Annotated in this window: 106 protein-coding genes, 4 tRNA genes and 1 pseudogene (1 of these 111 cut by a window edge); 49 read left to right on the top strand and 62 right to left on the bottom strand. The window is 70.7% G+C overall.

The annotated features are described in order from the left end of the window. The 7 genes from KBX71_RS14270 to KBX71_RS14240 form a co-directional block, all read right to left on the bottom strand. A protein-coding gene (locus KBX71_RS14270) for a DedA family protein (RefSeq protein ID WP_210818361.1) crosses the window boundary here: on the bottom strand, positions 1–345 show its 5' portion. The gene continues 291 nt to the left of window position 1, outside the view; 345 of the gene's 636 nt are visible here — the first part of the coding sequence; it begins with the start codon at positions 343–345; its stop codon lies beyond the left edge, outside the window. 164 nt (positions 346–509) lie between these two features. Next, positions 510–1772, bottom strand: a complete 1263-nt coding sequence (locus KBX71_RS14265; protein ID WP_210818360.1) for an adenylosuccinate synthetase — start codon at positions 1770–1772, stop codon at positions 510–512. Then, a complete protein-coding gene (locus KBX71_RS14260) occupies positions 1769–2728 on the bottom strand; it encodes a hypothetical protein (RefSeq protein WP_210818359.1) in 960 nt (319 codons plus the stop codon). Before KBX71_RS14260 ends, KBX71_RS14265 begins: the two co-directional genes overlap by 4 nt. Positions 2729–2736: 8 nt before the next feature. Then, positions 2737–3708, bottom strand: a complete 972-nt coding sequence (locus tag KBX71_RS14255; RefSeq protein WP_210818358.1) for a serine/threonine protein kinase — start codon at positions 3706–3708, stop codon at positions 2737–2739. Beyond that, positions 3705–4457 (bottom strand): NUDIX domain-containing protein, encoded by a 753-nt coding sequence (locus tag KBX71_RS14250; RefSeq protein WP_210818357.1) that lies wholly within the window; start codon positions 4455–4457, stop codon positions 3705–3707. Before KBX71_RS14250 ends, KBX71_RS14255 begins: the two co-directional genes overlap by 4 nt. Before the next feature lie 80 nt (positions 4458–4537). Next, positions 4538–5392, bottom strand: coding sequence for a MaoC/PaaZ C-terminal domain-containing protein (locus KBX71_RS14245; RefSeq protein WP_210818356.1), 855 nt, complete (start codon positions 5390–5392; stop codon positions 4538–4540). Next, positions 5392–6768 carry a 3-oxoacyl-ACP reductase gene (locus KBX71_RS14240; protein WP_210818355.1) on the bottom strand — a complete coding sequence of 459 codons (1377 nt, stop codon included), beginning with the start codon at positions 6766–6768 and terminating at the stop codon, positions 5392–5394. The genes KBX71_RS14245 and KBX71_RS14240 overlap by 1 nt, the downstream gene beginning before the upstream one ends. Positions 6769–6823: 55 nt before the next feature. Between KBX71_RS14240 and KBX71_RS14235 the strand changes: the two genes are divergently transcribed. Further along, positions 6824–8116: an acetyl-CoA C-acetyltransferase gene (locus KBX71_RS14235; protein ID WP_210818354.1), complete on the top strand. Its 1293-nt coding sequence runs from the start codon at positions 6824–6826 to the stop codon at positions 8114–8116. Between the two features lie 67 nt (positions 8117–8183). Here the strand turns inward: KBX71_RS14235 and KBX71_RS14230 are convergent, their stop codons facing one another. Further along, complete coding sequence (locus KBX71_RS14230; RefSeq protein ID WP_210818353.1) at positions 8184–10667, bottom strand: PKD domain-containing protein; 2484 nt, start codon at positions 10665–10667, stop codon at positions 8184–8186. Between the two features lie 111 nt (positions 10668–10778). Between KBX71_RS14230 and KBX71_RS14225 the strand changes: the two genes are divergently transcribed. Together KBX71_RS14225 and KBX71_RS14220 are read left to right on the top strand one after the other, a co-directional pair. Then, entirely contained in the window at positions 10779–11756 is a 978-nt protein-coding gene (locus KBX71_RS14225) for a glycosyltransferase family 2 protein (protein ID WP_307847069.1), read from the top strand. Continuing rightward, positions 11749–14091 (top strand): hypothetical protein, encoded by a 2343-nt coding sequence (locus tag KBX71_RS14220; protein WP_210818351.1) that lies wholly within the window; start codon positions 11749–11751, stop codon positions 14089–14091. The genes KBX71_RS14225 and KBX71_RS14220 overlap by 8 nt, the downstream gene beginning before the upstream one ends. Before the next feature lie 68 nt (positions 14092–14159). Here KBX71_RS14220 and KBX71_RS14215 read toward each other — a convergent pair whose 3' ends face one another. Next, positions 14160–16472 (bottom strand): PKD domain-containing protein, encoded by a 2313-nt coding sequence (locus KBX71_RS14215; RefSeq protein WP_210818350.1) that lies wholly within the window; start codon positions 16470–16472, stop codon positions 14160–14162. Positions 16473–16645: 173 nt separating this feature from the next. Between KBX71_RS14215 and purB the strand changes: the two genes are divergently transcribed. Next, entirely contained in the window at positions 16646–18070 is a 1425-nt protein-coding gene (purB, locus tag KBX71_RS14210; protein WP_210818349.1) for an adenylosuccinate lyase, read from the top strand. A 95-nt stretch (positions 18071–18165) separates the two neighbouring features. Here purB and KBX71_RS14205 read toward each other — a convergent pair whose 3' ends face one another. Next, the gene (locus KBX71_RS14205) at positions 18166–18729 is read right to left on the bottom strand and encodes a YbjQ family protein (protein ID WP_210818348.1); all 564 of its coding nucleotides are present in this window, start codon (positions 18727–18729) and stop codon (positions 18166–18168) included. Positions 18730–18753: 24 nt separating this feature from the next. Next, entirely contained in the window at positions 18754–19437 is a 684-nt protein-coding gene (locus KBX71_RS14200) for a trypsin-like serine protease (RefSeq protein WP_210818347.1), read from the bottom strand. A 357-nt stretch (positions 19438–19794) separates the two neighbouring features. On the opposite strand from KBX71_RS14200, the gene purS reads away from it, so the two are divergent. From purS to KBX71_RS14180, 4 genes are read left to right on the top strand one after another with little or no spacing between them, the layout of a single operon-like run. Next, entirely contained in the window at positions 19795–20058 is a 264-nt protein-coding gene (purS, locus tag KBX71_RS14195) for a phosphoribosylformylglycinamidine synthase subunit PurS (protein WP_210818346.1), read from the top strand. Then, positions 20055–20738 (top strand): phosphoribosylformylglycinamidine synthase subunit PurQ, encoded by a 684-nt coding sequence (gene purQ / locus KBX71_RS14190; RefSeq protein ID WP_210818345.1) that lies wholly within the window; start codon positions 20055–20057, stop codon positions 20736–20738. The genes purS and purQ overlap by 4 nt, the downstream gene beginning before the upstream one ends. Positions 20739–20793: 55 nt before the next feature. After that, a complete protein-coding gene (purL, locus tag KBX71_RS14185) occupies positions 20794–23463 on the top strand; it encodes a phosphoribosylformylglycinamidine synthase subunit PurL (protein ID WP_210818344.1) in 2670 nt (889 codons plus the stop codon). Between the two features lie 4 nt (positions 23464–23467). After that, positions 23468–24223, top strand: coding sequence for a 2-phosphosulfolactate phosphatase (locus tag KBX71_RS14180; protein ID WP_124821609.1), 756 nt, complete (start codon positions 23468–23470; stop codon positions 24221–24223). Between the two features lie 208 nt (positions 24224–24431). Here KBX71_RS14180 and KBX71_RS14175 read toward each other — a convergent pair whose 3' ends face one another. Continuing rightward, positions 24432–26279 (bottom strand): carboxypeptidase regulatory-like domain-containing protein, encoded by a 1848-nt coding sequence (locus tag KBX71_RS14175; protein WP_307847068.1) that lies wholly within the window; start codon positions 26277–26279, stop codon positions 24432–24434. A gap of 428 nt (positions 26280–26707) precedes the next feature. Here KBX71_RS14175 and KBX71_RS14170 point away from each other — a divergent pair, with 428 nt between their 5' ends. From KBX71_RS14170 to amcA, 5 genes are all read left to right on the top strand, one after another. Continuing rightward, on the top strand, positions 26708–27061 hold the full coding sequence (locus KBX71_RS14170) for a sterol carrier family protein (protein ID WP_307847067.1): 354 nt from the start codon (positions 26708–26710) through the stop codon (positions 27059–27061). 168 nt (positions 27062–27229) lie between these two features. Continuing rightward, entirely contained in the window at positions 27230–28768 is a 1539-nt protein-coding gene (purF, locus tag KBX71_RS14165; RefSeq protein WP_124821607.1) for an amidophosphoribosyltransferase, read from the top strand. Between the two features lie 57 nt (positions 28769–28825). Continuing rightward, complete coding sequence (gene purM, locus KBX71_RS14160) at positions 28826–29980, top strand: phosphoribosylformylglycinamidine cyclo-ligase (protein ID WP_124821606.1); 1155 nt, start codon at positions 28826–28828, stop codon at positions 29978–29980. 126 nt (positions 29981–30106) lie between these two features. Continuing rightward, positions 30107–31210 carry a cyclophane-forming radical SAM peptide maturase AmcB gene (gene amcB, locus KBX71_RS14155; RefSeq protein WP_305798226.1) on the top strand — a complete coding sequence of 368 codons (1104 nt, stop codon included), beginning with the start codon at positions 30107–30109 and terminating at the stop codon, positions 31208–31210. Beyond that, entirely contained in the window at positions 31179–31406 is a 228-nt protein-coding gene (gene amcA, locus KBX71_RS14150; RefSeq protein WP_124821604.1) for a multiple cyclophane-containing RiPP AmcA, read from the top strand. The genes amcB and amcA overlap by 32 nt, the downstream gene beginning before the upstream one ends. A 139-nt stretch (positions 31407–31545) precedes the next feature. On the opposite strand, the gene KBX71_RS14145 is transcribed toward amcA, so the two are convergent. Both KBX71_RS14145 and KBX71_RS14140 read right to left on the bottom strand, forming a co-directional pair. After that, entirely contained in the window at positions 31546–31761 is a 216-nt protein-coding gene (locus KBX71_RS14145) for a DUF3073 domain-containing protein (RefSeq protein ID WP_124821603.1), read from the bottom strand. A gap of 304 nt (positions 31762–32065) precedes the next feature. Continuing rightward, on the bottom strand, positions 32066–33148 hold the full coding sequence (locus KBX71_RS14140) for a Glu/Leu/Phe/Val dehydrogenase (protein WP_210818342.1): 1083 nt from the start codon (positions 33146–33148) through the stop codon (positions 32066–32068). 193 nt (positions 33149–33341) lie between these two features. Between KBX71_RS14140 and KBX71_RS14135 the strand changes: the two genes are divergently transcribed. After that, positions 33342–34181 carry a hypothetical protein gene (locus KBX71_RS14135; RefSeq protein ID WP_124821616.1) on the top strand — a complete coding sequence of 280 codons (840 nt, stop codon included), beginning with the start codon at positions 33342–33344 and terminating at the stop codon, positions 34179–34181. 251 nt (positions 34182–34432) lie between these two features. Beyond that, a complete protein-coding gene (locus tag KBX71_RS14130; RefSeq protein WP_007073996.1) occupies positions 34433–34642 on the top strand; it encodes a BldC family transcriptional regulator in 210 nt (69 codons plus the stop codon). 81 nt (positions 34643–34723) lie between these two features. Here KBX71_RS14130 and KBX71_RS14125 read toward each other — a convergent pair whose 3' ends face one another. Then, complete coding sequence (locus KBX71_RS14125) at positions 34724–35113, bottom strand: PPOX class F420-dependent oxidoreductase (protein ID WP_210818341.1); 390 nt, start codon at positions 35111–35113, stop codon at positions 34724–34726. A 54-nt stretch (positions 35114–35167) separates the two neighbouring features. On the opposite strand from KBX71_RS14125, the gene KBX71_RS14120 reads away from it, so the two are divergent. Further along, positions 35168–35947 (top strand): bifunctional 2-polyprenyl-6-hydroxyphenol methylase/3-demethylubiquinol 3-O-methyltransferase UbiG, encoded by a 780-nt coding sequence (locus KBX71_RS14120; protein ID WP_210818340.1) that lies wholly within the window; start codon positions 35168–35170, stop codon positions 35945–35947. A gap of 48 nt (positions 35948–35995) precedes the next feature. On the opposite strand, the gene KBX71_RS14115 is transcribed toward KBX71_RS14120, so the two are convergent. Further along, positions 35996–36283, bottom strand: coding sequence for a hypothetical protein (locus KBX71_RS14115; protein WP_091396025.1), 288 nt, complete (start codon positions 36281–36283; stop codon positions 35996–35998). A gap of 177 nt (positions 36284–36460) precedes the next feature. On the opposite strand from KBX71_RS14115, the gene KBX71_RS14110 reads away from it, so the two are divergent. After that, the gene (locus tag KBX71_RS14110) at positions 36461–37318 is read left to right on the top strand and encodes a 3-hydroxyacyl-CoA dehydrogenase family protein (RefSeq protein ID WP_210818339.1); all 858 of its coding nucleotides are present in this window, start codon (positions 36461–36463) and stop codon (positions 37316–37318) included. Continuing rightward, positions 37315–38058: an enoyl-CoA hydratase/isomerase family protein gene (locus KBX71_RS14105; RefSeq protein ID WP_210818338.1), complete on the top strand. Its 744-nt coding sequence runs from the start codon at positions 37315–37317 to the stop codon at positions 38056–38058. The genes KBX71_RS14110 and KBX71_RS14105 overlap by 4 nt, the downstream gene beginning before the upstream one ends. Before the next feature lie 67 nt (positions 38059–38125). On the opposite strand, the gene KBX71_RS14100 is transcribed toward KBX71_RS14105, so the two are convergent. Then, on the bottom strand, positions 38126–39469 hold the full coding sequence (locus KBX71_RS14100) for an ABC transporter substrate-binding protein (RefSeq protein WP_210818337.1): 1344 nt from the start codon (positions 39467–39469) through the stop codon (positions 38126–38128). A 156-nt stretch (positions 39470–39625) separates the two neighbouring features. On the opposite strand from KBX71_RS14100, the gene KBX71_RS14095 reads away from it, so the two are divergent. Then, a complete protein-coding gene (locus KBX71_RS14095) occupies positions 39626–40015 on the top strand; it encodes a hypothetical protein (protein ID WP_210818336.1) in 390 nt (129 codons plus the stop codon). A gap of 35 nt (positions 40016–40050) precedes the next feature. Here the strand turns inward: KBX71_RS14095 and KBX71_RS14090 are convergent, their stop codons facing one another. After that, a complete protein-coding gene (locus tag KBX71_RS14090) occupies positions 40051–40491 on the bottom strand; it encodes a hypothetical protein (protein WP_124821595.1) in 441 nt (146 codons plus the stop codon). Positions 40492–40622: 131 nt separating this feature from the next. Between KBX71_RS14090 and KBX71_RS14085 the strand changes: the two genes are divergently transcribed. Next, positions 40623–41327, top strand: a complete 705-nt coding sequence (locus KBX71_RS14085) for a DUF2786 domain-containing protein (RefSeq protein ID WP_210818335.1) — start codon at positions 40623–40625, stop codon at positions 41325–41327. Between the two features lie 12 nt (positions 41328–41339). Here KBX71_RS14085 and KBX71_RS14080 read toward each other — a convergent pair whose 3' ends face one another. Then, a complete protein-coding gene (locus KBX71_RS14080; protein WP_210818334.1) occupies positions 41340–41867 on the bottom strand; it encodes an SRPBCC family protein in 528 nt (175 codons plus the stop codon). Between the two features lie 164 nt (positions 41868–42031). Between KBX71_RS14080 and KBX71_RS14075 the strand changes: the two genes are divergently transcribed. Continuing rightward, on the top strand, positions 42032–43198 hold the full coding sequence (locus KBX71_RS14075; protein WP_210818333.1) for a hypothetical protein: 1167 nt from the start codon (positions 42032–42034) through the stop codon (positions 43196–43198). A 417-nt stretch (positions 43199–43615) separates the two neighbouring features. Here the strand turns inward: KBX71_RS14075 and KBX71_RS14070 are convergent. The 8 genes from KBX71_RS14070 to KBX71_RS14035 all read right to left on the bottom strand — a co-directional run bounded on the left by KBX71_RS14070 (position 43616) and on the right by KBX71_RS14035 (position 49209). After that, a tRNA-Phe gene (locus KBX71_RS14070) sits at positions 43616–43689 on the bottom strand. A 99-nt stretch (positions 43690–43788) separates the two neighbouring features. Next, positions 43789–43862, bottom strand: a tRNA-Asp gene (locus tag KBX71_RS14065). 57 nt (positions 43863–43919) lie between these two features. Beyond that, positions 43920–43992: transfer RNA gene (locus tag KBX71_RS14060), tRNA-Glu, on the bottom strand. A gap of 154 nt (positions 43993–44146) precedes the next feature. Then, positions 44147–45013, bottom strand: a complete 867-nt coding sequence (locus tag KBX71_RS14055; RefSeq protein WP_307847066.1) for a polysaccharide deacetylase family protein — start codon at positions 45011–45013, stop codon at positions 44147–44149. Further along, complete coding sequence (locus KBX71_RS14050) at positions 45006–45950, bottom strand: MerR family transcriptional regulator (RefSeq protein WP_210818426.1); 945 nt, start codon at positions 45948–45950, stop codon at positions 45006–45008. Before KBX71_RS14050 ends, KBX71_RS14055 begins: the two co-directional genes overlap by 8 nt. After that, a complete protein-coding gene (gene idi, locus KBX71_RS14045; protein ID WP_210818332.1) occupies positions 45940–46560 on the bottom strand; it encodes an isopentenyl-diphosphate Delta-isomerase in 621 nt (206 codons plus the stop codon). Before idi ends, KBX71_RS14050 begins: the two co-directional genes overlap by 11 nt. Next, the gene (gene crtI / locus KBX71_RS14040) at positions 46557–48038 is read right to left on the bottom strand and encodes a phytoene desaturase family protein (RefSeq protein WP_210818331.1); all 1482 of its coding nucleotides are present in this window, start codon (positions 48036–48038) and stop codon (positions 46557–46559) included. Before crtI ends, idi begins: the two co-directional genes overlap by 4 nt. A gap of 28 nt (positions 48039–48066) precedes the next feature. Further along, a complete protein-coding gene (locus tag KBX71_RS14035; protein ID WP_210818330.1) occupies positions 48067–49209 on the bottom strand; it encodes a polyprenyl synthetase family protein in 1143 nt (380 codons plus the stop codon). Between the two features lie 65 nt (positions 49210–49274). On the opposite strand from KBX71_RS14035, the gene KBX71_RS14030 reads away from it, so the two are divergent. After that, the gene (locus KBX71_RS14030; RefSeq protein WP_210818329.1) at positions 49275–50198 is read left to right on the top strand and encodes a phytoene/squalene synthase family protein; all 924 of its coding nucleotides are present in this window, start codon (positions 49275–49277) and stop codon (positions 50196–50198) included. Then, complete coding sequence (locus KBX71_RS14025; protein ID WP_210818328.1) at positions 50195–51520, top strand: deoxyribodipyrimidine photo-lyase; 1326 nt, start codon at positions 50195–50197, stop codon at positions 51518–51520. The genes KBX71_RS14030 and KBX71_RS14025 overlap by 4 nt, the downstream gene beginning before the upstream one ends. Positions 51521–51528: 8 nt before the next feature. Here the strand turns inward: KBX71_RS14025 and KBX71_RS14020 are convergent, their stop codons facing one another. Further along, positions 51529–52593: a serine hydrolase gene (locus tag KBX71_RS14020; protein WP_210818327.1), complete on the bottom strand. Its 1065-nt coding sequence runs from the start codon at positions 52591–52593 to the stop codon at positions 51529–51531. A gap of 92 nt (positions 52594–52685) precedes the next feature. Between KBX71_RS14020 and KBX71_RS14015 the strand changes: the two genes are divergently transcribed. The 8 genes from KBX71_RS14015 (at position 52686) to KBX71_RS13980 (ending at position 67423) form a co-directional block, all read left to right on the top strand. Further along, entirely contained in the window at positions 52686–54161 is a 1476-nt protein-coding gene (locus KBX71_RS14015) for an FAD-dependent oxidoreductase (RefSeq protein ID WP_307847065.1), read from the top strand. A 69-nt stretch (positions 54162–54230) separates the two neighbouring features. Beyond that, positions 54231–55235: a LacI family DNA-binding transcriptional regulator gene (locus KBX71_RS14010; protein ID WP_210818325.1), complete on the top strand. Its 1005-nt coding sequence runs from the start codon at positions 54231–54233 to the stop codon at positions 55233–55235. A 333-nt stretch (positions 55236–55568) separates the two neighbouring features. Continuing rightward, positions 55569–56948 carry an ABC transporter substrate-binding protein gene (locus KBX71_RS14005; protein WP_210818324.1) on the top strand — a complete coding sequence of 460 codons (1380 nt, stop codon included), beginning with the start codon at positions 55569–55571 and terminating at the stop codon, positions 56946–56948. An 86-nt stretch (positions 56949–57034) separates the two neighbouring features. After that, entirely contained in the window at positions 57035–57991 is a 957-nt protein-coding gene (locus KBX71_RS14000; protein ID WP_124821582.1) for a carbohydrate ABC transporter permease, read from the top strand. An 11-nt stretch (positions 57992–58002) separates the two neighbouring features. Continuing rightward, entirely contained in the window at positions 58003–58890 is an 888-nt protein-coding gene (locus tag KBX71_RS13995) for a carbohydrate ABC transporter permease (RefSeq protein ID WP_210818323.1), read from the top strand. Positions 58891–58991: 101 nt separating this feature from the next. Further along, complete coding sequence (locus KBX71_RS13990) at positions 58992–60650, top strand: glycoside hydrolase family 13 protein (protein WP_210818322.1); 1659 nt, start codon at positions 58992–58994, stop codon at positions 60648–60650. Between the two features lie 143 nt (positions 60651–60793). Beyond that, on the top strand, positions 60794–63679 hold the full coding sequence (locus KBX71_RS13985; RefSeq protein ID WP_210818321.1) for a discoidin domain-containing protein: 2886 nt from the start codon (positions 60794–60796) through the stop codon (positions 63677–63679). Between the two features lie 48 nt (positions 63680–63727). Then, positions 63728–67423: a discoidin domain-containing protein gene (locus KBX71_RS13980; protein ID WP_210818320.1), complete on the top strand. Its 3696-nt coding sequence runs from the start codon at positions 63728–63730 to the stop codon at positions 67421–67423. A gap of 1 nt (position 67424) precedes the next feature. On the opposite strand, the gene KBX71_RS13975 is transcribed toward KBX71_RS13980, so the two are convergent. Continuing rightward, positions 67425–68225, bottom strand: coding sequence for a crotonase/enoyl-CoA hydratase family protein (locus KBX71_RS13975; protein ID WP_210818319.1), 801 nt, complete (start codon positions 68223–68225; stop codon positions 67425–67427). A gap of 185 nt (positions 68226–68410) precedes the next feature. On the opposite strand from KBX71_RS13975, the gene KBX71_RS13970 reads away from it, so the two are divergent. Next, positions 68411–69265, top strand: coding sequence for a DUF2231 domain-containing protein (locus tag KBX71_RS13970; RefSeq protein ID WP_210818318.1), 855 nt, complete (start codon positions 68411–68413; stop codon positions 69263–69265). A gap of 512 nt (positions 69266–69777) precedes the next feature. Here KBX71_RS13970 and KBX71_RS13965 read toward each other — a convergent pair. The 12 genes and pseudogenes from KBX71_RS13965 to KBX71_RS13910 form a co-directional block, all read right to left on the bottom strand. Next, positions 69778–70788, bottom strand: a pseudogene (locus KBX71_RS13965) (LysM peptidoglycan-binding domain-containing protein); the annotation flags it as partial. 14 nt (positions 70789–70802) lie between these two features. Then, on the bottom strand, positions 70803–71174 hold the full coding sequence (locus KBX71_RS13960; RefSeq protein WP_210818425.1) for a pilus assembly protein TadG-related protein: 372 nt from the start codon (positions 71172–71174) through the stop codon (positions 70803–70805). Positions 71175–71239: 65 nt separating this feature from the next. Then, entirely contained in the window at positions 71240–71716 is a 477-nt protein-coding gene (locus KBX71_RS13955) for a TadE/TadG family type IV pilus assembly protein (protein ID WP_210818316.1), read from the bottom strand. Beyond that, positions 71713–72156, bottom strand: a complete 444-nt coding sequence (locus tag KBX71_RS13950) for a TadE family protein (RefSeq protein WP_210818315.1) — start codon at positions 72154–72156, stop codon at positions 71713–71715. The genes KBX71_RS13955 and KBX71_RS13950 overlap by 4 nt, the downstream gene beginning before the upstream one ends. Positions 72157–72161: 5 nt before the next feature. After that, positions 72162–72365: a hypothetical protein gene (locus KBX71_RS13945; RefSeq protein WP_124822595.1), complete on the bottom strand. Its 204-nt coding sequence runs from the start codon at positions 72363–72365 to the stop codon at positions 72162–72164. Between the two features lie 24 nt (positions 72366–72389). Continuing rightward, positions 72390–73259 carry a type II secretion system F family protein gene (locus KBX71_RS13940; protein WP_210818424.1) on the bottom strand — a complete coding sequence of 290 codons (870 nt, stop codon included), beginning with the start codon at positions 73257–73259 and terminating at the stop codon, positions 72390–72392. Then, positions 73259–74206 (bottom strand): type II secretion system F family protein, encoded by a 948-nt coding sequence (locus KBX71_RS13935; RefSeq protein ID WP_210818423.1) that lies wholly within the window; start codon positions 74204–74206, stop codon positions 73259–73261. Before KBX71_RS13935 ends, KBX71_RS13940 begins: the two co-directional genes overlap by 1 nt. Then, positions 74161–75708 (bottom strand): CpaF family protein, encoded by a 1548-nt coding sequence (locus tag KBX71_RS13930; protein WP_210818314.1) that lies wholly within the window; start codon positions 75706–75708, stop codon positions 74161–74163. Before KBX71_RS13930 ends, KBX71_RS13935 begins: the two co-directional genes overlap by 46 nt. Continuing rightward, complete coding sequence (locus tag KBX71_RS13925) at positions 75698–76498, bottom strand: ParA family protein (protein ID WP_210818313.1); 801 nt, start codon at positions 76496–76498, stop codon at positions 75698–75700. Before KBX71_RS13925 ends, KBX71_RS13930 begins: the two co-directional genes overlap by 11 nt. 2 nt (positions 76499–76500) lie before the next feature. Beyond that, a complete protein-coding gene (locus tag KBX71_RS13920; protein ID WP_210818312.1) occupies positions 76501–77160 on the bottom strand; it encodes an SAF domain-containing protein in 660 nt (219 codons plus the stop codon). Beyond that, complete coding sequence (locus tag KBX71_RS13915; protein ID WP_210818311.1) at positions 77157–78080, bottom strand: hypothetical protein; 924 nt, start codon at positions 78078–78080, stop codon at positions 77157–77159. The genes KBX71_RS13920 and KBX71_RS13915 overlap by 4 nt, the downstream gene beginning before the upstream one ends. Beyond that, on the bottom strand, positions 78074–78583 hold the full coding sequence (locus KBX71_RS13910) for a hypothetical protein (protein ID WP_247683457.1): 510 nt from the start codon (positions 78581–78583) through the stop codon (positions 78074–78076). The genes KBX71_RS13915 and KBX71_RS13910 overlap by 7 nt, the downstream gene beginning before the upstream one ends. A 743-nt stretch (positions 78584–79326) precedes the next feature. Here KBX71_RS13910 and KBX71_RS13905 point away from each other — a divergent pair. After that, positions 79327–80103, top strand: coding sequence for an A24 family peptidase (locus KBX71_RS13905; RefSeq protein WP_210818309.1), 777 nt, complete (start codon positions 79327–79329; stop codon positions 80101–80103). Between the two features lie 131 nt (positions 80104–80234). Here the strand turns inward: KBX71_RS13905 and KBX71_RS13900 are convergent, their stop codons facing one another. After that, positions 80235–80864 carry a phosphatase PAP2 family protein gene (locus KBX71_RS13900; protein WP_210818308.1) on the bottom strand — a complete coding sequence of 210 codons (630 nt, stop codon included), beginning with the start codon at positions 80862–80864 and terminating at the stop codon, positions 80235–80237. Between the two features lie 308 nt (positions 80865–81172). Here KBX71_RS13900 and KBX71_RS33715 point away from each other — a divergent pair, with 308 nt between their 5' ends. Next, positions 81173–81694 (top strand): hypothetical protein, encoded by a 522-nt coding sequence (locus KBX71_RS33715; RefSeq protein ID WP_307847063.1) that lies wholly within the window; start codon positions 81173–81175, stop codon positions 81692–81694. Further along, positions 81603–82241, top strand: coding sequence for a glycosyl hydrolase family 65 protein (locus KBX71_RS33710; RefSeq protein ID WP_307847074.1), 639 nt, complete (start codon positions 81603–81605; stop codon positions 82239–82241). The genes KBX71_RS33715 and KBX71_RS33710 overlap by 92 nt, the downstream gene beginning before the upstream one ends. A gap of 54 nt (positions 82242–82295) precedes the next feature. Here KBX71_RS33710 and KBX71_RS13890 read toward each other — a convergent pair whose 3' ends face one another. Next, complete coding sequence (locus KBX71_RS13890; protein WP_124821741.1) at positions 82296–82760, bottom strand: hypothetical protein; 465 nt, start codon at positions 82758–82760, stop codon at positions 82296–82298. A gap of 184 nt (positions 82761–82944) precedes the next feature. On the opposite strand from KBX71_RS13890, the gene KBX71_RS13885 reads away from it, so the two are divergent. From KBX71_RS13885 to KBX71_RS13875, 3 genes are all read left to right on the top strand, one after another. Next, positions 82945–84105 carry a low temperature requirement protein A gene (locus KBX71_RS13885; RefSeq protein ID WP_210818307.1) on the top strand — a complete coding sequence of 387 codons (1161 nt, stop codon included), beginning with the start codon at positions 82945–82947 and terminating at the stop codon, positions 84103–84105. A 27-nt stretch (positions 84106–84132) separates the two neighbouring features. After that, positions 84133–85029: a helix-turn-helix domain-containing GNAT family N-acetyltransferase gene (locus tag KBX71_RS13880; RefSeq protein WP_210818306.1), complete on the top strand. Its 897-nt coding sequence runs from the start codon at positions 84133–84135 to the stop codon at positions 85027–85029. A gap of 123 nt (positions 85030–85152) precedes the next feature. After that, on the top strand, positions 85153–85764 hold the full coding sequence (locus KBX71_RS13875) for a dihydrofolate reductase family protein (RefSeq protein ID WP_210818305.1): 612 nt from the start codon (positions 85153–85155) through the stop codon (positions 85762–85764). Between the two features lie 93 nt (positions 85765–85857). Here the strand turns inward: KBX71_RS13875 and KBX71_RS13870 are convergent, their stop codons facing one another. The 4 genes from KBX71_RS13870 to KBX71_RS13855 all read right to left on the bottom strand — a co-directional run bounded on the left by KBX71_RS13870 (position 85858) and on the right by KBX71_RS13855 (position 91127). Beyond that, entirely contained in the window at positions 85858–87894 is a 2037-nt protein-coding gene (locus KBX71_RS13870) for an ABC transporter permease subunit (protein ID WP_210818304.1), read from the bottom strand. Then, a complete protein-coding gene (locus KBX71_RS13865) occupies positions 87891–89327 on the bottom strand; it encodes an extracellular solute-binding protein (RefSeq protein ID WP_247683440.1) in 1437 nt (478 codons plus the stop codon). The genes KBX71_RS13870 and KBX71_RS13865 overlap by 4 nt, the downstream gene beginning before the upstream one ends. Before the next feature lie 431 nt (positions 89328–89758). After that, positions 89759–90529 carry an IclR family transcriptional regulator gene (locus tag KBX71_RS13860; protein WP_124821734.1) on the bottom strand — a complete coding sequence of 257 codons (771 nt, stop codon included), beginning with the start codon at positions 90527–90529 and terminating at the stop codon, positions 89759–89761. A 154-nt stretch (positions 90530–90683) separates the two neighbouring features. Continuing rightward, on the bottom strand, positions 90684–91127 hold the full coding sequence (locus KBX71_RS13855; protein WP_210818303.1) for a hypothetical protein: 444 nt from the start codon (positions 91125–91127) through the stop codon (positions 90684–90686). Positions 91128–91182: 55 nt separating this feature from the next. Between KBX71_RS13855 and KBX71_RS13850 the strand changes: the two genes are divergently transcribed. Then, positions 91183–91530 (top strand): hypothetical protein, encoded by a 348-nt coding sequence (locus tag KBX71_RS13850; protein WP_210818302.1) that lies wholly within the window; start codon positions 91183–91185, stop codon positions 91528–91530. Positions 91531–91800: 270 nt separating this feature from the next. Here the strand turns inward: KBX71_RS13850 and KBX71_RS13845 are convergent, their stop codons facing one another. The 4 genes from KBX71_RS13845 to KBX71_RS13830 all read right to left on the bottom strand — a co-directional run bounded on the left by KBX71_RS13845 (position 91801) and on the right by KBX71_RS13830 (position 95965). Beyond that, positions 91801–93219, bottom strand: coding sequence for an IS1380 family transposase (locus KBX71_RS13845; RefSeq protein WP_210818421.1), 1419 nt, complete (start codon positions 93217–93219; stop codon positions 91801–91803). Between the two features lie 171 nt (positions 93220–93390). Further along, positions 93391–94839 (bottom strand): ATP-binding protein, encoded by a 1449-nt coding sequence (locus KBX71_RS13840; protein WP_210818301.1) that lies wholly within the window; start codon positions 94837–94839, stop codon positions 93391–93393. Between the two features lie 307 nt (positions 94840–95146). Further along, a tRNA-Lys gene (locus KBX71_RS13835) sits at positions 95147–95218 on the bottom strand. Positions 95219–95464: 246 nt separating this feature from the next. Next, positions 95465–95965 (bottom strand): cupin domain-containing protein, encoded by a 501-nt coding sequence (locus tag KBX71_RS13830; RefSeq protein ID WP_210818300.1) that lies wholly within the window; start codon positions 95963–95965, stop codon positions 95465–95467. 588 nt (positions 95966–96553) lie between these two features. Here KBX71_RS13830 and KBX71_RS13825 point away from each other — a divergent pair. Next, positions 96554–97636 carry an NAD-dependent epimerase/dehydratase family protein gene (locus tag KBX71_RS13825; RefSeq protein ID WP_210818299.1) on the top strand — a complete coding sequence of 361 codons (1083 nt, stop codon included), beginning with the start codon at positions 96554–96556 and terminating at the stop codon, positions 97634–97636. A gap of 13 nt (positions 97637–97649) precedes the next feature. On the opposite strand, the gene KBX71_RS13820 is transcribed toward KBX71_RS13825, so the two are convergent. From KBX71_RS13820 to KBX71_RS13805, 4 genes are all read right to left on the bottom strand, one after another. Continuing rightward, positions 97650–98834: a hypothetical protein gene (locus tag KBX71_RS13820; RefSeq protein ID WP_210818420.1), complete on the bottom strand. Its 1185-nt coding sequence runs from the start codon at positions 98832–98834 to the stop codon at positions 97650–97652. A gap of 102 nt (positions 98835–98936) precedes the next feature. Then, positions 98937–100127, bottom strand: coding sequence for an enhanced intracellular survival protein Eis (gene eis, locus KBX71_RS13815; RefSeq protein ID WP_210818298.1), 1191 nt, complete (start codon positions 100125–100127; stop codon positions 98937–98939). 96 nt (positions 100128–100223) lie between these two features. Further along, positions 100224–100943 carry a PP2C family serine/threonine-protein phosphatase gene (locus tag KBX71_RS13810; RefSeq protein WP_124770664.1) on the bottom strand — a complete coding sequence of 240 codons (720 nt, stop codon included), beginning with the start codon at positions 100941–100943 and terminating at the stop codon, positions 100224–100226. A gap of 115 nt (positions 100944–101058) precedes the next feature. Continuing rightward, a complete protein-coding gene (locus tag KBX71_RS13805; RefSeq protein WP_307847062.1) occupies positions 101059–101619 on the bottom strand; it encodes an XRE family transcriptional regulator in 561 nt (186 codons plus the stop codon). Between the two features lie 55 nt (positions 101620–101674). On the opposite strand from KBX71_RS13805, the gene KBX71_RS13800 reads away from it, so the two are divergent. Next, positions 101675–102964 (top strand): benzoate/H(+) symporter BenE family transporter, encoded by a 1290-nt coding sequence (locus KBX71_RS13800; RefSeq protein WP_210818297.1) that lies wholly within the window; start codon positions 101675–101677, stop codon positions 102962–102964. Here KBX71_RS13800 and KBX71_RS13795 read toward each other — a convergent pair. The 4 genes from KBX71_RS13795 to KBX71_RS13780 form a co-directional block, all read right to left on the bottom strand. Further along, positions 102877–103248 (bottom strand): hypothetical protein, encoded by a 372-nt coding sequence (locus tag KBX71_RS13795; protein WP_030486187.1) that lies wholly within the window; start codon positions 103246–103248, stop codon positions 102877–102879. The genes KBX71_RS13800 and KBX71_RS13795 overlap by 88 nt on opposite strands. Positions 103249–103501: 253 nt before the next feature. Next, positions 103502–103753, bottom strand: coding sequence for a hypothetical protein (locus KBX71_RS13790; RefSeq protein WP_210818296.1), 252 nt, complete (start codon positions 103751–103753; stop codon positions 103502–103504). 81 nt (positions 103754–103834) lie between these two features. Then, a complete protein-coding gene (gene mscL, locus KBX71_RS13785) occupies positions 103835–104296 on the bottom strand; it encodes a large conductance mechanosensitive channel protein MscL (RefSeq protein WP_210818418.1) in 462 nt (153 codons plus the stop codon). Positions 104297–104335: 39 nt separating this feature from the next. Next, entirely contained in the window at positions 104336–105016 is a 681-nt protein-coding gene (locus tag KBX71_RS13780) for a FadR/GntR family transcriptional regulator (RefSeq protein ID WP_210818295.1), read from the bottom strand. A gap of 215 nt (positions 105017–105231) precedes the next feature. Here KBX71_RS13780 and KBX71_RS13775 point away from each other — a divergent pair, with 215 nt between their 5' ends. Then, positions 105232–106383: an MFS transporter gene (locus KBX71_RS13775; protein WP_247683451.1), complete on the top strand. Its 1152-nt coding sequence runs from the start codon at positions 105232–105234 to the stop codon at positions 106381–106383. A gap of 13 nt (positions 106384–106396) precedes the next feature. Here the strand turns inward: KBX71_RS13775 and KBX71_RS13770 are convergent, their stop codons facing one another. Beyond that, positions 106397–106753: an STAS domain-containing protein gene (locus tag KBX71_RS13770; RefSeq protein WP_091395791.1), complete on the bottom strand. Its 357-nt coding sequence runs from the start codon at positions 106751–106753 to the stop codon at positions 106397–106399. Positions 106754–106916: 163 nt separating this feature from the next. Between KBX71_RS13770 and KBX71_RS13765 the strand changes: the two genes are divergently transcribed. The 6 genes from KBX71_RS13765 to KBX71_RS13740 are packed head-to-tail and all read left to right on the top strand — an operon-like array spanning position 106917 to position 112514. Next, a complete protein-coding gene (locus KBX71_RS13765; RefSeq protein WP_210818294.1) occupies positions 106917–107777 on the top strand; it encodes an STAS domain-containing protein in 861 nt (286 codons plus the stop codon). Beyond that, positions 107777–108187, top strand: coding sequence for an STAS domain-containing protein (locus tag KBX71_RS13760; protein ID WP_196920595.1), 411 nt, complete (start codon positions 107777–107779; stop codon positions 108185–108187). The genes KBX71_RS13765 and KBX71_RS13760 overlap by 1 nt, the downstream gene beginning before the upstream one ends. Next, complete coding sequence (locus tag KBX71_RS13755; RefSeq protein WP_124823138.1) at positions 108184–108603, top strand: anti-sigma regulatory factor; 420 nt, start codon at positions 108184–108186, stop codon at positions 108601–108603. Before KBX71_RS13760 ends, KBX71_RS13755 begins: the two co-directional genes overlap by 4 nt. After that, entirely contained in the window at positions 108600–109613 is a 1014-nt protein-coding gene (locus KBX71_RS13750; RefSeq protein ID WP_124823143.1) for a SpoIIE family protein phosphatase, read from the top strand. The genes KBX71_RS13755 and KBX71_RS13750 overlap by 4 nt, the downstream gene beginning before the upstream one ends. Beyond that, positions 109610–110971, top strand: coding sequence for a sensor histidine kinase (locus tag KBX71_RS13745; RefSeq protein WP_210818293.1), 1362 nt, complete (start codon positions 109610–109612; stop codon positions 110969–110971). The genes KBX71_RS13750 and KBX71_RS13745 overlap by 4 nt, the downstream gene beginning before the upstream one ends. 4 nt (positions 110972–110975) lie before the next feature. Then, positions 110976–112514, top strand: coding sequence for a SpoIIE family protein phosphatase (locus KBX71_RS13740; protein WP_210818292.1), 1539 nt, complete (start codon positions 110976–110978; stop codon positions 112512–112514). A gap of 35 nt (positions 112515–112549) precedes the next feature. On the opposite strand, the gene KBX71_RS34580 is transcribed toward KBX71_RS13740, so the two are convergent. Both KBX71_RS34580 and KBX71_RS34830 read right to left on the bottom strand, forming a co-directional pair. Next, entirely contained in the window at positions 112550–113140 is a 591-nt protein-coding gene (locus tag KBX71_RS34580; RefSeq protein WP_307847061.1) for an AraC family transcriptional regulator, read from the bottom strand. Continuing rightward, complete coding sequence (locus KBX71_RS34830; protein WP_374102599.1) at positions 113034–113402, bottom strand: DUF6597 domain-containing transcriptional factor; 369 nt, start codon at positions 113400–113402, stop codon at positions 113034–113036. Before KBX71_RS34830 ends, KBX71_RS34580 begins: the two co-directional genes overlap by 107 nt. Positions 113403–113433: 31 nt before the next feature. Here KBX71_RS34830 and KBX71_RS13730 point away from each other — a divergent pair. Continuing rightward, the coding region (locus KBX71_RS13730) for a TIGR03086 family metal-binding protein (protein WP_210818291.1) at positions 113434–113926 on the top strand (493 nt) is incomplete at its 3' end.

Raw genomic sequence — 113926 nt, 5'->3', positions numbered from 1 at the left:
GGAGGTGGTCAGGATCAGTCCGCCGCGCCGGTTCAGCGCGCGCCGGGCCCACTCCGAGCTGGCTCGTCGGCGGCTGCCGTCGGGAAATCCGGCGAGCCGGTTCGCGCCGCCACCGCGCCCGATGGCGTACGAGACGTGGTCGCCGGCGCAGGCGCCCACCGCAGCGGCGACGATCACCGCCGCCAGATTGGGATTTCCGCTGGTGGAGAGCACGGCGGCGGTGATGACGGCCGCCTCGCCGGGTACGGCCGGAAAGAACGCGTCGACCGCCGTGAGCCCGAAGATCAGCAGGTACACCCACGGTGAGGTGACCAGCTGTCGGAGCAGGTCGAGCGCGGAGTCCATGCCCCCATGCTCGCCGGGCGCGACCCGCCCGGTGGCCGAAGCCGTTGGATAACCCCCACCTCTCCCCGCGCCGATCTTGCACTTTGCGTCCCGACCAACCCCTGCATAAGCCGCATAACGACGACCGAAAGTGCAAGATCGACGGGGTTGGCGCGGGGTGGGGGTCAGGCCGTGCGGGCCAGGGCCGGTGGGGCCAGCAGGGGGCCGTGTGGGGTCTTGTCGTCGGCGGTGGGGCCGTGCGAGGTCAGCACCACCGGTGTGTCCAGCTCCGCGCTTACCGCTGCCGGCCAGTCCTGCGGTTCGTCGTCGTACACCGGGCGGGAGCGCAACAGGCGGGCGGTGAGCGCGGCCTGCCGGTCCAGGTCGCCGGGCGGGCCAGGAGTCAGCCGGTCGGTGGTGTCGTAGCGGCGGCAGATCCGCAGGTCGGGGCCGGCCAGGTCGAGGTGGGTCAGGGCCAGGCCGTCGACGCCGCCGGCCGCGGCGAGGGCGTACCGGTGGGCGACCGCGTCGAAGTGGCCGAACCGGAACCGGCCCTGCCACGGGTTCGTCGGGTTGTGCGGGTCGGCCAGCGGCAGGCCCGGGTCCTCGGTCACCAACGGGCCGGGTCCGTGCCGGGTGGTGACCAGCCGGAGCACCCCGATCCGGGTCACGTCGCCGGCCCGGCCAGCCTCGGCGAGCAGGCCGTCGACGTTGGCGAAGGTGGTGGTGCTCCAGGTGGTGTACGGGTGGAAGCCGTGCCACTCGTCGAGCAGCACCCCCTGCGCGCCCTCGAAGACGCAGGTCCCGGTACGCAGAGCCCCGGCGAGCCAGTCGCCGTCGACGATGGCGACCCGCCCGGCGAACCCGGTGAACGCGGGCAGGCAGTCCTCGATCGGCGGCGCGTCCAACGGGCCCAGCTCGGCGGTCAGCCGGTCCCGCAGGGCGGCCAGCCTCCGGCGCAGCAACGCCGGGTGGCGGCAGTCGGCGACACGGGGCGCGTCGTCGGGGTGGGCGAGACCGTACGCGACGGCCTCGCCCACCCCCAGCCCGCACGAGCCGTGCCGGTCGGCTCCCCGGGCGATCTCGCGGGCCCGGTTGGCGGCCCGGTGGTACGGGGTGGCGAGCAGCGCGTCCCCGTCGACGGTCAGCCGGTCGAGCGCGTCGCGCACCCCGACAGTGGCGAGGTGGTCGGCCTCGGCGGCCAGCGCCAACGGGTCCACCGCCACGTGCCGGGACAGGTGCGTACCGACACCGGGATGGAACGTGCCGGCGCCGAACTGCGCGAAGGTGTGGTGCCGCCCGTCGCGCAGCACGACATTGTGTGCCGCCTGCGCGCCCCCGTTGAAGCGGACCACCGTGTGCACGGGACGGGTGGCGCAGAGCCAGTCCACCACCGTGCCCTTGCCGGCGTCGCCGTAGCCGAGGTCGACCACCGCCACGTGGTTCACAGCCGGGTCACCCCGCCGACGGTGTCGGTGAAGGCAGGCAGCGTCGACACCTCGGCCCGCCGTTCCCGGCCCAGGCGGGCCAGCGCCTTCGACACGGTCCCGGTGACGCCGGAGCCGGCGCGGTCCAGGTCGCGAAGACCGTCGTCCAGGTCGATGGCCTGTTCGCCGAGGCCGACGGTGAGCGCGATGGTCTCGCAGACCGCGTCGAGGTCGTCGAGCACGACGGCGTTCTGCCCGAGCAGGTCCCGCCAGAAGTCGAGCACCTTGGCGTTGCCGGCGTAGTGGCTGCCGGCGGGGAGCAGGTAGTAGGTGTCCCAGCGGTGGGTCACCTCGTCGACGACCTGCCGCAGCGGCACGTCCTCGGAGAGGTCGTCCCCGATCAGGCCGGCCACCTCCCGGGCCTTCACCCGCTGGTACGCCAGCTCGTCGCCGATGATGAACAGGTAGCCGCGCCGGCCGCGCTTCTCCCAGTTGTCGGTGGCGGTGTGCCGGGCCATGAAGTACATGGCCAGCTCGTACGACTCGCTCATCTGCCCGCCGCCACCACCCTCCAGCACGATCCGGCCGAGGTCGTCGTCCATCCGGTTGTCCGACTCGAACTGGCCCACCTGCAACGGCACCCGGTCGCAGGTGGCGTCGCCGATGGCGCCGAACATGATCTGCGGGTCGCTGGCGTAGCCCTGCCGTTGCAGCAGCCCGAGCAGCTGCGGCAGCTTGGTCTGCAGGACCCGCGGCACCGTACGCATCGAGCCGGTCACGTCGAAGAGCACCGCGACCGGCGTCGAGCGGGGGTGCTCGTCGGAGTCGCGGCTCTCGCGGGTCGCGTCTTTGGGGTCGAGCGCGGGGTGCACGGTGCGCGCCCCGCTGTCGCTGTAGGAGAAGGCGCTCCTGCCGGTGGACCGGCGGTAGCGGTCGGCGGCGTCGTACACGTCGGTGGACCAGATTCCACTGCCCATGACAGCTCCTAGGGGTTGAGGGTGAAGGGTCGGAAGGCGCGTGGCCCGTAGAGGCGGTCCAGCACCTGGTCGAGTTCGCGCAGCAGGCGCCAGGCGTCGTCGGGCCGGGCTTCCAGGGACCGTTGCCGGCAGCCCAGCGCGAAGGCGTGCAGCTCGCGGGGTGCGCGCGGCCCCATCAGCCAGCTCATGCAGTGGCTGGCCATCGCGATGTCGGTGCCCGGCCTGCACGGTTGCTTGGTCAAGACTTCCGGCGGGTACCAGTCCGGGTGGCCGGGCACGACAGCCGGGATCGTGCTCCCCACGGCCGCGGAGAAGCACCAGTCGACGAGCACCACGCCGTGGGCGTCCGGCTCGATCAGCACGTGTCGCGGCAGGACCGCGCCGTGCACCACGCCCGCCCGGTGGGCCAGGCCGAGCACCACCAGCAGCCGCCGCCACATCCAGGCCACGTCCCGGGCGTCCAGCCCGTCGGGGTACGCGCGCCGCACCTCGTCGAGGTCGTGCAGGCCGGGTGCGGTGGCGAGCACGTTGATCCGCCGTTCCGCGCCGGTCGCGGTGTCGCGGTGCCGGAGTTCGTCGACGAGCCGGGGCACGTACGGCAGGTAGCGCGGGTCGCCGCGCTCGGCGATGGTGCGCAGGGCGTGCGCCTCGCGGGCCATGAGGTCGTTGTCGGTGGGCCGTCGGGGGAGCTTGAGCAGCCGGTCGTCGCCGACGTCGTAGAGGTCCGCCAGGTCACCCGAGTGGGCCGGCGCGCCGAGCCGGTAGTCGCCGAGGACGGTGCTCTGCCGTGCCTGCCACCGGGTGGTGACGTGGATGAACGCGTCGAGGGCTTCGGCGCGTACCGCCGGGTCGGTCGGCAGGCGGTCGGGGTGCAGGGCCGCGACCAGCTCGCGGTAGCGGCGGGCCGGCTGGTCGGCGCCGAACAGGTCGGCGTCGGTGTGGGCGGCCGCGACCAGGCGGATGGCCTCCGTGGCCCTCACCGCACCGTCTCCTCGCGGGCGGGGCGCAGCAGCGCCGGGTGCAGCAGCCGGGCGTCGCCGGCCCGGTAGAGCCGGGCGCGCGGGCCGCCGCGGGCACCACCGCGCTCGGTGCTGGCGCCGGTGCTCTCCACGAAGCCCGGCACGGAGAGCACCTTGCGGTGGAAGTTGCCGGCGTGCAGCGGGTGCCCCCAGACCGTCTCGTAGACGGCGCGCAGCTCGCTGATGGTGAACTCGGCGGCGAGGAAGCGGGTGGCGAGTGGGGTGTACTCCAGCTTGGACCGGGCCCGTTCCAGCGCGTCGTCGATGATCCGGCCGTGGTCGAAGGCGAGCTGCCGGCTGGTCAACGCGGTCACCGGCAGCCAGATCGCCTCGTCGGCGTCGCTGCCGGCGGCCGGATCCGGCAGGTCGGGGGCGAACGCGAGGTGGGCGATCGAGACGACCCGCATGCGCGGGTCACGGTCGGGAGCGCCGTAGCTGCCCAACTGCTCCAGGTGTACGCGCCGCAGGGCCTCGCCGCCGAGCCCGGTCTCCTCGGCCAGCTCCCGGCGGGCGCCAGCGGTCAGGTCCTCGTCGGGGCGGACGAAGCCTCCGGGCAGCGCCCAGTGCCCGGCGAAGGGCGCCTCGCCGCGCCGGATCAGCAGCAGGTGCAGCGCGCCGTCGCGGATGGTCAGCGCCACCACGTCGACGGTGACGGCGACCGACGGGTAGGCCCGGGGGTCGTACGTGGCCAGGAACTCCTGCTCGTTCATCACGTCTCTCTCATTCTGAGAATATCTCGCTCTGAGAACAACTTAGCGCACGAGGGGGCTCCTGCCAAGCTCGGAATCCCTCAGAGCAGGTGGCCCGCCAGGTGCGGTCGGCCCCGCGAGTCGTGCACTGTGAACCCGCCGTCCGGCAGGAGCGCGAAGCTCACAGTGCTCGGCAGCGGCACGGGCAGCTTGAAGGCGACCTCCACGGTGTACGCGTCCGGCAGCCGGGCGTCCAGCGCGGCCAGGCAGCGCGCCTTGCTCCACATGCCGTGCGCGATCGGCCGGCGGAAGCCGAACAGTCGCGCCCCGAGCCGGGAGGTGTGGATCGGGTTGTGGTCACCGGACACCCGCGCGTACTCCGTGCCGACGCGCGGCTCCACACGCCAGCGGGCGGTGGCCGTCGGCACGGCGGGACGTTCGCCCGGCTCACGGCCGCCCGACGTGCGCTCCCGACCGAGGTACGTCGAGACGCCGCGCCACACCTCCTCCCCGTCGACCGAGCCGACAAGCACCACGTCAACCTGCCGCCCCCGGTCGTGCGGGCGCAGGTTCTCCGCGTACGTCCTGAAGTCGAGGGTCTCGTCGCCCGTGATGGGGCGGTGCGTGGTGATCCGGTTGCCGACGTGGACCAGGCCGAGCAGCGGGATCGGGAAGTCCGACGCGGTCATCAGGCGCAGGGCCAGTGGGAAGCCCATGACGTGCGGAAAGGTCGCGGGCAGCCGATCGCTGAGTCGGAACCCGCAGACCCGGTCGTAGTCGGCCAGCTGCGTCCGGTCGACGGTCACCCCGCCCACTGTCAACTCGACCGCCGGCAGGTCGGGCCCGCGCCGCCCACCGCCGAGGCCGGGTAGCGCGCCGAGCAGAGCCCGTCGGCGCAGCGCCCCGGCCACCGGCATCCGGGGCAGTTCGACAGGGGTACGGCTGCCCGACTCCATCACGCCCCCAGCAGGCTCTGGCCGCAGACCCGGACCACGTTTCCGCTGACCGCGCCGCTCGCCGGCCAGGCCAACCAGCCGATCGTCTCGGCCACGTCCACCGGCAACCCGCCCTGGGCCAGGCTGTTCATCCGCCGGCCCGCCTCGCGGACCACAAGCGGGATGCGCGCGGTCAGCCGGGTCTCGATGAAGCCGGGGGCCACCGCGTTGACGCTGATTCCCCGTTCCCGCAGGGCCGGCGCGAGCGAGTCGACCAAGCCGATCACGCCGGCCTTGCTGGTGGCGTAGTTGGTCTGCCCCCGGTTGCCGGCGATCCCGGCGATCGAGGAGACCGAGATGATCCGTCCGCCGGCCGGGATCAGCTCCCGCTCCAGCAACATGTCGTTGATCCGCTCCTGGCTGGACAGGTTGACGTCGATGACCTGGTCCCACCGGTCGGCGTCCATCCGGCCGAGCGTCTTGTCCCGGGTGATGCCGGCGTTGTGCACCACCACGTCGACCCGGCCGTGCCGGCTGGCCAGGTGCTCGGCGAGTCGGGTCGGCGCGTCCGGCGCGGTCAGGTCGAGTTGGACGGCGGTGCCGCCGATGTCGTTCGCCACCGCGGCGAGCGCGTCGCCGGCGGCCGGCATGTCCAGGGCCACCACCTTCGCGCCGTCGCGGGCCAACACCTTGGCCAGCGCCGCGCCGATACCCCGCGCGGCGCCGGTGACCAGCACGACCTGGCCGTCCAGCGGGCGGTCCCAGTCGGCCGGGGTGCTCGCCGCGCCGCCGCCGACCCGGATGACCTGCCCCGACACGTACGCGGACCGGCCGGACAGAATGAATCGGAGGGTCGATGCGAGGCCCGTGTGCGTGCCGGCTGAGAGGTCCGGGCCGTCCGCTGCGGCATTGCCGGCACGGGTCACGTAGACGAGCTGTGCGGTGGTGCCCCGGCCGAACTCCTTGCCGATGCTGCGCACCAGCCCTTCGAGGGCGCGCTGGGCGGTCGCCTCGCGGGGTGTCGCGCACTCCTGCGGCGGGGTGCCCAGCACGATCACCCGGCCGCTGGGCAGCACGGCCCGGGCCTGCGGGTGGAAGAAGTCATAGAGCTGGCGCAGCTCGGTCGAGTCGGTGATCCCGGTGGCGTCGAAGAGCAGTGCCCCGTACCGCTGCGGTGTGGCGGCCGGGTCGGCCAGCTCGACCCCGGCGGTGGTCAGGATCTCGGCGATCGGCTCGGCGAGCCGGCCGCCGGTGGCCGCGCCGAGCAGGGCCGGCCCGGCCAGCAGCGGATCGCCGGGGTGGTGCCGGCGCAGTCGGGGCGGGTCGGGCAGCCCGAGGCGCTTGACCAGCGCGCGGCCGGCGGCCGATTGGACGAAGCTCGCGTACCTGTCGGTCATGGGCGTAGCCTACTGGCGAGTAGGGTTCGAGCAACACATGTCGAGGAGGCGGATCGTGCAGAGCATCCGGCGGGTCGCGGTCATCGGGGGCAACCGCATCCCCTTCGCCCGTTCCAACTCCCGCTACGCGGACGCGTCGAACGCGGACCTGCTCGGCGCGGCGCTCGACGGCCTGATCGCCCGCTACGGGCTGGCCGGGCAACGGATCGGCGAGGTGGTGACCGGTGCGGTGCTCAAGCACTCCCGCGACTTCAACCTCACCCGCGAGGTGGTCCTCGGTTCCCGGCTCGACCCACACACCCCTGCGTACGACATCCAGCAGGCCTGCGGCACCGGTCTGGAGGCGACGATCCTGGTCGCCAACAAGATCGCCCTCGGGCAGCTCGACGTGGGCATCGCCGGCGGTGTCGACACCACCTCCGACGCCCCGCTCGCCGTCAACGAGGAGATGCGCCGCACGCTGCTCAAGCTCAACTCGGCCCGCACGCTTGGCGAACGGCTCAAGATCGCGGCGAAGCTGCGCCCACTCCAGCCGTTCAAGCCGGAGGTCCCGCGCAACGCAGAGCCGCGTACCGGCCTGTCCATGGGTGACCACGCCGCCCGCACCGCCCTGCGCTGGCAGATCGACCGGCAATCGCAGGACGAGCTGGCACTGCGCTCACACCAGCGCCTCGCCGCCGCGTACGACAGGGGTTTCTTCGACGACCTGATGACGCCGTACCTGGGGCTCACCCGGGATCAGAACCTGCGCCCGGACAGCAGCCTGGAGAAGCTCGCCTCGCTGAAGCCGGTCTTCGGCACCCGCGGCCCGGACGCCGAGCAGGCCACCATGACCGCCGGCAACTCGTCGCCCCTCACCGACGGCGCGTCCACGGTGCTGCTGGCCAGCGAGGAGTGGGCGGCGGCGCACCACCTGCCCGTGCTGGCCTGGTTCAGCTGGTCGGAGACCGCGGCGGTGGACTTCGTACACGGCGACGAGGGCCTGCTGATGGCGCCCGCGTACGCGGTGCCCCGGATGCTGGCCCGCGCCGGGCTGACGTTGCAGGACTTCGACTACTACGAGATCCACGAGGCGTTCGCGTCGCAGGTGCTGGCCACCCTCGCCGCCTGGGAGTCACCGGAGTTCGGCAAGGACCGGCTCGGCCTGGACGCACCGCTGGGCGCGATCGACACCGACCGGCTCAACGTCAACGGCTCGTCGCTGGCCGCCGGGCATCCGTTCGCGGCCACCGGTGGGCGGATCGTGGCGACACTGGCCAAGCTGCTGGCCGAGCGGGGCAGCGGACGCGGGCTGATCTCCATCTGCGCCGCCGGTGGTCAGGGCGTGACCGCCATCCTGGAACGCTGACTGAACCCTGCACGGCGACGCCCGCCGGACCCGAGGGTCCCGGCGGGCGTCGGTCGTGTGGGTTGGCTTAGCCGAGGGTGAATTTCTCCCAGGTGCTGATGGCGGGGCCGTTGGCGATCAGTGGCTTGCTGCCCGCGCCGTCGGCGCTGACGTACTTGTTGTTGATGCCGGCCTTGAAGCTGACAGTGCCGTCGCTGTTGCGGACGATGGTGAACCGTTCCCAGGTGCTGGCCGTTGGGCCGTTTGCGATCAGCGGCTTGGCGCCCGCGCCGTCGGCGGACACGAAGCGGTTGTTGACGCGGGCGAGGAGGCCGACCTGGCCGTTGCCGAGATCCACCACGTCGAACCGCTCCCAGAGGCTGGCCGCGGGAGCGGAGGCGATCAACGGCTTGGCCCCCGCGCCGTCGGCGCTGACGAAGCGACCGTTGACCCGGGCCTTCAGGGACCGGTTCGCGTCCGGTACGACGACCTGGAGGAACTTCTCCCAGGTGCCGATGGTGGGCCGGCTGGCGCTCATCGCGACGGCGCCGCTGGGGTCGGCGGTCACGTACTGGCTGGTGATGGGGGCCTGGAGGCTGATGGTGCCGTCGCCGTTGCGCACCAGCGTGAACACCTCGTGTACGTCCACGAGGATGCTGTCCGCGGTCAACGTGCCGAGGCCGAACTGGGAGATGGCGACGTAGCGCCCGACCGCCCGGGAGAAGAGGGCGACCTTGCCGTTGCCGGCGTCCGCCATGTCGAACTGCGCAGTGGTGCTCGGCTCGGCCTGGCTCGGTCGAAGCCCGGAACCGGTCTCGTAGCTCACGTAGCGGCGGTTGGACAGGGCGCGCAAACCAACAGTCCCGGTCGGCCGCAGCACGCTGATCTGAGTATGGCGAGTCGTCGACCGACCGTCGGTGCCAGTGACCGTGATGTTGAGCAAGTAGCTGCCCGGGTTGGCGTACTTGTGCGAGGCGATCGGGCTGGACTGGGTAACCGTGCTGTCGTCGCCGAACGAGAACTCGTAGGACGCGATCGGGTTGAAGCCGGGAGTGGAGGCGGACGCGTCCACTGTCACCGAGCGCGCCTGGAGATTCAGTGCGACGTCGAACAACACCACCGGGCTTCGGACGACCTCCACGGCGCCACGGTCGGCGTAGGTGGCCGGGCCGGCACCGGTGTTCGGCACGGTCAGGTCGTCGACGCGCGGCGAGCCGGCGCGGTCGAGGGTCGGGTAACCGGGGGCCGCCGAGTTCGCCGAGTCGATGTTGTCCCGGGTCTGGCCCGTCTCGCGGTCGTGCGCGGCCTGGCGGGACGCCGCCCGGAACGCGGCGAGACCCATCGGGGTGTTCCAGGCGTAGATCACCGGCGAGTCGTTGTAGTAGTGGTGGGCGTTGTTGTAGTCGACGACCGTCTTCCCGACGGCCCCGCCGTACACGCCGATCTCGACCCCGTCGGGGAACGCCGGGTCGCAGTAGCCCTGGTTGAAGCGGCCGTTCGTGATCAGCACGTTGTTCTGCACGGAAACGCCTGACGAAGCTCCGTCGACCCGGATCCCGTCGCGGCAGCGATCCTTGATGGTGTTGTTGGTGATCGCCGTGCCGGTGCCACCGCTGTTGTGCACCCCGTGGCCAACTCCGCCGTTGATGAGGTTGTTGGTCACGACCGTGTTGACCGCGCCCGCCCCGATGGCGACTGCCGCGCCGGTGAAGCCGCCGATCGTACTGTCGAGGATGCTGACTCTCGACCCGTCGACCCGAACGCCGACGCTGCCAGCGGGTGCCTGGTACACGCTGTTGTTCGACAGGTTCACCGATTTGAGGAGCACGTCGCTGCTCGCGGCGTCGATGGTGACCCCGCCGGTCGGGGCCACCCCGCCGGTGCTGATCTGCCTCAGCGTCGACCCGGTGACGCCGGCCAGCCGGACCGCGGGCGCGGTCGCGGAGGTGTCCATCGCGAAGGTGCCGACCTGAACCGTGATCCGCGAGGAGTCGCGCAGGTCGAGGCCGGGCACGCTGGTCGCCCCGATGCTGCGGAAATTCCGGAGTACGACATCGTGCTGGCCGTCGATCACGAAGCCGGCCGTCGTGCCGATCAGGGTCGCCCCGGAACTGGCGAAGAAGGTGACCGGCTGCTCAGGCGTGCCGGACGTGCGGATCGTGACGCGCTCCCGGTAGTTGCCGCCGCCGACGTCCACCGACTGGCTGGCCGTGACCACCGCGGCCGCGGCGCCGATGGTGCAGAACGGCTGCGCCAACGTGCCCGGGAACTGGTCGGAACATTTGGTGGCGGGGTTCTGCCGGACGTAGAGCGTCGTCGGAGCGTCCGCCTGGGCAGGCAGCGTTGTGCCCACCAGAGCGCCGCCGGTCAGTACGACGGTAACGAAACCGGCGAAGAAGGATTTACGCATGCTGGCCTCGGAGATGAGGAGGAACCGGCGACGCCGGGAGTCAGATAAAGCTGATCTTGCATGATCGACAGGCGAGGCGCTGACCCGGGTGACAAAACGGCCACCCGCCTGGTGACCGTCCTGGTCGCAGCGGACCGAAGCGGCCGGCAGGTAGACGTTCACGTCTTGTTCAACGGGTGGCTGACCGCCCGTGAGGTTGCCGGGTAACGGTGAGCGCCGCACCCCCGAACGAGGTGCGTTCGATGCCACCTGCGTCCGGAACGGGGCCGGTAAGTGTTGGTGCTGTCTGTCGTCATTCCGATGTACAACGAGGCCGCGGTCATCCCGGCCCTGATCGCCCGGCTGCGTCCGGCGCTCGACGCGCTCAGCGTCGACTACGAGGTGGTGGCCGTCGACGACGGCAGCCGGGACGACACCGTCACTGTGCTCTTCACCCATGCGCGGAACTGGCCGCAACTGCGCCTGGTCCAGTTGCGCCGCAACAGTGGACACCAGGCGGCATTGACCGCCGGGCTGTACCGCGCCCGCGGGCAGTGGGTGGTCAGCCTGGACGCCGACCTCCAGGACCCGCCGGAGACGGTCGCCGAGATGCTGCGGGTGGCTCGTGATCAGGGCGTCGACGTGGTGTACGGGGTACGAGCCGACCGCAGCTCGGACACCGTGTTCAAACGGCGCACCGCGCAGCTCTACTACCGGTTGATGCGCCGGCTCGTCGGCGCCGAGGTGCCCGCCCAGGCCGGCGACTTCCGGCTGGTCAGCCGGGAAGTCATCGAGACACTGCGTCAGCTCCCCGAACGCACCCCGGTCTACCGGCTGCTGGTGCCCGCGCTCGGCTTCGCCGGTGCCGAGGTGCGCTACACCCGGGACGTTCGGGCGGCGGGCGAGACGAAATATCCACTTCCCCGGATGATCGCGCTCGCCTGGGACAGCATCGCCAACTTCTCCGCGGCGCCGCTGCGTCTCGCCACCTGGCTCGGCGCGGTCAGCTTCCTGGCCTGTCTCGGCCTCATCGGGTTCGGCGTCGTGGCCTACCTGCGTGGTCTGACCATCCCGGGCTGGACGTCGACATTCGTCGCGGTCCTGCTCCTCGGCGGCGTGCAGCTGGTCTGCCTCGGCCTGCTCGGCGAGTACGTCGGGCGGATCTACGCGACAGTGCAGGGTCGACCGACGTACCACGTCGGGGCCGACTCGGCGGACACCGACCTGACCTCCCCGTTTCCCGCCGCACAGGCGGGCAGCGCCCGTGGCTGACTCACTCGGGCTGATGGAACGGCCTGCCCCGGCATCCGCGCCACAACCAGACCGACGGTCCGACCGGGCGCTCGGATCCGCTGTGGTCGCGGCCCTGCCGTGGTTGGTGCTTCTCGCCGCGTTGCCGGCCACCTGGTGGTACACCGACGTGCCCGCCGCCGACGTGCTCCGCTACGTGGCGTACTGGTCGTTGGCCCTGGTGCTACCCGGCACGTTGGTGCACCGGGCCGTACGCGGTGGCCGTGGCAACCTGCCGGAGGACCTGGGCTACGGCGCGGCCACCGGCCTGCTCCTGGAACTCGGTGCCTGGGTCGCCGCCGCGGCCACCGGTCAGCAGCACCTGCTGCGGTGGTGGCCGGTGCCCCTGGTGCTGGCCTTCGTGGTCGTTCCCCGGCTGCGTCGGCACTGGCGGGTCGGGGTTCGCCGGCCGCTCCCGCTCGCCTGGCACTGGTCTGTCGTCGCGGTGCTGCTGCTGGTGTTGCTGTGGGCCGTCGCGCAGTGGCGCCTGGTCCCGCTGCCGCCGGTGAACCACAGCTACTACCAGGATTTGCTCTACCACCTGTCGCTGGTCCAGGAGCTGACCCGGGACCTGCCCTTCCAACTGCCGCAGATGGCCGGTGAGCCCCTGCGCTACCACTACCTGTCCGACGCGCACATGGCTGCCGGCAGCATGATCACCGGCATTCCACCCGCGACGGTCCTGCTACGGCTGTGGTTGGCACCGGTTGCCATCGTCGCCGTGCTGGTCACCGCCGGCCTGGCCCGGGACCTGACCGGCCGCTGGTGGGCGGGCCCGGTGGCGGGTGCGGCGGCTGGCCTTGGTATGCCGGTGGCGGTCAACTCGGCCATCGCGGACGGCGCCTTCGCTCTCTCCTTCTCCAGCCCGTCGCAGACGTACGTCCTACCCCTGCTGGTACTGCTCGCCGGCATCTGCGTCGACGCCGTACGCGGTCGACCGCTGGGTGTGGCCTGGGCGCTGCTGCCGGCACTCGGGCTGGCCTGCGCCGGCTCCAAGTCCAGCGCACTGCCGCCGCTGATCGCTGGCGTCGGCGTGGCCGTCGTCGCCACCTGGTGGCAGCAGCGACGGCGAGTGCCCTGGCCGGCGCTCGCGACCCTGCTCTGCCTCGTCGTGCCGATGGGCGTCGGCTACCTCCTCTTCGCCGGAGGCGGAGCGGGCACCCTGACCCCTCAGGCGTTCGCCTTCCTGCACGCGATGCCGCAGTACCGGGAGACCATCGGCGCGGGCGACGGGGTGCGCGGCGGTGGGCTGCTGCCGTTCGGTCTGGGCAGGGCGGGCGCGTCCGGATGGCTGCTGACATTCGTCCTGCTCGGGTGGTGGCTGCTCGTGCAGTTGCCCCGGCTGATCGGCATGCTGGTCCTCGCCGGGCCGCGCCGTACCGATCCGGCACCCTGGCTGCTGTCGGGCGCGGTGCTCGCCGGCGCGGGCGGCATCTGGACACTGCATCATCCGTCGCTGAGCCAGGTCTACTTCTGGCTGGACGTGCTTCCGTTCGGCGCTGTGCTGACCGTGTGGCTGCTGACTCTCGTCCGGCCGTCCTGGCAGGTGGCGGTGTCCGCCGCAGTGCTCGGCGTGGCGTCGTACCTTCTTGTTCCCAAGATGCCCCGGCCGGCCGCGACCATGACCGGTTGGATGGGCGTCCTCGGCCTGTCGTACCTGCGGCTCGCGATCCTTCTCCTGGTGGCGGCGCTCATCGCGGTCGGCGTCCGTGCTCTGCTGGGTCGCCGGGACGGTGGCGGGCGGCGGCGGCTCGCGGCCGTGGCGTTGGCCGGCGTCACGGCGGCGCTGTTGGGCGCGAGCGTCGCCCGGGGCGTCGACGGCGCTGTCCGGTACGTGCAGGTCGCACCAGGGCTGCCCGCGTCGGTGACGCAGCCGTCCACCGTGACGGCAGCGGAGATGCGGGCCGCACTGTGGTTGGACGAGCACGCCGCGGACGACGACGTGGTGGCCACAAACGTGCACTGCCGACCGGTGCCGACCACAGTGCACTGCGACGCCCGCGCCTACTGGGTGACCGGACTGGGTGGGCACCGGACCGTGGTGGAGAGCTGGGGTTACACAGATGCCGCCCTTGCCGCCAACGGTCGGCGGGGTCTCGGCTACGTACGGCAGGATCCGCCGGATCCGGCCCGCTTCGCGTTGAACGAGCGGGTGTTCCGGGCACCCGTGGCCGCCGACCTGGACCGGCTGCGCGCCGACTACCGGGTCCGTTGGCTGTTCGCCGACACGCGGGCCGGTGCGGTGTCGCCCGCGCTGGCCGGGCTGGCGCAGGTACGCCTCGTCTCCGGCAGCGTCACCGTCTACGAGCTGCGCTGATCGAACCCCGGCACGGCGACGCCCGCCGGACCCGAGGGTCCCGGCGGGCGTCGGTCGTGCGGTTGGGCTCAGCCGAGGGTGAACTTCTCCCAGGTGCTGATGGCTGGGCCGTTGGCGATCAGTGGCTTGGAACCTGCGCCGTCGGCGCTGACGTACTTGTTGTTGATGCCGGCCTTGAAGCTGACAGTGCCGTCGCTGTTGCGGACGATGGTGAACCGTTCCCAGGTGCTGATGGCCGGCCCGTTCGCGATCAACGGCTTGGAGCCTGCGCCATCGGCGGACACGAAGCGGCTGTTCGCGCGGGCGAAGAGGGCGACCTGACCGCTGCCGAGGTCGGCGATGTCGAACCGCTCCCAGGTGCTGGCGCTCGTCTGACTCGCGATCAGCGGCTTCACCCCGGCAGCGTCAGCCATCACGAAACGGCCGTTCACGCTGGCCTTCAGCGACCTGTTCGCATCGGCGACCGGAACCTGGGCGAACTTCTCCCAGGCACTGATGGTGGACCGGCTGGCGCTCATTGAGATGGCGCCGCCGGGGTCGGCGGTGACATACAGGTTGTTGCTCGCCTTGAGGCTGACGGTGCCGTCACTGTTGCGGACGACAGTGAACTTCTCCGGAGTGCCGACCGCCTGGCCCGCGGCGTTCAGGGACTCGTTGGCCAACTGCGTGACATAGCGGCCGTTGGCCCGCGCGACGAGGGCCACCTGGCCGTTGCCGGCGTCCGCCAGGTCGTACTGCGCGGCGGCGGTCAACCCGACCTGGTTCGGCAGGAGAATCGGCGCGGCGGTGGCCACGTAGCGACGGTTGGACAACGCGAGCAGGCCCACGGTCGCCGTCCGCCGCAGCACGCTGACCTTCTCGGTGCTGCTGCCCTGCAGGTCGTCGCTGCCCCGGGCGGTGACGGTGACGTCGTACGTGCCCGGGGTGGCGTACCTGTGCGTGGCGGTCGGGGAGACCTGGGTGACATTGGTGCCGTCGCCGAAGTTGAACACGTACTCCCTGATCGGGACGAAGCCCGGCGTGGAGGAGGAGGCGTCCACTGTGGCAGAGCTCGCGCCCAGGTCCAACGAGACGTCGAATGACGCGGTCGGGGACTTGACGGTCTCGATGATGCCCCGGTCGGCGTACGTGATCGGGCCCGCGCCGGTGTTCGTCACGGCCGGGTCGTCACGGCGCGACTGGTCCTGGCTGTCGCGGTCCGGGAAGCCCGGTGCCGCCGAGTTCGCCGAGTCGATCCGGTCCCTGGCGTTCGCCGTGTCCCGGTCGTGCGCGGCCTGGCCGGACGCGGTGCGGAACTGGGCCAGGCCCATGACGGCCCCGTTCCAGGAGTAGTTCGTCAAGGACGGGGAGGCGCTGGGGTACGTGTTGTTGTAGTCGACCACGGTGCTGGTCAGGGACTGGTCGTAGACGCCGATCTCGACCCCGCCGGTGGCCTGTGGGTCGCAGAAGCTCTGGCCGGACTGACCGTTGCTGTTGAACGTGTTGTTCTGCACGGAGACACCGGAGGATGCTCCGTCGACCCGGACGCCGTCGACGCAGCGGCCCGCGATGGAGTTGTTGGTGATGGCCGTGTTGGCGGCCCCGCGATTGTGGATGCCGTGACCGGCCCCGCCCCTGATGTCGTTGTTGGCCAGCACGGTGCCGGAGGCGCCCGGTCCGACCTCGATGGCGGCGCCGGTGAATCCGCCGACGACGCTGTCGAGGACGCTGTTGCGAGTTCCCTCGACCCGGATGCCCGAGCTGTGGTCGGCGCTGTCGTACTGCGATCCAGTGGCCACTGTCGCGCGTTCCACTGTCACGTCGGTGGACGTGGCGTCCACTGTGATTCCGTTTGTGAGCGCCGTCGCGGTGCCAAAGATGTCCCGCAGACTGGCCACCGTCACTCCGGTGACCCGCACGACGGGGGCCGTTGCGGCGCTGGCCATCGTGTAGAGGCCACCCGCGACCTCGATGTTCGAGGAGTTGCGGATGTCCAGGACGGGCAGGTCGAGCGTCCCATTGACCTTGAAATCCTGGAGGCCGATGTCGTGCTGGCCGTCGATGACCAGGCCCGCGGTCGGCCCGACGAGCCGGACCGCACTGCCGTTGGCGATGAAGCCGATCGGGGCGTCGGGGGTGCCGGAGCGGGTGAAGGTGACACGCTCGGCATAGTCCCCGTCATATACCCGGACGTCCTGACCGGCGGTGACCACTGCAGTGGCGGCGCCGATCGTGCAGAACGGCTCCGTCGCGGAGCCTGGCCCCTGGTCGGAGCAGTTGGCGGCGGCCTTCTTGACATAGAGGGTCGTGGGTTCGGCGGCCTGGGCGGGTGTGCCGGTGGCCAGCAGGGTGCCGCCGGTCACCGCGATCGCGGTGAGGCCGGCGAGGGATCTTCTACGCATGCATGCCCTCTGTCGAGAAGGTGGATTCGGCTTCGCCGGAGATCAGACGGAGCCATGATCCGATACCGGCTGGTAGCGCACCACCCCGGGCGACAAAACGGCCAAGGTGTCCCACCGGCACCCGTCCTGGCCTCCTGGCTGGGCGGGCCGCCGGGTAGGAGAGAATGAGGCACGTGACGACGATCCCCAACGTGCTGGCCAACCGGTACGCCTCGCCCGAACTGGTAGCCCTCTGGTCCCCCGAGGAGAAGGTCCGGATGGAGCGGCGGCTCTGGCTCGCCGTGCTCCGCGCCCAACGCGACCTGGGCGTGCCGGTGCCGGACGGAGTGGTCGAGGCGTACGAGCGGGTGCTCGACCAGGTCGACCTCGCCTCGATCGCCGAACGGGAGCGGGTCACCCGGCACGACGTGAAGGCCCGGATCGAGGAGTTCAGCGCGCTCGCCGGGCACGAGCACGTGCACAAGGGGATGACCTCCCGGGACCTCACCGAGAACGTCGAGCAGCTCCAGGTGCGCGCCTCGCTGGAGCTGATCCGCGACCGGGTGGTGGCCACCCTGGCCCGGCTCGCCTTCCTGGCGTACGAGCACTCCGAGCTGGTCATCACCGGCCGTTCGCACAACGTGGCAGCGCAGGCCACCACGCTGGGCAAGCGCTTCGCGTCGGCGGCGGAGGAGTTGCTGATCGCGTACGAGCGGTTGGAGGAGCTGATCGCGCGCTACCCGCTGCGGGGGATCAAGGGACCGGTCGGCACCGCCGCCGACCAGCTCGACCTCTTCGACGGCGACGCCGACAAGGTGGCCGAGCTGGAGCGGCGGGTCGCCGAGCACCTGGGCTTCTCCCGGGTGCTGGACAGCGTCGGGCAGGTCTACCCGCGCTCGCTCGACTTCGACGTGCTGGCCGCGCTGGCCCAGACCGCCGCCGCGCCGTCGTCGCTGGCCACCACGATCCGGTTGATGGTCGGCCAGGAGTTGGCGACCGAGGGCTTCAAGCCGGGCCAGGTCGGTTCCAGCGCGATGCCGCACAAGATGAACACCCGCTCGTCGGAGCGGGTGAACGGCTTCGCCGTGATCATCCGGGGGTACCTGTCGATGGTCGGCGAGCTGGCCGGTGACCAGTGGAACGAGGGGGACGTGTCCTGCTCGGTGGTCCGCCGGGTGGCACTGCCGGACGCGTTCTTCGCCGCCGACGGGTTGTTCCAGACGTTCCTCACAGTGCTCGACGAGTTCGGCGCGTACCCGGCGGTGATCAACCGGGAGCTGGAGCGCTTCCTGCCGTTCCTGGCCACCACGAAGATCCTGGTCGCGGCGGTCCGTCGGGGCGTCGGTCGGGAGGTCGCCCACGAGGTGATCAAGGAGCATGCGGTGGCGGTGGCCCTGGCGATGCGCGAGAAGGGCGCACCGGAGAACGACCTCTTCGACCGCCTGGCGGAGGACAGCCGACTGGGCCTGTCCCGCGCCGACATCGACACCCTGGTCGCCGACCGCAACGCCTTCGTAGGCGCTGCCCAAGCCCAGGTGGCAGCGGTAACCCGCCGCATCACCAAGGTGGTCGAAACCCACCCAAACGCGGCCACCTACAGCCCACCCCCCATCCTCTAGCCCTCACCCCCACCCCCCACCTGCGCGTTGATCATGAAGTTATTGTCTCGACACGCCGTCGCGCAGGGCAATAACTTCATGATCAACCGGGTGGGTCACTCGCCCGTTGGGGTTTCGGCGGCGGTTCTCAGGTTGGGGGCGCTGGCCGGTTCGGCGATGCCGCCGGGCGACTCCGTGATGCCTGCGACCTCCGCGGTCTCCGCGGCGACCGCCGGCTGGTCGGCCGGCATGACCTTGGGAGCGTTGGGTACGGCGACCACGGCCGTCCCGTACGCGCAGATCTCCATCCACATCTCGCCGCAGTCCCGGCTGTCGAACCGCATGCCGATCACCGCGTTCGCGCCGAGCCGCAGGGCTTCCTCGCCGAGGCGGGCCACCGAGTCGGTGCGCCACCGGGTCAGGTTGTCCGGGGCCATCGGGTCGTACGCGCCACCCCGCAGGTTCTTGACACCCTCGCGGTACGGGTTGCGCGTCCTGGCCATCGATGACACCACCTCACCGAGAATCTGGCGGATCTCGTAGCCGGGCAGTTGCTCTGTCGTCACGACCAGCACGTTTCCGATGCTGTCAGGAGTGGCGCGACCCGATCGTGCGCATTGTTCACCTGATCGGATGCTGCAAAACGACGCGGCGCGGACGGCCGGCACTTGGCCGACCATCCGCGCCGAGCCGGGCGCTAACCGTCAGACACCGGCCACCGAGGTGATCCAGGCCCGGTTGTACGCAACGCTGCCGTAGTTCTGGATGGTCGACCCGTCGGCGGTGGAGGCGACGCCGACCTGCTGACCGTTGTAGAACTGCGGGCCGCCGGAGTCACCGCGCCAGGCGTTGCCGTTGATCCGGGTGGTGCGGATCGCCTGGCCGCCGTACGCGTCGGTGGCGCTGTTGCTGGTCACCCGGACGGTGGCGGTCTTCAGTACGGTGGACGCCGAGCAGCCGCTGTAGCAGGTCATGCCCCAGCCGTAGATCGAGTTCGTCGAGTTGATCGGCGGGTTGCTGCTGGCCAGGCTCACCGCGGAGGTGCTGACGGTGCTGGAGAGCCGCATGAGCGCGAGGTCGTTGCGGGTGTAGGTGGCGCTGACCGTGCGGGTGACCCCGCCGGAGGTGCGGTTCACGCTTCCGACGCGCACCGACATGGTGCCGTTGATGCAGTGCCGGGCGGTGAGCACCCACTGTGCGGCGATGACGCTGCCGGAGCAGGTGAACGAGCCGTTGCTGAGCACCGCGGCGGCCCAGGGGGCGGACGAGACGGTGCCGCCACCGATGATGGGTTGCGGGCCGGCCGGGGCGGCGGACGCGGCGGACGTGACGCCGAGGGCGCCGACCAGCGCGGTGCTGAGTACGGCGAGCAGGGGGCGGATGCGCATCGGGTGGACTCCTTGGACGGGGCGGACCCGGGGTCGCCGGGTGCGGCTGGGGCGGCAGCGGGGGATTCCCGCGAGCGCTTGAATCGACTTACGTCGATGTACAGTAGGGCTCGCCGCGATCGTTATCAAGGATTTGATCGAGGTTTGCCAATGTAACGATTCGGCCACCCGCTGCGCCGTGTATGTCCTGCTGAGGCCACCTGTAGCGCCTGACGGGTCACACTGAGCGCCGGTAATGTCGATCACTGCCTGAACTGCACCCGGCCCGTGCGTCCGCGGCGATATCTGCCAGGTACGCTGGCTGCGCTCGCCCGTTGTGGGTCGGCACCCAACTGCGTACACAGTCAGGAGTGCCCAGTGCCTCGCGTCGTCGTCGACGTCATGCTCAAGCCCGAGATCCTCGATCCGCAGGGCCAGGCCGTCGCAAACGCGCTACCCCGGCTCGGCGTCGGTGACGTCGCCTCGGTTCGGATCGGCAGGCGGATCGAGATCGAGTTCGCCGGTGAACCGGACCTGGACCGCGCTCGGGAGATTGCCGACAAACTGCTCGCCAACCCGGTCATCGAGGACTTCACCGTCCGACTGGTCGAGGCCGACGAGACCGCGGACGCCCGCTCGTGACCGCCCGGGTCGGTGTGGTCACCTTCCCCGGCTCCCTCGACGACGGGGACGCGGCCCGAGCCGTCCGGATCGCCGGCGCTGAGCCGGTCCGGCTCTGGCACGGTGACCCTGAGCTGCACGGCGTCGACGCGGTCGTCCTGCCCGGCGGGTTCTCCTACGGTGACTACCTGCGGTGCGGTGCCATCGCCCGGTTCGCCCCGGTGATGGAGACGATCGTGGACGCCGCCCAGGCTGGCCTGCCGGTGCTCGGCATCTGCAACGGCTTCCAGATCCTGTGCGAGGCGCACCTGCTGCCCGGCGCGCTCACCCGCAACCAGCACCTGCACTTCCGCAACCGGGACCAGGTCCTGCGCATCGAGTCGGTCGGGACGGCGTGGACCAACGCGTTCCAGCCCGGCCAGGAGGTGCTCATCCCGGTCAAGAACGGTGAGGGCTGCTACGTCGCGGACACCGCGACGCTGGACCAGCTCGAAGCCGAGGGTCGGGTGGTCGCCCGCTACGTCGGCGGCAACCCCAACGGGTCCCAGCGCGACATTGCCGCGATCACCAACGCCGCCGGCAACGTGGTCGGCATCATGCCGCACCCCGAGCACGCGGTGGAGGCGCTCACCGGCCCTTCGCTGGACGGCCTCGGCTTCTTCACGTCGGTCCTCAAGCACCTGGTCGGGGCACCGGCATGATCATCGGTCAGCTCAACCGCCGGTCTGGCGGGCACGAGCGCAGCGAGGAGAGGTCATGACCACCCATCCGGACCCGGTACGGGACACACCGGAGGCGTACTCCGCCCCGGCGCAGCCGGCCGAGCCGAGCCCGGCGCAGCCGGTCGCGTCGGCGACCGCTCCCGCCCAGCCGACCGCCGCCGTCTGGACCGAGGGCGTGGACACCGTGCCGCGCGCCGGTGGCACCCCGGGGGAACTTCAGCCGTACACCGAGCTGGGCCTGCGCGACGACGAGTACGACCGGATCCGGCAGATCCTGGACCGTCGGCCCACGCAGTCCGAGCTGGCGATGTATTCGATCATGTGGAGTGAGCACTGCTCCTACAAGTCGAGCAAGGTGCACCTGCGCCAGTTCGGTGAGAAGGCCCCGCACAGCGACCGGATGCTCGCCGGCATCGGTGAGAACGCCGGTGTGGTGCAGGTCTCCGACGAGCTGGCCGTGACCTTCAAGGTCGAGTCGCACAACCACCCGAGCTTCGTCGAGCCGTACCAGGGCGCGGCGACCGGCGTCGGTGGCATCGTCCGGGACATCCTGGCCATGGGTGCCCGCCCGGTCGCGGTGATGGACCCGCTGCGCTTCGGTGCCGCGGACCACCCGGACACCGCCCGAGTGCTCACCGGCGTGGTCGCCGGTGTCGGCGGCTACGGCAACTGCCTGGGCCTGCCCAACATCGGTGGCGAGCTGGTCTTCGACCCCTCCTACCAGGGCAACCCGCTGCTCAACGCGCTCTGCCTGGGCGTGCTGCCGGTCAGCCGGCTGCAGAACAAGGCCGCCGCCGGCCCGGGCAACGTTGTCGTGCTGATGGGCGCCAAGACCGGCCGGGACGGCATCGGCGGCGTCTCGGTGCTGGCCAGCGCCACCTTCGACGAGGGCAGCGAAGCACGCCGCCCCGCCGTGCAGGTCGGTGACCCGTTCACCGAGAAGCTGCTGATCGAGGCGTGCCTCGAGCTGTACGACGGTCAGCTGGTCGTCGGCATCCAGGACCTCGGCGGCGCCGGTCTGACCTGCGCGCTCACCGAGACCGCCGCCGCTGCCGGCACCGGCATGCGGGTGTGGCTGGAGCGGGTGCCGCTGCGCGAGCCCTCGATGGAGCCGCACGAGATCCTGGCCAGCGAGTCCCAGGAGCGGATGCTGCTGGTCGTCGAGCCGGACAAGCTCGACGCGGTGCTCAAGACCTGCGAGAAGTGGGGCGTCCTCGCCACCGCGATCGGTGAGGTCACCGCACCGGAGCCGGACGGCCGCCCCGGTCGACTGGCGATCACCTGGCAGGACCACCTGGTCGTCGACGTGCCGCCGGGTTCGCTCGTCGACGACGGCCCGGTCTACGCCCGGCCGATGCGCGAGCCGGCCGACCTGATCCTGCTCCAGGCCGACCGGGCCGAGACGCTGCCCCGCCCGGCCGACCCGGAGGCGCTGCGGGAGACCGTGCTGCGCATGATCGCGTCGCCGAACCTGGCCGACAAGACCTGGGTCACCGAGCAGTACGACCGCTACGTGCTGGGCAACACAGTGCTCGCCCAGCCGGAGGACGGCGGCGTGATCCGGATCGACGAGCGGACCGGTCTCGGCGTGGCGCTGTCGTTGGACGGCAACGGCCGGTACGCCCGACTGGACCCGTACAACGGCACCAAGCTGGCCCTGGCCGAGGCGTACCGGAACGTGGCGGTGACCGGCGCGAAGCCGATCGCCGTGACCAACTGCCTCAACTTCGGCTCGCCGGAGGACCCGGGCGTGATGTGGCAGTTCGCCGAGGCCGTGCGTGGCCTGGCGGACGGCTGCCTGGAGCTGGGCATCCCGGTGACCGGCGGCAACGTCAGCTTCTACAACCAGACCGGCGCGGCCGCCATCCACCCGACCCCGGTGGTCGGCGTGCTGGGCGTGCTGGACAACGTCGCCGACCGGGTGCCGATGGGCTTCGTGCCGCGCGCCGGTGGCGACCACGACCAGCTCTACCTGCTCGGCGAGACGAACGTGGAGCTGTCCGGCTCGGAGTGGGCCTGGGTGACGCACGAGCACCTCGGCGGCATCCCGCCGCAGGTCGAGCTCGGGCGGGAGAAGGCGCTCGCCGAGTTGCTGGCCGAGGCTGCCCGCGTCGGTCACCTGGCCTCCGCGCACGACCTCTCCGACGGTGGCCTCGCCCAGAGCCTGATCGAGTCCTGCCTGCGTCGCGGGGTCGGTGCCCGGGTCGCGGTGCCGGAGCAGTTCGCCGAGGGCTCGATGCCGTTCGTCTACCTGTTCAGCGAGTCCGCCACGCGGGCGCTGGTCTCGGTACCGCGCGGCCACGACAAGGCGTTCGCGGCGCTCTGCGCCGAGCGGGGCGTGCCGTTCGAGCTGATCGGTGTCACCGACCCGTCCGGCGGTGCGCTCGAGGTGCACGGCCAGTTCCGGATCGGCCTGGACGAGCTGCGCACCGCGCACACCGAGACGTTGCCGCGCCTCTTCGGGGGCTCGGCGGCTGTCGAGGTGCCCGCGCCGGCCGCCGGTGTGGCGGGTGCGGTCGAGGCCGTCCCGCTGCCGGTCGCGCCGGCTGAGCCGCTGGATGCGGCCGAGGTGGTCTCCGAGCCGATCGCCTCTTCGGGCCCTTCGCCGGAGACCGGCGCGGTCGAGCCGATCGGGTCGGAGCAGCCCGGCGGGGCGTCCGAGTCCGACCCCGGTGTCACCGAGCCGTCGCCTGACGAGCGCTGAGGCGTTGACGGCCGCTGTCTACGGCCAACCCGGTTCCGGCGCCCGGTTCGACTGGGGGCTGACCGGGGCGGCCGAGCTCGGTCGGGTCTGCGCGGCGCTGGTGGTGGTGGACGTCCTCTCGTTCACCACCGCCGTGGAGGTGGCGGTCGCCCGGGGCATGCGGGTGCACCCGTTCCCCTGGGGTGAGCAGGCCGCCGAGTACGCCGTCCGGGTCGGCGCGACAGCTGCTGTCGGGCGGCGGCAGACGACAGCGGAACATCCGTGGTCGCTCTCGCCCGCCGCGCTGAGCAGCGCACCCGTGGTGGCGGACCTCGTGCTGCCCTCCCCGAACGGCTCCGCCATCAGCGCCGCCGCCAGCGCCACCGGCCTGCCGGTGGTCGCGGGGTGCCTGCGCAACGCACGCGCCGTCGGGCGTTGGCTGCGCCGCCAGGGGTACGGAACGGTGAACGCCCCGATCGGCGTGATCGCCTCGGGGGAGCGGTGGCCGGACGGGTCGCTGCGCCCCTCGGTGGAGGACCAGCTCGGTGCCGCCTCGGTGCTGGACGCCCTCTCCGGCGTGCCGGGTGGGCTCTCGGTGGAGGCGGCCATGGCGCTCGCCGCGCTGGCGAGTACCCCGGATGTGCCCGCCGCCGTGCGCGGCAGCGTCTCCGGGCGGGAGTTGACCGAGAGCGGCTTCGCCGCGGACGTGGACGTCGCCGTCCGGATCGGCGTGTCGGACGTCGTGCCGGTGCTCCATCAGGGCGTCTTCTCCGCCGCCTGACCGCGCCGGCCCGCGCCTGCCCGCGCCGGGCCACTTGGCCGTGTCGGCCGCCCGCGTTGCGGCCGACCCCCGGTGATCAACTCGGCTTTCAGGAAGTCGGGGTGTCCAGGTCTGCGGGTTGGCCCGACTTCCTGAAACCCGAGTTGGTCTTGCAGCGAAACGGCCACCCGGAGATCCGGGTGGCCGTTTCCATGTGCTGTGGTGGGGGTCAGTCGTCCAGCCAGTCGAGGCGGCGACCGCCGCGCTCGGTCGGTGGCGGGGTGTCCGGTCGGTTCCGCCCTGCGGCGGGCTGGCCGTAGCCGGGCTGGTCGTAGCCCCGGTCGTCGTAGCCACCACCGCGCTGCGGCGGAGGCTCCTGGCCGCCGTAGTTGCCGCCCTGGTCGTATCCCCCGGCGGGCTGGCCGTAGCCGCCCTGGTCGTAGCCCCGGTCGTCGTAGCCACCACCGCGCTGCGGCGGAGGCTCCTGGCCGCCGTAGTTGCCGCCCTGGTCGTATCCGCCGGCCGGTTGACCGTAGCCGCCCTGGTCGTACCCGCCAGCCTCCGGAGCGCCGTACCCCGCGGTCGGCTCGGCAGCGCGACCGCCGTACGGGGCGGGATCGGGCTGGCCGTACCCCTGCCCCTGCTCCGGCTGGTAGACGCCTGTGGCGTATGGGTCCGCCGGGGCCGGGTACTGCGTGTCGCCGGTGTACCGGCCGGTCGGCTCGTCGAACCGCTCGCCATAGGCCGCTCCGCCAGCGGGAGCCGGCGGGTAGGCGGCGGTGCCGCCCGGGGCGTCGTAGTCACGACTGCCGTAGCCGCCGCCGGAGGCCGGAGCGTTGCCGTAGCCAGCACCGGAGGCTGGCGCGTTGCCGTAGCCAGCACCGGAGGCTGGCGCGTTGCCGTAGCCAGCACCGGAGGCTGGCGCGTTGCCGTAGCCAGCACCGGAGGCTGGCGCGTTGCCGTAGCCGGCACCGGGCGCGGCACCGTAACCGTCACCGGCCGCACCGGCGCCGTAGCCGCCCTCCGGGCCGGCCGGAGCGCCGTAGCCGCCACCCGAAGCGGGCGCGTTGCCGTAGCCGCCGGCGCCGTACCCACCGGGCGCCGGCTCGTCGCCGTAACCGGCGCCGCCCCAGCCCTGCTGACCCGCGCCGCCGTACGCCTGCGCAGGCGCGCCGTACGGGTCCGGCGGAACGTCGTCGACCACCGGGCGGTGCATCATCGTCGGGGCCTCGCTCAGCGCCGCGCCACCGACCATCGTCGGGTCCGGTCCACCGCCGGGACGACCGCCGACCACCCGGGTCTGGTCGTCCGCACCGCGGAACCCGCCCCGCGAGGGCGGCACCACACCTCCGCCGCCGGCAGCGGCCGCAGCGTCGTCGTCGTCGCCGTTCTCCCTGCGCTTCATCCAGAGCAGCACGATCGTGCCGACACCGGCGGCGACCAGAAGACCACCGAGCAAAATGATCATGTACGAGCCGAAACCGCCGCCGTCGTCGGTGTTCGCGGCGTTCGCCGGAGCGTCCTGGCTGGCTTCCTCGGTGGGCTCCTCCTCGGTGCCCTCCTCGGTCGCCTCCTCGGTGGGAGTTGCCTCGGGGGTGGCGGACGGGGTGGCGCTGGGCGTCGACTCAACCTTGATCGCGAGGCTGATCCGCTGCCCGGTGATGGCCTGCCCGGCGTTGGCGTTCACGGACTTGAACGCCTGGATGTTGTCGAACGACGCGCCCAGGTCGATCCGGCCGGGCGCGATCGGCTTCTGGCTGGTGCCGGTGAACCGGAAGTTGCCGCTGCTGTCGCTGGTGGCGTCGTAGCGGTGACCGGCGGTGTCCTGGAGAACCACGAAAGCGTTCGACACGGCCTTGCCGTCCGCCTGCGCGACCACCTTGCCGGCGACCGACCGCACAGTCTGGTTCTGCGGCGGCGGCGCTGCCTTGGCGACTAACGTGACAGTGGTCGACCCCTCTTGGCTCTGCTTAACAACCCCGGTGGAATCGGTCGCCTTGACGGTGACCGTGGCGCTGCCGTTGGCCGCATCATCCGCGGCCTTGAAGGTGGCGTCGAAGGTCCCACTCGATGTCACCCGTCCACGGGAGCACCCGTCAACGCAGGTCAGCTTCGAGCTGCTCGAGCTAAAGCTGATGTCAGCGGGCCCTGCGCCGTCTTCGAAGGCGAGTCGGTAGCTGATCTTCGTGGTCTTGCCGGCTTCGACGCTGCTCGGCGAAGCCGAAACATCTGTCACGTTGGGAGCGGCCATGGCTGGTGTGGCGGGGACGGCGAGCAGAGCGCCGGCAACCAGCGCAACGACCACACCGGCCCGCTGCTTCCAGGCACGTCGGTGTGTTGACACGTCCACCGCCTTCCGGGCTGACTTCCCTCTGACCGGCGGGGCGCCGGGCCGGGGATCATCACGGTACGAATACGCCGTCGGCCACTATGCCTTGTCCGACTGCATGAGCGCGACCCAGGGCCAGCGTCGCGTGTCTGGCCTGGGGGTCGTATCGTCCCGTCGTGTCCTCTCCGCACAGTAAGTCCGCTGCCGTTACGGCCGCGTTGTCGGCGCTCGACGAGGGGCGTGCACCCGAACGGCCGGTGTTCCGAGAGGCGGTCCGGTGGTTGTTGGCCGTCCTCGCGGAGCGCGCCCCCGGCCGTTCGGTGGAGGTGCGCGTCCCACCATACGGGGCCATCCAGTGCGTACCGGGGCCTCGACACACCAGAGGAAACCCACCAAACGTGGTCGAGATGGCTCCAAATACCTGGTTGGAGCTGGCAACCGGCAGGGTCGGCTGGGCGGAGGCGGTCACCGACGGTCGCATCCAGATGAGTGGCAATCGCGCGGACCTCTCAGCCTATCTGCCCCTCTAGTCGTCCCGGTGTCCCACTCACCGTGACAGTGAGCAGGGGAATCGTGACTTTCTGTATTGACGTCGATTCGCGTACACTGTCAGGCGATGACAGTGGTCCCGGCAGAGGAGTGTGGATCCGCCCGTGATCCCCGCCCGGCCGGTCCAGACCAGCATGAGGGAGCGGTAGGTGCCCCGAGGCGACGGCCGGCTGAGCCACGACCTTGACCCCCAACGACCTGGCCCCCAGGATGCCTGTGGCGTCTTCGGCGTCTGGGCCCCCGGCGAAGAGGTTGCCAATCTGACCTACTTCGGCCTCTACGCCCTACAGCACCGCGGCCAGGAGGCGGCGGGCATCGCGGTGAGCGATGGCTCCGGCGTGGTGGTCTACAAGGACCTTGGCCTGGTGGCGCAGGTCTTCGACGAGCCCACCCTGGCGAGCCTGCGCGGTCACCTGGCGATCGGGCACGCCCGATACTCCACCACCGGCGCGTCGAACTGGGAGAACGCCCAGCCGACGATCCGGTCGACCACCTCCGGGACGACAATCGCGCTGGCTCACAACGGCAACCTGGTCAACACCGCCGAGCTGGAGAAGGAGGTCGCCGAGCGCGGCCTCATCGCGGACGGTTCGACGAACGACACCTCCCTGGTGACGATGCTGCTGGCCAGCCGACCGGATCTGTCGGTCGAGGCCGCCGCACTGGAGGTGTTGCCGCAGCTGCGTGGCGCGTTCAGCTTCGTCTTCATGGACGAGTCGACCCTCTACGCGGCCCGCGATCCGCACGGCGTCCGCCCGCTGGTGCTGGGCCGCCTGGAGCGCGGTTGGGTCATCGCCAGCGAGACGGCCGCACTGGACATCGTCGGCGCCAGCGTGGTGCGCGAGGTCGAGCCGGGCGAGCTGATCGCGATCGACGAGAACGGGCTGCGTTCCACCCGGTTCGCCGCACCGGAGCCGAAGGGCTGCCTCTTCGAGTACGTCTACATCGCCCGTCCGGACGCCACGATCGCCGGGCGCAACGTCCACTCGGCGCGGGTGCAGATCGGTCGGCAGTTGGCCAAGGAACACCCGGTCGAGGCCGACCTGGTGATCCCGGTGCCCGAGTCGGGCACTCCGGCCGCGATCGGGTACGCGGAGGCGTCCGGCATCACCTACGGCGCCGGTCTGATGAAGAACCCGTACGTGGGTCGTACCTTCATCCAGCCGTCGCAGACCCTGCGTCAGCTCGGCATCCGGCTCAAGCTCAACCCGCTGCGGGAGAACGTCCGCGGCAAGCGGTTGGTGGTCGTGGACGACTCGATCGTGCGCGGCAACACCCAGCGCGCCATCGTGCGGATGCTGCGTGAGGCGGGGGCACTGGAGGTGCACGTCCGGATCTCCTCCCCGCCGGTCAGCTGGCCGTGCTTCTACGGCATCGACTTCGCCACCCGGGCGGAGCTGCTGGCCAACGGGTTGGACAACGACGGCATCCGGCGGTCCATCGGCGCCGACACGCTGGGCTACGTTTCGCTTCCTGGTCTGATCGCCGCGACCGAGCAGCCGAAGACCCGGTTGTGTCGGGCGTGTTTCGATGGGGAGTACCCGATCGAGCTGCCGGCCGGCAACCTGATCGGCAAGCACGTGCTCGAAGGGGTGGGCCGACGCGTCGCCAACTCGGCGCCGGAGGCCCCGCCCACCAACGGCTCGTCCGTCGCCACTCCGGGTGGCGTTACCGCAAACCGCCCGTAGCACCAACCGGCGCGGCCCGGCTACCGCCGGCGGCACCGAGAACCAAAGGGGAGAACCGTGACGCACGTGTCCGAGCGCAGCGGCGCAGGAAGCAGCCCGACCGGCGCCGGCGGCGACCACCAGCCGTGGACGGGCGGTGCTGGCCGCCAGGCGCGCAAACGCTCGGTCTCGTACGCCGACGCCGGGGTCTCCATCGACGCGGGCGACCGCGCGGTGGAACTGCTCAAGTCGAAGGTGCGGCAGACCCGCCGCCCCGAGGTGCTCGGTGACCTCGGTGGCTTCGCCGGCCTGTTCCGGCTCGACACGAAGAAGTACAAGAGCCCGATCCTGGCGTCCTCCACCGACGGTGTGGGCACCAAGCTGGTGATCGCCCAGCAGATGGACATTCACGACACGGTCGGCATCGACCTGGTCGCGATGGTCGTCGACGACCTGGTGGCCTGCGGCGCCGAGCCGCTGTTCCTGCTCGACTACATCGCCACTGGCGAGGTCGTTCCGGACAAGGTCGCCGAGATCGGCGCGGGCATCGCCGACGGCTGCCGCTACGCCGGCTGCGCGCTGCTGGGCGGGGAGACCGCCGAGCACCCCGGCGTCCTGCGCCCGGACGAGTACGACATCTCCGCGACAGGTGTGGGCGTGGTCGAGGAAGCCGACATCCTTAGCCCCGAGCGGGTCGAGGTGGGCGACGTGGTGATCGCCATGCGCTCCTCCGGTCTGCACTCCAACGGATACTCGCTGGTCCGGCACGTGCTACTCGGCGCGGCCCGGATGCGTCTGGACATCGTGATCGACGACTTCGGTCGGCAGCGGACCCTCGGCGAGGAGCTGCTCACCCCGACGAAGATCTACGCCAAGGACTGCCTCAAGCTGATCGCCGAGGCCGAGGTCCGGGCGCTGTCCCACATCACCGGTGGCGGCATCCCCGGCAACCTGGTCCGGGTGCTGCCCGAGCACGTCGACGCGGTGGTCAACCGGTCCACCTGGAAGCCGCAGCCGATCTTCGACCTGATCCAGACGAAGGGTCGGATCGACGACCACGACATGGAGTCGACCTTCAACATGGGCGTCGGCATGTTCGCGATCGTGTCGGCCGAGGACGCCGACCGCGCGCTGGCCACCCTGACCGGCCGTGGGGTCGAGGCGTGGCAGGCCGGCGAGATCATCGAGGGCACCGGCAACGTGCAGATGGTCGGTCAGCACACCCGAGGATGATCACCCTCCGGTGATCGTACGGGCACCTGATCAGGGCTTCACCCGAGTGGCCATTGCCGCCTAGCCTGAAGGGCTCAGGCTAGGCGGAGGAGGACGATGGCTGCTCAAGGACAGTCGTTCAGCGGGATGCGCGGTCTGGCCGCCGTCCCGTCGTACGTCGTCATGCAGCCCACCACCCTCTGCAATCTCGACTGCGCGTACTGCTACCTGCCGTTCCGGGCCGCCGACCGTCGGATGTCGGTGGCGGTCGCCGAGGCGGTCGCGACCGCGGTCAACCCCTGGGCGGCGAACGGTCGCTTCTCAGTGGTGTGGCATGGCGGCGAGCCCCTGGCCGCTGGTCGGGAGCACCTGGCCGATCTGATCGCGCCATTCGGGCCCCAGGTCGAGCATCACGTGCAGACCAACGCCACACTCATCGACGACGACTGGTGCGATTTTTTCGTCCGGCACCAGATGCGGGTGAGCGTGAGCATCGACGGGCCCCGGGCACGCAACGGCGACCGGGTCAACCGGGGTGGCCAGCCGGCGTACGACCGGATCCTGCACGGCATCTCGGCGCTGCGCCGGCGCGGTCTGCCCTTCTCCGCGCTGGCCGTGGTTTCCCGCCCGGAGCCGGGGCTCGCCACCGAGCTGTACGACTACTTCCTTGAGCTGGGCTGCGATGTGCTGGGCATCAACATCGAGGAGACCGAGGGGGTCAACACCCGCGACAACCGCCACGACCCGTCGGCGGTGTCCGCGTTCTGGGCCGAGTTGGTCGGGGCATGGCGCCGGGAGCCCCGGATTCACCTCCGCGAGATCGAGTGGTCGTTGCGCTACGCCGCGGCGGTGCTCGACAACTCGGCGGACGGGCTGCTGCCCCGCCAACTGGACCCGATCCCGACGATCGGTCACGACGGCTCGGTGATCGTGTTGTCCCCCGAGTTGGCCGGTTTCACCGATCCCCACTACGGCGACTTCAGCAGCGGCAACGTGCTGACGACCCCGTTGGCGCAGATCCTCGGCGACGCGGCGGCGACGCCGTGGGTAAAGGAGTTCCTGGGCGGGGTGGAGGCGTGTCGGGCGTCCTGCCCGTACTTCGGCTTCTGCGGCGGTGGCCATGCCGCCAACCGTTACTTCGAGCTGGGGCGTTTTGACGGTACGGAGACCGAGCACTGCCGCAACAGCAAGATCCGCCTATTGGAGGGAGTGTTGGAGCATGCCCGAGACCACCAGTCACCGGCGGCCTGAGCGCGAAGCGGACGACGGAGTCACCGAACGGGTGCGAGACGCGGCTCCCGCGCTCGTCGCGCTGCTCCAGGAGGCCGAGGACGCACGGCGGCTGCGCTCGGAGGTGTCGGGCGGAGACGGGTCCAGCGCGGTCTGCGCCTGGAACCACTTCGAGAACATCCCGACGTTCTACAACTGGAACAATCGCCCGCGCTGAGGTGAGCCGCGATCAGGGGCCTGTCGAGCGGCCGGATTGGCTCCGGTCGGGGCCAGGCCCCTGATCGTCGCTCAGCTGCACCTGCACGAGACGCGCGTGAGCACGCGGGGGTCACCGCGTGCTCAGCTGCGTCGAACGGTCAGCGGGTCGGACGGACCCAGGGATCTGGATCGTCGTCCGCGTGATCCTCATCATCATCGCCGACGGACTCTTTAGAGTCGTCGTCGAAGTGGTGCTCAGACTTACCAGCACCCGCCAGTTCGCGCTGCAAGGCGGTGAGGTCGGTGTTCGGGGAGTGGTACTTCAACTCCCGCGCCACCTTAGTCTGCTTGGCCTTAGCACGGCCGCGCCCCATGGCTCGACCCCCTCGCACAGAATGCGGGGCAGCCCGAAGGCGGGCCCCGATGACGTCAGGCATCTCTCGTGGCTCTTACGGTACATGGGGATGCCACCGTTCGGCACCTCGGGTTACCGTCAGCCGGCTCTGCGCGTCGCGTCGATCCGGCCGTCACCCAGTGTACCGGGTAAGGAGCGGAACGGTTAGCACCCGTGACACCGGACAAACCGCATCAAATTTGACCCGGGCTCAGCTTACCCAGCTGCGCCGTCACCGGGGGCCCGGAGGCGGATCTCGTCGATCCGCCCCCGGAACGAAACGCTCAGCGCAGGTGGATCGCGCGCAGCCGGCCGACGTCCGCCATCCGCCGCTCCGCCAGCCGGTCGGCCGCCACGGCCGGGGGCACGCCCTCCGCGTCAGCCAGGTGCAGGATCTCGCGGGTGGTGTCGTAGATCCGGGTCGCCCGCAGCTTCGCCCGGTCGAAGTTGAAGCCCTCGATCTCGTCGGCGACCTGGATGACGCCGCCCGCGTTGACCACGTAGTCCGGGGTGTAGAGGATGCCGCGGTCGGCCAGCAGCTTCTCGATGCCCGGGTGGGCGAGCTGGTTGTTCGCCGCACCGGTTACCACCTTGGCGCGCAGCGCCGGCACCGTGTCGTCGTTCAGGGCGCCGCCCAGCGCGCACGGCGCGTACACGTCGAGGTCCGCGGCGACCAGCGCGCTGGAATCGTCGACCAGGGTGACCTGCGGGTGGTTGGTGCGCACCCAGGTCAGCGCCTTCGGGTTGACGTCGGTGGCGACCACCTCGGCGCCGTCCTCCAGCAGGTGACCGGTGAGGTACTTGCCGACCTTGCCCAGGCCGGCCACGCCGACCCGCCGGCCTCGCAGGCTCGGGGTGCCCCAGACGTGCTCGGAGGCGGCCCGCATCCCCTGGAAGACACCCCAGGCGGTGAGGATCGACGAGTCGCCGGCGCCGCCGTGCTCCACGCTGCGCCCGGTCACGTAGCGGGTCTCCCGGGCCACGACGTCCATGTCCGCCACGTACGTGCCGACGTCGCAGGCGGTGTAGTAGCGGCCGCCCAGCGACTCCACGAAGCGACCGTACGCGCGCAACAGCGCCTCGCTCTTGATCTGCTCCGGGTCGCCCCAGATCACGGCCTTGCCGCCGCCCAGGTCCAGCCCGGCGAGCGCGTTCTTGTAGGCCATCCCGCGGGACAGGTCCAGCACGTCGGCGAGGGCGTCGTCCTCGCTCGCGTACGGGTAGAAGCGGGTGCCGCCGAGCGCCGGGCCCAGCGCGGTGGAGTAGATCCCGATGATCGCCTTAAGGCCGCTCTGCTTGTCCTGGCAGAACACGACCTGTTCGTGACCTGTCGATACCGGGTCGTCGGTGCTCGCGAATACGCCCATTGTTGGCTCCTACTGTGGTGTGCGTCCTTGTGGGACGTGGACCTGGTGAACCCCGGCGGGGATGCTGCCGGTGTGATCGAGCCTAGTATCGGCCGCCGTGCGGGCGCTCGACACGCGGCCGCCGTCCCACGGTGCGGCGCGCGTGCTCCGGCCGCTGACCGCGTACCGGCGTGGTTCGTGGGAGGATCGCGCGGTGCCGTCGCTCTTCGCTTCTTACCTGCGCGTGTACGAACCGTTGGCCGCCTTCGACCGAGACCGGCAGAGCTACTGGCGCCGCTACGTCTCGGAGGGGCGCGCGGTCGCCCCGGTGGAGGGGCCCGGTCGGCAGCGGACGGCGGTGATCGAGGCGCTGGGCGCGGGCTGGACCCGGCTGCCGGACCTGCCGGAGGAGGCGTACGTCCTGGAGACGGACGACAGCCTGCTGGTCTGCCCGTGGAACCTGCGCATCCGGGTCGCTGAGGCGGCGCTCAGCGCCCGGGACGGGGTGCCCTCGGTGCTCGCCGACGCCTTCGTGCCGCCGGTGCTCGCCGGGCAGGCCAGGGCGGTGGTGGACGACTGGCGCAGTGGCGCCCGGGTGCTGGAGCACGGGGTGCCCCGGGTGCACGAGCAGATCGCCACCTGGGGCGTACCGCTGCGGTGGTTCGTGCTCTTCGACCCGGCGGAGCGTGACCTGGTCACGCAGCCGGGCCGGCGGGCGCTGCGCTACCGCACGGAGATCTCCAAGGCTCGACGTCGCTCGTCGCGGGCGCTGTCGGTGTTGCGCAAGTCGGTGGGCGAGGCGCCGATCACCGAGGCGGTGGAGGAGGCGGCCCGCTGGCTGGAGGAGTTCCATCCCCGGTCCGTGGTCGAGCTGGACTACGGCGGTCTGGTGGACCTGCTCTCCGACGAGACTCTCACAGCGGACGACTCGCCCGAGCTGGTTGCCGGCGGCCTCGCGGGGCTGTCGCGCGGCGAGGCCGAGGAGGCGTCCGCCGCGTACGACAAGTTGGTGGCACGGTGGCGCGCGGTGCAGCTGTTGGAGCGGTGCAATTAGGGCATATCGGCCCTAGGAGCGCTCCCAAGGTGAGGGGTGCTCGTAGTTGACGCATCACGAACCGTGATCATGAGTCCGAATAAGGTACTTTCTGCCATGTAAAAGTCGTAAAAATCGGGCATGGTTCATCCGTCCGTCTAGGGACCTTCATCCGTTCGGCCCATGTCGGACATCGGGGACTAGCCGGACCATGGGAGACGCGTCGGCCGGCGGGACCCCGGCCGATGTCTATACATGTGGAGGAGTGACCGATGGCATCGCGAACGCACGAACCAGAGCCGCTACTCACGCCGGCCGAGGTGGCGTCGATGTTCCGGGTCGACCCGAAGACGGTGACCCGTTGGGCCAAGGCTGGCAAGCTCAGTGCCATCCGCACCCTGGGGGGCCACCGTCGGTACCGTGAGTCGGAGGTCAGGGCGCTTCTGCAGGGCCAGATCCCGCAGCAGCGGCAGGGCGACTGAGCGGCAGCAGTTTTTCGTCAGGGGCGGTGGATCTCGATCCGCCGCCCCTTTCCATGTCACGAGCACGACGCCCGCCGCGGGTCAGCGCCGCGACTCGGCCAACGTCACCCGGATGCCGACAGTGCCGCCCTCGCCGCGACGCAACCGGCTGCCCAGCAGGCTCAGTCGACCGATCAGGCGGTACTTGTGCTTGAGCAGATCGCGGATCCGACCGGTGTCACCGCCCCCGTAGATCGTCGCGTGGGCTGACACCTCCGCCCCGTGTGGCCGACCCCGCACGTCGCATGGCGCCACTGTCACCTCGCCGTTGCGGCGGATCCGCTTCACCTTGCCCGAGTCGGCCCGGGTCCAGACCGCCAACGCCTCACCGTCGCGTACCGCCCAGACCGGGGTCGGCACCGCCCGACCGTCAGTGCGGAAGGTCGTGAGCAGGATGTACTTCTCGGCCGACAGCCGGTCCAGCGTGGTCACGCCGCCAGGATACGGCCGGTGCGGGCCACTGAGCGGCCGGATAGCGTGAACGCCGTGACGGTTGAGCCCCTAATCGGTGACGTGATCGGCGAACTGCTGCGGGACACACTCGCCGTGGCCACCGGGGTGGGCCCCCGCCCCCTGGTCGGTGGTCGACTGCCGCGACCGGTCATCGAGATCATCGAACGGGACGACGGTCTGATCAACGGCGCCCCGGCCGCGCACTACCTGGACGGGCCGGCGGAGTGGCAGCCGTACGACCACCGCGCGGCGGACCGGGCGCACGGCGAGACGCTGGACATCGGCACCGGTGCCGGCCGGATCGCGCTGCTGCTCCAGGAGCGCGGCGTACCGGTCACCGGGCTGGACACCTCCGCGGGCGCGCTGGAGGTGAGCAGGCGTCGCGGTGTCCGGCGGCTGGTGCACGGCACCGTCGACACGCACGTCGCCGACGGTTCGCGGTACGACACGTTCCTGCTTCTCGGCAACAACCTCGGGCTGTTCGAGGGGCGGGAGCGCGCTCCCGAGTTCCTCGCCGCGCTCGCCGCGCTGGCCCGACCGGGAGCGCAGATCATCGCTCAGGGCACCGACCCGTACGGCACCCGCGACCCGCTGCACACCGGCTACCACGAGCGCAACCGTCGGCGCGGTCGGCTCGGTGGCCAGCTGCGGCTGCGGCTGCGGTACCGCGAGTTGAGCACCGAATGGTTCGACTATCTGGTCTGCTCGGCGGAGGAGTTCGCCAGCCTGGTGCACGGCACCGGTTGGCGGCTCACCGATGTGGACGACCGCGACGCCCCCTACTACCTGGCCACCCTGCGCCTCGTCGACTGAGCGACGGCCCCCGCGTCCGCCGAGCGGAGACGGGGGCCGTCGGACGTCTCAGACCTGGACGGTCGGGGGGAGCTGCTCGGGCGGGAGCCCGCCGTCGCCGTCGACCACCTCGTCCGGTTGGCCGTCCTCGTCGATGTCGACCATGGTGATGTCCACCTTGCCGTCACCGTCGGTGTCGAACTGGAACAGGTCCGCCTTGCCGTCGCCGTCGGTGTCCACCACCCACACGTCGGTCTTGCCGTCGTTGTTGGTGTCGGCGCGCAGCAGTTCGACCCGCTCGTCGCCTCGGGTCTCCACGATCTCCCCGTCGGTGACGCTCTCCGGTGCCTGGCTCATCTCGATGCGGTCCTTCCCTCGGTTGACGGGCCGTCATTACCCGATCCGGCGCTCCCCCACGCATGGGCCGGGTCGTCGCGCTGTCTAGGGTCGCACCATGAGCGAGCGGAGCGGGCGGGACACCCGGGCCGGCGTGGCGGGGACCCCGCGCGTCGGCGGACGGGACAGGGAGGCGTGATGAGCGATCGTTTCGTGGTCGTCGGTGCCGGCACGATGGGGCTCGGTATCGCGTACGTGGCGGCCGGCGCCGGGCACGCCGTCGAGTTGGTCGAGGTGGACCCCGAGCGGGGTGCGACCGCGCTGAACCGGCTCGCCGAGCTGTGGGAGCGGGCGGTGCAGCGCGGCAAGCTGAGTGCCGACGAGGCCGCCACGAACCGGCAGCGGGTGACGCTGCGCCCAACCCTCGCCGCTGTCGCGCCCGCCCCCCAGGTGATCGTGGAGGCGGTGCCGGAGCGCCTCCACCTGAAGCGTGCGGTGCTCCGGGACGCCGCCGCGCTGCACCCGGCGCTGCTGGGCAGCAACACCTCAAGCATCGCCATCGCTGCTCTGGCCGCCGAGCTGGACGCGCCCGAACGCTTCCTCGGCCTGCACTTCTTCAACCCGGTCTGGGCGATGGCGCTGCTGGAGATCGTGGTCGGCCCGGCCACCGCCGAGGAGACCACCACCGCGGCAGTCGCGCTCGCCGGCCGGCTGGGCAAGGACCCCGTCGTCGTACGCGACATGCCCGGCTTCGCCACCTCCCGGCTCGGGGTCACCCTCGGGCTGGAGGCGATCCGGATGGTCGCCGACGGGGTGGCCAGCCCGTCGGACATCGACAAGGCCATGGTGCTCGGCTACCGGCACCCGATCGGGCCGTTGGAACTCACCGACCTGGTCGGCCTCGACGTGCGGCTGGACATCGCCCGCACCCTCCAGGCCGCGTACGGGGACCGCTTCGCGCCGCCGCCACTGCTGGAGGAGATGGTGGCCGCCGGGCGGCTGGGTAAGAAGTCAGGGCAGGGTTTCTACCGCTGGGAAGCCGGTGTGAGGCAATGAGCGGGTTGCGGATCGAGGAGCGGCCGGACCGGCTGGTGGTCACCCTTGACCGGCCGGAGAAGCGCAACGCCATCGACGCCGACCTGATCGCCGAGCTGCACCAGGTCTGCGCCGAGTTGGAGGCGCGCCCGCGCCTGCTGCTGCTGACCGGTGGCGCGGCGGGCATCTTCGCCGGTGGCGCCGACATCGGCCAGCTCCGCGAACGGGGTCGCACGGACGCTCTCGCCGCGATCAACTCGGCCGCCTTCGCACGTGTCCGCGCGCTGCCGATGCCGACCGTGGCGGCCGTCGACGGCCCGGCGTTGGGCGGTGGCGCGGAGCTGGCGTACGCCTGCGATCTGCGGGTGTGCACGGCACGGGCGGTCTTCGGCCAACCGGAGGTGCGGTTGGGCATCCTGGCCGGCGCTGGCGCGACCCACCGGCTGCCCGCGTTGGTCGGGGAGGGCCGGGCCAAGGAGCTGCTCTTCACCGGCCGGCGGGTGGACGCCGCCGAGGCGCTGCGGATCGGCCTGGTGAACCGGGTGGTGGACGAGCCCGACGAACTGCTGACGGTGGCGCACGCGTTGCTGGACGAGATCGCCCTGGGCTCACCGCTGGCGGTGCGGCTGACCAAGCTGGCGGTGGACGCGCCCGCCGCCGCGCACCCGCATCTCGACCTGGTCAGCCAGGCGGTGCTCTTCGAGGACGACGAGAAGCACCGCCGGATGACCGAGTTCCTGGAGCGCCGCAGGCCGCGCTGATCCCGCGTACCAGAAACGGCCGCACCGGCGGGAAGCCGGTGCGGCCGTCGTGGGTTTCGGGTCCTGCCTACTGCCGGATCTGCACCCCGGCGTCGGCCAGGCCGCGGATCACCTGCGCGGACTCACCGAAGCCGATGATCAGTACGGCGTCCGCGCCGAATGCCTTGATCTCCTTCGCGCCGCTGCTGAAGTCGACAGGCGCCGCCTTCGCGTCGGCCGGCGGCTCGTACGTCAACAGCTTGAGCCGGTCGTTGGCGATGCCGGCCTTCTCCAGCTCGTCGCGGACGGTGCCCTGTAGGCCCTCACCGTAGGAGTCCTTGCGGGCGACGATCACGATCTTCTGTGACCCGTCGCGCAGGATCACGTCGGCGAGTGCCCGGCCCTGGAGGCTGTCCGGCGGGGCGGTACGGAAGTAGAGGCCCTGGTCGTCCACGTCGGTCAGGCTGGCGTCGGTGTTGGACGGGGAGAAGAGGATCTTCCCGGCCTGCACCACGTCCGGGAGCACGGCCCGGGAGATGCCCGAACCGCCGGCACCGATGATCACGCTGACGCCGTCCGTCACGTGCTTGGCCACCGTCGCCTTGGCCACCGCCGGGTTGGTGCCGTCGTCGCCGTCCAGCCACGTCACCGGCTTGCCCAGTGCGCCGCCAGCGGCGTTGATCTCCTTGATGGCCAGCGCGGCGCCGGCCGCCATCGGCGGGTAGGCGATCGAGAGGTCACCGGTCTTCGGCAACAGGCCGCCCAGGATCAGCGGCTCCTGGTCGGCGTCGCCACCAGCGCGCTGCTTCTTCGGCTTCGGGGGCGTCTTGGTGCTCGCCGCCGACTCGATGCCCGCGCCGACGAACTCGGTCTTACCGTCGTTGATCTGCTGCCCGTCGAAGGTCAGTGTGGCGTAGCTCGCGGTGGCCGGCTCACCCTTGTCGGTGAAGCCCGCCCGGGTCAGCGAGACGCCGCGGTACTGGACGTCCTGCCCGTTGCGGGCCAGCGCGAGACAACTGGCGGGGTCCTCGCAGCGCTGCCCGTCGTTGGTCACGGCGACGATCTGCTTGGTGATGGCGGCCGGGTCGGTGCTCCCGGCCAACTGGGCGGCGAGCACGGCGATCACCACCGCGTCGTACGTCTCGGCGGAGTACACGTAGTCCGTCAGCGCCGGATTGACGGCCCGTAGCCGGCCCTTGAAGTCGTCTGGCAGCGGAACGAGGGGCGTGGTGCCCTTCATCCCGTCGACGAGACTCGCCCGTTCCTTCAACTCCGCAGGATAGGAGTTGAGCATGTTGCCGTCCGTGCCGTAGAGGCGCACCTGTTGGGCGCTTGCCTCCTCGGGCTTGTCATCCCCGCAAGCGCTTGTGGCGAGCAGGATCGTCGCGCAGGCAGCCAGTGTGGCTACCCGCGAGCGGCGTGATACGAACATGGTCGTCCTTCCTCCGGCGAAGGTCCGCTGCGCACATTAGCGTGCCGAAGCCGGCGGCGGGACCGTGGAGGTGGCGTAATGCGCAGGTAGCTCGCGTTGAACACGGACAGTGACGGTTGCTGGGAGAGCTTGACCACCCGTCCTACTGTGCGCTGAGTGACGGACCTACCACAGCAGACGTTCGATGACGCGGCCGCCGTGCTCCGTTCGGCGCTGACCGGCGATGGAGACGCGGTGGTGGGAGCCTTCGACGCGGTCGTCGACCGGGCCGGCCTGAGCGGCGCGTACGGGGTCGCCTGGTGCCTGGCCGCGACAATGCTCGGTGACGCGCCGGCGGCCAGCGGGGCGGCGCTCGACTTTCCGGGGATCGATCAGGCCGGGTACGACACCCGCTGGGTGGCCCGCTTCGTCAGTGCGTACGCGAATTGCGACGAACCGACAGGCGAGGCGCTGTTCGGCGCGGCGGCGGCCGACGGGCTGCTCCCCGACTGCCTGCTCACACTCGCCGGTTCGACGATCGCCACCCTGCGCAGCCGCGCCGAGTGACGCGTCCGCGGGTCGCGGCGGTGTCGGCGGGTCGGTCAGAACGCGTGGTACGCGATCAGCGGCTCGTACTCGTACCGCAGGTTCTCGAAGCGGACCCGGAAGTTGACGCCGTCCCGGACGTTTGTCGCCACCGTGATCCAGCCCGAGTTGGCCGGCAGGTAGGTCCAGTAGTTACAGGCGCTCGTCTTGTCGACGAAGATCACGCACGCCTCGGTGGCGTACACGCTCGCGTTGCGGACGTTGATGTCGCGGCAGCGCGTCGTGGTGCGGTACTGGCCGGCTGAGCCGCCGTAGCGGCCGGTCTCGAAGTACGACCGGACCGCCCCGCCGTAACAGGTGGCGAGCGGGGCGAACGCGTTCGGCCCGGAGCTGACGGGTGTGGTCGCTGTTGTCGGCTCCGCCAGCGCGGGCGTGCCGGCGGAGAGCAGTGCGGTGGCCGTGGCGACGGCGAGCAGGCGAGCGGTCGGGGATGGCATTCGGTCGATCCTCCAAGAACAGTTGACTGACCGTCCGTATTGGACTGATCATCTGACCGTGACGATGATACGTATCGATCGAATCCGCCGCGGCCCCGATGATGTCCGGCCCGTGTGGTAGCTCTGTAGGCATGTCCGAGGCCATGCTCAGCAAGGTGCGCAAGCTGTTGGCCCAGGCCGAGGACCCGGCCTGCACGCCTGCCGAGTCGGCCGCGTTCACCGCCAAGGCGACCGAGCTGATCGCCCGCTACGGCGTCGACCGGGCGCTGCTCGCCGCCCGGGACCCGACCACCGACCCGGTCGGCGATCGGGTGCTGGACGTCGTCGCCCCGTACGCCCGCGACAAGGTCGGCCTGCTCGCCGCGGTGGCCGAGCCCCTGCGCTGCCGCTGCGTACGCCGTCGGCAGGGCAACGGCTTCGCCCTGCACCTCTTCGGCTTCGCCAGCGACCTGGAACGGGTCGACCTGCTCTTCACCTCACTGCTCGTGCAGGCGGCGCACGGCCTGGCCGCCACCGAGGTGCCGGCAGACGACCATCCCGCCGCCTTCCGACGCTCCTGGCTGGCCGGCTTCGCCGAGGTGGTCGGAGGTCGGCTCTGGGCGGCCGAGTCGGCGGCGGCCAGCGAGTCGGGCGCGCCGTCGATGGCGCTGGTGCTGGCCGACCGATCCGACCGGGTGCAGCGTCGGCTCACCGAGGAGTACCCGCGGCTGCGCACCGCGCCGCCACGCCGGTTGGGCGGCACCGGCTTCGGCTCGGGGGCGGAAGCCGGCCAACGCGCGAACCTTGGTGGTCGGGACCTCGGCGGTGCCGCCGCCGACCGGCGGCTCGGTCGGTGATCCGGTGGGTCGTCAGGCCGTCGTGGTGGGGCGGTTTCGCGACACCGTGGCGACGTAGCGGGTGAGCAGTTCGTGCCAGCCGGCGGTGAGCGCCTTGCGGTAACCCTCGGCAGCCTCGCCGTGCCTGTCGAAGTGCCGGTGCTCCAACTCGACCCGGGTGCGTTCTGGCCCCTCGGGATGGAACAGCACCTCGACCTCGCTCGCGCGGGCCGGGTCCGGCACCGGTGCCCGGTCGGGGCCGATCTGCCAGACGAAGACCAGCCGGCGAGGCGGATCCCAGGTGAGCACCCGCCCCCAGTCGGCGCGGAAACCATACGGGCCCAACTCGTAGAGCATGCCACCGGTCCGCGGCTCCATGCCCAGCTCGGCCAGCGCGTCCGGGCCGGACCAGGTGTATTCGGTGACCCACCAGTCGGTCAGCTCGTCGGTGAAGACCGCGAACGCGTGCTCGGCCGAGCCCGGGACGAGAAGGCTGCACCGGAGAGAGAACTGGCCGACGTCCTGCCGGATGTCGGCCGGATCAGTCAATTCCTGTCCCATAGGCCCGGACCATACCGGCTGATGCCCGGGTGTGCAGCTTCGCACGGTGCCCGGTTCCAGACAGAGGGTCGTCGAGCCGTCACGGACGGGATGCCCCGCCGGAAAACGGGTAACCGCGCCGCGGCCCGGATCACCGGGCCGGTGTGCAGGCGGGGCGGGAGACCATGAGCGAGAGCGGGCAGCAGCGGGAGCCGGACCGGAACGTCGACAGCGGGAACCCGGACGTCCTGCTCGACATTCCGAAGGTCTCCGTCGACTCCATCCGGCTGGCGGTCGACGGTCTGGAGGCCGACCTGTCGCTGCGGGCCCGGGTGGCCAACCTGCTCCAGGTCGACGCCGGCGTACGGGTGCACCTCAGCAACGGCGAGTTGAACATCGACGGGGTGAACGCCGAGGCGCAGCTGCGGGTGCGGTTGGAGCAGCTGACCAGAATCCTGGGCCGGGCCCTCGACACGCTCGACAACAACCCGCACATCATCGAGGCGCTCGCGCATACGGCTGGCACTGCCCTGGACGACGTGAACCGCGGCGCCCAGCAGTTGGCCGCGGGCGCAGCGGAGGTCAAAGCGTCGAGTCGGCACCTGGACGGCGTACGCGACGAGCCGGGCCGGCAGGTCGGCGCGGCCAGCCCGGTGGCCGACCGCGACCGACTGGGTTTCGACCGGCCGGATCCAGGTCGACCGAGTTCTGGCCGGCCGGGCTCTGATCGGGCGGGCCCTGGTCGATCCGGGGCGGGTCCGGTCGGGTCGGCACCGGACGCCGGAGGACCCGGGCCGCGAGCTGGTGGCCCGGGGTCAGCCGACCAGTCGCATCCGCAGGGCCCGCATCCGCACGGCCCGCAGCCGGAGGGGCGGCGTCCTGAGGGGCAGCCGCCACAGGGCCGGCAACCGGAGGGCCGGCAACCGGAGGGCCGGCAGCCGGAGCGCCAGCAGCCACAGGGCCGGCAGCCGGAGGCCGGCGCGCCAGGTGGCCACCGCCCGGAAGGCCAGCGGCACGAGGGGCTACGTCATGCCGAGGAAAAGCGGCACGAAGGCTCGGGTGGTGGAGAGCGCCCGGCAGGGGCGGGCCGGGACCAGCGGCACCCCGAGGGACCGGCGGGTTCGGCGGCCGGGCAGACCCGCAACCAGCCAGGTCGGTCGACTGCATCCGGTCCGAGCCGGTCCGGGGATGGCGACGGTGGTCTGCCGGGTGCCGCGCAGGCCGCGGCCCAGAGCGCGGCGCAACTCGCCGAGCAGGCGGGGGAGACGCTGCGACAGGCTGGACGCAGCGTGTGGGAGGCGATCCAGGGCAGCGTGGCGCAGCACCGCCCGCAGGGTCGCCGCGACCACTGACGCCGCGCCGTTCCTCGTTGTGCCGCGGGCGGTCTCACCTGGGGTGGCCGTGCACGGGGCGCCAAGATCTGAGCATCTTCAGGGAAACTGCTGCCTTAGCCCGTCGGGAGGCAGCAGTTTCGGTGATGGTGCGTGGGACGCCGCTCGCGGTTGTCGTCCGAGCGTCGCCGGCAGCGGTGCCGGGACATCCTTCTCGCATGATCATGCTCGATCCTTGATGTAGTGCCTCGCCCGCGGGCGGAGGGCCCTGTTTCCTGGATCGAGCACGATCTTGGAGGTGGTCGCTTCGACGCCATGCCGCTGACGTCGCGGGGTCGCGGCGCTCTGTTCGCGCGTGTCGGCGGAAGCACCGGAAAAGCAAGATCCCCACCTGCGTTTCCGCTGGTGGGGACCTCTGTAGCCCGGCGAAAGGCTATGTGGCCAGGGGCGGGGTCGAACCGCCGACCTTCCGATTTTCAGTCGGACGCTCGTACCAACTGAGCTACCTGGCCGTGTCGCTCGGCTCATGCTACCCGGCAACCGGACGAACCGGTGGCAGGGCGACCTGCTCCGATACGCAGAACGCCGCGCGGGGCGCGGCGTCGGCGCTGCGGTCCTGACGGGACTTGAACCCGCGACCTCCGCCTTGACAGGGCGGCGAGCACTCCAACTGCTCCACAGGACCTAGCTTGTGTTGCTCCGGCTTGCGCCGGTCTTGCCTTACTCCGGCTTGCGCCGGTCGTGCCCCCAACGGGATTCGAACCCGTGCTACCGCCTTGAAAGGGCGGCGTCCTGGGCCGCTAGACGATGAGGGCGGCCCCGCCATCATTGCACATTCGCAACTTCAAGCGGACTTGCTCCCATCCGGCCCCGCCGGAGGCTTGGAAAGCATACGTGATGCTCGGTCGGTCGACAAAATCGGTGTCGGCAAGGGGTTGGGACGGGTCATAACCGCAGGTCAGAGCAGTTCTAGTGGAGCCGAGTGATGCCGAAGCGCTTCTTCAGGTCGGCGATCAACTTCGGGCATGCGGCAAGCGTCGCGGCCCGGTTTCCGCCTCCATCGTGCAGGAGGACGATGCCGCCGGGGCGGGTGGCGGCGTGGACTCGCTTGCCGATCGTGGCCGCGCTGGGCTTGTCCCAGTCCTGTGGGTCGACCGACCAGTGCAGCGGACGCATGCCGAGGTCCTTGGCCACCCCGAGCACCTCCGACGTCCACCGGCCGCCCGGCTGCCGGTAGAACGACACCTTCGCGCCGGGGACGGCCTTCTGGATGGCCCTGTTGGTGCGGTCCAGGTCGGCCCGGATCTCGGCGACAGGCCGTCGGGCGAGATCGAGGTCGTGTCGCCAGCTGTGATTGCAGAGCTGGTGTCCCTCCCGGACGATCCGCCGGACCAACTCCGGGTGGCGCTGCACCTCGCGGCCGACGACACAGAAGGTCGCGGTCACCTTGGCGGCCTTCAGTTGGTCGAGCACCTTGGGCGTCCAGGCTGGGTTGGGCCCGTCGTCGAACGTCAGGGCCACCGGGCGTACGCCCGTGTTGCGACCCAGGCCGGCGGGGAGCTTGGCCGGCAGCGGCCGCAGTGGCGGCTTGGCCGGCTTGGTGGCGCTGGGGTGCGGTTTCGGGGTGGGCGGCGAGGTGGATTCCACAGGCTTTGGCGGGCCGGCGGAGACGATGGTGCGGTCCGGCTGGGCACAGCCGGACAAGACCAGCGCCAAGGCGAGGACGGACGCCAGGACGGCGCGGGCTTGCATCTGCTCGCTCCCGGAGGGGTCGGGGTAGCCGGACCCGCCCGACGGTAGTTCACGCCGCCACTCGGCGACAGTGCGATCAGTCACGCCTCGACTGGTCCAGGGAATCGCGGACGGCGGCGGAGAGCGAGACCGCCTCGGCCAGATCGACAGGCCGCACCACCCCGGCGGGCAGCGTGTCGGCTCGCCAGCCGGGGCCGGCGGCGAGCACCAGCAACGGGCGCCGGGGTGCGGCGAGCAACGCGCTGAGTTGGATCGGGTCGGCGGTGGCCCGGGTGTGCGACCAGAGCACCACGGCGGCCGGTCCGGTCCGGTTGACCGCCTCGACGAGAGCGGCCACCGGCACCCGGGCGCCGAGCATCCGGTAGCTGACACCGGCCTCCGCGAGGGCCGCGGCCAACGCCTCCAGGGGCAGGGTGTGCTGCTCCTCGTCGGCACAGGAGAGCAGGATCCGGGCCGGCCCGGTGGGGACCTTGGCCCGGCTGGCCGCCGCGAGCGCCTCCGAGACGCAGCGCGACACCAGGTGTTCCACGTCGATCAGGCCGGCGGTGGCGGCGTGCCGTTCGCCGATGCCGGCGAGCACCGGGCGCAGCAGTCCCTCCCAGGTGGCGACGACCCCGCTGGCGGCCAGGGCGTGCGCGATCGTCTCGCTGATCGCCGCCGCGTCCAGACGCATGGCGGCCCGGGCCAGTCCGCGCGCGGCGGGGCCGGCACGGCCGACCGGGATGGTGCCGCCGCCGTCCCGGCCGGTCGGGTGGATCCGGGTGGGCGCGACGGTGCCGTTGGGCGTCGGGTCCGGAGCCTGGCGGGCCCAGCGGGCCGCCTCGGCGGGGCTCACCCCCTCGGCGGTGAGTCGACGCATGATCTCGAGGCGGGCCAGATCGGTGGGTGTGTACCGGCGGTGGTGACCGGGGATGTGTTCGCTGGGCCCGAGCCCGTAGCGCTGGTGCCAGGTACGTAGGGTCGTGACCGCGACCCCCAGCCGGCGTGCGACCGCGCCCGCGCTCAGCGCCTCATCGACCACCCGACCGCTCCGCCGTGTCATCCGCCGACGATCCGGGCGGGGTCATGGCCGGGTCGGTTGCGCCCGACCGGGACCCCGAGGGGCGTAGCAGCCGGTTCACCACCCCGCCCAGCCAGGGCGCGTACGACCGGGGGTCGATCTTCAACTCGGTCTCCAGCGCGGTGGGATCGGCCCACCGCAGCTCGGCCACCTCGTCCGGGTCCGGCAGTAGCGGAGCGCTGGGTAGGAACTCGCCTCGCAGCACGTGGTCGTACTCGAACTCGACCCGACCGGTCGCCGGGTCCTCGGCGTAGTAGACGTAGATGCCGACCTCGGTCAGTTCGACCGGGCCCGCGCCCAACTCCTCGCTCAGCCGCCGGTTGGCGGCCTCGGCGAGCGACTCCCCCGGCTGGGGGTGGCCGCAGCAGGAGTTGGCCCAGCGCAGCGGGAACCGGGTCTTGACGGCGGCTCGGCGCTGGAGCAGCACCTGGCCGTCCGGGTCCACCAGCAACACCGAGAAGGCCCGGTGCAGCTGCCCCGGGGGTTGGTGGGCGGCCGCGACCGTCGTCTCTCCGTGGGCCCTTCCGGTCTCGTCGACGAGTTCGACGAGGTGGTTCTCACGGCTGCTCATCGGCCTTCTCCGGTGATCCGGCCGGCGGCGAGCTTGCCGGAGATGAGCACCATCGGTACGCCGACGCCGGGTTGGGTGCCGGAGCCGACGAACACCACGTTCGACAGGGCGCGGTGCAGGTTGGACGGGCGGAACGGGCCGGTCTGGAAGAGGGTGTGTGCGGCGGCGAACGGGGTGCCGGCGGCCATCCCCTGCTCCTCCCACTCGGCGGGGGTGATCGCCCGGAGCACCTCGACCCCGGCGCCGAAGCCGACGTAGCCGCGTTCCTCCAGGGTGCCGATCAGCTGGTCGGTGTAGCGCTGGGTCAGGTCGCCGCGCCACTCGAACGGCGCCCGGTGCAGGTTGGGCACCGGGGCGAGCACGTAGTAGGTGTGCCGGTCCGGCGGGGCCACCGCGGGGTCGGTCCGGCTCGGGTTGGTCACCAGGAGCGACGGATCGGTCATCAGCTCACCCCGTCGGATGACCTCATCGAAGGTGCCCTTCCACGCGCGTCCGAAATGGATGTTGTGATGGGCGATCTTCGCATAGCCCTGGGAGGAGCCGACGTGCAGAACGAAGCAGGACGGCGAGTAGGTGAGCCGGCGCTGTGGCGCGGCGGGGAGCAGGTCCCGGTAGGCGACCGGCAGATCGGGGTTGAGCACCACCACGTCCGCCGGCACCAGGTCGCCGTCGGCGGTGAGCACGCCGGTGGCGCGGCCGTTCGCGGTCTCCACCCGGGTCACGGTGGTGTCGTACCGGATCTGTACGCCGTGCTTCTCGGCCGCGCCGGCCATCGCCCGGGAGACCGCGTGGATGCCGCCGCGCGGGAAGTAGACCCCGGCCACCGAGTCGAGGTACGCGATGACCGCGTAGATGGCCAGCGCGTCGTGCGGCGCGAGGCCGGCGTACATCGCCTGGAAGGAGAAGATCCGCTGGGTACGCGGGTCCCGGAAGAACTGGTTGATCTTCGTCTGGAGGCGCCGGAAGGCCCCGCCGCTGAGCAGCTTGAGCAGGTTGCCGGTGAGCAGATCGGTCGGCGCGTCCAGGTTGCGCTCGATGAAGTCGGTGCGCTCCAGCCGCCACAGCTCCCGCGCGTACTCGACGAAACGCAGGTAGCCGTCGGCCTCACGGGGCCCGCAGACCCGGGAGATCTCGGCCGCCATCCGGGTGGTGTCGGTGAGCACGTCGAGGGTCGAGCCGTCCGGGTAGTACGCCCGGTAGGCGGGGTCGAGCGGCGTCAGGTCCAGCCAGTCGTGCAGCTCCTCGCCGACCGCCCCGAGCGCCTCGGCGATCAGGTCGGGCATGGTGAGCACTGTCGGCCCGGTGTCGAACTCGTAGCCGTCCACGCCGAGCCGTCCGGCCCGCCCGCCGGGCACCGGCTCGCGCTCCAGCACTGTCACCTGTCGACCGCTGCCGGCCAGGTGCAGCGCGCAGGCGAGCCCGCCCAGCCCGGCGCCGACGACCACCACCCGGTCCGTCCGTCCTGTCACCGTCCGCACGTGACCACCTCCTCGCTCAAGTCGCTCATCAGGCCCGCCGGTTGGCAGCGGCGGTGGCCAGCCCGGTCAGCGCGGTACGCGCCGTCTCGTCCACGGGTGCGGTGTCGAGCGCGGCCAGCGCGTCGCCCACCCGCTCGGCGATCATCTGCTCCACCCGGGTCACCGCGCCGGTCTCGGCGACCAGCCCGGCGAGCGTCTCGACAGGTCCGTCGGCGGCCCGCTCCAACGCCGTGAGCTGGGCCGGTGTGGCCAGCTCCCGGGCCAGCATGAGCAGCGTGGTCGGCTTGCCGGTGCGGAGGTCGTCGCCGGCCGGCTTGCCGGTGGCCGCCGGGTCGCCGTAGACGCCGAGCAGGTCGTCGCGAAGCTGGAACGCTTCGCCGACAGCCAGGCCATAGCGGGTGTACGCGCAGACCAGCGGATCGTCGGCGGGCACCCCGGCCAGGCAGGCACCGAAGAGCAGTGGTCGCTGGACGGTGTAGCTGGCGGTCTTGTAGCGGGCCACCCGCAGCGCCCGGTCGACCGACCAGCTGACCGGGTCGTTCTCGCCGAGCACGTCGAGATATTGCCCGGCGACAGTCTCCACCCGCATCTGGTCGTAGCAGCGGCGCACCTCGAGGAGTCGAGTCGACGGCACCGAGGCGTGGGCCAGCAACTGGTCGGCCCAGACCATGCAGAGGTCGCCGACGAGTACGGCGACGGCCTCACCGAACCGGCCGGGATCACCTCGGTGGCCGGCGGCGACGTGCTGTTCGGCGAGCGCGACGTGGGTGGTGGGTCGGCCGCGGCGGGTGGTGGACGCGTCCATCACGTCGTCGTGCACCAGCGCGAAGGTGTGCAGCAGCTCCAGCGCGGCCAGCGCGGGCAGCACGGGCGCCACGGCTGCGGTGCCGCCGACCGACCCGCGCCAACCCCAGTAGGCGAACGTGGACCGGATCCGTTTGCCGCCGGTCAGGACGGCCTCCCGTGCGGTGGCGGCGAAGCTGCCCATCGATGCGTCGATGTCGTTGAGGGTGTCGACCTCGGCGGTGAGGAAGGTGCTCAGGGTCTCGTCGACCGCCGTGACCAGATCGTGGGTGTACGCGGCCAGAACAGCGCGGACCGGATCGTCCCCGTCTCCCGGCCCTGCCGGCGCCACACGGGTCACATCGCCCGCAACTGCGTCGTTGGCCATGCGGCTGAGCGTACCCTAGGCTACGAGTTGCGTCGATTGGTGCGTCGATAAATGGAGGAGGGCCGGTGGAAACTGATCTCACCGCTGCCTATGGTCGGTGCCGTGAGCTGCACAAACGCCATGGCCGCACCTACTATCTCGCCACCCGGCTGCTCCCCGCATGGAAACGACGACATGTGCACGCCCTCTACGGGTTCACCAGATACGCGGACGAGATCGTCGACCGCACCGAGGACCTGCCGCCGGCCGAGCGGGCCGCCCTTCTGGACCACTGGGCCGGCCAGTTCGTGGCCGGTCTGCACGGGGCGCCGGTCGACGACCCGCTGTTACCGGCCGTCCTGCACACGATCGCGGTCTTCGATCTCGACCGGGACGACTTTGCGTCGTTTCTGAAGAGCATGGCGATGGACCTCACCGTCACCGCATACCCGACCTACGACCACCTGCTCGACTACATGGAGGGCTCGGCGGCGGTCATCGGCACGATGATGCTGCCGATCCTGGGCAGCTCCGACCCGGTGGCGGCCCGGGAGCCGGCCCGGCAGCTCGGCTTCGCCTTCCAACTCACCAACTTCATCCGCGACGTCGCCGAGGACCTCGACCGGGGCCGCACCTACCTGCCGGACGAGGACCTGGCGAAGTTCGGGGTCACAGGCGAGGAGTTGGCCGACGCCCGCGCCCGGGGCCACGCCACCCCCCGGATCCGCGAGCTGATCGAGTACGAGGTGACCCGCGCCCAGGCGCACTACGCCGCCGCCGCACCCGGGATCACCATGCTGGCGCCCGCCTCACAGGCCTGCATGCGCACCGCGTACGCGCTCTACGGGGGCATCCTCGACGAGGTGGCCGCGCAGGGTTACGACGTCTTCGTCCGGCGGGCCCTGGTGCCGCAGCGGCGACGGATGGCGGTGGCCGCGCGAGCCCTGCTCAGCTCGACAGGTACGCCTGTCGTCATCCCCGGGCCGACGATCCACCCGGCGGGCCGGTGACCGCGAGCACGGCGATCGTGCTCCTCACCCGCGACCTGCGGGTGCACGACCACCCGGCGCTGGCCACCACCTGTGCGGCCTTCGACCAGGTGGTGCCGCTGTACGTGCTCGACCCGGCACTGGCCGACCTCTCCGCCAACCGCACCCGCTTCCTGCACCAGGCCCTCGCCGACCTGCGCGACCAACTCCGCGACAGTGGTGGCGACCTGGTGGTCCGGCAGGGCGACCCGGTGGCCGAGACGATCCGGCTGGCCGCCGAGGTCGGGGCCACCGCCGTCGCGCTCTCGGCCGACGTCAGCCACTACGCCAGCCGCCGGGAGCGGCGACTACGCGCCGAGTGCGAGCGGCACCGGCTGCACCTGCGACTGTTCCCCGGGTTGACAGTGGTCGAGCCGGGCGCGCTGCGGCCCGGTGGCGGCGGTGACCACTACCGAGTGTTCAGCCCCTACCACCGGGCCTGGGCGGCCAACAGGTGGCGCGAGGAGTTGGCCGCGCCGCGCCGGATCGCGCTGCCCGACGGGGTACGCGTGGGCCGGTTGCCGGCGCTGCCGGCCGGCGACTCGCCGGACGCGGCCGTCGGCGGCGAGCGGGTCGCCCAGCAGCGGCTCACCGACTGGCTGCCCGACCTGACCCGGTACGGCGATCAGCACGACGACATGGCCGGCGACGACACGTCCCGGCTCAGCCCGTACCTGCGCTTCGGCTGTGTGTCGCCGCTGGCGGTGGCGAACAGGGCCGGCGACCGGTCCGGCCCGTTCGTCCGGCAGATCTGCTGGCGGGACTTCTACTACCAGGTCACCGCCGCCTTCCCGGAGATCTCGACGTCGGCGTACCGGCGGGGCGCCACCGAACAGTGGCGCTACGACGACGACGCGTTGGCGGCCTGGACCGAGGGACGCACCGGGATGCCGATCGTCGACGCCGGGATGCGGCAGATGCGTACGCAGGGCTGGATGCACAACCGGGCTCGGCTGATCACCGCCGGCTACCTGACCAAGCACCTCGGGCAGGACTGGCGGCCCGGGGTGGCCGTGTTCTTCCGCTGGCTGCTCGACGGGGACGTGGCCAACAACTCCGGCAACTGGCAGTGGGTCGCCGGCACCGGCAACGACACCAAGCCGTACCGGGGGTTCAACCCGGTCCGGCAGGCCGAACGGTACGACCCGGACGGCGACTACGTGCGCCGCTGGGTGCCGGAGTTGGAGAAAGTGCAGGGCAAGGCGGTGCACCAACCATGGCGGCTGCCGGAGGCCCTGCGCCAGACGCTCGACTATCCGCCGCCGCTCTCGGTGCCGGGCACCGACCCCGTCTGGCTGCGCTGACCCCGGCCTCAGAGGCAGGAGTGCAGTGCCTCGACCAGCTCGTCCACCCGGTCGTGCTCGGCGAGGTGCGCCGTGGCGTACGCGAAGGTGTAGCCGCGCTCGGGGTCGGCCCACGCGCTGCTGCCGCCGATGCCACCCATGCCCCAACTGCCGTCCGGCTCCCACTGCATGCCCAGCGTCCAGTGGGCGTCGCGGTCCAACACCAGGTCCGGCCCGTCGTACTGGACCCCTGTCGCCTCCGCCACCAGCTCCGGGCTGAACAGCCGAACCCCGTCCAGGACACCACCGGCCAGCAGACCGGCGTAGAGCCGGGCCAGGCTGGGCGCGGTGGCGTGCAGGTTGACCGCGGGCACCTCGGCGCCCCGCCACAGGGGGCTGTTCAACACGGCCAGGTCCAGCCCGCCGGCCGGGTTGCCCATCGCACGCGCCCGCAGTGAGCCCGCCTCACCGAGCGCCCGGGTCGGCCACCCCCTGTCGCCGTACCGCAGGTCCGCGCAGCGCCGCTGGTCCGCCTCGGTCAACCCGAAGCCGAGGTCGAGCTGCCACCGGTCGGCGATCTCCTCGGCCAGGAACCGGCCCACCGACCGTCCGTCGACTCGGCGGACCAGCTCGCCCACCAGGTGCCCGTACGTCCAGGCGTGTTCCCCGGCGACCGAGCCCGGCGACCACTCGGGGTCGGCGGCAGCCAGGTCGCCGGTGAGCAGCGCCCAGTCGGCGATCGCGGTGGCCGGTCGCGGCACCGGAAAGGCTGGCAGCCCGGCGGTGTGTGACAACACCTGCCGCACGGTGGCGGGGGTGCGGAACTCCGGCCAGTACCTGTCCACGGCCGCGTCGAGATCGACGGTTCCCCGGTCGACGAGCAGCAACAGGCAGAGCGCGGCCACCGGCTTGCCGACCGAGTAGACGTTCACGAGCGTGTCCGGCAGCCACGGCTCGCCGCCGGTCCGGGTCCCGCCGACCAGGTCGACGACCTGCTGCCCGTCGTACCAGATGGTCAGGCAGGCCCCGGTTTCCCGGCCGGAGGCGAGCAGGTCGTGGAAGCAGTCCCGGACCGGAGCGAAGCGTGCGTGCATCCGGCCACGGTAGGCGTCCGGGCCGATGAGCGTGCCGACTTTTCCGGCGACCCCGGTGGTCGGGGTGGTGTCGCTGGGGGATGCTGTTCGGTGTGGCGGAGCCGGAGCTGGTGGACGTGGTCGTTGTCGGGCTCGGAGTCGGCGGCGAGGAGGTGGCCGAACGGCTCGCCGAGGCCGGCCTGAGCGTCGTCGGCGTCGAACGGGATCTCGTCGGCGGGGAATGCCCGTACTGGGGCTGCATCCCGAGCAAGATGATGATCAGAGCGGCCAACGCGCTCGCCGAGGCTCGCCGGGTCGACGGGCTCGCCGGGACGGCGCAGGTCCAGCCGGACTGGGCACCGGTGGCGAAGCGGATCCGCGAGGAGGCCACCGACACCTGGGACGACACGGTCGCGGCGGAGCGGTTCATCGGCAAGGGCGGCCGGCTCGTGCGGGGCAGCGGCCGACTCGACGGCCCGCGCCGGGTCCGCGTCGGTGACCAGGTGTTCGAGGCTCGACACGGGGTGGTGCTGGGCACCGGGACCCGACCGTCGATTCCCCCGATCGACGGCCTCGCCGACACGCCGTACTGGACCAACCACCAGGCGATCGAGGTCGAGGAGCTGCCGGAGTCGCTGCTCGTGCTGGGCGGCGGCGCGATCGGCCTGGAGTTGGCGCAGGTCTTCGCCCGCTTCGGGGTCCGGGTCACAGTGGTCGAGGCGCTCGACCGGGTGCTGGCCATCGAGGAACCCGAGGCTTCCGAGGTCGCCGCCGCGGCGCTGCGCGCCGACGGCGTGGAGATCCACACCGGGGTACGCGCCGAACGGGTCGAGCACGACGGCACCAGGTTCACGCTGCGCGGTGGCGGCGGCGCGGAGTTCACCGCCGAACGGCTGCTGGTGGTGACCGGGCGCAAGGCCCACCTCACCGAGTTGGGTCTCGACACGATCGGCATGGACGCCAACCAGCGTTACCTCCCGGTCGACGACCGGCTGCACGTCACCGACCACGTCTGGGCGGTCGGCGACCTGACCGGCGAGGGCGCCTTCACCCACATCGCCATGTACCAGGCGGGGATCGTGATCGCCGACATCCTGGCCACTGCCCGGCAGGCGAAGGCCGGCGCGGACGCCAGCGGCACCGCCAGCGTGGTCGGCGGAGCGATGGGCGCGTCCAGCTCGCTGGCCGCCAGCGGATCGAGCGGATCGGCCGGCACCGTCCCGCGAGCCGACTACCGCGCGCTGCCCCGGGTGACCTTCACCGACCCCGAGATCGGCGCGGTCGGGCTCACCGAGCAGCAGGCCCGCGAGCGTGGCATCAACGTGCAGGTGGGTTTCACCAAACTCGGCAGCTCCACCCGAGGCTGGATCCACCGGGTTGGCGACGACGGTTTCATCAAGCTCGTCGCGGACGCCGACCAGGGCGTGCTGATCGGGGCGACCTCGGTCGGCCCGGCCGGCGGCGAGGTGCTGTCCGCACTGGTGGTGGCGGTGCACGCGGCGGTGCCGTTGAGTCAGCTCCGGCACATGATTTACGCGTACCCCACCTTCCACCGGGCCATCGAAAGCGCCTTGGGCGACCTGTCCTGACGCCTGGACGGCAAACACTGGGCAAATCGCTGTTCATTTCTTTCATTCAGGTGACGTACGATTGCGACCGTGACCAAGCGGTTGACTGAAGTTGCCAAGAAGGCGGGCGTCAGCGAGGCCACCGTCAGCCGGGTGCTCAACGGCCGCGACGGAGTCTCCGAGGCGACCCGGACGGCCGTGCTGACGGCGTTGGACGTGCTCGGTTACGAGCGGCCGACCAAGCTGCGCGGTGAACGCGCCCGGCTGGTCGGGCTGGTGTTGCCCGAGTTGCAGAACCCGATCTTCCCGGCGTTGGCCGAGGTGGTCACCGGCACGCTGGCCCAGCGCGGCTACACCCCGGCGCTCTGTGCCCGGACCATCGGCGGGGTCTCCGAGATGGACTACGTGGAGATGCTCCTCGACCACCAGGTCTCCGGGGTGATCTTCGCTGGTGGGTCGTACGCGCTCGCCGACGCCAAACACGACCACTACCGTCGGCTGACCGACCGGGGGCTTCCGGTGGTGCTGGTCAACGCTGGTGTGGACGAGCTGGGCTTTCCCCGGGTCTCCACCGACGACGCGGTGGCGGTGGAGCAGGCGTACGGGCACCTGCGCTCGCTCGGGCACGAGCGGATCGGGATGGTGCTCGGCCCGGAGGGGCATGTGCCGTCCCGACGCAAGCTCGACGCGATGATGAAGGTCGCCGGCTGGGACGAGGGCGACGCCGAGTGCGTCGAGCGCTCCAGCTTCTCGATGGAGGGTGCACGGGTCGCCGCGACGAAGTTGGTCGAACGGGGCGTGACAGGCATCATCTGCGCCAGCGACGTGCTGGCGCTGGGCACGATCCGCGCGGCCCGGCGGTTGGGGCGTTCGGTGCCGGCCGACGTGTCGGTGGTGGGTTACGACGACTCCGCGTTCATGACGTGCACCGATCCGCCGTTGACCACTGTGCGGCAGCCGATCGAGACGATGGGGCAGGCCGCCGTGGATCTGCTGGTCACCCAGATCGAGGGTGCCGGCGTCCTTCAGGACGAGTTGTTGTTCGAGCCGGAGTTGGTGGTGCGGGGTTCGACCGCGCCCGCCCCCGGCCGCTAGGCACCACCCCGTACGACGCTTCGGCCGTCGACCGCTTCTTGCGGTCGGCGGCCGTTTTCGTCGTTGCTCGCGACGGTCGGCATCGACCGGGCCGAATGATCGGCCATAAGGGATCAATAGCCGGCAAACCGGGCTGCTTTCATGGCCTTGCCAACATCTGTCGTCATCACGTCGCGTCCTTTCGGAACAGGGTCGATACCTTGCCGAAATGAGTCGGCCTCGCTACAGTGACTCCACTCACACCTGGCTCCGACGCAGCTACTGGGCGTCAGGTCGTATCACCGCAGATCAGCGAAGGTCATTGGAGACACCCGTTCCCGAAGGGATGGACAGATGTCCGTACCGCAATACCGAAAGGCTGCGGCGGTTGCGCTCGTGGCCGGCCTGGGGCTCAGCCTCACGGCATGCTCCACGAAGAGCGACGACAAGGGCTCGAACGCAGGCGGCAAGGTCACCATCACTGTCGACTGCCAGCCGGTCGGCGCCCAGAAAGAGCTGTTGAAGAACTGGAACGACGACGTCGCCGAGTTCCAGAAGCAGAACCCGGACATCACCATCAAGAGCGTCAGCGTCGGCGAGCAGTGCAACAACCCGCCGGACTTCACCGCCCGCCTCGCCGGTGGCACCGTGACCGACGTCTTCTACGGGTACATGACCGATCTCCAGCAGGTGCTCGACTCCGGTCAGGCGATGGACATCAGCCCGCACGTCAACAAGGACGCGATCTCGACCTGGGACAGCGTCGACCCGGCGCTCAAGGAGGTCTTCACCGACGGCGGCAAGCTCTACGCCGTTCCGGTGAAGAACTACTCGATGGGCCTGGTCTACAACAAGGCCCTGTTCCAGCAGGCCGGGTTGGACGTGAACAACCCGCCGAAGACCTGGGCCGAGGTTCGGGCCGCGGCCAAGAAGATCTCCGCGCTCGGCAACGGCATCGCCGGCTACTCGGAGTACAGCGCCGGCAACACCGGCGGCTGGCACTTCACCTCCCTGCTCTACTCGCAGGGCGGCCGGGTGCTGTCCGAGGACGGCAAGAAGGCCGACTTTAACAACCCCATGGGCAAGCAGGTCCTGCAGAACCTCAAGGACATGCGGTACGGCGACAACAGCATGGGCGCCCGTCAGCTGCTCCAGTGGGGCGACCTGCTGACCAACGCCGGCGCGGGCAAGGTCGGCATGTTCATCGGCGCGCCGGACGCCACCCAGGCGATCGTCAGCCAGTTCCAGGGCAAGTTCCAGGACTGGGCGATGGCTCCGCTGCCCGGCCAGGACAGCGCCGCGAAGGGGACGCTCGGTGGTGGCGAGGGGTACTTCTTCAAGAAGGACCTCACGCCCGAGCAGGTCAAGGCCGGTCTGAAGTGGATCGCGTACCAGAAGCTCACCCCGGGCAAGGGCCAGTTCGACTACGTCCGAGCCAAGCCGCAGAACTACCCGGTGGGTCTGCCTCAGCCGCTGCTCTTCGCCAACGGCAGCGACGCGCAGAAGCAGGAGCTGGAGCTGCGTAAGGCGAACGCGAACGTCGACACGACGAACTTCGCGCTCTTCGAGGCGACCCCGGTCCCGATCAAGGGTGAGCCGCGCAACGCCCAGGCCGTCTACGCGGTGCTCGACGGCGCGATGTCAGGTGTGCTGACCAACCCGAACTCGAACATCGACGCACTGCTCAAGACCGCCGAGGAGAAGGTCAACCAGCTCCTCGCCGCCGAGAGCTGACCGATCGTGTGGGGGTCGGGACGCCGACCCGACCCCCACACCACTCGCACCGCATCTCGACGTCACCGACTCACCCAGGAGTTGCCTTGGCGATCACCACCGTCCCGGAGACCCCCAGGAAACCGGGCCGCCCGCCGTCGCCGTACTCGGCGAGGCCGCAGCGCACCAGCCTCGGCCGAAAGGTACGGGACAACCTCACCGGTCACGCGTTCCTGATCGGGGCGGTGCTCTGCTTCGTCGTCTTCTCCTGGTACCCGATGATCCGCGGGATCGTCATGAGCTTCCAGCGCACCCGGCGTGGCGAGACCACCTGGGTGGGCTGGGACAACTACTCCCGCATCATCGCCGACCCGAGCTTCTGGACGGCCTGGCAGAACACGTTCTACTTCACGGTGCTCGCGCTCGCCCTCGGGTACGTGGTGCCGTTCTTCGTGGCGATCCTGCTCAACGAGTTCCGTCACGCCAAGGGGTACCTGCGGATCCTGGTCTACCTGCCGGTGATGTTGCCGCCGGCCTCCGCGCTGTTCCTCTTCAAGTTCTACGCGTACGACCCCAGCGAGGCGGGGCTCTTCAACGCGATCCTGAAGGCACTGCACCTGCCCACCTCGCAGTGGATGCAGTCGCCCGAGATGACGATGCCGGCCATGGTGGTCGCGTCGACCTGGATGAACATGGGCGGCGCGGTGCTCATCTACCTGGCGTCGTTGCAGAACATCCCCGGTGAGCTCTACGAGGCGGCCGAACTCGACGGCGCCGGGATCTGGCGGCGGATCGTCCACGTGACGATCCCGCAGACCCGGCTGATCCTCGCGCTCCTGGCGATGCTGCAGATCGTCGCCACGATGCAGCTCTTCATCGAGCCACTGATCCTCGCCAACGGTGCGGGCGCGGAGGACTCCGCGACCTCGGTGGCGTACCTCATCTACCAGCACGGGTTCTTCCAGAACGACCTCAACGGCGCTGCCGCACTGGGCGTGATCATGCTCGTGGTGCTGGCCGGCTTCTCCGCGGTGTACGTGCGGCTGACTGCGAAACAGGACTAGGACGGCGAGGAATGGCACAGGATTCCGGAACCCGGACCCTCATCTCTCACTCCCAGCTCAGCCGGGGGCGGGGCAAGGTCATCTACTGGACGCTGCTGGTCGTCGTCGTGGCGGGGTTCACGCTCGTCTTCCTCGGCCCGCTCTACTGGATGGTCACCGGCGCGCTGAAGTCCGGCCAGGAGATCGCGCAGACCCCACCCTCGCTGTTCCCCAGGGATCCGCAGCCGCAGAACTACATCGACGCGTGGAACAACCTGGCCCTCGCCAAGCTGTTGTTCAACACCTTCTACTACGCCATCGGCGCGGTGCTGTTCCAACTGGTCTTCGACACCGCCGCCGCGTACTCGCTGTCCAAGCTTCGGCCGATGTTCGGCAACGTGATCCTCGCGCTGATGCTGGGGACGTTGATGATCCCGGCGATGGTCCTCATCGTTCCGCAGTACGTGACAGTGATCGACCTGCCGATCGTGCACATCAACCTGCTGGACTCACCGTTCGCCATCTGGTTGCCCCTGGTCGCCAACGCGTTCAACATCTTCCTGCTGAAGCGGTTCTTCGACTCGATCCCCGAGGAGTTGATGGCGGCCGCCCTCATGGACGGGGCGACGTCGCTGCGCACGCTGTGGTCGATCATCCTGCCGCTGTCGCGTCCCATCCTCGGCGTCGTCTCGATCTTCGCAGTGACGGCGGTCTGGAAGGACTTCCTCTGGCCCAAGTTGGTCATGCCCTCGCCCGAGACCCGAACGGTGAGCGTCGGCATCTACGCCTTCGCCGGTGGCACGCCGATGAACGTGGTGATCGCCGCGTCGGTCATCGCCGCGATCCCGACAGTCATCATCTTCCTGATCTTCCAACGGAACATCATGTCCGGTCTGACCACGGGCAGCATCAAGGGATAGCCACCACCGCATCCTTCCGCGCGGCGAACAACGACCGTTCGCCCGACACATAACCAGGTCCGGCGAACCCGCCGACGTACTGACGCAGAAAGCAGGTGCTCGTGTCCACAGCTGACAGAAGTCCGTGGTGGCGGGGAGCGGTGATCTACCAGGTGTATCCCCGGAGCTTCGCCGACGGCAACGGCGACGGCATCGGTGACATCGCCGGCATCCGGTCCCGGCTGCATCACCTGTCCGCGCTCGGCGTCGACGCGATCTGGTTCAGTCCCTGGTACCCGTCGCCGATGGCGGACGCCGGCTACGACGTCTCCGACTACCGCGACATCGACCCGGTCTTCGGCAGCCTGACCGAGGTGGAGGCGCTGATCGCGGAGGCGCACGCGCTGGACATCCGGACCATCGTCGACGTGGTGCCCAACCACTGCTCCGACGCGCACCCGTGGTTCCAGGCCGCCCTCGCCGGCGGGCCCGGCGCGCCCGAACGGGACCTGTTCTGGTTCCGACCCGGCCGCGGCCCGAACGGCGACGAGCGACCCACCGACTGGATCGGCGAGTTCGGCGGGGAGACCTGGACGCGTACCACCAACCCGGACGGCACCCCCGGCGACTGGTACCTGCACCTCTTCGCCCCCCAGCAGCCGGACTTCAACTGGGACCACCCCCGGGTGCGGGAGGAGTTCGAGGACATCCTGCGGTTCTGGTTCGACCGGGGCGTGGACGGCATCCGGATCGACTCGGCCGGGCTCCTGGTCAAGGACGGGACGCTGCCCGAGGTCCAGCCCGACCAGCCGCACCCGTTCCACGACCTCGACGGGGTGCACGACATCTACCGGGGCTGGCGTCGGGTCGCCGACGAGTACGCCGACCGGGCCCTGATCGGTGAGGTGTGGTTGCCGGACCGGCAGCGGTTCGCCAACTACCTGCGCCCGGACGAGTTGCACGCCGCTTTCAACTTCGACTTCCTCGGTTGTGCCTGGGACGCCGCGGCCCTGCGGGAGAGCATCGACGGGACGCTGAGCGCGCACGCGCCTGTCAACGCGCCGGCCACCTGGGTGCTCTCGAACCACGACGTCACCCGACACGTCACCCGCTACGGCCGGGCGGACACCCGGTTCAGTTTCGCCGCGAAGCGCGAGGGGACACCCACCGACCTGGAGCTGGGCACCCGCCGGGCCCGCGCCGCCGCGCTGCTCTCGCTGTCGCTGCCCGGCGCCGCCTACGTCTACCAGGGCGAGGAGTTGGGCCTCTACGAGGTGGAGGACATCCCGTACGCGCTGCGGCAGGACCCGATGTGGGAACGGTCCGGCCGGATCGACCCCGGTCGGGACGGCTGCCGCGTACCGCTGCCGTGGGCCGGGGACGAGCCGCCGTTCGAGTTCAGCCCCAAGGGTGCCGCGGCGCCCTGGCTGCCGCAGCCGGCCGACTGGAAGGACCGGACGGCCAGCGCGCAGACCGGCGACTCGGCCTCGATGCTGGAGCTGTACCGGGCGGCGATTCAGGCCCGAAAGGCCGACCCGGCGCTCGGTGACGGCGAGCTGACCTGGTTGCCAGCCCCGGACGGGGTGCTCGCGTTCAGCCGCGGCGGTGGCTTCACCTGCCTGGTCAACCTGTCCGCCGCGCCGGTGCCGATGCCAGCTCAGGGGGAGTTGCTGCTGGCCAGTGGACCGCTCGACGACGGGTTGCTGCCGTCCGACACGGCGGTCTGGCTGCGTACCGCCGAATCCACCGACGGGCCGCGCGGGGCGGACGGCCCGGCCTGACCTGACTCCGCACGCCGTGGTGCCGGCGGCCCGTCCCGGACCCCCGCACCACGCCACCAAGAAGGGAGAACCGAGGGGGGACGCGCGACACCGCACCGACACGGGGGGATCTGGCCTGCCTGACGAAAGGGAGAGCGCAGCTCATGGCCAACCACACCACCGGCACCCCGCACCACCTTCGACACCCGACCCGGGCACTGTTGGCCGCCATCGCCGCCACAGTGCTCGCCGCCACAACGGTGACCGCCCTCGCGGTCACCGGCACCGCGACCCCGGCCTCGGCGGCGGGGTTGTCCCCCTTCGACATCCCCAACCGGGGCGCCACAGTGCCGTTCGTCGAGCAGGAGGCGGAGGAGACCGCCCACAACGGCACGAAGATCGGCCCGGACCGGCGCTACGGCACGCTGCCGTCCGAGGCGTCCGGCCGGGAGGCGGTCACCCTCGACGCCGTCGGTGAGTACGTCGAGTTCACCCTCACCGCCCCGGCCAACGCTGTCACCTTCCGCTACAGCCTGCCGGACAGCCCGGCCGGGACCGGCCGGGACGCAGCCATCGACCTGCGGGCCAACGGGTCGCTGCTGAAGTCGGTAGCGGTGACGTCGAGGTACGGCTGGTACTACGGCGGATACCCGTTCAACAACAACCCGGGCGACACCAACCCGCACCACTTCTACGACGAGACCCGGGCGCTGTTCGGCAGCACCCAGCCGGCCGGCACGAAGATCCGGTTCCAGGTCTCCTCGACCGCGCAGTCGCCCACGTTCACCATCGACCTGGCCGACTTCGAGCTGGTCGCCCCGGCGATCACCAAGCCCTCCGGTGTGCTCGACGTGGTCACCGACTTCGGGGCCGACCCGAGCGGCGCGACCGACTCGACGGCCAAGTTCCAGGCGGCGGTGGACGCCGGCAAGGCCCAGGGTCGGGCGGTCTGGATCCCGACCGGCACCTTCACCCTCTGGGATCACGTGGTGGTCGACGGGGTGACAGTGCGCGGCGCGGGCCCCTGGTATTCGGTGCTCGGCGGCCGGCACCCCACCGAGCGGAACAGGTCCGTCGGCATCTACGGCAAGTACGTCCCCGGTGGCGGCTACACCGGCCCGGTCCGCTCGCACGAGGCGAACGGGCCCAGCCGTAACGTCACGCTGCGGGACTTCGCCATCATCGGCGACATCCGCGAGCGGGTGGACGACGACCAGGTCAACGCGCTGGGCGGGGCGATGACCGACTCGGTGGTCGACAACCTCTGGCTGGAGAACACGAAGGTCGGGGCGTGGATGGACGGCCCGATGGACAACTTCACCATCCGCAACAGCCGGATCCTGGACCAGACCGCGGACGGGGTGAACTTCCACACCGGGGTTACCAACTCGACGGTGACGAACACGTTCGTCCGCAACACCGGCGACGACGCGTTGGCGATGTGGGCGCAGAGCGTGCCGAACGTCAACAACTCGTTCACCCACAACACCATCGGTGTGACCCTGTTGGCGAACCACCTGGTCAGCTACGGCGGTCGGGACATCAAGATCACCGACAACGTGACTGCCGATTCGCTGACCAACGGCGGCGGTATCCACGTCGCGAACCGCTACCCCGGAGTGCAGGGCGCCACCGGAGTCCAGGGCACCTGGACGATCGCCCGGAACACGTTGATCCGTAACGGCAACTCGGACTACAACTGGAACTTCGGTGTCGGCGCGATCTGGTTCTCCGCGCTCAACGAGGCGTTCCAGAACCCCACCATCAACATCACCGACACCGACATCCTGGACAGCTCGTACGCGGCGCTGCACTGGATCGAGGGCCAGACCAACGGGATCAACCTCAGCAACGTACGGATCGACGGCGCCGGCACGTACGCGCTCCAGGTGCAGGCGAACAGCCAGGTGTCGTTCACCAACGTGCGGGCCACGAACATCGCGCAGAGCAACCCGATGCACAACTGCGTGGGCGCCGGTTTCCAGATCACCCAGGGCTCCGGCAACTCGGGCTGGTACACCCCGACCCCGTACTGCGGCCCGTGGCCGAACCCCCAGTGGGGCGGCGGACCCACCTCGCCGCCGCCGACCACCACCCCGCCGCCGACCACCCCGCCTCCCACTACGCCGCTTCCTACCACCCCGCCGCCGACCAGCGGGAACCTGGCACTGGGCCGGTCGACGACCGCGACCAGCACCAACCAGAACTACACGGCCGCCAACATGGTGGACGGCAACGCAAACACCTACTGGGAGAGCGCCAACAACGTCTTCCCCCAGTCGGTCACCATCGACCTGGGTGCCTCCCGGTCGGTCGACCGGGTGGTGCTCAAGCTGCCCAGCGGTTGGGAGCAACGCACCCAGACCCTGTCGGTGCTCGGATCCACCGACGGCTCGTCGTACAGCACACTGGCGTCGTCCGCCGGTCGGGTCTTCGCCCCCGGCACTGGCAACGCCGTGTCGATCGGGCTGCCCTCCGGTGACCGCCGCTACATCCGGGTCACCGTCACCGGCAACTCCGGCTGGCCTGCCGCGCAACTCTCCGAGGTCGAGGTGTACGGCGGCACCCAGACCACCCCGCCCCCGACCACCCCACCGCCGACGACCCCACCCCCGACCACGCCGCCGCCCAGCGGCAACCTGGCGGCCGGGCGGTCGATCACCGAGACCAGCCACTCCGACGTGTACGCCGCCCCCAACGCGGTGGACGGCAACGCGAACACCTACTGGGAGAGCGCCAACAACGCGTTCCCGCAGTCGCTGACGGTGGACCTGGGGGCCGATCGATCGGTGTCCCGGGTCGTGCTGAAGCTCCCACCATCGTCGGCCTGGCAGACGCGTACGCAGACGGTGGCGGTGCTCGGCTCCACGAACGGCTCGACGTTCAGCACGCTGAAGGCGTCCGCCGGCTACAGCTTCAACCCGTCCAGCGGCAACACGGTCACCGTGACCTTCACGGCGACCACCCAGCGGTACCTGCGGCTGACCGTCACCGGCAACAGCGGCTGGCCAGCCGGCCAGCTCAGCGAGTTCGAGGTCTATTCCAGCTAGGCCCGCAATACACCCACCACCCACCCCCGAAAGAGGTGTAGCGACCCCATGTCCAGGACCGGCACCAGACGAGGCACGCCGCCAACCGGCGCGCCCACCACCGTCCCCCGCACCACCCGGAAAGCCCACCGGCGGCTGCTCGCCGGCGCGCTCGCCGGGATGCTCCTCGCCACCGCCCCGGTCGTCACCCCCATGGCGAGCGCGGCACCGGCGGCCGACCCGTCCGCGGCCGCCGCCCGCGTGGCCCTGCTCGCCGGGCTCTCCGCCACCATGACCGCCAGCAGCTACAACCAGAACTACGTGGCCGGCAACGCCAACGACGGCAACGCCTCGACCTACTGGGAGAGCGCCAACAACGCGTTCCCGCAGTGGATCCAGGCCGACCTGGGCGCCACGGTCAGCGTGGACCGGGTGGTCCTGAAGCTGCCGCCCGCGTCGGACTGGCAGACCCGTACGCAGACGCTGTCGGTGCTCGGCTCGACCAACGGCTCGTCCTTCACCACCCTGAAGGCGTCCGCCGGCTACAGCTTCAACCCGAGCAGCGGCAACACCGCGAACGTCAGCTTCACCGCCGCCAGCACCCGCTACGTACGCGTGCAGGTCACCGGCAACACCGGCTGGCCGGCCGCGCAGCTCTCCGAGGTCGAGGTGTACGGCGCCACCGGCAGCACCGACACCCAGGCGCCCAGCGTCCCCGGCAACCTGGCCTACACCCAGCCGGCCAGCGGGCAGATCCGACTCACCTGGTCGACGTCCACCGACAACGTCGGAGTGACCGGCTACGACGTCTACGCCAACGGCGCGCTGCGCGGCAGCGTCAGCGGCTCGACGCTCACCTACACCGACAGTCAGGCGGACAGCGCCACGGTGTCGTACTACGTCCGGGCCAAGGACGCGGCCGGCAACCAGTCGGCGAACAGCAACACCGTGACCCGGACCGGCACCGGCAACCCGCCCACCGGGAGCAACCTGGCGGTCGGCAAGCCGATCACCGCCTCCGGGTTCGTGCACACGTTCGTGGCCACCAACGCCAACGACAACAACGTGGCCACCTACTGGGAGGGCAACGGCAACCCGAGCACGCTGACCGTGCAGTTGGGCGCGAACGCCAGCCTCAGCCAGGTCGTCGTGAAGCTCAACCCGGACTCGGCGTGGGGCGCGCGTACCCAGAACATCACAGTGCTCGGCCGGGACCAGGGCTCGTCCAGCTTCACCACGCTGGTCGGCGCGACGAACTACACCTTCAACCCGGGCAGCGGCAACACGGTGACCATCCCGGTCTCCGGCGCGGCGGCCGACGTACGACTCTCGATCGCCTCGAACACCGGCGCTCCGGCCGGGCAGGTGGCCGAGTTCCAGGTCTTCGGCACTCCGGCGCCGAACCCGGACCTGACCGTGACCGGCATGTCGTTCAGCCCGTCCGCACCCGTGGAGACCAGCACCATCACGCTCTCCGCGACGGTGCGTAACGCGGGCTCGGCGGCCTCCGGCGCGACGAACGTCAACTTCTACCTGGGCTCCACCCGGGTCGGAACGGCTTCGGTCGGCGGTCTCGCGGCGGGCGCCTCGACCACTGTCAGCGCCAGCATCGGCACCCGGGACTCAGGCAGCTACCCGCTCAGCGCCAAGGTCGACGAGTCGAACACAGTCGTCGAGCAGGACGACACCAACAACAGCTACACCAACCCCAGCCCGTTGGTCGTCGCCGCGGTCGCCAGCTCCGACCTGGTCGCCTCGGCGGTCGCCTGGTCGCCGGGCAACCCGTCGGCGGGCAACACGGTGACCTTCTCCGTGTCCATCCGCAACGCCGGCAACCAGGCTTCCGCGTCCGGTGCGCACGGCATCACAGTGACCGTGCTCAACGAGTCCGGCACCGTGGTCCGTACCCTGACCGGCGCGCACTCCGGTGTGATCAACGCCGGCGCGACTGTCGGCCCGATCAGCCTGGGCACCTGGACCGCCGCGAACGGCAAGTACACCGTCCGGGTGGTGCTCGCCGTGGACGGCAACGAGTTGCCGGTCAAGCAGGCGAACAACACGAGTGACCGGCCGCTCTTCGTGGGGCGCGGCGCCAACATGCCGTACGACATGTACGAGGCTGAGGACGGCGTGATCGGCGGCGGCGCCGCCGTCGTCGGACCGAACCGGGAGGTCGGCGACCTGGCCGGCGAAGCGTCCGGTCGTCGGGCGGTGACCCTCAACTCGACCGGCAGCTACGTCGAGTTCACCACCCGGGCCAGCACCAACACGCTTGTCACCCGCTTCTCCATCCCGGACGCCTCCGGTGGCGGCGGGATCAACTCGACGCTGAACGTCTACGTCAACGGCACGTTCCACAAGGCCATCGACCTGACGTCTCGGTACGCCTGGCTGTACGGCAACGAGACCAGCCCGGGTAACACGCCGAGCGCTGGCGGTCCGCGGCACATCTACGACGAAGCCAACGTCATGCTCAACTCCACGGTCCCGGCCGGCAGCAAGATCCGCCTCCAGAAGGACCCGGCCAACACCACCACGTACGCCATCGACTTCATCAACACGGAGCAGGTGGCGCCGATCGCCAACCCGGACTCGGCGCGCTACACCACGCCGAGCGGCTTCACCCACCAGGACGTGCAGAACGCCCTGGACCGGGTGCGGATGGACACCACAGGCAACCTGATCGGGGTGTACCTGCCGGCGGGTAACTACTCCACCTCGTCGAAGTTCCAGGTGTACGGCAAGGCGGTCCAGGTGACCGGCGCCGGCCCCTGGTACACCCGGTTCAACGCGCCGTCCGGCCAGGACAACACCGACATCGGCTTCCGGGCCGAGAACTCGGCGGCCAACTCGTCGTTCAAGAACTTCGCGTACTTCGGCAACTACACGTCGCGGATCGACGGTCCGGGCAAGGTGTTCGACTTCTCCAACGTGTCGAACATCGTGATCGACAACATCTGGAACGAGCACATGGTGTGCCTCTACTGGGGCGCGAACACCGACTACATCACGATCAAGAACTCCCGGATCCGGAACATGTTCGCCGACGGCATCAACATGACCAACGGGAGCACCAACAACCTGGTCAGCAACAACGACGCCCGGGCCACCGGTGACGACAGCTTCGCGCTGTTCTCGGCCATCGACGCGGGCGGCGCCGACATGAGGGACAACGTCTACGAGAACCTGACCTCGACCCTGACCTGGCGGGCCGCCGGTGTCGCCGTGTACGGCGGCTACGGCAACACGTTCCGCAACATCTACATCGCGGACACGCTCGTCTACTCCGGCATCACCATCAGCTCGCTCGACTTCGGCTACCCGATGAACGGCTTCGGTGCCAGCCCGCCCACCCGGTTCGAGAACATCTCGATCGTGCGGGCCGGTGGGCACTTCTGGGGCTCACAGACCTTCCCGGCGATCTGGGTCTTCTCCGCCTCGAAGGTGTTCCAGGGCATCCGGGTCAGCGATGTCGACATCATCGACCCGACCTACAGCGGCATCATGTTCCAGACCAACTACGTCGGCGGGCAGCCGCAGAACCCGATCACCGACACGGTCTTCACGAACATCTCCATCAGCGGCGCCCGCAAGAGCGGGGACGCCTACGACGCGAAGTCCGGCTTCGCGATCTGGGCGAACCCGATGCCGGAGGCCGGGCAGGGGCCGGCCGTCGGGTCGGTCACCTTCAACAACCTCCGGTTGAGCAACAACGCGGTGGACATCCAGAACCCCACGACGACCTTCACCATCAACCGCAACTGAGCTAGCCGGTAGCCGACGCCGTCGGGGGGTGCACCCCTCCCGGCGGCGTCGTGCCGTGTCGGCCCTCGCCCGCGGCGAACCGGGCCGCGCCAGCCGCCGCGTCCGTGGCCAGCGAATCCATCCCGTACGCCAACTCGGTTGCCAGCGCCTCCGGCTCGGGCCGTCCCGCGCCGGTCAGCAGCGCCGCCCGGTCGTTGCGCAGGCAGGTCTGCGGATGCCGGGCGATAGCGGCCGCCAACTCCTCGGCCGCGGCCCGCGCCCGGCCGGGTGGCACCAACCGATTGACCAACCCCATCGTGTACGCCTCGTCGGCCGGCACCGGGCGGCCGGTGAGGATCAGGTCCATCGCCCGACTCTCGCCGATCAGTCGGGGCAGCCGGACGGTGCCGCCGTCGATCAACGGCACCCCCCAGCGGCGGCAGAACACGCCGAGTGTCGCGTCGGACTCGGCGACCCGCAGGTCACACCAGAGCGCCAGTTCGAGCCCACCGGCCACCGCGTACCCGGAGATCGCCGCGATCACCGGTTTGCTGAGCGTCATCCGGGTCGGACCCATCGGGCCGTCCCCCTCCGGCTCGACCCGGTTGCCGCTCGGCGTGCCGATCGCCTTGAGGTCGGCGCCGGCGCAGAACGTCCCACCGGCGCCCCAGAGCACCGCCACCAACGCGTCCGGGTCGGCGTCAAAGGCCCGAAACGCGTCGGCCAGCGCCCGAGCCGTAGGACCATCCACGGCGTTCCGAGCCTCCGCCCGATCCAGCACCACCGTGGTCACAGCCCCAACCCGCTCCACCCGCACACCCATCCCGCCAGCATGCCCGCCCCGCCCCACCCCCACAATCCCCGTCGATCTTGCACTTTCGGATGTCGTTTCGCGGCCTGTGCCCCGGTTTGTCGGGGCAGAAACCGCAAGATCGGCGGTGTGGGCGGCGCGGCAGGTTTGTCGCCGCCGACCGGTTTGCGACGGCGATCGCCGGGAAGTCGGTACTCGTGCGAGCACTTTTGACGAAAGTTGAGCAGGACTCCCGGCTGGACCGCGCGGGTGACCGGCTGCAGAAGGTTGTCCTGGGGACACTGCGTCCGCGCCGGCTGCGCGACCTACTGCACGGGGTGACCCTCGGGCATCCGCTGCACCCGGCGATGGTGCAGGTGCCGGTCGGTGCGTGGATCAGCGCCGCGGTGCTGGACCTCATGCCCGGGCAGCGCCGGCCCGCCACAGTGCTTGTCGGTCTGGGCACCGTCAGCGCGCTGCCGGCGGCGGTGGCCGGTCTGAACGACTGGGCGGCACTCGCCCGGGACCAGCGCCGGGTCGGCCTGGTGCACGCCGCCGCCAACACCGTCGGCATGGCGATCTACGCCGGCTCGCTGGCCGCGCGGCTGTCCGGACGCCACGGAATGGGCCGTGCCCTCGGCTTCCTCGGGCTCTCCACCGTGAGCCTCGGGGCGTACATCGGGGGTCACCTCGCGTACAAGCAGGGGGCGCAGGTCAACCAGAGCGTCTCCGAGCTGCACCGGATGACCGACGGCTGGCACTCGCTGGCCGACATGGCGACGTTGCCGCAACGCACCCTGATCACCCGAGAGGTGGACGACGACATCTCGGTGATCCTCTACCGGCACGGTGACGAGGTGACGGTGATGCTGGAGCGCTGCCCGCACCAGAGCGGTCCGCTCGGCGAGGGCGATGTGCAGGAGATCGACGGCCACGCCTGCGTCGTCTGCCCGTGGCACGGCAGCGCTTTCCGCCTCAACGGCGGCGAGGTCGTGCAGGGGCCGTCCGGCAACGACCAGCAGATCCTGCCCACCCGGATCCAGAACGGCGTGCTCCAGACCCGCCTGCCCTGACCCTCTCCTTCCTCCGGGCAGTGTTGCCCATGACGATGATGTCTGTGAGTCATCAAGATGCCGCAGAGGCATCACGCTCTCCGGACACCTCGCCCCGGACGCACTTTCCCTGCCGATCAGCTGCGCCGGTGGCGGCCGACCGGCGGACCGTCCGGTACGGAGTCCAGGCCGTGCCCGCCGTCGAACAGCCCGCCCTCGCCACCAGCACCGGCCCAGCCGTCGTCACCACTCCAGCCCCCTGGGTCGGCGCTCGTCATTCCGCCGCCGGGGGGTGCCGTGCCGCCGGAGAGAGCCATTCCGCTACCCGGGAACGCCGTACTACCGGGGAAAGCCATTCCGCTGCCGGCGGGCGTCACCCCGCTGCCAGTAGGTGCGAGTCCACTGCCCGTCGGTGCCGCGCCGCCGTTCGGTGCCGCCGGAGCTTCGATGGCCGCCGCCGCCCGGCTGGAAGCCCACGCGGCACCGCTCCCGGCTGCCCCACCACTGGCCCGCTGGCCCGCGCCACCGCTGCTCCGGCCCGCGCCGCGCCGGGATGTGCGGGAGGAAGCGGCCAGCCGGGGAGACGCCCCGGCGGTGGCTGGACGGCGGCGCAAGCCCAGGACTGCTCCGATCTGAGCGCCGACGATGCTCGCCACGGCCAGTACGGCGGAAACCGCCAGCGGGCGGTTCACCCGATCGGCGGCACCGGCTCGGGCTGCACCGACAGTCATCGCTGGTGGCTGGCCCACTGACTCCGTACCGCTGGGTGGTGCCGGGGCCACCCGCGGTGGTGCGGCCCGCTCGGGCGCCGGCCGGGGTGCGGGGGGCTTCGGCGCCGCGGGCCGGTCGACGAGCCGGCCGGTGGCGTGCTGCCGGGCCCCCTGGTCGGCGGCCTCGGTGGGCAGCCGGAGCAGTTGGCCGGGGTGGATCCGGTCCGGGTCGTCGAGCTTGTTCAGCTTGGCGAGCTGTCGGTAGTCGCCGAACTCGTCCAGGTACCGGTCGGCCACCTCGCCGAGGTAGTCGCCCCGCGCCACCCGGTACACCGGCGCGGCCGTGTCCGGTGTCGTCGCGGCGCGGGTCGGCGCGACCAGGGTGGTGACGGCCGGCGCGCTTGGACTCGCGTACGCCGGGGCGCCGTAGACAGCCGCGGCGCTGGCGGCGGCCGGGCTGGCTACCAGGATCAGCGCGACCGAGCCGACCAGCGCGGCGGCTGCCTTCTGCTGCCGACCCATCCCGGGCAGCTTCGGGGCCGGGCGACGCAGGGACTGTGCGCCCAGCTCGACGAGGACGGAGAAGGCGAACGTGGCCCAGCCGAACCAACCGGCCACTGCCAACGCCCGCAGGAAGAGCTGACCGTCGTCCCGGCTGGTCAGCGCGGTGCCCACCTCGCTGATCGTGGGAAGGTGATCGGGCAGCGGGTTACCGGCGAAGGCGAGCAGCGCGATCGGCGCGCCGACCAGCAGCACCAGGAGCACGGCAAGCGCGCCGATGCCGGTGAGGATCCGTCCGGTCCGCCGTACGACGGACCCACCCGATACGGGCATGGCTGCCTTCCTTCCTACGGTGTTGCGGTGATGGCACGTGCTGTCGCCTCGCCGGTGACGGTGACCGTCTTGTTCTGGACGAACGGTCCGATCATCGAGCGCTGGTAGGTGATGGAGACGGCCACCCGGATCAGGATTTCCCCGTCGACCTCGGGGAAGTTCACGCTGTGGCCGGCGGTGTCCACGGCTTTCAGGTAGTCGGCGACCGCCTTGCGCGCCTCCGGCTCGTCGATCCGTTTCGGCCCACCCTCGATGGCGGTGGCCCGGTCGATGGCCTGACCGCCGGCCCGCGCCGCCTCGGCGGCCAGGTTCTGGGCGCGTTGCAGGGTGCGGAGCTGCCCGGCGCCGTCGAAGGAGAGGCCGATGATGGCCAGTACGCCGACCATCGTCACCGCGAGGAAGATGCTCACCCGGCCGTGCTCACCTGCCCGCGAGGACCTGACGGCGGCCGTCACTGCCGACTCCGGTAACGGTCGAGCGGGGAGGTGAACTGCGCGGTGATCAGCTTTTCGCTCACCATCCCGGGCAGGATGTCGAGTGTGATGTCCTGGAAGGACACCACGCAGCTGATCGTCACCGTCACCGTGGCGCTCGTACCGATCTGGCTGCTGAAGGCGTCATCGAAGCTGGCCTCACTGTCGGCCATGCCGGCCACCGAGCCGGTGAACTTCGGGGCCAGGTCGTTGGAGCAGGCCAGGCCGTGCCAGTCCAACTGCTTCTGGGCGGCCTCCAGCGCCCTTGTCCGGGCGGTGCCGGAATCCCGGGAAATCGAGGCAGCCCGGGCGGCGTCGTGCGCGGCCGCGTCGAGCGCCTCCGCCGCGACCGCGCTGCGCCCGACCACACCGGCCAACACCATCAACGCGATGAACGCGGGCGCAAGCACTGCCACCTCGATGGAGACCGAGCCCCGCTCGGCGGTACGGGTCATGGCGGGGTCACCCTCTCCACAGTTCCGTGGGCGGTCTGCTGTACCGCGAAGTCCACGCCCGGCACCACCGACAGGGACCGGCCGCTCACCGTGCAGGTCACCTCGGTCGCGGTGGTCGCACAGGTCGGTCCGGCCTTGTCCCAGCCCACCAGCCAACCGCCGGCGGCCTTGAGGAAGCGGGAGGCGCTGTCCACCCCGGCGCCGCTGCTCGCCTCGTACGTCCGCTGCGCGTTGACGCCACTCTGCGCGGCGTTCAACGCGGTGGAGCGGGCGAGGAAGACGGCCGCGACCTGGATCGAGGCGAAGAGCAGCACCAGGATCAGCGGCATCATCACGGCGAGTTCCACCGGGTTGGCGCCCCGCTCGCGATCGCCGGTCGCGAAGCGGCGCCGGGCGGCGGTGACCGCCCGGCTCCACCTCGCGTACACGGCTCGGCGCATGTCGGCTACTTCGGGTCGGTGTGGTTCGGGATGCCGTTCATCCAGCTGTTGGCCTTGGTCAGGGCCAGCGCGGTGACGGCCATGGCGACGGCGACCAGGCCGGCGATGATCACGGCGGTGGGCACCGGGCTGTCGCCGCGCTCACCGTCACGGCGAAGCTCGGCCAGACGCGTCGTCACCACGACGTGCAGGTAGCTGAGGATGGACATGGCGTTCTCCTTCAGGGGGCGGGGTCAGACACGGGCGATGAACGGATAGAGGACGAACCCGAGCAGCACGAAGACGAGCAACGCGCCCGGGATGTCGAGCTTGCTGGTCACCCCCTCGGCACGGGCGAGGTTGTCGGTGCGGATCTGGTCGCGCAGCGAGTCGGCCCGGCTGCGCAGCGTCTCGTGCACCTGCGCGCCCTCGCTGCCGGAGGAACGCATGATCGCGCCGACGTCGCCCAACTCCGGAATGCCGATCTTGTCGGCGAGGTCGCGCAGCTCGTCCCAGGGCGCGTGCATCTGCATCTGGGCGATCCGCAGCGACTCCTGGAGCCGGTCGAACACCCAGCCGTCGCAGACCGCCGCCGCCCGCTCCAGCGACTGCACCGGCCCGTGCGCCGCCGACAGCTGCAACGCCACCAGGTCGAGGTAGGTGCAGACCGCCTGGCGGAACTCCTCGCGGGCCGCGTCGGCCTTGGTCAGCACGGCGCGGTGCGCAAGCAGGCCGGCCAGCAGCGCCAGCCCGAGACTGCCCAGCACCGGTACGACCAGCGGGAACGGGATGCCGAGCACCCACAGCACCACACCGAGCAGAGTCGGCGTGGCCAACCCGATCAGCGCGGACAGCAGCACCGACAGCGCGTACTGCTCGGGCGTCTGACCGATCAGGGCCAGTTGCCGATGCGGCGGACGCAACCAACGGGACAACCCGGTCAGCGAGTCCAGCCGCCGGGAGGCGGGCGTGGCCACCCGGCCGGCACCCGGAGGCTGATGCAACCGGCGCAGCGCCGGCCCGAGCGCCGGTGTCGCCGGGACCAACTCCCGGACCACCAGGAACACACCCAGGCCGACCCCGGCACCACCGCAGACCGCGATGGCCAACTGCCAGTTCACAATCACGCGATCACCTCGGCCGGATCAGGCGCCGGCAGGAACCGGGCCGGCCGTTGCGGCTGGCTCATCGACCGCACCCAGGCCAGCAGGCCGATGAAGGCGGCGCCGAGGGCGGCCATCACCAGCTGACCCACAGGCGTGCCGTACGGCCTGATGTACTCGGTGTTTATCAGCCCGTACGCGAGGGTGGCCAGCGTCATTCCGGTGAGGAAGCGGACCGCGAACCGGGGTTGGGTGCGCTTGGCCTCGATCTCCCGGCGGGTGGCCACCTCCGCGGACGCCGCGCCGGCGATCGAACCGAGCACGTCACCCAGTCGCTCACCACGGTCCGACAGGTGCAGGATCAGTGCCGCGACCACCTGGTCGCAGACCGGGTCGGCGATCTCGTCGGCGAACGCCAGCAGCGCGGAGCGGGCCATCCAGCCGGCCTGTAGACGGGCGGCGAGCAGCCGTACCTCGTCCTCGATGCCGGGTGGCACGCTGCCGATCGTGCCGATGATCGACTGTTGGAGGCCCTGCCCGGTGCCGGAGACGTCCTTGAGTCGGCGGGTCCACTCGCCGACCGCCTCGATCCGGGCGATCGCCCGCTGTTCGGCCTTGCCCACCCCGAACAGCCACGGGGTGCCCGGCACCGCCACCGCCACCAGCAGGCCCACCACCGGCAGCCCGGTCAACAGGAACGCCAACGCGCCGGCGACCAGCGCGGCGACAAGCAGTGCCTGGTAGGCCCGCTGCTCGGACGGAGTGCTGCCCGGCCCGCGCCACAGCCGGCTCAGCCCCGGCCCGCTGCCCGGGCGCGGCCCGGGGGGTCGGCGGGTGCCGACCAGCGCGACCACGGCCAGCAGCAACCCGGCCACACAGGCGGCCCCGGAGATCACCGCGATCAGTTCCAGGCTGCCGAGCATCAGGTCACCCGCCGGGCCAGTCGGGTCTGCCGGGGCCGCCGCCAGGCACCGGCGCCGGACTCCACCCAGCGGGTCAGCAGCCGCGCGTCGTAACCCACCCGCAGCAACTGGTCGCGGACCCGTTCCGGTAGGTGCCGGGGGACCGCACGACCGTCCGGGCCGGGCCCGAAGATCGTGGTGGTGGTGATCCGACCGGCTTCGCCGGCCCCGATCACCTCCTCCACCTGGGAGACGAAACGGTGTTTCCGCCCACCGATCGCGGTCTCGTCCTCGATGGTGACGTAGACGATCAGGTCGAGCGCGTTGCCGGCCATCCGGCGGGCCTGGTCGACGGTCATCTCGCGGCCGTGCGCCAGGGCCAGCTCGACGATCCGTTCACTCACACCGGCGGCGGTACGGGCGTGGATGGTGCACATCGACCCCCGGCTGGTGGTCATCGCCTGGAGCATCGGCACGATCTCCCGGGACCGCACCTCGCCCACGATGATCCGCAGGACGCCCATCCGCAGCGACAGCGGGATCAGGTCGGCGATGGTCACCTCACCGGCTGGGCGCCCGTCGAAGCCGCGCTCGCCGTGGCCCTCCCGGGCTTCGAAGCTCATCACCGCCCGGTGCCGCTCCCGGCGGCGGGCCGGGAGCAGCTCCCGACTCTCCTCCAGCAGCACGTACGGCTCATCCTGTGGGATCTCGTTCATCAGCGCCCGGATGACAGTTGTCTTTCCGGCACCGGCCAAGCCGGCGACCATGATGTTCAGACCGGCGCGCATCGCCGCGCGGAGGAAGTCGCGCAGCAGCGGGTCGATCATCTCGTCCAGGTCACCTCGCGCGCCCGCGAGGTCGTCGAGGCTCACGTCCAGGGTGTTGTGCTTGCGGATCACCGCGTACGGGCGGTGGCTGACCAGGAACACCGCGGCCAGCCGGCTGCCGTCGGGCAGTTGCAGGTCGAGGGTGGGCTTCACTGTGGAGAGGGACCGCTCGGTCGCGCCCGCCCGGCGGGCCGCCGCCTGGAGGATCTCCACCAGTTCGGCGTCGCTGTCGGCGATCGGCTCGGCCCAGTCCACCCCACCGCCGTGCCGGGTGATGCGTACCTGGTCGCAGCCGAGGATGTGCACCTCCTCGATGGTGTCGTCGACAAGCAGCGTCTGCAGCCGGCCGAGCCCGACCAGCTCGGCGGTAACCTGGTCGAGCAGCAGGCGTTCCTCGCCGGCGGCCATGGGCGTGCCGGCCCGGCGCACCGAGTCCGCGTACGAGGCCACCACAGTGACGGCGAGTCGGGCCCGCTCGGTGTCCTCCTCGTCGACTGTGAACTCCCGGCCGCGCTGCCAGAGGGTGAGCCGTTCGGTGAGTTCCCGGCGCAGCTCCCGGACGACCTGGAAGTCCATTCGGGGCCGGGGCGGCGACTCCGGCGGCGGGGTGGCCGCGGGCATCGGCTGGGGCTGTGGCCCGGACTGCTGGTGCCGGCCGTTCGGCGCGGCCAGTGGTGGCGCGGTGGAGGTCACGCCCGGTGGCTGTTGGCGCGGATCGGTGGAGACCGGCTCAAACCGCATCTGGCACTCCCTGCTGAACGGGCCACGCCAATCGGGCCTTTCGCCGCTCCAGGAGCGCCCCGATCGGAACCTCCAGCGCGGCCGCCGCGCGCATCAGCGGCCGTCCGGCCCGCACGGTGCCGCCCAGGGCGAGCACCCCGGCGGTACGCGGATCGTGCGGCAGCCGTGCGATGACGGGCAGTTTCAGGGCTCGGCTGATCTCGGCCCGCCCGTGCCCGCCGCCGACCAGCAGCAGCCGCAGGGTGCCCGGGGGGACCCGGTGCTCGGCGAAGTCCCGTTCGATGGTGGTGACCACCGCCCGGGTGCCGGAGAGGTCCGGCAGGTGCGCCCGGGTCACCAACAGCACCACCGAGGCGGCCCGCAGCACCGGCCACGGTGGTCCGTTCACGTGTAGACGACCGCAGTCGACAAGGACGTCGTAGCCGGGGTTGCCTCGGTCGAGGGCGTCGAAGTAGTCGGCGAAGCGCTGCCAGAGCGGGGTGACGCTGCCGCTCTGGGCGGGGTCGACGAGGCCGGGCAGCAGCAGCCGTTCCCGGCGGGGTGCGTCCAGGTCGACCAGTTGCGACCAGAACGCGGTGTCCAGGTTGCCGTCGCGCAACTCCCCGACGGCCAGCTCGCCGATGCCGCGCGGGCCGTCCAGTTGGCCGCCGAGGTATCCGGCGAGGATCGAGCCGCCGGCCGGGTCACATTCGGCGACCACCAGCCGCCGGTGCCAGGCCAGCGCGCAGGCCAGCGCCGAGGTCGTGACGCCGGGTGAGCCCTTCGCGGACACCAGCGCGATGATCGCCATGCTCAGGCCGCCTCGGTCAGCACGACGGCGAGCCGTTCCTGTGCGGCGAGCGCCACCACCGCGGGCACGTCACGGGTGAGCAGGGCCAGGTACAGGACCTTGTCGTCGTTGGCCGGGCTGACCATGTCGATGACGGTGGCCGTGAACCTGGTGCCGGCGGTGGCCGCGTCTCCGTCGGCGTTGTCGTCCGGAGTGCTGACCAGCAGGACCTTGTCACCGGGGTGCAGTTCGCGGGCCGGCACCTGGGCGGTCTCCAGGCCGAGCGCGATCTGCTGCTGGCCGGGGCCGAGCAGCGGATCGTCGGTGACCTGTCCCAGGGTGAGCAGCGTGCCCGGAAGCAGCGCGACCGCGGCCCGTTTGCCGACCACCTCGTTGAGGCGTCCGGCGGGCACCGGGCGTAGCCCCTGGCCGCCGGCGACCTGCACGGTCACCAGGTCGGCTGCGCTGATCTCGCGGCCCACCTCCACCGGGCGGGCCACCGCCAGGTAGCTGCCGGTGGCCCGAACCGAGGTGACAGCGAACGCCGCGCCCAGCCCGCCCAGGGCGATCAGGAGGACGGCGAGACCGAGCAGCCCGGGACGGATCCGGCGCTGGCGGACCACAGTGGGCGGGTTGACGGGGGCGTCCACCGACCCGGTCCCGTTGCGCGTCGCGAGGCTCATCTGGTGACCACCTGGAGTTCGTTGATCTGGATCGGAACGTTGCCGCTGTTACGGGTCACCAGGATTTCTCCGCTCTCGCCACCGCCGTGCCAGGTCACCTTCCAGTGGGTGGTGGCGGTGACCCGGTAGGTGCCGGCCTTCTGGTAGCCCTTGTCGTAGCCGCAGTCCGGGGAGGTCTCGCCGGCTCGATTGCCCTTCGAGTCGTACGGCGTGCCGGCCGTTTCGCAGGGGACCTCGTCCCCGTTGCCCATGTCCCAGACGATCCGGTTGACCTTCGCCTCGATGGAGACGGTCACGCCCCGGTCTGACGCGGACGCGGTCAGCGGGCCGAAGTAGCTGGTGCTCCGCGCCGCCCACATCCACACAGGTAGGCCGACCAGACCGGGGCCGATGCTCTTGCGGGGTGCCATCCTCAGCGGTGCCGGCAGCAGACTGATCGACGCCAGGGCGCGACGGGCCAGCTCCTCGGGGTCTGGCGGCGCGCCGAAGCCGGGCGGCGGATCGGCCAGCGTCACCATTACCTGGGTACCGAGGTCGCCGCCGTTGCAGGTTTGCAGATACCACTGCTCGCCCTCGGGGGGCTCAACCGTTCCCTCGGAAAGCTTGTAGTAGCACCCGTCGCCGTTGTTGAACCAGCCCAGGTCCTCGTCGTAGCAGGGGATGGTCCGCCCGTTCCACTGGCAGACGCCCCCACCCCCGCCGCTACCGTCATCCCCACCGTCGTCCCCGCCGCCGCCGGGATCGCCCGGTTTACCGGGCTCGTCGTCCCAGACGCTGCAGTCGGGTTGGTCGGGTGGGCAGCCCGCTCCCGGGTCGGCCCGCAGGGCCGCGGCGGCCGGCGGGGCCGCACCGACTACCAGCAGGAGCGCGAGGCCGATCCCGGCGAGCGCCCGTCGGGTTGTCGCGACCCCGCTCAGCACGGCTGGTCCCGGTGCGTCGCGCCGTAGTTGATCAGCCAGCGACCGTCGGGATAGCGGGTCGCGGTGGCGGTGGAAAGGTGTCTGCCGCCACCGCTGCCCGGGACCGAGCGTTTGTCCTTGGCGTAGACCAGCCGGTAGCCGCTCGTGTCCAGGCAGTCCTGGATCTCCACGGTGGCCGGCTTCGCGTCCAGGCTGACGGCGGTCACGGTCGGGTCGGACTTGAACGTCCCGGTACGCATAGCGCCGTGCTCCTTAGCCTCACGAATGGACGCCCGGACCCGAGTCAAAAGTGGATCACCGAGGAATCGGGACAGTTCCGGTGAACGCGGATCACTGCGTAGGCCCGCCGTGCGCGAGGCCGCGAGATACCCGGAGTACGCGTCAAGTGCCGCCTTTTCGGCAGCACGCCGTTCGACGTCGGGATCGATCCGTTGTTCGTCGTCGCGGGCTACCGTCGGCCGTTCGACCGCTTCCCGTCCGCTGGCGCAGGCGGTGACGGGCATCGCCACCACGCCCACCAGCAGGCAGATTGCCGCTCTTCTGAGCTGCCGTCCGCGCACCGTCGAGCCTCCTCGTGGTCGCCCGGGGCGGTGACGGTTCACTGCCGTCGGGCATGCGGAAGCGCGCCCGGATCAGCACATCCGGAGCCGTTCATTGCGCTTCTGCATTCACCGTTACGGATCTTTTGCAAATCAGGGGTCCTGTGTCGTCCGATGGTGAAGGTGAGGCTTGCGTCACACCCAAGGGGCGAGCATAAGCTGACGCTCGCCGATGCAACAGAGGCAATTCAAGTGAACACTCTGCGTGATGACAGGTGGTGGTGGCGGGTGTCCACACTGCGCCCCGGGCAATGGTCGAGCGAACTGTCGTTATTGATGGGGCGTGGCCGCGCCGGTTGGGCTCGCCGGAGTCTCGCCATCGGTCGCGGGAGTGGGACATCGCGGCCTCATCCCGGCATTCGAACGGGGTCGTCGGCCGATCGGCGGACCGCCTCGCCAAGCTCGGAAGCGGTCGAGAGCACCCTTGCCGGCTCGGGTGGGCAGGTCGGTTTCTGCGCCATCCGCTACACCGTCGCGAGCGTTCAATCACGATCCGTGTTCGCCATCGCGGAGGAGCACCTGGCCGCAAGGGAGGGAACATGGCGCTGACCGGACCCCCTGCGGCCGTCCCCGGTCGGGAAGACCCGCCCGATCGGAGCCCGGCGCCCCCGCCGTCCGGCGGTACGACCGAACCCACCGGCCAGGCAATGCCTGCTCCACGGCGCGAACGACCAGCGGGACTCGCCTCGGCGGTGGCGCGTACCCGGCTTTCGTCAGTGTTCGCGATCCTCACGATCAGCCCGCTGATGCGGTTGGCGGCGTTGCGCTACGCCGTACCCCCGGGTCTGCCCAACCGGAGCGGCTGCGACGCCTGCGGCGCGCCGATCGGCCTGACCCGCCCCTGGCCGGCGCTGGGCCCGGCGGCCCGCTGCGGTCGCTGCCGCGCCCGGGTCGGCCCACCGCCGGGCACAGTCGAGTTGGCCGTGCTTGCGGCGGTGGTGCTACTGGCGTTCGCCGGCCCGTCGGGCGGGGCGCTGCCGGCGCTGATCTGGTGGCTCGGCTGGACGATCCCGGCGGTCCTCGTCGACCTGGCCGTGCGCCGGTTGCCGGATCGGCTCACGCTGCCCGCCGCGGTCGGGACCTGGCTGCTGCTCGGCGTGGCAGCGCTCGACGCCGACCCGGGGCACTGGCTGCGGGCCGTCATCGGCGGCACTGGGCTGGCGCTCTTCTTCGCCAGCACCGCGGTGCTGCTCGGCCGGCGCGGCTTCGGGCTGGGCGACGCCAAGCTGGCGCTCAGCGTCGGTGCGCTGCTCGGCTGGTACGGCTGGCCGGTGCTGGCGTTCGGGCTGCTGCTCACCTTCGGGCTCTCCGCCCTGGTGAGTCTGGGCCTGCTGGCCACGCGCCGCGCCAGCTGGAGCACCCACCTGCCGTTCGGCCCGTTCCTGCTGCTCGGCACAACGGCTGCCGTCCTCTGGGCACTCTGACCGCCCCCCGCCGCGTCGATCTTGCACTTTCTGTCCCGGCATAAGGGGCATCCCACTCATATCGACAACCGAAAGTGCAAGATCGGCGGGGCGTGGCGGGGCGTGGCGGGGCGGGGCGGGGCGGGGTCGGGTTAGGGGCGGGAGCGGCTGGCCAGTTTGGGGGCCGGGCTGTCGGGGCGGTTGGCCCGGCGGCGGAGCACCTCGCTGGTCGGGCGGGCCAGCAACGGGGTGACCACCACGGCGACCAGGGCACCGAACAGCACACCCGCGATCACGTCGTGCGGGTAGTGCACGCCCACGAAGACCCGGGAGAAGGCGCCGAGCGCGGCCAGTGGCAACGCGACCACGCCAAGACGGCGGTTGAGCAGCAACGTGGTGACCGCCAGCGCGCCGGCGATGGTGGCGTGGTTGCTGGGGAACGACCAGTCGCCCGGAGGTGGGCAGGCACCCGCGATGATCTCCCGACCGATCGTCCGGCAGGGCCGCTCCTCGTCCACCACGGTCTTGAAGAACTCACTGCCCACGTACGCCAGGAGGGCCGGCAGCGGCGCGACCAGGGCGAGTGCCCGGTCGTGCGGGCCGCCGGAGCGGCGGCTCAGCGCGGCCATCACCAGCAGCGCGCCGAGTAGCAGGATCACCCCCTCGGTGGCGTGTCCGACGAACCACTGCACCGGCTCTGGGCTGCCGGCGGCGGCGTCGACGACGTCGCTGTACCACTCGGCGCTGATCTCCGGAACGTCCATGCTGCCGTTGTCGACCATGCATCACCTCACTTCACGTTCATACCCTGTTCACCTGGAGGACACCCTACGAACGCGGCACAGGGCACCGCCGCTGTCGAAGGCCGGGCGGTCCTCTCGACCTTCGTCCAGGATTCGCACAGCCGGCTCTGGTTGGCTGGTCGCAGGACGTCGACATCGACAGGAGGCTTCGTGCAGACCGGTTCGGCCACCGATCAACAGCAGTCCACCGCCGGAACGGCGGATGACGAGACCTGGCGAATCAGGCGTACGGAGGCCGACCTGGACCGGCTCGGCGAAACCGAGTCGATCTTCGCGTTGGGCAACGGGTGGATCGGCGTCGCCCGGTGGCCGCCGTCCGGTACGAGGTCGAGCCGTTGGACGCCGCCGTCGAGCTGCGGGTCTGCTCGGATCTGCTGGCCAACGAGAAGGTGCCGGAGCGTTCGGACGGCCCTCGGGCCGCCTCGGTGCCCACCGACCCGCTGACCGCCGAGACGTACCGTGCGACTGGCCTCGACAGGGTGCTTGTGCACCGCACCGGGCGCAGCGGTCAGCGCGTCGCGGTCGCGGTCAGTCACCTGCTGGAGGGGCCGGGCACGGTGACCACCACAGGTGACTGCACCCCGGACCGGGTACGGCTGACAGTGACGGGTCGCCTGCACCGGCGGGAGCGGTTGCGGCTGACGAAGTTCGCCGCCTACGAGTTTCACCGAGCAACCAGAGTGGGACTTCGCGAACACCGGCGACGACGACTACCCGCTGCTGCTGCACTTCCCGTACCTGGAGCTGTACCGCAAGCAGGTGGTCAAGCAGGCAGATCTGGTGCTGGCCATGCAGCTCTGCCCAGGTGAGTTCACCGCCGACGAGAAGGCCCGCAACCTGGCCTACTACCAGGCCTGCACGGTCCGCGACTCGTCGCTGTCGGCGGCCCCGCAGGCCGTGCTGGCCGCCGAGGTCGGGCACCTGGACCTGGCGTACGACCTGTTCGCCGAGTCGGTCCTGCAGGACCTGGCCGACCTGGGCGACAAGACCGCCGACGGGCTGCACCTTGCCTCGCTGGCCGGCGCGTGGTTGGCGCTGGTGCAGGGCTTCGGTGGGCTGCGCGACGACCGCGCGGTGCCCTCCTTCGACCCCCGGCTGCCGCGACGGATCGACCGGTTGGCGTTCAGCCTGCGCTGGCGCGGCCACCGCCTGCGGGTCACGTTGACTCCGGTGGAGGCCCGCTACGAGCTGCCCGACGCCGCCGGAGATGCCGAGGTCGAGCTGTGGCACCACGGCGAGTCGCTGCGGGTCACCGGCGCCGAGCCGGTCATCCGGCCGATGCCGCAGGTGCCCGACCCCGGCCCGGAACCACCCTGCCCGCCCGGCCGCCGCCCCACCCGTCGCTCGGCCGACTGAGCCGCCTCGACCGGCTCAGGGGCCACCGCGGCTCCGGCGCCGGCCGACCGCGGCTCAGGTCGGTGCGAGACCGCCGGCCATCCGCTCGCGGACGGCCTCCAGCGCCTCGAAGGCGTACGCCCAGTTGTGGCACTTGAAGCTGCGCAGACCGTCGATCGCTGTGTGACAGTCGGAGCAGCGCACCCCGGCGATGGCATCCGGGATCTCGGTGTTGACGTACTTGCGCTCACCCAGGATGACCGTGGCGATCATGGCCTTGTCGTGCAGGCCGGAGAGCGCCGACGAGACGATGTCGTACCAGGTGACCCGCCGGCGGCACTTTGGGCAGTCGGGTTCGTCGCCGCTGACCCAGAGCGGGGCGCCGATGCTGCGTGCCGGCATGCCGAGCAGCTTCTCCAGCCGCCGGACGTCCGACTCGGGGGTGGTCCAGCGGTGTCGGCCGGGCAGTGATGCGGGCGAGTCGTACACGGCGCGGAACAGGTCGTGGTCGACCTGGACGGTCTCGCGCTGAGCGGTCATCGGCGTCCCTCCTCGTTGAGTCGGTGCCCCCACCGTGGTCAGCGGTGACCATGGGTGCAGCCAGATCAACGACACGGGGGGTCGGTGGGTCGTCGCCCCGAGGTGGCTGACCCCCTTTCGCCTCCGGTGGCCGGCCTCGGGTGGTACGACGGACGCAGGGCGTGCGCCGGCGGGAGGAGCGCCGATGGCGAGCAGACCCGAACGGCTGCTGCGGGGCGGTGACTCGCCGCTGAGCGCCTCGTTCCTGGAGCTGTTCTTCGACCTGGCGTTCGTGCTCGCCCTCAGTCAGCTGGCCGCCCACCTGTTGCACGACCTCAGCCTGGCCGGCGCGCTCAATACCGCAGTGCTGTTGGCCGGGGTCTGGTGGATCTGGGTGACCACCACCTGGTTCGCGGACTGGTACGACCCGGAGAGCCCGGCGGTGCGCTGGCTGCTGGTCGGTGCCGCGCTGGGCAGCCTGCTGGCCGGGGTGGCGATCCCGCAGGCGTTGGACGGGCGGGGCCTGCTCTTCGCCGGCGCGTACGTCTCGGTGCACCTCGCCCGGGGCGTGTTCACAGTCCTCGCGTTACGCGGTCACCCACGGCAGAGCCGGGCGCTGCGCATCCTCTGCTGGTTCAGCGTCTCGGCCGTACCGTGGGTGGCCGGTGGGTTGCTGTCGGAGTGGCGGGTGCCGCTCTGGTTGCTCGCCCTCGCCATCGATCTCACCGGCCCACGACTCGGCTGGCCCACTCCGCTGATGGGCCGGACCCGGCCGCAGGAGTTGCGTCTCGCCGGTGAGCACTTCGCCGAGCGGTACCAACAAATCATGATCATCGCGCTCGGCGAACTCGTCCTGGTCGCCGGCCTCTCGTACGCCGAAAGCGACCTCGCCCTCCCGCAGACCGCCGCGTTCCTGCTGGTCTTCGCCATCGCGGTGCTGATCGGTCTGCTCTACGTCACGCCCGCCGGTCAGCGCCTGGGCCCGGCCATCGAACACGCCGACCCGACCCGGCTCGGGGTGATCACCGGATACCTGCACCTGCTGATGATCGCCGGGCTGGTGGTCACCGCCGTCGGCGCCGAGCTGAGCATCGCCCACCCGCTGCGGACCGGTGACACGACCGAGGCCCTGGTCATTCTGAGCGGCCCGGCGCTGTTCCTCATGGGGCGGATCCTCTTCTCGGCGGCGATCCACCGGCGACTCTCCTGGCCCCGGGTCGCCGCCCTGTTCGTGCTGGGCGGTGCGGCGGCCCTCCTGCGGCTGCCGCTGTTGGCGGTCAGCGCGGTCGTCACAGTGGTGGCGCTCGTGGTGGTCATCCTGGACCACGCCGGCATCCGGTCCTACCGCCACCGATCTGGTGCGTAGTCGAGAAGCCTGACTAAAGTCAGGTGTATGGACTCGGCTCTCATCGCCGCCGTGCGGCGGTTCAACCGGACGGTCACCCAGCGGGTGGGTGCGCTCGACGACGAGTACATGACCCAGGGGCGTCCCCTGGGGCAGGCTCGGCTGCTCTGGGAGATCGGCCCCGCCGGTGCCGAGGTCGCCGCGCTACGAGCCCGGCTCGGCCTGGACTCCGGATACCTCAGCCGGCTCCTGCGCACCCTGGAGAACGACGACCTCATCACCGTCGGACCGGTCGGCCAGGCCGGCGGCGACGGCCGGGTACGCGTCGCCACGCTCACCGACGCCGGCCGGACCCAGTGGGCCGACCTCGATCGGCGGTCGGACGATCTCGCCGCCTCGATCCTCGAACCGCTCACCGAACACCGCCGCGAACGACTCGTCACCGCCATGGCCGAGGTCGAACGGCTCCTCGTCGGCTCGATGGTCGTCATCGAGCCGTGCCCGCCGAGCGACCCGCGAGCCCGCGCCTGTCTGCGGGCCTACGCCCGGGACATCGCACGACGATTCGACGACGGGTTCGACCCCGCACTGAGCAAACCGGTCCCTGACGAAGCGCTCGTCCCACCCAACGGGGTGCTCCTGCTCGCCACCCTCAACAGCGAACCGATCGGCTGCGGCGCGGTCAAACTCCACTCCGACGCCCCCGCCGAGGTCAAACGCGTGTGGGTGACCGACACCGTACGCGGGCTCGGCGTCGGGCGGCGACTGCTGGGTGAGCTGGAACGGTACGCCGCCGAGCACGGCGCGACAGCGGTCCGGCTGGACACCAACCGCAACCTCACCGAGGCGATCGCCCTGTACCGGGCAACCGGTTACCGGGAGATCGAGGCGTACAACACCGAGCACTACGCCCACCACTGGTTCGAGAAGCAGCTCAGGCAGTGATGGGAAACTGGATCGGCCGCAGGTGGCAGGGTCGGGTGCCTGGAGCAGCCGGATGCCCTCGCCGGGCAGGCTGATGGACGTTGCCGCTGAACAGCATCCGGCGGCCTGAACGAGGAGATCGTCGTGCGCAAGCTCGTGTATTACATCGCCACCACATTGGACGGCTTCATCGCCGGTCCCGACGGCGCCGACCCGACCGGCCCCGACGGGTTCTGGCCGGTTCCGGAGGACTACCTGCACCACCTCGTCAGCGAATATCCGGAGACCCTCCCCGGTCCGGCCCGGCAGGCGTTCGGCATCACCGACCAGGGCAGCCGGTTCGACACTGTGCTGGAAGGGCGCCACTCCTACGAGGTGGGCCTGAAGGCCGGCGTGGCCGACGCGTACCCCCACCTGCGCCACCTGGTGTTCTCCCGCACGCTGGGCAGCAGCCCGGACCCGGCCGTCGAGGTCATGGCCCAAGACCCCATTGCCACGGTACGAGAGCTGAAGCGCCACGACGGCAAGGACGTCTGGGTGATCGGCGGCGGCGCCCTGGCGGGAGCCCTGTACCCCGAGATCGATCAGCTGATCGTCAAGCTCGCTCCGCTGACCATCGGCGCTGGCATCCCGCTGTTCGGCAGCGACGCCGTCTTCGCCCCCCGCACCTGGCGCCTGAGCGACCACACAGTCCTGGACAGTGGCGCTCTCTTCCTCACCTACACGCGCGCAGAGACCGGAAACGGGTCTGCATGAGCACGTCCCGTGACGACATCGTGCTGGGCCGCTGGTGCCCGATCGGCACCAGCGGCCCGTTCGCCGCGAACTGCGTCCGGCGTCGACGTGCGATCAGCCCTTCACCGCCCCCGCAGTGAGCCCTTCGGTCAGGAAGCGCTGCCCGAGGGCGTACATGATCACCACGGGGATGCTGACCAGCAGCGACGCCGCGGCGAGTTGTCCTTGCGGCACGACGTCTCCGGCGATCATCGACTGCATCCCGACCGGGAGCGTCTTGTACTCATCCTTCGTGATGAACACGAAGGCGAAGAGGAACTCGTTCCAGGCGTTGGTCAGGGTGAAGAGCGCGACCGCCAGCAGCCCTGGTTTGGCGAGGGGCAGCACCACCTTGCCGAACGCCTGGATGCGGCTGCAACCGTCGACCAACGCGGCTTCCTCCAGCTCGATGGGTATCGACGAGAAGTACCCGACCAGCAGCCAGGTGGCGAACGGCAGCGTGAAGGTCGGGTATGTCACCACCAGAGACCACAACGAGTCGGTGAGCCGGGCGCCGATGAGCATCTGGTACAGCGGGATGAACAGCAGCGCGCCCGGCATCACGTAGGTGAGCAGCACCGTGACGGTGAAGCCCTGCGCTCCGCGGAACCGCAGCCGGGCCAGCGCGTAACCCGCCAGGGCGGCGCAGACCAGGGCCACCGCCGTGGACGCCGCGGACACCAGCAGGGTGTTGAGGTACCAACGGCCGAACGGCTGGTTGTCGAACAGGGCGCCGAACTGCTCCAGGGTCCACGGCGTCGGCCACAGGTCGTCGGTACGCATGACGACCTGGCCCTCGGACTTGAAGGCCGTCACGGCGATCCAGTACAGCGGGCCCAGCACGAAGAGGAGCAACCCGGCCAGCGCGACCCAGGACCCCAGGCCCGACACCAGGGACCCCGACCGGCGTCCGCCTCGTGACTGGAGGGTCGAGACCACCCGGCCGACTCCGGCCGCGATCAGCAGAATCACCCCGAGGACCACCGCCGCCTTCCAGAAGATGTGCGGCGACGCCCAGGCCAGCAGACCGGTGACCAGCGCGGTGATGACCCAGGGCAGCGCCTTTCGGGCCGTCGGGGCCCACCGCTGCGTGCCGATCCACCGCGCTGCTCGGCGTCGGCGGGGCAGTTTGATGTTGGTGTCCTGGCGCAACAGACGGACCAGGATGAACACCAGCCCGCCGATGATCGGCAGCATGACGAGCGTGACCGCCGCGCCCGCGCCGTACTGCAGCTGCAGGATCGCCTTCGAGTAGGCGATGAGCACGTACGGCGCTGTCACGTCGCCCGGGCCGCCCTGCGTCAGCAACCAGACCAGGTCAAAGTTGTTGAACGTCCAGATCGACGACAGGGTCACCGTCACGGTGATGACGTGACGCAGTCCGGGCAACGTCACGCTTCTGAACCGCTGCCACGCCGAGGCGCCGTCGATGGTCGCCGCCTCGTAGAGGTCCGCCGGGATGGCCTTCAGCCCCGCGAGGAAACAGACGGTGAAGAACGGCACTCCCTTCCAGACGTTGACGAGGATTACCGACGGCATGGCCAGTGACGGGTCGGACAGCCAGCCCGCGGGCCAGCTGTCGACCAGGTGAGCACTGGCCAGCAGCGGCCCGATCCCGCTGGCGGTGAGCAGCGTGTTGACGCTGCCGAAGATCGGGTCGAGCAGCGCACGCCAGCTGAACGCCGTCACCACCGTCGGCACCACCCACGGCACCAGGAGCAACCCGGCCAGCACGGCCCGCCCGCGTCGTCGGTGGTGCAGCAGCAGGGCGGCGGCCAACCCCAGCACAACCTTGAAAACCTCGGCGTACGCGGTGAAGACGAACGAGTTCACCACGCCCGTGTGGAACTGGTCGTCGCCGACGAGCGAGAGGTAGTTGTCCAGGCCGACGAACACGGTGTCTTGCCCGTGCCGTTCGGTGGTGCTGGTGATGATCGACCGGGCGATCGGCACGAGGACGAGCCCGCCGACCAGCACGGCCATCGGCGCCAGGAACAGTGCCGCCAGCCGCCAGTCACGACCCAGCCGCCGCTGGACCGCCGTCAGAGAGCCGGGTCCCGACGGCGCGGACTTCCTCGCCGTCGGGACCCGCGCGGGGCGGACAGACCTCACTGCGGCAGCCCCTGCTGGTTGAAGATCTGCACCATCTTCGCGTGGGCGGCCGTCACGGCCTGCGCCGGCGCCGTGCCCTGGACGACCTGCTGCATCATGTCGGTGAGGACGTAGGCCGAACCCACCGCCTGCTGGCCCGCGCTGGCCTTCTGCGGGAAGGCGAGGCCGTTCTTCGTGTTCAGCGGCAGCTTCAATTCAGTGATTCTGCGCAGCATGGGGAACGCCGGGTCGCCGCTGGTGAAGAACGGGTCGGCGTCCCAGACCTTCTCCCAGGCGGGCATCACCAGGCCGGGTGCCTCCTTCGCCACCCCGAGCAGCGCGGGCGCGCTGACCAGGTACTGCGCCAGGAGCTTGGCGAGCCCCGGGTTCTTGGCGCCCTTGAAGATGACGAAGCCCTGCGACTGGCCGAGCAGCAGCGGATTGTCGGTCGCCGGCCCGATGCAGTCGGAGAACACGTGGGTGTTCGCGTGCACCGGGTTCTTCTTGGTCCTGGAGTCCGCGTAGACGCTGAACTGGTTGCGGGTGTAGCCGAGGATCCCGGCGAGCCAGTTCTCGTTGTTGCTGGTGTCGGTCCAGCTCGCGATCCCCGGTGGCAACATCGGCTTGTACTTCTGATTGGTGTAGATGTCGCCCAGGAAGGTCACCGCCTGCACCGTCTCGGGGGTGTTGAACGTGACCTTGCGGCCGTCGTTGGAGGCGATCGACCCGCCGTAGGCGTTGATCAGCGCCTCGATCATGCCGTTGCCGTCACCGGACCGGTTCACCGTCATGCCCCAGCCGAACCGGCGTTTGGTCGGGTCGGAGATCTCCAGGCACAGGTCCCGCAGTTCCTCCCAGCTGTAGATGTCCTTGGGGGTGATGCCCTTGTCCTGCATCCAGTCCTTGCGCAGGAACGACCCGATCCCGATGAAGTGGTACGGGATCGCGAACCACTTGCCGTCGAAGACGCAGAAGTTCTTGGCCTCGGCGCAGGGCTCGCCGTACTTGGCGGTCAGCGCCGTGACGACATCCGTCACGTCCTCCAGGTCGCCCAGCGCCTGGAACTGCGCGACGAACCGCGAGTCGGTCATGAACGCCAGGTCACGGGCCACCCCGCCCTTGACCTCGGCGTCGATCTTGGCCACCACGTCACCGGCGTCGGCCTGGACCAGACTGTTCTCGATCTTCGTTCCGGTGGTGTCGGCGAACTTCTTGATCGAACTGTCGAGGGCTTCGTTCGCCGCCGTCGAATAGAGCTTCTGCGACAGCATCCCCATCGAGGAGCCCTTCATCGCCGCAGCGGCGTCGATCAGCTCCTGCGGAACTTCCGGCTGCACCTTGCTGGGTGATTCGGAGCTGTCCCCGCACGCGGCCAGACCGGCCGCGCCGAGCACCCCCACCCCCGCTCCCAGAAAGCCACGCCGTGACCACACCGACTTGTCCTTCATGGACATACGTCTCCTCTTTCTCCCGCGCACGGCTGCACGCCGAAGGCATAGCTGGCGAACACCGCGATGGTTGTGTTGCAGTTGGTTTCTGTCGGCGACCACCGAGGGGCGCCCGTCGAGATCAGTTCGTTCGTGGCTTCCTGCGGTGGTAAGCGGGCCCGCCCGTCACCGTGGGACGTCCGCTCACGCGCGCTTCGTCGGAGCCACCCGAGACATGTCGGGTGGTGCTCTCCGGGTAGCGCGACGAGGTTGAGGCGATCGGCGACCGGGCCGAGGTAGTAGCGCTGACGTTCCAGTTCGGTCGGGTCACCTGACCACCGCCGTTCGAGATTTCGAACTAGGTTCGATATACCGTATCGAGTGGTCGCGACGCTAGGGCAGTGCGATGAACAATGTCAATGTTTCGATGTTGTTTCGAACCGAAAGCGGGAGGTTGCCTACCGAGGTTGCGCCCGGTAGCCCATGCGAGCCGACAACACAGCCGCGCCCTCGCGAACCAGCCCGGTCCACTCCACCTGCACCTGGGGCGTCCAGCGAATGATCGGCGCAGACAGACTCATTCCAGCGATGATGGCGCCGGTATGGTCCCGGATCCCTGCAGCGACACAGCGCATCGCGGTGTCCGACTCGCCGATGTCGACCGCGACACCCTCCGCCCGGACACGGTTCAGATGATCACGAAGAAGATCCGGATCGGTGATGCTGTCCGGCGTCATGCCCGGCAGGGGGTCCTTGAGCAGGACGACGTCCAGGTCCGCCTGGTCGAGAGCCGACAGCAGTACCTTGCCGACTGCCGTGCAGTGCGCGGGCAGCCGCAGTCCGACCCCGGAAACCATCCGAACGGGGTGGGTGCTGTCGAACTTGACGAGATAGATGACATCGGCGCCGTCGAGCACAGCCACATGGACCGCCTCGTCACACGCGGCCGCCACGTCCCGCGCGACGCCCTGCGCCTCGCGTACCAGGTCAAGCCGGCCCGCGAACGCCGCGCCCAGCTGGAACAGCGGCATGCCGAGCCGATACTGCACCGGCTGACCCGGCACGGAGATCAGGTACGAGCGAGCCTCAAGCGTGACGAGCAGTTCGTGGACCGTGGTGCGGGGCAGGTCGAGCCGCTCCATCACCTGACGGGCCGACAGTTGGGGGCAGTCCAGGAACAGTTCGAGGACGTCGAGCGCGCGGATGACCGCCGGTACCACACGGGGCATGTCGATAGTCCCTTCGCAGCGCCGAACCCGTGTCAATGATCTCCACACGGGCCAGCACCTGAAGAGGATATCTACGTCGGCTCCCGGCGCCAGGGTCCGGACAGCGCCGCACCCGGGCAATCACGGCCGCGCGCCGACTGCCCTCCGAGGTCGTTCAGGACCCGGTCGTCTGGTACCTGTGCAGCGCGGCTTCGGCAACCTGAGTGAGGTATCTGCCGCCGCCGGGCTTGTTGCCCTCCGCCTGAACGACCACCAGAGTGGTTCCGATCCGGACGAGCACGATGTCCCATTCCAGCGTGTCAAGATCCGACGTCGTGGTGTGGCTGACGTGAAGACTGTCATCGCCCAACTGCGGCCCTGGCGCTACCGAGAAGCGATAACTGCCGCCGACGCCCTGGCCGGACGGCGCAAGGGTCGGGCAACTGTCGATGAGCGCTCGCAGGTCGGTCATCGCTCGCCGTGCACCGTCATCGGTGTAGGTCCTGAGGACTTCGGTCCCCACCCACAAGTCATCGGGACCCGCGTCGTAGCTGAGGGTGGCCGCGGCTATCGCTGACGGAGTGCCGGTCAGCCGACGGGCCGACAGCAGCGGCATCATGCTGTGCGAACAGGATGCGTCGACGTCTGCACGCCGATCTCCAGCATCCTGCGCCATGCTGGTCGCGATCTCCACAGTGAAGCCGGGCGGTAGTGACTCCGTGGCCACCAAGCGTGCCGACAGCGTCGCGGAGTACCCGGGCCCGCCGGTCGCCGGAACTGCTGGTTTCGTGGCTGTGGCCGAGCCCGTCGCCTGCTTCGTTCCGCCGGCGTCCGCTGTTGAGGTCGTCGGAGAACCGCAGGCGGTCACCAAGCAGACGGCCGCCACCGCAACCGACCTGTGCAGCACCATCCTGAGCACCGGGCATACTCCGCTCTCGCCGAGGGGCGCAGATTACCAGCGCGCGACTTCAGCCGCCGGCCAGCAGGAGCGACCCCCGGCTGGGCCGCTGACCTGCCTGTGAGTGGGCCGCCAGGGACTCGAACCCTGAACCTATGGATTGCCGGCGAGTCGGCCTCCTGCGGTGTGGATCGAGGTCACTCGGGTTGCTAGCGTGCTTCTCGGCCGGGTTCGGCTGGCACGGTTGCTGAACTTCCCTGCTAGCCTCGGTCTTTCATGAGTGATTGATCTTGGTGTTGTGGGTGCGGCTGGCGGTGTTTCTGCCGGTAGGCATGGTTTGGGCCCGACGCGTGGCCGGGTTCCTCGAAGCTGTTGCTGGGGCGGGGATTGTGGTTCAGGAAAGGGGCCGGGGCAGGCTGGCGAGGCGCGTGAACGCGGTGATGATCTCCTCGGCCCAGGGCCAGCCGTCGGCGATGCGTAGCCAGGTTCGGCGTGCGGTGCGGGCGATGCGGGCTGGGACGTGTAGGAGCCGGTAGCGCAGTTTCTTCGGCTCCGCGCGGGCGAGGTCGCCGTCGAGTAGCAGGGTTTGGGTCCAGGCGAGCAGGTCAATGCCGGTCAACGCCAGCTGCAGCCAGGCCTGATTGATCGCGAAGATCCGTGACGGGAACCGGCCGAAGCCCGTGGCTTTGCCGGTGCGGATGCGGTCCTCGACGCGGGCGTGGGCGCGGTGACGGGCCTCCAGGAACTGCAGGGATCCTTGACCGGGCGGGGCGTCGGTGGCGATGACCTGGTGCCGCATGCCGTTGACGGTGTCGAACAGCGACAACTGGGCGCCGGGGTGTGGTCGTTCCCGGCGGGCGATCAGGCGGGTTCCGGCCGGGAAACCGCTGGTGTCGGCCAAGCCGGTGAGTTCGCAGATTTCGGCGCCGTCACGCAGAGCGCCGTCGGTGTTGATCGCGGGGATCCAGTCGTTGGCCTGCTCGATCGCCGCCCTGACTGCTGCGGTGATCGCGGCGCCCACACTGAATCGGGCGTCGATGCCGTGCTCGCGTAGGCCTCGGATGTGGGCGAGGAAGCCGTGGGTGCTGCCGGCGCCGTCGGTGCGGATCAGCAGCGGTGTCCCGTGCCGGTGGGCGTCGGGGATCTGCGCGAGGGCCTCGTCCAGCACGGTGATGTGGTCGGCGGTGGTGTTCGACCCGGCCCGTCCTTCGCGCAGTAGTCCGGCCAGGGCTTCGCCGGTGTTGTCGAGGAAACACAGCAGCGGGTGGTAGCCGAATGTCTTCTTCCACGTCCGCGTCGCCGATTCCTTCTCGGAATGGCAGATGACCAGGGTGGCATCCATGTCCAGGACCAGACCGGGGACCTCGCGGCCCGCCGCGACCGAGGCGGGCAACCGGCCGCGGATCTCACAGGTCTGCGCCCACGCGACTTCCCGCGCCGCCGCGCGGGCCTGCCGCAACCGGGCCAACGCCACGGTGTCGAGGCTGTCCAGGACCCGCCACCCGGTCGCGTCCGACGCGACCTGCCCAAACAATTCGGGCTGATGGCGTAACACGCCCAGATCAGCGATCGCTTCACCGCCGTCGGCGAGCATCACCGCCAGATCGACGGCGACCCGGCCCGGCTCATGGACCGGGCGTCGCTGCCGCAACCCGGCCAGCGCATCACCAAAACCCCTGGCCAACCCCGTCACCTCGGCGACGTCGGCCAGCAAGCGGGCACCGGCGTGACCGACCACGCCCCGACCCCCACCAGAGACCGCAAGCTTAGGACGCATGCCGGTACGCTGCACCTTGAAAGTGCCTTCCGTGATGGATGGATGAGACCCTAGACAAGTCACATCGTTCCAGATCAGAAGGCACTTTCGCGTCCCCGGGACCGCCGCCGCGCAGCCCTTAACGAAGGGCCGAGGCTAGCTTGACGGATTGCGCTCCGTGACCATTACCGACCGAGAACACCGCGTCCGTCGGCACGTTAGACAGAATCAGACCGACCAGGCGCGGATGACGTCGTCGGGTCCCCAGACAAGGTCCACGGCCCCGTCCGGGAGGTCAGCTCCGGAGCGGCTGACGACGACCAGCCCGCTGGTGCCGGGCTGAAAACCCGGGATCAGCGGGGCGTGACGCCGAAGTTCGTCGAGGTGGTGCCGGTCGAACGGGCCGTCCTGCCACTTGATGGAGCCGGCGAACGCGATGCGGGAGGCGATCGGAGCGCGGTCGGCTCCGACAAGATCGATCTCTGGGTTGGATTGCCGGTTCCACCAACCACCGACTTCCCACGCGTCAGTCCAGGGCAGAACTCCGGCTCCGGCGGAGATGGCGAGCGCATCGCGGATGATCGGCTCGACGGCGTTACCCCGCCAACTCGACCACCGACTATCGAGGATGGCGCGAGCGGCCGCTGACCGATCGCGCAGAACCAGTTGATGCACATCGCGCAAGATGGCCAGGTACAGGCGCAGATTGCTGTCAGCGATCCGGTACTGAGCCAATTTGCTGGGCTTGGTGGACAGCGGCTTGTCGACAGCGAGGATCTGTTTCTCCTCGACGAGCCGGTGAAGCAGCGGCGACAGCGTGCCGGAACTGACTGGGCCGCCGCGGTCCCCGGCGGCAGCAGCGATGTTGCTGAACGTGCGGCTACCCGCTCCACCGACAGCTTCCAAGATGCGGCGGGCAGTGTCGGGGGCGGGAAACTCCGATGCCAGGGACTGCTCGGGGACGGTGAACAACGCCGAAGTCTTGTTGGAGATCTCCTGACTCAGGAAATCGACCGGGGGCGTTCCCGGGGACCACTCCAGAGCGATACCCGGCAATCCACCGGTGATCAGGTGCGCATCGATCGCGTCCGCGCCGCTCAACCCGGTCACGGCGGCGGTTTCGGCAGGATTGAACGGGCCGAGGACCATGTTCGTGGCCCTGCCGTAGAAGGGTCGGTCGTACTCGGTGAACCGCTGCATCATGTGCAGATCACTGCCGAGCAGCAGCATCAGCACTGGCCTGCTGGAGATGAGGCGATCCCAGGCGACCTGCAGGTGTCCGTCGAACGTCGGGTCCTGCTCAGAGATCCACGGCAGTTCGTCGAGGACGACGACACTCGGCGTGTCGGGCAAGACACCTGCCAACACCCGCAGCATGTCTCCCCAGCCACCGGCCGGCGGCTGGGACGGCAGAAGATCACGACGGCCAGCGGTAAGCAGCGACGAGTCGCGCAAGGCCCCGAGAAAGTAGCTGACCGCTTCGATGCTCGACGCGCCCTTGACCGCGGTGTAGAAGCAGTAGGGCAGATCGACCCGGTCGCACAACTCCTGCACCAGCCGCGACTTGCCCACCTGCCGCCGGCCGCGGATAGCGACAGAGCGACCCTCGCCAGTGCGCTTCACATGATCGAGTTGTTTGGTGAGCAGGTCCAGTTCCGTGCGCCGGCCGATGAACATCGACCCTCCCGAAGCTAGATCGGATCTTACTTCGGACCAGTCTACCTAAATTCGGGGTCGCTACTGATGTACGTCGCCGCGACTCAAGCGCCACGCCATCGGCCGGTGTCCGCTACCGCGCGGACGAACTGCTTCACGCTCGACAGGGTCGCCACCGGGCTGACCCTGGACACCAATGGACGAGCCGGGAGTAGGTCGACAAGATGAGCCGGCTCCCTGGCGGTCGCTCCCCATCGCTCGCGGGCGGCACGCCGAAGCTCCGGATGGCGATCGCTTCCTGCCGCAGAGGGACAGTCGAGGAAATGCGTGGGCCGCCAGGGACTCGAACCCTGAACCTATGGATTAAAAGTCCACAGCTCTGCCATTGAGCTAGCGGCCCGCGCGCTCAGGTTACCCGACCGTCTGCGCCCCGGCTGATGTCCGCCCCCGGTCCAGAGGAGCGATGCTGATCTACACCCGCGGCAGACTTCGCACCGCTTTGTCGCCGGTACAGCTTTATCACCCCTCGACGGCGAACATGCGAGGGGTCCCAGCCGCGCACATGCGGCTCGGACCCCTTCCGCAGTCAGTCCGACGGATGCTGCTGCCCGGGCTCGATATCGTCAGAGCGCCAGCGGTTGGCTGGTCACAGGAACTCGCTGCGGTAGGTCGAGGCCAGCTCGGCACCGAGGCGGCGGCGTTCGGCGAGTTCGTCAGGTGAGAGCTGCGGCGGCGGTGCGTCCTTGCCCGCGACGACGTCGCCGATGCGGGTGAAGTACTCGTCCTGCCCGGCCGGGGTGCACATACAGAGCATGTGGGCCGGCGCACCTGAGGTATTGCGGAAGTTGTGCGGTGCGTTGGCCGGGATGTTGATCGTGGAGCCGGCCCGCACGACGTGCTTCTCGCCGCGGAAGGTGAACTCGATCTCGCCCTCCAGGATCGTGAACATCTCCTCGAAGTCGTGCCGGTGCGGCGGTGGCCCGCCGCCGTCGGGGACGCGCATGTCGATCAGGCAGTACGCGCCGTTGGTCTGCTCGCCCGTGATCAACATGCCGTAGGTGTTGCCCACCAGGGAGATGTAGGTCGTGGCGGGATCGTCGGGGTCCGCCACGGTCAGCGAGCGAGTGGGATCGTCGTCGGGAATCATCGGAATCGTCTCCTGGGGTGTGCGGTCGGTTGGTTCGATCGGCCGGGCGACGGTGCGTCCCCGAAGGCAACTCGACGGGGCCGCTTGTCTGATCCTCGTGGAGAGCACCGCCACCTCGCGTGCTTTCCGGTGGCTGCCCGGGACTGTCACTGCTGCGGCTCCTGCGCCTCGGCCACCTGCACGCACCGGGCCATCTAACAGCGCCAACTGGGGGCGACGACGCCGGCCTCTGGGTGGCCCTGCTGCTCGCCACCCCGGCCGGTCTGTTCGGCGCCAACCAGCTCAGCCAAGGGATCTGGGGCAGCCAAGGGGGTGGACCGACCCTGGCTGCCTTCGCCGTCACCACCGGGTCGATCCTTCTCGTGGGCGCGGCGCTGCTGACAGTTGTCCTCGCCGGTCGGGCCACACGACATCGGACCGGTCTTGATCGACTCGGGATTCAGGAAGGCGGGCGGTCCTGGCTGCTCGGATACCGCGACTTTCAGGAAGTCGAGTGGATCAAGCCGCCGGGGCCGCGTTGCAGGCCGCAGGCACCGCGCTGCGGTTGGTGGGTGGTTGAGCTGCTGCTGGGCGGGTACGGGGTCGGGCATGCGGATCGTGGTGGTGGGGGCGAGCGGCAACGTCGGTACGGCGCTGCTGCGGCGGCTGCGCCGGGAGCGGGGCGTGGAGTTGGCCGGGGTCGTTCGACGGTTGCCCGGTCCGGATGCTGGCGAGCCGTACGACCAGGTGGAGTGGCACTCCTGCGACATCGGCGCGCCGGGCGCGGCCGGGCAGCTCGCCGAGGTGTTCGCGGGTGCGGACGCGGTGGTCCACCTGGCCTGGCAGATCCAGCCCAGTCACGACCAGCGGGTGTTGCGCCGGACCAACGTCGAGGGCAGTCGGGCGGTGATCGACGCGGTGGTCCGGGCCGGTGTGCCGGCCCTGGTGTACGCCTCGTCGGTCGGCACCTACGCGCCCGGCCCGAAGGACCACCCGATCAGTGAGCGGTGGCCGGCCACCGGTGTGCCCGGTTCGTCGTACAGCGAGCACAAGGCTGAGGTGGAGGCGCTGCTGGACGGGGTTGAGCAGGATCATCCGACGCTGCGGGTGGTACGGATGCGACCTGGGTTGATCTTCCAGCGGGCCGCCGGTGCGGAGATCACGCGTTACTTCCTCGGCCCGCTGGCACCGGTGCGGCTGCTGCGCTTCGGCCGGATCCCGCTGGTGCCGACGAACCGCCGGTTGCGGATGCAGGCGGTGCACGCCGATGACGTGGCCGATGCGTACACCCGGGCGGTGTTGGGTGATGCGCGCGGCGCCTTCAATGTCGCCGCGGACCCGGTGCTCACTCCGGAGCTGGTGGCCCGGCACTTCCATGGTTGGACGGTGCCGGTCGCCGCGCCGGTGTTGCGGGCGGCGGCGGCGCTGACCTGGCGGGCGCGGCTGCAACCGGTCGACGCGGGCTGGGTGGAGTTGGGTCTGAACGCCCCGCTGATGTCCAGCGAGCGCGCGGAGACCGAGCTGGGCTGGCACCCCAGGATCAGTGCGCTGACGGCGCTCAGGGAACTCTTCGTCGGAATGGCCGACGGCGATCACACGACAAGCCCACCGATGTCCGGCGCGCGGGATCTGCCCGGCCGCCCGGCCGCCCTCCTTCACGCCCGCCCTCCGGGCGAGGGAAACCCCTACTGAGGTACGCGCGGCCTCAGCTCAGTTTCGAGCCCGTCACCGTGGGGTTGCGGGCGCCCAGGAAGAAGATGCCGGGGAAGCCGCGGGTCTCGAACTTGGCGCTGGGATTGCGGCGCAGTGTCGAGTTTTCGATCTTCATCGTGCCGGTGCGGTTGTTGCTCACGAAGAAGACAGCGCCGCCGCCCTCGTTGGCAGTGTTGTTCTCGATGATCGTGCCGGCGATCCGTACGGTGAACTCGTTGCCGTCGCAGTAGATCGCGCCGCCGCTGCCGCCGCCGGGCGTGCCGGACTTGGCCGGGTTGGCGCCGCTGCCGATCGCCTCGTTGTCCCGGAGCAGGCTGTTCAGCACAACCCACGACACACCGATGCTGCTCAACGCCCCTCCGTTGGAGCAGGAACCGCCGTCGAAGGTGCTGCTCACCACGTACACCGGCTTGTTCTCGTACTGGCTCAGCACCCGGATGGCCGCGCCACCCAGGTCGGGGCCGGTGCGGTCGCAGCGGTTGCGGACGAAGCGCGAGTTGACCACCTTCAGCCGCCCGCCGCGTACGAAGATCGCCCCACCGCCGCCGCCCTCGGCCTTCTCGCCCGTGGAGTTGCCGTCGGCGAAGGTGAGGTTCTGCACTGTGAGCTGTGGGTGATCCTGGTTCTGGCAGTGCGAGGTGGTGAAGCCCTGGGCCTCGTCGCAGGTGTTCATGTAGAGGATGCGGCGCTGCCCCTGGCCGCTCAGCGTGACAGTGCCGCCGCCGTCCAGCACGATCTTCGGCCCGTTGGCGTTGCGGACCTTCGCGGTGGCGGCCATCTTGATCGTCACCGGGGCCGGTCCACAGTTGAACCTGATGACACCGCCGGTGGCGACGGCCTTCACGACCGCCGCGGAGGTGCAGCTCGCCGGGGTGCCGGTGCCGATGGTCCGGGTCGGCTTCGAGGTGTCCACCGCCCGCGCCTCGACCGGCACTGTGGCCTTACCGTTCGGGTTGCCGGCCGCGAGCACCTTGGTGGCGGGCTTCGGGCTCGCGCTGGCCCCCGGCCCGCCGAGGCCGTCCCGGGCCCCCGGCGCCTCACCCTGACCGCCGGTCGGCAGGGCCGTCGGCGAGGCGGTCGAGCCGGCCTCGAAGGTGGGGGCCGGGTCGTTGGGCGCGCAGGCGGGCAGGGTCGCGGTGGCGACACCGAGGACGAGGAGAGCGGCAAGCGACGTCATGCGCACCCCGTGATGCTAGGAGCCGCGACGGCGTCGCGACGAATCCGCCGAGCCGGTTTAAGGCGCCGTTAAGCCACGTCGGGCGCGGGCGGCAGACCGCTCTCAGAAGTCGGCGAAGAGGTACGGCACCCGGCGGGGGAAGAGGCCGCGCAGCTCCGTGGCGGCGTCCACAGGCACCTCACCCAGACCGCGTAGCGGCAACTCGGCCGGGTCCAGCACCCCGTACGCGAGGGCGGAGAGCCCGGCGGCGGTGAGCGTGGCGGTCGGGGCGTGGCCGGTGGTGTCGTCGACCAGTGCCAGCGCGCCTGTCGTGCCGTCGAGCAGGTGGGTGCCGGCAAGCCAGCGATCCCCGGTCAGCTCGATCCGCACCCGACCCGGGCCGGCGGGCAGCCCGCTCAACGCGTCCAGCGACAGCAGCCGGGCCATCGGCGCGGACGAACCCGGCACGGCCGTGCGGGCCTCGACGTGCACGTCCAGGTCGGTCAGCCACAGCTCGGGCAACTCGTCCGGCGGAACCTGAACGGTGATCCGTTCGATCTGGTCGACGTGCCGGGCGAAGAACTGCAACAGCAGCGTCCGCGCGAGTGGGTCGGTGACCAGCAGTTCGTTGCCGTGCAGCGTGCCGCCGTGCTCGTCGATTCGGTACGTCACCGCGCCGGTGACCTCCCCGCCGACCCGGGCGGTGAGCAGCCAGTACTCGTCACGGTCGCGCATCCCGACCGCCCGGTGGTCGGGGAAGATCGCGAAGCCGTGTCGTTCCTGGAGGTTGCGCTCGGTGAACGCCCGCCATGCCGGGTAGCCGGCGGCGATGCGTTCCCAGCCCACCTCGCCGGGCAGGTCCACCCGGAGCAGCGAGCCCAGGTTGGCCGGCGTGAAGGTGACCCGGCGGGGCTTGGGCAGCCCGACGTAGCCGAACCGGGCGTAGAAGCTGGGACGGAACGGATAGAGCGCGCTGAGCAGGTGGCCCTCGTCGCGCATCTCGTCGAGGAGTTGGTGCAGCAACGTCCGGACGTGCCCCTGCCGGCGGGCCAGCGGATGGGTCGCCACCCCGGCGACACCGGCCATCGGCAGCACCACCCCGCGCAGGTTCTGTCGCATCGGAATGGCCGAGGCGGCGGCCAACGTGGTGCCGTCCTCCTCGACGATCAGCGTCCGGTTGCCCTGGTTGTAGGGCAGGTAGTCGCGGAACTCGGCGGTCCGCGCGGCACTGAGCGGCGAGGACTCGAAGGCGTACGCGGCCAGCGGGAAGCTGGTGGTGAGACGGTCGTCGTCGGTCACCCGGCGGATGGTCATTCGCCCATCTCAACCCGCCGCGCGGGTGGCAGCAACCGGATTGGCCCGATCCGCGACGCCGGCCGACGGTCAGCCGGCCGGCAGGTGCCGCACGGGTCAGCGGGCGACGACGTCGGAGACCACGACTGTGACGTTGTCCGGCGCGCCGGCGTGGTGGGCCAGCTTCACCAACTGCTCACCGCACTGCTGACGGTCGGCGTACATGCCCAGGGCCGCCGCGATGGCCTCGTCCTCGACGTAGTCGGAGAGCCCGTCGCTGCACAGCAACAGCCGGTCGCCGGGGACCACTGTGAGCACACCGACAGCGGGTGGGGTGTCGGCGCCCTGCACGGCCCGGGTCACCAGGGACCGCTGCGGGTGGTGGCGGGCCTGCTCGGGAGAGAGGGTGCCCTGGTCGACAAGCGCCTGCACGAACGTGTCGTCCCGGGTGAGCTGGGTCAGCTCCCCGTCGCGCAGCAGGTAGCAGCGGGAGTCGCCCACCTGGGCCAGCACCAGCGTCTCCCCGGCCAGCAGCGCCGCGGTGAGCGTCGTACCCATGCCGTCCCGGCTCGGGTCGACGGTGATCGCGGCGTGGATGCGCTGGTTGGCGGTGCTGACCACGGCACGCAGTGCGTCGGCGGCACCGTCGGGGTCGGTGGGCGGAGCCAGCTCGTCCAGGATCCGGATCACGATCTCGCTCGCCACCTCGCCCGCAGGCAGCCCACCCATGCCGTCGGCGACGGCGATCAGGCGGTCACCGGCGAGGGCGGAGTCCTCGTTGTTGGTGCGCACCAAGCCGATGTCGTTGAGGATGACCGAGCGGAGGATCAGCGTCATGGGGTCAAGCTTGCCAAGAACAACCCGCATTCGTCTCTACGCCTCCTACCTAGGTCGAGAAATGATTGCGATTTTCGTCGACCGGCCCGACGGTCCATGGCCGATCGGCGGGGCCTCAGCGGCGCGGATAGCGCAGTAGCAGGCTCGCCGCGACCTCCTCGTCACCCACCGCCGCGTAGCTGTGTGGCACGTCCGACGCCCAGCGGAGGTGACCGCCGGCCGAGGCGGTCAGCGGTGCGTCGGCCGGTCCGGCGCGCAGCACCCCGGCGAAGACGGTGACGTGCTCGGTGACCCCCGGCGGGTGGGCGGGGGAGAGCTGCCCGGGGCCGGGCGCGACCCGCATCCGGTACAGCTCGTAGGTCGCGTCGGTGTCGGTGAACACCTCCAGCAGGGTGGCGCTGACCGCGGCGCCGTGCACGGTCGGGCCGGCGGCCGGCTCCGCCAACACTGCCGTCAGCGGTACGCCGAGCTGCGCGGTGACCGCCCAGAGCGTCTCCAGGGTCGGGTTGCGGGTGCCGTTCTCCAGGCCGGAGAGGGTGGCCTTTCCGACGCCGGCGAGCCGGGCGAGTGTGGACAGCGAGATCCCCTGCTCCTCGCGCAGTGCACGGACCCGGCGGCCGACGACGGCGGGATCCACGTCGAGGTCCGGACGCGGCTCTGGTGGTGGGTGCGGCACCCGGCTATCGTGCTACACGCTGCCGTTCCGTAAACGGAACAGTCGGGAGGGTGGAGTGGCCGGACGCGTACAACCGGTGCTGGCGGGTGTGGTGACGGCGCTCGTGGGCTTCGCCAGTTCGTTCACCGTCGTGCTGGCCGGGCTCCGAGCGGCGGGCGCGTCGGACGCCCAGGCCGCCTCCGGCCTGCTCGCTCTCTGCGTGGCGAGCGGGCTCGTCGCCGCCTGGCTGGGCTGGCGGTACCGGATACCGATGAGCGCGGCCTGGTCCACGCCGGGCGCGGCGCTGCTGGTGGCTACCGGGCCGCCACCGGGCGGATGGCGGGTAGCGGTGGGCGCCTTCCTCGTCTCCGGTGTGCTGATCGTCGCGGCCGGACTGTTCCCGCCACTGGGCCGCGCGGTGGCCGCCATCCCCAAGCCGGTGGCCGGCGCGATGCTCGCCGGGGTGCTGCTGCCGCTGTGCACAGCCCCGGTCCGCGCGCTTGTCGAACTGCCGATGGTGGCCGGGCCGGTGGTGGTCGGCTGGCTGCTGCTGCACCGGTTCGCCCGCCGCTGGGCGGTGCCCGGTGCGCTGGTGGTGGCGGTGGCGGCGATCGCACTGACCGCACCGCCGGCCGGCCTGACCGGCGCCGCGCTGATCCCGTCGATCACGCTGACCGCGCCGGCCTTGAACGCGTCCGCACTTGTCGGACTGGCCCTGCCGCTGTTCCTGGTCACCATGGCCGCGCAGAACGTACCCGGCATGGCGGTGCTCGTCGGTTACGGCTACCGGCCGCCGTTCGGCGCCGCGCTGCGGACCACCGGCCTGGCCAGCCTGCTCGCCGCCCCGGCCGGCGGGCACGCGGTGAACCTCGCGGCGATCACCGCCGCGCTGGCCGCCGGCCCCGACGCGCACCCCGACCCGGAGCGCCGGTGGATCGCCTCGGTCACCGCCGGCGCTGGACTGGCAGTGCTCGGTCTGGGTGCCGGCGTGGCCACCACACTTGTCGCGGTCGCCCCACCGATCCTCATCGAGGCGGTCGCCGGGCTGGCGCTACTGGGCGCACTCGCCACCGCGCTCGCCTCGGCGGTGACCGACCCGGCGACCCGCGAGGCCGCCGTGGTCACCTTCGTGGTGACCGCGTCCGGGGTGACGCTGATCGGCGTGGGCGGCGCGTTCTGGGGCCTGGTCGCGGGCTGCCTGATGCTGCTGCTCTTCCACCGCCGCCAACCCGCCGCGCCGGACCAGCCCATCCCCGCCGCAGGGGAAGGGCGGGGTGGTCACTCCTCGGGCGGCAGGTCTGCCACACCGACGGCCAGGAGGACCCGGCCGTCGGCCACCGACCCGATCCGGTCGGCCGGTACGTAGACCGCGCCGGTGCGGGTCAGCTCGGTCGAGACCTTCAGGTAGCCGCTGTGCAGCAGCCGCGCCGCCAGATCGGCCGGGACGTCCGGCTCCTCGACCGCTGTCGCTTCGATCAGCTCGTCCAGGCTGCTGCCCGGGTCGGCGGTCGGTGTCTGGACGGTCACCGCGTTCGGGTCGCCCCGCTGGACGAGGTCGACGGTCCCGACCTCGGTGCCGGCTGAATCGATCACCGGCATCCCGGTGGTGATCCGCGAGATGGTCGCCTGCTGCTCGTCCTGCTGGTCCATCCCGCTGCGGTTCCCAGGGCGGCACGCCGCTAAACGCCGTCGCTCGCAGGCACCGCCGCTTCGCTGGCGCGCGTCGCTTTGCCCGCTCGCCGATGGGGTAGCGGCAGTGGCTCGAGGCGATGGGCCGGAGAGCGTGATGACTGTGTGGCATCAATATGCCTCAGAGTCATCACCGTGAGAGCAGTACCGCCACCGGGAGGCGGAGCAACGGTGGCGGACGAAGGGCCCCGCACTGTCTGCTGCACCCGCCCGCTCAGCTGTACGGGAGGGTCCAGCCGCCGGGCGGGCGCGGGGACAGCTCCCGCCAGGTGTCCGGGCCGTCGAGCAGCGCCCGGACGGTGTCCTCGGCCTCGTCCGCACTGCCGTACTCGTAGAAACGGGAGATGCCCTCGGCGCCGCCGGCCCGCTGCTCGACGTGCCACCGGTCGGCGTCCACCCGTAGGAAGACGTCCCGCCGGGCCAGCCGCCCCCACTTCCCGTTCCACCAGTGCTTTCGCTGCTCCATGGCGGGACTCTATCGAACACACGTACGAGAAGGTGCGGCCCCTGCGGGAATCCCGCAGGGGCCGATGTGCATCCGTTCGGGTCAGCGCTGCGTCGGCGGCTCGGGACGCCGGCCCAGCACGTCGTCCAGCGCCCCGCGCTGCTGGCCCGGGGTGGTGTGACCGGCGGAGACCAGGGCGTCCCGGATCTCGGTGAGCAGCTTGACCTCCTCGCTCGGCGCCGCCGGCGGCGGCTCCTCGCCCCGCTGCCGCCGCTCGGCCAGCTTGTTCATCGGGAACACCACGAAGAAGTAGAGCACCGCCGCGGTGAGCAGGAAGGTGATCAGGGCGTTGATGAACCCCGCCCAGTCCATGTAGTTTCCCTCGCTGATCCTCCACTGACCGGCGAACTGGTCCTCTCCGCCGCCGACCAGCTTGATGATCGGCTTGAGGAACGAGGTCGTGAGGGCGGTGACCACGCCCGTGAACGCGGCGCCGATGACGACACCGACCGCCAGGTCGACGACGTTGCCGCGCATGATGAAGTCTTTGAAGCCCTTGAGCATTCGTACTCCCGAGGTGTCCGCTTTTCTGTCGGGCACAACCTATGCCCGTTCGGCGGGTTCCAGAAAAGCGCCGGCTTCGAGTGCCGCACGGCCGGGATCGCCGGCCCGGATCGCCTCGACCAACCGGGTGTGGTCGACGTAACGCTCGGGGGTGAGCGCCCCACCCATGGCCTGGGCGACGGTGCTGCGCAGGGCGGTGCCCACCGAGGCGTACAGCTCGGCGAGCATGGCGTTGTGCGCGGCGGCGACCACCGCCGTGTGCAGCGCCACGTCGGCCTCGACGAACGCGTCGACCCGGCCCCCGTGCCAGGCGGCCTCGCGCTGGGCGAGCGCGCCGTCGAGCGCCGCCAGGTCCTCGGGTGTACGCCTCAGCGCGGCGAGCCGGGCGGCCTCCACCTCGAAGGCACGGCGTACCTCGATGACCTCGGTCATCCGGTCGTCGCCGAGCCGGCGGGCGACCACCGGCGCCAGTTCGTCGGTGGACACCACGTAGGTGCCGGAGCCCTGCCGGCACTCCAGCACTCCGGCGTGCACCAGGGCGCGGACGGCCTCGCGGATCGTGTTGCGCCCGACGCCCAGCGCGGCGACCAGTTGTGGCTCGGTGGGGATGCGCCCGCCGACGGGCCATTCGCCGCCGAGGATCCGGGCGCGGAGTTGCTCGGTGGTCTGCCGGACCCGGTGGCCGCGAGGCGGCACGGCGGGCTGGCCGGGGGGAGGCACTGGCGGCGTGGAGGGGGATTCAACAGACGGTGGCACTGGTTACATCACCGGTCCCAAATTCATCCCATGATTGTAGGTTAGAGGTCATGACCCCGCCACCAACCGCCGCTCCGGCGCTGCCCGCCCCCGTCGCCGTCGACCCTCCCCAGACGCGGGACCCCGGCGCCGGCCGGCGGACGCACCCGGCGACCGGTGGCGCGCTGGTGCTGGTCGGGATGCTGCTGGTCGCGCTCAACCTGCGTGCCGTGGTGACGAGCCTCGGCGCGCTGCTCGACGAGGTCCGCGACGGGCTGGGCCTCTCCGGCGTCACCGCCGGCCTGGTCACCACCCTGCCGACCATCGCGTTCGCCGGCCTCGGCGCGCTCACCCCGTGGCTGGTCCGCCGGGTGGCACCGGCCCGGGTGCTGGTGGTCGCCATGTTCGCCCTCGCCGTCGGCCAGGTGCTCCGGGTCGCCACCGACTCGGCCCTGATCTTCGTGCTCACCAGCGCGCTGGCGCTGTCCGGCATCGCGGTCGCCAACATCCTGCTGCCGATGCTCGTCAAGCAGCACTTCCCGCACCGCACCGGCCTGGTCACCGGGGCGTACACGATGGCGTTGACAGTGGGCACGACGGTGGCCGCCGCCTCCGCGGTGCCGATCGCGCACGCCTTCGGGTCGTGGCGGGCCGGGCTCGGCGTCTGGGCCGCGATGGCCGCGGTGGCCGTACTCCCGTGGGTGCCGCTGGCGCTGCGGACCCGCGCCGCGGCGCGGCGGGCGACCCCGACGGCGGTCGTCGCCACGCCCACGCGGGTCCGGCCGGCGCGGACCCGGCTCGGCTGGGCGATGGCCGTCTACTTCGGGGCGCAGTCGCTCAGCGGGTACGCGATCATGGGTTGGCTGGCCCAGCTGTTCCGCGACGCCGGTTACCAGCCGGAGTCGGCCGGGCTGCTGCTCGCCGGGGTGACCGCGCTCGGCGTGCCGATCGCGCTGCTGATGCCCACCCTGGCCGGTCGGCTCGGCAGCCTGCGTCCGCTGGTGCTCGGGCTGACCACCGCGTCGGCGCTGGCCTACCTGGGGTTGGCGCTCGCTCCGCACGGTGCCGCGCTGCTCTGGGTCGCCCTCCTGGCGATCGGCCAGGGCGCGTTCCCGATGATCCTGACCGCCATCGGCCTGCGCGCCCGCACCGCCGAGGGGACTGTCGCGCTCTCCGCGTTCGCGCAGAGCACCGGGTACGTGATCGCCGCCCTCGGCCCACTGATGGTCGGCATCCTCTACGAGGCCACCGGCGGCTGGACCGCGCCGATCGGGTTCCTGCTGGGCGCCCTGGCCGTGCAGACGACGGCGGGCATGGCGATCGCTCGTCCCCGTTACGTCGAGGACGAGTGACGCACTCGGACGGTCAGGAGGAAGCCGGCGTCGACTCGCCGGCGACTGCCTCATCCACCGTCGGGTAGGTGTGCAGCACCTCGACCAGCCCGCTCACCTCAAGGATGCGCAGCACACCGCGCTGCGGGGCGGCCAGCCGGACGACGCCGCCAGCCTCGTCGCAGCTGTTCTTGGCGCGGACGAAGACCGACAGACCTGTCGAGTCGCAGAACGAGACGTCCGCCAGGTCGAACACCAGCCGGTTGCGGCCCTTGTCGAGCAGGTCGGTGATCTGGTCCTGTAGCTGCGGTGCAGTGGCCATGTCCAGCTCGCCCGCGACCGCCACGACGACCACGTCGCCGCGTTGTTCCGTGTGCACCGTCAACGACATTCGCCAGACCTCCTGTTATCGGGGGAACGGTATCCCACGACCATGGTCGGACGTAGCACGGGAGCCGTGATCCGGTGGCTCTCGTCATTCTGTTGCTACGGGGCAAGTAGTTGGTCGGCCCCCGGTGATAGAGTCCGCCCGGTCCAGGTCAAGGGGGTTCGAAATGGCGTTGAGCACCGAAGAAAGTGGTCGGCTCGCCGCGCTGCTGAGCGGGCAGGACGAACGGGTCACAACTCGGTGGACCGAGATCGTCACCAGGTCGTTGCGCGGCCGACTGAGCCAGGCGGAGCTGCGCCGACAGGTCCAGGACCTGCACCACGCCATCGTCGCCACCGGCGACAAGGGCACCATCGACCTGTCCGCCGAGAGCGCCGGCGAACTGCGCGCCGCGCTCTCCGAGCTGTCCCGTGGCCGGGCCCGCCAGGGCTTCTCCGCCACCGAGACCACGATCAGCGTCTTCGCGCTGAAGGACGTGCTGGCCGAGCTGGTGCAGGAGGCCGGCGGCCCGAACGCGTTGCAGGATTACGTCGCCTTCTCGAAGCTGGTCGACGAGATGGGCCTGTTCACCTTCGAGAGCTTCGTCCGCACCCGGGAGAGCCTGATCGCCGATCAGGCCGAGCAGCTGCTCGAACTCTCCACGCCGGTGGTCAAGCTCTGGGAGGGTGTCGTCGCCGTCCCGCTGGTCGGCACCCTGGACTCGGCCCGGGCCCAGGTCGTCATGGAGCGGCTGCTGCAGACCCTGGTCGACACCGGCTCGCCGTACGCGATCATCGACATCACCGGCGTACCAGCGGTGGACACCCAGGTCGCCCAGCACATCCTGAAGACCGTGGTCGCCGCCCGGCTGATGGGCGCCGACTGCATCATCTCCGGCATTCGCCCGCAGATCGCGCAGACCATCGTGGCGCTCGGCATCGAGTTCGGCGACATCGCCACCAAGGCGAGCCTCGCCGACGCGCTGCGTCACGTGCTGCGGCTCAGCGAGGTGGAAACCGCTCGCCGCCAGCCGCGTCGGGGCGTCTGATGGAAAGGGTGCCGATCCTCAAGATCGGTGACATTCTGCTCGTCTCGATCCAGCTCGACATGTCCGACCAGACGGCGGTCGCGCTCCAGGAGGACCTGGCCGAGCGGATCGTCGCCACCGGCTGCCACGGCGTCATCATCGACATCACCGCGCTGGACATCGTCGACTCGTTCGTCGGGCGGATGCTCTCCACCATCGCGTCGATCTCCAAGGTGCTCGACGCGGAGACGGTGGTGGTCGGGATGCGTCCGGCAGTCGCCATCACACTTGTCGAACTCGGGCTGTCGTTGAACGGCATCCGTACCGCGCTGAACGTCGAGCGCGGCATGGAACTGATCGCGGCGGCCCACGCCGACGAGCTCGACTACCAGCTCGACGACGATCCGGACGCCGAGACGGCCACGCCGTGACCGCGGGCATCGACCTGGGCCAGCCACAGGCGCAGTCGGTCCGCAGCGATGAGGACGTGGTACGCGTCCGGCAGTTGGTCCGCGCCGTGGCGGTGGCCGTCAAGTTGTCCCTCGTGGACCAGACGAAGGTGGTCACCGCGGCGAGCGAGTTGGCCCGCAACACCCTGGTGTACGGCGGTGGCGGCTCGGTCGAGGTGACGACCGTGGACAACGGCCGACGCAAGGGCGTGCGGATCGTCTTCGCCGACTCCGGACCGGGCATCGCCGATCTGAATCTGGCCATGACCGACGGCTACACCAGCGGCGGTGGGCTCGGCCTCGGGCTGAGCGGGTCCCGTCGACTGGTCGACGAGTTCGAGATCGAGACTTCTCCGGACACCGGCACGCGGATCACGGTCACCAAGTGGTCCCGGTGAACGCCGACGCGGTCACCGACAGTGGCATCTGGTTCCGGGTGGAGGCCAGCAGCGCGGCGAGCGCCGTCCGGCGCGCCGCCGAGCGCCTCGGCGCCCAGGTGGAAATGGGTGCGGTGCGCATCGCCGACCTGGCTATCGTCGCAGCCGAGCTGACCAGCAACCTGGTCAAGCACGCCGACGAGGGTGTGCTGCTGCTCCGGCCGGTGCGCCGTGCCGGGCAGGCCGGCGTGGAACTGATCGCCATCGACTCCGGGCCCGGCATGGCCGACCTGACCGTCTCGTCCCAGGACGGGCACTCCACCACCGGCACGCTCGGCATCGGTCTGGGTGCCATCGTGAGGCAGGCCAGCTGGTTCGACGGATACTCGCTGCCGGGCAAGGGCACCGTCCTCGCCGTGCAGGTCTGGCCGGCGGAGCCGGCACGGCCGTCCTGGGCCGGTGCTCTCACCCGACCGCTGACCGGCGAAACGGTAAGCGGCGACGGCTACGCCGTGCGGGTCGCCGACGGGCGGCACCAGGTGCTGGTCAGCGACGGGTTGGGGCACGGCCCGCTGGCCGGCGCCGCCACCGACGCGGCCCTGGCCGCGTTCCGGGACGCCCCGGCCGGTCCACCGGCGGTGGTGGTCGGTCACCTCCACCGGAGCATGTCGCACACCCGTGGCGCGGCGCTCGCGGTCGCCGAGCTGGCACCGGCGGCCGGTGTGCTGCACTACGCCGGCCTGGGCAACATCTCCGGTGTGGTCGTCGAGGGCGGCGGCCAGCGCCGGGGGCTGGTGTCGCTGCCCGGCATCGCCGGCCACCAACGGCCGACCATCCGGGAGTACGACTACCCGTTCGGTCCCGGTGCCCGGCTGGTGATGCACAGCGACGGGGTGGTCGACAGGTGGCGGATGGCCGACTACCCGGGTCTGATGGAGAGATCCCCGCTGGTCATGGCGGCGACCCTGCTGCGTGACGCCGGTGTACGACGCGACGACGCCTGCGTACTGGTCGCGAGGTCCTGGGCATGAGCGGGGAGCCGGCAGCGCTGCCGCTGCTCCAGATGGCGCTGCGGGTCGAGCAGGACATCTTCGTGATCCGCCAGCGGGGCCGCGAGGTGGCCACGGTGGTCGGTCTGGAACACCAGGACCAGATCCGCATCGCCACCGCGCTCAGCGAGGTCGCCCGGGACCTGCTCGGCACGACCGGCGGTGCCGACGTCTCGTTCCACGTCGACGCGGGTGCCGACGGCCGGTTCCACCTGCGCGCCGACCTGGCCCCGGTGTCCCCGCTCCCGGACGGTCGCTACCAACCGCAGTCCGGCGCGGTGTCCCGACTGGTTGACACACTGAGCGTGTCGACCGTCGAGGGGGTTACGGTCGTAAGGATGTCCCGACGAGTCCCGGCCAGCGCGCCGACGCCGACCCCGGAGCGGCTCGCCGAGTTCCGTACCGAACTCGGCCGTACCGCGCCGGCCAGTGCCTTGGACGAGCTGACCGTGCAGAACGGGCAGCTCATCGCCGCACTCGACGAGGTGCGCAGTCAGCGCGACGAGCTGGCCGTGCTCAACGAGGAGCTGGCCGAGACCAACCGGGGGGTGCTGGCGCTCTACAACCAGCTCACCGAGGAGCTGGAGGAGACCAACCGCGGCGTCGTCGCCCTCTACGCCGAGCTGGACGAGAAGTCCGCTCAGCTCCGTGCGGCGAGTGAGTCGAAGAGCCGGTTCCTGGCCAACGTGAGCCACGAGTTGCGCGCCCCGGTCACCGCGATCATCGGCCTGGGGCGGCTGCTCACCGACTCCGCCTCCGACCCGCTCACCGACGAGCAGGGCCGCCAGGTCGACCTGATCCGCTCGTCGGCGGCAGACCTGCTCAACCTGGTCAACGAACTCCTCGACCTGGCCAAGGCGGAATCCGGCCGGATCGAGCCAGACCTGGCCGAGGTCGACCTGCGCCCGGTCTTCGGTCAACTCCGCGGCACCCTGCGCGCCCTGGCCACCCGCCCGGAGGTGGAGTTGGTCGTCGAGGAACCGGCCGCGCCGGCCCTGCTGCGCACCGACGAGGTGCTGCTCGGCCAGGTGCTGCGCAATCTGCTGCACAACGGGTTGAAGTTCACCGAACGCGGCGAGGTACGACTGCGGGCCAGCCAACACGGCGACCGTTGGCATTTCACGGTCAGCGACACCGGGCCGGGCATCGCTCCCGAGCTGCACGACCGGATCTTCGAGGAGTTCTACCAGGTGCCGGGAGCCACCCGCGTCGGCGGCACCGGCCTCGGCCTGCCGTACGCCCGGCGGTTGGTGACGCTGCTGGGCGGGACGCTGGAGCTGACCAGCGCGCCGGGCGAAGGCAGCACGTTCACCGTCTCCCTGCCCACCGGCGGGGCGTGACGGCATGGACGGCCTGCCGACAACCATCCTGGTGGTCGACGACAGTCGTACCAAGCGTTACCTACTGGTCAGCTGGCTGACCAGGGCCGGGTTCACAGTGCTGGAAGCCGAGAACGGCGCCGAGGCGTTGGCTCGGGTCGAGGTGGACCGGATCGACCTGGTGGTGCTCGACGTCCGGTTGCCCGACCTGAGCGGGTACGAAGTCTGCGAACAGATCAAGGCGCGGCACCCGGCGATGCCGGTGATCCACGTGTCGGCGCACGCCGTGGACGTGGCCGACCGCGCCCAAGGGCTGACCCGGGGCGCGGACGCGTACCTGACCGAGCCCATCGAGCCCGAGGAGCTGATCGCCACCACGCGGGCGGTGCTGCGCTACTACCAGGCACGGCAGCGCGCCGAACTGCTCGCCGAGCGGTTGCTCGGGTTGGCCGACACGACAGTGGCGGTGCACGCCGCGCCGACCTTCGCGCGTCTGCTGGAGGCCGCCGCCGAGGGTGCCGCCCAGATCTTCAGAAGCCCGGCGGCGGTGATCGCCGAGACCTTCGACGGCGACTGCCTCGCGGGGATCTGCGCCGGTCCCGGCGCGGTGGCCGCCGTGGTGCCGTGGGTCGTCGACGACACCGGGGTGCCCACCGGCGCCACGGTCCGGGTGGAGGCCCCGGCGAGCTGGGCGCTCGTCGAGTGGCCGGCGGACGACACGGTGACCATCGCCGCCGCCAAGCTGCGCGAGGATCGCGCCCCGCTGTACGTGGTGGTCCCGACCGCCACCCAGACCGCGCGAACCCCGGTGCTCAAGCAGTTGGCCCAGGCGGTGGCGGCGGCAGTCGAGGGGCAACGCTCGTTCGACGAGGAGCACCGGATCGCGGTCACCCTCCAACGCAGCCTGCTCCCGCGCGGCCTGCCCACAGTGGCCGGCCTCGATTTCGCGGTGCGCTACGAACCGGCGAGCGCACAGACCGAGGTGGGTGGCGACTTCTACGAGCTGGTGATGCTCGACGGGCATCTGCTGATGGCGATCGGGGACGTCGCCGGCCACTCGCTGCACGCGGCGACAGTGATGGCCGAGCTGCGGCACGCCGTGCGGGCGTACGCGGTCGAGGGCCACCAGCCCGGCGAGATCCTGCACCGGGTCAACGAGCTGATGCGGACGCTGCTGCCGAACGAGGTCGCGACGCTCTGCGTACTGCTGCTGCACCCGGCGACCGGACGGGTCCGGCTGGCCAGCGCCGGGCACCTTCCGCCGCTGCTGATCATGGACGGCAAGGTCGATTTCGTGCAGCACTCCGCGCCGCTGCTCGGCATCCGCGCCCCTCGCCCGGCCGACCTGGAGTTCGTGGTGCCGGCCGGAGCCACGCTGGTCCTCTACACCGACGGGCTGATCGAGCGACGGGACGCCACCATCGACGAGGGGCTGTCCGCGCTGGCCGCGGTCGCCGCGACTGTCGACGGTGACCTGGACCAGTTCTGCGCCCGGCTGCTGGTGGAGCTGGCCCCACCGGAGATCCAGGACGACGTCGCCGTGGTCGTCCTGCGTCGCCGCTGATCTGCCAGCTGTCCCGGCCTTCTCTCTCGGCTTCCTCAGCGCACCGAGCGGGCGTACGCGGCGGGGGACACCCCGGCCACGGCGGTGAAGTCGCGGACCAGGTGGGCCTGGTCGCTGTAGCCGAGGTCGGCGGCGAGGCCGGCCCAGCTCACCGGGCCGCCAGCGGCCTGTTCGACCGCCTCCTGGAGCCGGTAGCGGCGGATCACCCACTTCGGCCCGACCCCCACGTACTCCATGAAGAGCCGCTGCAACCGGCGGACCGGAACGTCGTGCCGCGCGGCGAAGTCGTCGACGCGCAGCACGGTCCGGTCGGTGCGGATCGCCTCGGCCAGCCGGACGGCCTCCTCGGCCACCGGGTCCGGTTCGGGTCGCCAAGCGGTGAGGAGGGTGTCCAAAGCCCGGCAGCGTTCGGTGTCGCTGGCCGCCGACGTGGCTGGTCCCGCGGGCCTGCCCGCGCACACCGGGAAACCCGGGTGGGTCAGCCGGCCGGTGGGCAGCGGCACCCTACGTCCGGTCAACTCACTGACCGGACGCTGCCAGAAGGCGTGGAAGCCGCCGGGGCGGAACTGCACCCCGGACACCCGGCCGGTGCCGCAGAGCGTGATCCGGAACAGGTCGCGGCCCACCCCGGCCACCTCGCCGGACTCGGGCCTGTCGCCATCGCCATCGCCATCGCTGTCGCTGTCGCTGTCGGAACACCACGTTCACCGCCGGGTGCGGCACGACCCGCTGCTCGAACGGCGCGTTCAACACCCAGTCGATCAACCAGTAGTGCTCGACCCACGGGCGCAGCGACTCCGCCGGCAGGTGTCGACGGAAGCGCACCTCGCGCAGCAGCCGCCCGGGGTCGAGAATCCCCCTGCTGTCGCCACGCGGTCGGTGTCGCATTTGTTCAAGACCACCCTCATACGCTGGCCATATGTCCACTCAGACTAGCGATTTGCTGGCCGCTGCGGCGCCGCGAACCGTCGATGTGGTGCGCGGTATCTCCGACGACCAGCTCGACCTGCCCACGCCGTGCCAGGAGTACGCGGTCCGTGATCTGCTCAATCATCTCTTCCAGGTGGTGGTCAACTTTCAGGACCTGGCCGAGAAGCGACAGGTGGAGTGGGCGGAGAAGCCCGACCACCTGGGCGACGGCTGGCGGGACCGCTTCGAGGCGGAAACCAGCCGATTGGTCGCCGCCTGGTCGGACCCGTCCACCCTGGAGGGCGTGTCACCCGGCATGGGCATGCCGCAGTCCGTCATCGGCGGTATGGCCCTGCTGGACCTGACCGTGCACGGCTGGGACCTCGCGGTCGCCACCGGCCTGCCGTACCACCCAGCGCCGGAGGCGGTGGCCGAGCTGCACGGTCTGGTGGAGCAGTTGGGCCCCACCGCCCGCAAAATGGGCGTCTTCGCCACCCCACCCC

Source organism: Micromonospora sp. D93, assembly GCF_018070365.1.
Taxonomy (GTDB): domain Bacteria; phylum Actinomycetota; class Actinomycetes; order Mycobacteriales; family Micromonosporaceae; genus Micromonospora; species Micromonospora ureilytica.
The sequence above is the reverse complement of the archived record's forward strand: the minus strand, read 5'-3'. Positions and strand labels throughout refer to the sequence as shown.

Bases quoted from the DNA above. Each gene is read 5' to 3' on its own strand.
- KBX71_RS13945 (WP_124822595.1), bottom strand. From the start codon at position 72,365: ATGTCCATCCTCAGCTACCTGCACGTCGTGGTGACGACGCGTCTGGCC.
- KBX71_RS14080 (WP_210818334.1), bottom strand. From the start codon at position 41,867: ATGGGACAGGAATTGACTGATCCGGCCGACATCCGGCAGGACGTCGGC.
- KBX71_RS34830 (WP_374102599.1), bottom strand. From the start codon at position 113,402: ATGCGACACCGACCGCGTGGCGACAGCAGGGGGATTCTCGACCCCGGG.
- KBX71_RS13740 (WP_210818292.1), top strand. From the start codon at position 110,976: ATGGACGGCCTGCCGACAACCATCCTGGTGGTCGACGACAGTCGTACC.
- KBX71_RS14075 (WP_210818333.1), top strand. From the start codon at position 42,032: ATGAGCGAGAGCGGGCAGCAGCGGGAGCCGGACCGGAACGTCGACAGC.
- idi (WP_210818332.1), bottom strand. From the start codon at position 46,560: ATGAGCAGCCGTGAGAACCACCTCGTCGAACTCGTCGACGAGACCGGA.
- KBX71_RS13765 (WP_210818294.1), top strand. From the start codon at position 106,917: ATGGCGTTGAGCACCGAAGAAAGTGGTCGGCTCGCCGCGCTGCTGAGC.
- purL (WP_210818344.1), top strand. From the start codon at position 20,794: ATGACCACCCATCCGGACCCGGTACGGGACACACCGGAGGCGTACTCC.
- KBX71_RS13920 (WP_210818312.1), bottom strand. From the start codon at position 77,160: ATGAGCCTCGCGACGCGCAACGGGACCGGGTCGGTGGACGCCCCCGTC.
- KBX71_RS13890 (WP_124821741.1), bottom strand. From the start codon at position 82,760: ATGACCGCTCAGCGCGAGACCGTCCAGGTCGACCACGACCTGTTCCGC.
- KBX71_RS14085 (WP_210818335.1), top strand. From the start codon at position 40,623: ATGTCCGAGGCCATGCTCAGCAAGGTGCGCAAGCTGTTGGCCCAGGCC.
- KBX71_RS13925 (WP_210818313.1), bottom strand. From the start codon at position 76,498: ATGGCGATCATCGCGCTGGTGTCCGCGAAGGGCTCACCCGGCGTCACG.
- KBX71_RS14140 (WP_210818342.1), bottom strand. From the start codon at position 33,148: ATGGGCGTATTCGCGAGCACCGACGACCCGGTATCGACAGGTCACGAA.
- KBX71_RS13955 (WP_210818316.1), bottom strand. From the start codon at position 71,716: ATGACCCGTACCGCCGAGCGGGGCTCGGTCTCCATCGAGGTGGCAGTG.
- KBX71_RS13900 (WP_210818308.1), bottom strand. From the start codon at position 80,864: ATGGTCGACAACGGCAGCATGGACGTTCCGGAGATCAGCGCCGAGTGG.
- KBX71_RS13975 (WP_210818319.1), bottom strand. From the start codon at position 68,225: ATGGGTGTGCGGGTGGAGCGGGTTGGGGCTGTGACCACGGTGGTGCTG.
- KBX71_RS13930 (WP_210818314.1), bottom strand. From the start codon at position 75,708: ATGCGGTTTGAGCCGGTCTCCACCGATCCGCGCCAACAGCCACCGGGC.
- KBX71_RS13910 (WP_247683457.1), bottom strand. From the start codon at position 78,583: ATGCCCGTCACCGCCTGCGCCAGCGGACGGGAAGCGGTCGAACGGCCG.
- KBX71_RS14110 (WP_210818339.1), top strand. From the start codon at position 36,461: ATGAGCGATCGTTTCGTGGTCGTCGGTGCCGGCACGATGGGGCTCGGT.
- KBX71_RS14090 (WP_124821595.1), bottom strand. From the start codon at position 40,491: ATGCCATCCCCGACCGCTCGCCTGCTCGCCGTCGCCACGGCCACCGCA.
- KBX71_RS14130 (WP_007073996.1), top strand. From the start codon at position 34,433: ATGGCATCGCGAACGCACGAACCAGAGCCGCTACTCACGCCGGCCGAG.
- KBX71_RS13905 (WP_210818309.1), top strand. From the start codon at position 79,327: ATGCCTGCTCCACGGCGCGAACGACCAGCGGGACTCGCCTCGGCGGTG.
- KBX71_RS13770 (WP_091395791.1), bottom strand. From the start codon at position 106,753: ATGTCGTTGACGGTGCACACGGAACAACGCGGCGACGTGGTCGTCGTG.
- KBX71_RS14250 (WP_210818357.1), bottom strand. From the start codon at position 4,457: ATGAACGAGCAGGAGTTCCTGGCCACGTACGACCCCCGGGCCTACCCG.
- KBX71_RS13885 (WP_210818307.1), top strand. From the start codon at position 82,945: ATGGCGAGCAGACCCGAACGGCTGCTGCGGGGCGGTGACTCGCCGCTG.
- KBX71_RS13980 (WP_210818320.1), top strand. From the start codon at position 63,728: ATGTCCAGGACCGGCACCAGACGAGGCACGCCGCCAACCGGCGCGCCC.
- KBX71_RS13825 (WP_210818299.1), top strand. From the start codon at position 96,554: ATGCGGATCGTGGTGGTGGGGGCGAGCGGCAACGTCGGTACGGCGCTG.
- KBX71_RS13760 (WP_196920595.1), top strand. From the start codon at position 107,777: ATGGAAAGGGTGCCGATCCTCAAGATCGGTGACATTCTGCTCGTCTCG.
- KBX71_RS14115 (WP_091396025.1), bottom strand. From the start codon at position 36,283: ATGAGCCAGGCACCGGAGAGCGTCACCGACGGGGAGATCGTGGAGACC.
- amcA (WP_124821604.1), top strand. From the start codon at position 31,179: ATGCCCGAGACCACCAGTCACCGGCGGCCTGAGCGCGAAGCGGACGAC.
- KBX71_RS13960 (WP_210818425.1), bottom strand. From the start codon at position 71,174: ATGGTCGGCGTACTGGCCATCATCGGCCTCTCCTTCGACGGCGCCGGG.
- KBX71_RS13865 (WP_247683440.1), bottom strand. From the start codon at position 89,327: ATGTCCATGAAGGACAAGTCGGTGTGGTCACGGCGTGGCTTTCTGGGA.
- amcB (WP_305798226.1), top strand. From the start codon at position 30,107: ATGCGCGGTCTGGCCGCCGTCCCGTCGTACGTCGTCATGCAGCCCACC.
- KBX71_RS13995 (WP_210818323.1), top strand. From the start codon at position 58,003: ATGGCACAGGATTCCGGAACCCGGACCCTCATCTCTCACTCCCAGCTC.
- KBX71_RS14145 (WP_124821603.1), bottom strand. From the start codon at position 31,761: ATGGGGCGCGGCCGTGCTAAGGCCAAGCAGACTAAGGTGGCGCGGGAG.
- KBX71_RS14105 (WP_210818338.1), top strand. From the start codon at position 37,315: ATGAGCGGGTTGCGGATCGAGGAGCGGCCGGACCGGCTGGTGGTCACC.
- KBX71_RS13855 (WP_210818303.1), bottom strand. From the start codon at position 91,127: ATGATGCCGCTGCTGTCGGCCCGTCGGCTGACCGGCACTCCGTCAGCG.
- KBX71_RS14100 (WP_210818337.1), bottom strand. From the start codon at position 39,469: ATGTTCGTATCACGCCGCTCGCGGGTAGCCACACTGGCTGCCTGCGCG.
- KBX71_RS14215 (WP_210818350.1), bottom strand. From the start codon at position 16,472: ATGCGTAGAAGATCCCTCGCCGGCCTCACCGCGATCGCGGTGACCGGC.
- KBX71_RS13810 (WP_124770664.1), bottom strand. From the start codon at position 100,943: ATGACGCTGATCCTCCGCTCGGTCATCCTCAACGACATCGGCTTGGTG.
- KBX71_RS14245 (WP_210818356.1), bottom strand. From the start codon at position 5,392: ATGGAGTCGGGCAGCCGTACCCCTGTCGAACTGCCCCGGATGCCGGTG.
- KBX71_RS14240 (WP_210818355.1), bottom strand. From the start codon at position 6,768: ATGACCGACAGGTACGCGAGCTTCGTCCAATCGGCCGCCGGCCGCGCG.
- KBX71_RS13840 (WP_210818301.1), bottom strand. From the start codon at position 94,839: ATGTTCATCGGCCGGCGCACGGAACTGGACCTGCTCACCAAACAACTC.
- KBX71_RS13745 (WP_210818293.1), top strand. From the start codon at position 109,610: ATGAGCGGGGAGCCGGCAGCGCTGCCGCTGCTCCAGATGGCGCTGCGG.
- KBX71_RS13880 (WP_210818306.1), top strand. From the start codon at position 84,133: ATGGACTCGGCTCTCATCGCCGCCGTGCGGCGGTTCAACCGGACGGTC.
- KBX71_RS14205 (WP_210818348.1), bottom strand. From the start codon at position 18,729: ATGGTCGGCCAAGTGCCGGCCGTCCGCGCCGCGTCGTTTTGCAGCATC.
- KBX71_RS14200 (WP_210818347.1), bottom strand. From the start codon at position 19,437: ATGCGCATCCGCCCCCTGCTCGCCGTACTCAGCACCGCGCTGGTCGGC.
- KBX71_RS14035 (WP_210818330.1), bottom strand. From the start codon at position 49,209: ATGGCCAACGACGCAGTTGCGGGCGATGTGACCCGTGTGGCGCCGGCA.
- KBX71_RS13985 (WP_210818321.1), top strand. From the start codon at position 60,794: ATGGCCAACCACACCACCGGCACCCCGCACCACCTTCGACACCCGACC.
- KBX71_RS14020 (WP_210818327.1), bottom strand. From the start codon at position 52,593: ATGCACGCACGCTTCGCTCCGGTCCGGGACTGCTTCCACGACCTGCTC.
- KBX71_RS13775 (WP_247683451.1), top strand. From the start codon at position 105,232: ATGCTGCTGGTCGCGCTCAACCTGCGTGCCGTGGTGACGAGCCTCGGC.
- KBX71_RS13830 (WP_210818300.1), bottom strand. From the start codon at position 95,965: ATGATTCCCGACGACGATCCCACTCGCTCGCTGACCGTGGCGGACCCC.
- KBX71_RS13790 (WP_210818296.1), bottom strand. From the start codon at position 103,753: ATGGAGCAGCGAAAGCACTGGTGGAACGGGAAGTGGGGGCGGCTGGCC.
- KBX71_RS13860 (WP_124821734.1), bottom strand. From the start codon at position 90,529: ATGCCCCGTGTGGTACCGGCGGTCATCCGCGCGCTCGACGTCCTCGAA.
- KBX71_RS13820 (WP_210818420.1), bottom strand. From the start codon at position 98,834: ATGACGTCGCTTGCCGCTCTCCTCGTCCTCGGTGTCGCCACCGCGACC.
- KBX71_RS14260 (WP_210818359.1), bottom strand. From the start codon at position 2,728: ATGGGCAGTGGAATCTGGTCCACCGACGTGTACGACGCCGCCGACCGC.
- KBX71_RS13850 (WP_210818302.1), top strand. From the start codon at position 91,183: ATGCTGGTCGCGATCTCCACAGTGAAGCCGGGCGGTAGTGACTCCGTG.
- KBX71_RS13795 (WP_030486187.1), bottom strand. From the start codon at position 103,248: ATGGACCAGCAGGACGAGCAGCAGGCGACCATCTCGCGGATCACCACC.
- mscL (WP_210818418.1), bottom strand. From the start codon at position 104,296: ATGCTCAAGGGCTTCAAAGACTTCATCATGCGCGGCAACGTCGTCGAC.
- eis (WP_210818298.1), bottom strand. From the start codon at position 100,127: ATGACCATCCGCCGGGTGACCGACGACGACCGTCTCACCACCAGCTTC.
- KBX71_RS13950 (WP_210818315.1), bottom strand. From the start codon at position 72,156: ATGCGCCGAGCCGTGTACGCGAGGTGGAGCCGGGCGGTCACCGCCGCC.
- KBX71_RS14005 (WP_210818324.1), top strand. From the start codon at position 55,569: ATGTCCGTACCGCAATACCGAAAGGCTGCGGCGGTTGCGCTCGTGGCC.